The organism is Flavobacterium sp. PLA-DH12 (assembly GCF_059511845.1).
The window spans coordinates 1-115,343 of the sequence record NZ_JCAMPD010000003.1; the positions used below are offsets into that span (position 1 = coordinate 1).

109 protein-coding genes, 1 tRNA gene and 1 rRNA gene (1 of these 111 running past the window's edge) are annotated in these 115,343 nt (G+C 33.3%); 58 read left to right on the forward strand and 53 right to left on the reverse strand.

Annotated elements, in window-relative coordinates; genetic code table 11:
* Together rrf and pafA are read left to right on the forward strand one after the other, a co-directional pair.
* Positions 1–109, forward strand: a 5S ribosomal RNA gene (rrf, locus tag AC5ZCW_RS06310).
* A 338-nt stretch (positions 110–447) separates the two neighbouring features.
* On the forward strand, positions 448–2,067 hold the full coding sequence (gene pafA / locus AC5ZCW_RS06315) for an alkaline phosphatase PafA (RefSeq protein ID WP_343541158.1): 1,620 nt from the start codon (positions 448–450) through the stop codon (positions 2,065–2,067).
* Positions 2,068–2,191: 124 nt separating this feature from the next.
* On the opposite strand, the gene ald is transcribed toward pafA, so the two are convergent.
* Entirely contained in the window at positions 2,192–3,310 is a 1,119-nt protein-coding gene (ald, locus tag AC5ZCW_RS06320; protein WP_496118568.1) for an alanine dehydrogenase, read from the reverse strand.
* Positions 3,311–3,511: 201 nt separating this feature from the next.
* Here ald and AC5ZCW_RS06325 point away from each other — a divergent pair, with 201 nt between their 5' ends.
* The gene (locus tag AC5ZCW_RS06325; protein ID WP_073416996.1) at positions 3,512–3,970 is read left to right on the forward strand and encodes an Lrp/AsnC family transcriptional regulator; all 459 of its coding nucleotides are present in this window, start codon (positions 3,512–3,514) and stop codon (positions 3,968–3,970) included.
* 63 nt (positions 3,971–4,033) lie between these two features.
* Here AC5ZCW_RS06325 and AC5ZCW_RS06330 read toward each other — a convergent pair whose 3' ends face one another.
* Both AC5ZCW_RS06330 and AC5ZCW_RS06335 read right to left on the reverse strand, forming a co-directional pair.
* Positions 4,034–5,482, reverse strand: coding sequence for a glyceraldehyde-3-phosphate dehydrogenase (locus tag AC5ZCW_RS06330; RefSeq protein ID WP_496118570.1), 1,449 nt, complete (start codon positions 5,480–5,482; stop codon positions 4,034–4,036).
* A 200-nt stretch (positions 5,483–5,682) separates the two neighbouring features.
* Positions 5,683–7,083: a trypsin-like peptidase domain-containing protein gene (locus tag AC5ZCW_RS06335; RefSeq protein WP_496118572.1), complete on the reverse strand. Its 1,401-nt coding sequence runs from the start codon at positions 7,081–7,083 to the stop codon at positions 5,683–5,685.
* 161 nt (positions 7,084–7,244) lie between these two features.
* Between AC5ZCW_RS06335 and dapF the strand changes: the two genes are divergently transcribed.
* From dapF to AC5ZCW_RS06355, 4 genes are all read left to right on the forward strand, one after another.
* The gene (gene dapF / locus AC5ZCW_RS06340) at positions 7,245–8,027 is read left to right on the forward strand and encodes a diaminopimelate epimerase (RefSeq protein WP_496118574.1); all 783 of its coding nucleotides are present in this window, start codon (positions 7,245–7,247) and stop codon (positions 8,025–8,027) included.
* A gap of 84 nt (positions 8,028–8,111) precedes the next feature.
* Entirely contained in the window at positions 8,112–8,645 is a 534-nt protein-coding gene (locus AC5ZCW_RS06345; protein ID WP_496118576.1) for a GNAT family N-acetyltransferase, read from the forward strand.
* A 10-nt stretch (positions 8,646–8,655) separates the two neighbouring features.
* On the forward strand, positions 8,656–9,696 hold the full coding sequence (gene mltG / locus AC5ZCW_RS06350; protein WP_496118578.1) for an endolytic transglycosylase MltG: 1,041 nt from the start codon (positions 8,656–8,658) through the stop codon (positions 9,694–9,696).
* A 483-nt stretch (positions 9,697–10,179) separates the two neighbouring features.
* Entirely contained in the window at positions 10,180–10,818 is a 639-nt protein-coding gene (locus AC5ZCW_RS06355; protein WP_496118580.1) for a peptidoglycan-binding protein LysM, read from the forward strand.
* Positions 10,819–10,946: 128 nt separating this feature from the next.
* On the opposite strand, the gene scpA is transcribed toward AC5ZCW_RS06355, so the two are convergent.
* The 10 genes from scpA to dnaA form a co-directional block, all read right to left on the reverse strand.
* On the reverse strand, positions 10,947–13,073 hold the full coding sequence (scpA, locus tag AC5ZCW_RS06360; protein ID WP_496118582.1) for a methylmalonyl-CoA mutase: 2,127 nt from the start codon (positions 13,071–13,073) through the stop codon (positions 10,947–10,949).
* 44 nt (positions 13,074–13,117) lie between these two features.
* Complete coding sequence (locus AC5ZCW_RS06365; protein ID WP_343541173.1) at positions 13,118–14,482, reverse strand: methylmalonyl-CoA mutase subunit beta; 1,365 nt, start codon at positions 14,480–14,482, stop codon at positions 13,118–13,120.
* 14 nt (positions 14,483–14,496) lie between these two features.
* Positions 14,497–14,829: an FtsB family cell division protein gene (locus AC5ZCW_RS06370; protein ID WP_343541175.1), complete on the reverse strand. Its 333-nt coding sequence runs from the start codon at positions 14,827–14,829 to the stop codon at positions 14,497–14,499.
* A 194-nt stretch (positions 14,830–15,023) separates the two neighbouring features.
* Complete coding sequence (udk, locus tag AC5ZCW_RS06375; RefSeq protein ID WP_008467967.1) at positions 15,024–15,632, reverse strand: uridine kinase; 609 nt, start codon at positions 15,630–15,632, stop codon at positions 15,024–15,026.
* 380 nt (positions 15,633–16,012) lie between these two features.
* The gene (locus AC5ZCW_RS06380; RefSeq protein WP_496118586.1) at positions 16,013–16,894 is read right to left on the reverse strand and encodes an SDR family oxidoreductase; all 882 of its coding nucleotides are present in this window, start codon (positions 16,892–16,894) and stop codon (positions 16,013–16,015) included.
* Positions 16,895–16,970: 76 nt separating this feature from the next.
* Complete coding sequence (locus AC5ZCW_RS06385) at positions 16,971–18,098, reverse strand: methionine aminotransferase (RefSeq protein WP_496118588.1); 1,128 nt, start codon at positions 18,096–18,098, stop codon at positions 16,971–16,973.
* Between the two features lie 44 nt (positions 18,099–18,142).
* Positions 18,143–18,595, reverse strand: coding sequence for an energy transducer TonB (locus AC5ZCW_RS06390; RefSeq protein WP_343541178.1), 453 nt, complete (start codon positions 18,593–18,595; stop codon positions 18,143–18,145).
* 23 nt (positions 18,596–18,618) lie between these two features.
* Entirely contained in the window at positions 18,619–19,332 is a 714-nt protein-coding gene (locus tag AC5ZCW_RS06395; RefSeq protein WP_496118590.1) for an SAM-dependent methyltransferase, read from the reverse strand.
* A 56-nt stretch (positions 19,333–19,388) separates the two neighbouring features.
* Positions 19,389–19,856, reverse strand: a complete 468-nt coding sequence (locus AC5ZCW_RS06400) for a low molecular weight protein-tyrosine-phosphatase (RefSeq protein WP_496118592.1) — start codon at positions 19,854–19,856, stop codon at positions 19,389–19,391.
* 8 nt (positions 19,857–19,864) lie between these two features.
* Complete coding sequence (gene dnaA / locus AC5ZCW_RS06405; RefSeq protein ID WP_095931847.1) at positions 19,865–21,292, reverse strand: chromosomal replication initiator protein DnaA; 1,428 nt, start codon at positions 21,290–21,292, stop codon at positions 19,865–19,867.
* Between the two features lie 187 nt (positions 21,293–21,479).
* On the opposite strand from dnaA, the gene AC5ZCW_RS06410 reads away from it, so the two are divergent.
* Positions 21,480–21,884: an acyl-CoA thioesterase gene (locus AC5ZCW_RS06410; RefSeq protein WP_177212343.1), complete on the forward strand. Its 405-nt coding sequence runs from the start codon at positions 21,480–21,482 to the stop codon at positions 21,882–21,884.
* Positions 21,885–21,915: 31 nt separating this feature from the next.
* Here AC5ZCW_RS06410 and AC5ZCW_RS06415 read toward each other — a convergent pair whose 3' ends face one another.
* The 3 genes from AC5ZCW_RS06415 to ribD all read right to left on the reverse strand — a co-directional run bounded on the left by AC5ZCW_RS06415 (position 21,916) and on the right by ribD (position 24,318).
* Complete coding sequence (locus AC5ZCW_RS06415; protein ID WP_496118595.1) at positions 21,916–22,548, reverse strand: IMPACT family protein; 633 nt, start codon at positions 22,546–22,548, stop codon at positions 21,916–21,918.
* Positions 22,549–22,676: 128 nt separating this feature from the next.
* The gene (locus AC5ZCW_RS06420) at positions 22,677–23,279 is read right to left on the reverse strand and encodes an HAD family hydrolase (protein WP_496118597.1); all 603 of its coding nucleotides are present in this window, start codon (positions 23,277–23,279) and stop codon (positions 22,677–22,679) included.
* Entirely contained in the window at positions 23,272–24,318 is a 1,047-nt protein-coding gene (ribD, locus tag AC5ZCW_RS06425) for a bifunctional diaminohydroxyphosphoribosylaminopyrimidine deaminase/5-amino-6-(5-phosphoribosylamino)uracil reductase RibD (protein ID WP_496118599.1), read from the reverse strand. The genes AC5ZCW_RS06420 and ribD overlap by 8 nt, the downstream gene beginning before the upstream one ends.
* Before the next feature lie 97 nt (positions 24,319–24,415).
* Between ribD and AC5ZCW_RS06430 the strand changes: the two genes are divergently transcribed.
* Positions 24,416–24,901, forward strand: coding sequence for a GNAT family N-acetyltransferase (locus AC5ZCW_RS06430; protein WP_496118601.1), 486 nt, complete (start codon positions 24,416–24,418; stop codon positions 24,899–24,901).
* Between the two features lie 78 nt (positions 24,902–24,979).
* A complete protein-coding gene (gene prmC / locus AC5ZCW_RS06435; RefSeq protein WP_496118603.1) occupies positions 24,980–25,834 on the forward strand; it encodes a peptide chain release factor N(5)-glutamine methyltransferase in 855 nt (284 codons plus the stop codon).
* A 65-nt stretch (positions 25,835–25,899) separates the two neighbouring features.
* On the opposite strand, the gene AC5ZCW_RS06440 is transcribed toward prmC, so the two are convergent.
* Positions 25,900–27,144, reverse strand: a complete 1,245-nt coding sequence (locus AC5ZCW_RS06440) for an ABC transporter permease (protein WP_496118605.1) — start codon at positions 27,142–27,144, stop codon at positions 25,900–25,902.
* Between the two features lie 239 nt (positions 27,145–27,383).
* On the opposite strand from AC5ZCW_RS06440, the gene hisS reads away from it, so the two are divergent.
* The 11 genes from hisS (at position 27,384) to AC5ZCW_RS06495 (ending at position 37,477) form a co-directional block, all read left to right on the forward strand.
* Positions 27,384–28,811, forward strand: a complete 1,428-nt coding sequence (gene hisS / locus AC5ZCW_RS06445) for a histidine--tRNA ligase (protein WP_281633663.1) — start codon at positions 27,384–27,386, stop codon at positions 28,809–28,811.
* A gap of 120 nt (positions 28,812–28,931) precedes the next feature.
* Positions 28,932–29,002: transfer RNA gene (locus AC5ZCW_RS06450), tRNA-Trp, on the forward strand.
* A gap of 464 nt (positions 29,003–29,466) precedes the next feature.
* A complete protein-coding gene (locus AC5ZCW_RS06455) occupies positions 29,467–30,045 on the forward strand; it encodes a nucleotide exchange factor GrpE (RefSeq protein WP_177212351.1) in 579 nt (192 codons plus the stop codon).
* Positions 30,046–30,120: 75 nt separating this feature from the next.
* Complete coding sequence (dnaJ, locus tag AC5ZCW_RS06460) at positions 30,121–31,227, forward strand: molecular chaperone DnaJ (RefSeq protein ID WP_496118607.1); 1,107 nt, start codon at positions 30,121–30,123, stop codon at positions 31,225–31,227.
* A gap of 160 nt (positions 31,228–31,387) precedes the next feature.
* The gene (locus AC5ZCW_RS06465) at positions 31,388–32,317 is read left to right on the forward strand and encodes an ABC transporter ATP-binding protein (protein WP_091133682.1); all 930 of its coding nucleotides are present in this window, start codon (positions 31,388–31,390) and stop codon (positions 32,315–32,317) included.
* A gap of 70 nt (positions 32,318–32,387) precedes the next feature.
* Entirely contained in the window at positions 32,388–33,704 is a 1,317-nt protein-coding gene (locus AC5ZCW_RS06470) for an ABC transporter permease (protein WP_343541197.1), read from the forward strand.
* Between the two features lie 110 nt (positions 33,705–33,814).
* On the forward strand, positions 33,815–34,978 hold the full coding sequence (locus AC5ZCW_RS06475) for a sigma-54-dependent transcriptional regulator (protein WP_496118610.1): 1,164 nt from the start codon (positions 33,815–33,817) through the stop codon (positions 34,976–34,978).
* A gap of 103 nt (positions 34,979–35,081) precedes the next feature.
* Positions 35,082–35,741 carry a DEAD/DEAH box helicase gene (locus AC5ZCW_RS06480; RefSeq protein WP_496118612.1) on the forward strand — a complete coding sequence of 220 codons (660 nt, stop codon included), beginning with the start codon at positions 35,082–35,084 and terminating at the stop codon, positions 35,739–35,741.
* A 96-nt stretch (positions 35,742–35,837) separates the two neighbouring features.
* On the forward strand, positions 35,838–36,056 hold the full coding sequence (locus AC5ZCW_RS06485) for a putative signal transducing protein (protein WP_091133675.1): 219 nt from the start codon (positions 35,838–35,840) through the stop codon (positions 36,054–36,056).
* An 80-nt stretch (positions 36,057–36,136) separates the two neighbouring features.
* Positions 36,137–36,940 carry a Cof-type HAD-IIB family hydrolase gene (locus AC5ZCW_RS06490; RefSeq protein ID WP_496118614.1) on the forward strand — a complete coding sequence of 268 codons (804 nt, stop codon included), beginning with the start codon at positions 36,137–36,139 and terminating at the stop codon, positions 36,938–36,940.
* Between the two features lie 6 nt (positions 36,941–36,946).
* Positions 36,947–37,477, forward strand: coding sequence for a GNAT family N-acetyltransferase (locus tag AC5ZCW_RS06495; RefSeq protein ID WP_496118616.1), 531 nt, complete (start codon positions 36,947–36,949; stop codon positions 37,475–37,477).
* A gap of 67 nt (positions 37,478–37,544) precedes the next feature.
* Here AC5ZCW_RS06495 and AC5ZCW_RS06500 read toward each other — a convergent pair whose 3' ends face one another.
* A complete protein-coding gene (locus AC5ZCW_RS06500; RefSeq protein ID WP_281633656.1) occupies positions 37,545–38,069 on the reverse strand; it encodes a hypothetical protein in 525 nt (174 codons plus the stop codon).
* Positions 38,070–38,556: 487 nt separating this feature from the next.
* Between AC5ZCW_RS06500 and mtaB the strand changes: the two genes are divergently transcribed.
* Complete coding sequence (gene mtaB / locus AC5ZCW_RS06505; RefSeq protein ID WP_496118618.1) at positions 38,557–39,891, forward strand: tRNA (N(6)-L-threonylcarbamoyladenosine(37)-C(2))-methylthiotransferase MtaB; 1,335 nt, start codon at positions 38,557–38,559, stop codon at positions 39,889–39,891.
* Positions 39,892–40,088: 197 nt separating this feature from the next.
* Here mtaB and AC5ZCW_RS06510 read toward each other — a convergent pair whose 3' ends face one another.
* The 7 genes from AC5ZCW_RS06510 to AC5ZCW_RS06540 all read right to left on the reverse strand — a co-directional run bounded on the left by AC5ZCW_RS06510 (position 40,089) and on the right by AC5ZCW_RS06540 (position 47,094).
* Entirely contained in the window at positions 40,089–40,592 is a 504-nt protein-coding gene (locus tag AC5ZCW_RS06510; RefSeq protein WP_496118620.1) for a hypothetical protein, read from the reverse strand.
* Between the two features lie 225 nt (positions 40,593–40,817).
* Entirely contained in the window at positions 40,818–41,534 is a 717-nt protein-coding gene (locus tag AC5ZCW_RS06515; RefSeq protein ID WP_496118622.1) for a 3-ketoacyl-ACP reductase, read from the reverse strand.
* A gap of 114 nt (positions 41,535–41,648) precedes the next feature.
* Positions 41,649–42,236 (reverse strand): LURP-one-related family protein, encoded by a 588-nt coding sequence (locus AC5ZCW_RS06520; protein WP_343541205.1) that lies wholly within the window; start codon positions 42,234–42,236, stop codon positions 41,649–41,651.
* 52 nt (positions 42,237–42,288) lie between these two features.
* Entirely contained in the window at positions 42,289–44,448 is a 2,160-nt protein-coding gene (locus AC5ZCW_RS06525; RefSeq protein WP_343541206.1) for a vWA domain-containing protein, read from the reverse strand.
* Between the two features lie 80 nt (positions 44,449–44,528).
* Positions 44,529–45,494 carry a hypothetical protein gene (locus AC5ZCW_RS06530; RefSeq protein WP_343541207.1) on the reverse strand — a complete coding sequence of 322 codons (966 nt, stop codon included), beginning with the start codon at positions 45,492–45,494 and terminating at the stop codon, positions 44,529–44,531.
* Between the two features lie 2 nt (positions 45,495–45,496).
* On the reverse strand, positions 45,497–45,997 hold the full coding sequence (locus AC5ZCW_RS06535) for an RNA polymerase sigma factor (RefSeq protein WP_111289274.1): 501 nt from the start codon (positions 45,995–45,997) through the stop codon (positions 45,497–45,499).
* Positions 45,998–46,257: 260 nt separating this feature from the next.
* Complete coding sequence (locus tag AC5ZCW_RS06540; protein ID WP_343541210.1) at positions 46,258–47,094, reverse strand: DUF6929 family protein; 837 nt, start codon at positions 47,092–47,094, stop codon at positions 46,258–46,260.
* A 93-nt stretch (positions 47,095–47,187) separates the two neighbouring features.
* Here AC5ZCW_RS06540 and AC5ZCW_RS06545 point away from each other — a divergent pair, with 93 nt between their 5' ends.
* Positions 47,188–48,066: a PPK2 family polyphosphate kinase gene (locus AC5ZCW_RS06545; protein WP_496118626.1), complete on the forward strand. Its 879-nt coding sequence runs from the start codon at positions 47,188–47,190 to the stop codon at positions 48,064–48,066.
* Positions 48,067–48,232: 166 nt separating this feature from the next.
* Here the strand turns inward: AC5ZCW_RS06545 and AC5ZCW_RS06550 are convergent, their stop codons facing one another.
* Positions 48,233–48,751, reverse strand: a complete 519-nt coding sequence (locus AC5ZCW_RS06550; RefSeq protein WP_343541214.1) for a hypothetical protein — start codon at positions 48,749–48,751, stop codon at positions 48,233–48,235.
* Between the two features lie 190 nt (positions 48,752–48,941).
* Between AC5ZCW_RS06550 and AC5ZCW_RS06555 the strand changes: the two genes are divergently transcribed.
* The 3 genes from AC5ZCW_RS06555 to AC5ZCW_RS06565 all read left to right on the forward strand — a co-directional run bounded on the left by AC5ZCW_RS06555 (position 48,942) and on the right by AC5ZCW_RS06565 (position 52,637).
* A complete protein-coding gene (locus AC5ZCW_RS06555; protein ID WP_343541215.1) occupies positions 48,942–50,327 on the forward strand; it encodes an MATE family efflux transporter in 1,386 nt (461 codons plus the stop codon).
* Between the two features lie 108 nt (positions 50,328–50,435).
* Positions 50,436–50,663, forward strand: a complete 228-nt coding sequence (locus tag AC5ZCW_RS06560) for a DUF8828 family protein (protein ID WP_008468034.1) — start codon at positions 50,436–50,438, stop codon at positions 50,661–50,663.
* A gap of 36 nt (positions 50,664–50,699) precedes the next feature.
* Positions 50,700–52,637: an LTA synthase family protein gene (locus AC5ZCW_RS06565; protein ID WP_496118629.1), complete on the forward strand. Its 1,938-nt coding sequence runs from the start codon at positions 50,700–50,702 to the stop codon at positions 52,635–52,637.
* Positions 52,638–52,762: 125 nt separating this feature from the next.
* Here the strand turns inward: AC5ZCW_RS06565 and meaB are convergent, their stop codons facing one another.
* From meaB to AC5ZCW_RS06580, 3 genes are all read right to left on the reverse strand, one after another.
* Positions 52,763–53,857, reverse strand: coding sequence for a methylmalonyl Co-A mutase-associated GTPase MeaB (gene meaB, locus AC5ZCW_RS06570; RefSeq protein WP_496118631.1), 1,095 nt, complete (start codon positions 53,855–53,857; stop codon positions 52,763–52,765).
* A 244-nt stretch (positions 53,858–54,101) separates the two neighbouring features.
* A complete protein-coding gene (locus tag AC5ZCW_RS06575) occupies positions 54,102–54,743 on the reverse strand; it encodes an NAD(P)-dependent oxidoreductase (RefSeq protein WP_496118633.1) in 642 nt (213 codons plus the stop codon).
* A 58-nt stretch (positions 54,744–54,801) separates the two neighbouring features.
* Positions 54,802–55,209 (reverse strand): RrF2 family transcriptional regulator, encoded by a 408-nt coding sequence (locus AC5ZCW_RS06580; protein WP_496118635.1) that lies wholly within the window; start codon positions 55,207–55,209, stop codon positions 54,802–54,804.
* A 255-nt stretch (positions 55,210–55,464) separates the two neighbouring features.
* On the opposite strand from AC5ZCW_RS06580, the gene AC5ZCW_RS06585 reads away from it, so the two are divergent.
* Positions 55,465–56,376, forward strand: coding sequence for an AEC family transporter (locus tag AC5ZCW_RS06585; RefSeq protein WP_496118637.1), 912 nt, complete (start codon positions 55,465–55,467; stop codon positions 56,374–56,376).
* Between the two features lie 111 nt (positions 56,377–56,487).
* Positions 56,488–57,126: a peroxiredoxin gene (locus AC5ZCW_RS06590; RefSeq protein WP_111363956.1), complete on the forward strand. Its 639-nt coding sequence runs from the start codon at positions 56,488–56,490 to the stop codon at positions 57,124–57,126.
* A 179-nt stretch (positions 57,127–57,305) separates the two neighbouring features.
* Here the strand turns inward: AC5ZCW_RS06590 and AC5ZCW_RS06595 are convergent, their stop codons facing one another.
* From AC5ZCW_RS06595 to AC5ZCW_RS06615, 5 genes are all read right to left on the reverse strand, one after another.
* Positions 57,306–59,543: a cation:proton antiporter gene (locus tag AC5ZCW_RS06595; protein WP_496118639.1), complete on the reverse strand. Its 2,238-nt coding sequence runs from the start codon at positions 59,541–59,543 to the stop codon at positions 57,306–57,308.
* A 358-nt stretch (positions 59,544–59,901) separates the two neighbouring features.
* Entirely contained in the window at positions 59,902–60,321 is a 420-nt protein-coding gene (locus AC5ZCW_RS06600; RefSeq protein WP_343541223.1) for a hypothetical protein, read from the reverse strand.
* 56 nt (positions 60,322–60,377) lie between these two features.
* Positions 60,378–61,724, reverse strand: a complete 1,347-nt coding sequence (gene purB, locus AC5ZCW_RS06605; RefSeq protein ID WP_496118641.1) for an adenylosuccinate lyase — start codon at positions 61,722–61,724, stop codon at positions 60,378–60,380.
* Between the two features lie 69 nt (positions 61,725–61,793).
* On the reverse strand, positions 61,794–62,486 hold the full coding sequence (locus AC5ZCW_RS06610) for a sterol desaturase family protein (RefSeq protein WP_343541227.1): 693 nt from the start codon (positions 62,484–62,486) through the stop codon (positions 61,794–61,796).
* Positions 62,483–63,184, reverse strand: coding sequence for an SIR2 family NAD-dependent protein deacylase (locus AC5ZCW_RS06615; protein ID WP_343541228.1), 702 nt, complete (start codon positions 63,182–63,184; stop codon positions 62,483–62,485). The genes AC5ZCW_RS06610 and AC5ZCW_RS06615 overlap by 4 nt, the downstream gene beginning before the upstream one ends.
* 85 nt (positions 63,185–63,269) lie before the next feature.
* Here AC5ZCW_RS06615 and AC5ZCW_RS06620 point away from each other — a divergent pair, with 85 nt between their 5' ends.
* Both AC5ZCW_RS06620 and AC5ZCW_RS06625 read left to right on the forward strand, forming a co-directional pair.
* Positions 63,270–63,641: a hypothetical protein gene (locus AC5ZCW_RS06620; protein ID WP_343541230.1), complete on the forward strand. Its 372-nt coding sequence runs from the start codon at positions 63,270–63,272 to the stop codon at positions 63,639–63,641.
* Positions 63,642–63,705: 64 nt separating this feature from the next.
* Positions 63,706–64,371, forward strand: coding sequence for a TrmH family RNA methyltransferase (locus tag AC5ZCW_RS06625; protein WP_496118644.1), 666 nt, complete (start codon positions 63,706–63,708; stop codon positions 64,369–64,371).
* A gap of 177 nt (positions 64,372–64,548) precedes the next feature.
* Here AC5ZCW_RS06625 and secA read toward each other — a convergent pair whose 3' ends face one another.
* From secA to AC5ZCW_RS06645, 4 genes are all read right to left on the reverse strand, one after another.
* Positions 64,549–67,893 (reverse strand): preprotein translocase subunit SecA, encoded by a 3,345-nt coding sequence (secA, locus tag AC5ZCW_RS06630; protein ID WP_496118646.1) that lies wholly within the window; start codon positions 67,891–67,893, stop codon positions 64,549–64,551.
* Positions 67,894–67,979: 86 nt separating this feature from the next.
* A complete protein-coding gene (locus AC5ZCW_RS06635; protein WP_007138072.1) occupies positions 67,980–68,201 on the reverse strand; it encodes a DUF2795 domain-containing protein in 222 nt (73 codons plus the stop codon).
* A 241-nt stretch (positions 68,202–68,442) separates the two neighbouring features.
* Positions 68,443–69,012: a cob(I)yrinic acid a,c-diamide adenosyltransferase gene (locus tag AC5ZCW_RS06640; protein ID WP_281633631.1), complete on the reverse strand. Its 570-nt coding sequence runs from the start codon at positions 69,010–69,012 to the stop codon at positions 68,443–68,445.
* A gap of 114 nt (positions 69,013–69,126) precedes the next feature.
* A complete protein-coding gene (locus AC5ZCW_RS06645; RefSeq protein ID WP_343541233.1) occupies positions 69,127–69,819 on the reverse strand; it encodes an ABC transporter ATP-binding protein in 693 nt (230 codons plus the stop codon).
* 292 nt (positions 69,820–70,111) lie between these two features.
* Between AC5ZCW_RS06645 and AC5ZCW_RS06650 the strand changes: the two genes are divergently transcribed.
* Positions 70,112–70,771 (forward strand): DUF6565 domain-containing protein, encoded by a 660-nt coding sequence (locus tag AC5ZCW_RS06650; RefSeq protein ID WP_343541234.1) that lies wholly within the window; start codon positions 70,112–70,114, stop codon positions 70,769–70,771.
* Between the two features lie 56 nt (positions 70,772–70,827).
* Here the strand turns inward: AC5ZCW_RS06650 and AC5ZCW_RS06655 are convergent, their stop codons facing one another.
* The 4 genes from AC5ZCW_RS06655 to AC5ZCW_RS06670 form a co-directional block, all read right to left on the reverse strand.
* Positions 70,828–71,607, reverse strand: a complete 780-nt coding sequence (locus AC5ZCW_RS06655) for an O-methyltransferase (protein WP_496118654.1) — start codon at positions 71,605–71,607, stop codon at positions 70,828–70,830.
* A 28-nt stretch (positions 71,608–71,635) separates the two neighbouring features.
* Positions 71,636–72,112, reverse strand: coding sequence for an FKBP-type peptidyl-prolyl cis-trans isomerase (locus tag AC5ZCW_RS06660; protein ID WP_343541237.1), 477 nt, complete (start codon positions 72,110–72,112; stop codon positions 71,636–71,638).
* 91 nt (positions 72,113–72,203) lie between these two features.
* On the reverse strand, positions 72,204–72,569 hold the full coding sequence (locus tag AC5ZCW_RS06665) for a four helix bundle protein (protein ID WP_343541238.1): 366 nt from the start codon (positions 72,567–72,569) through the stop codon (positions 72,204–72,206).
* Between the two features lie 82 nt (positions 72,570–72,651).
* Complete coding sequence (locus AC5ZCW_RS06670) at positions 72,652–74,514, reverse strand: ABC-F family ATP-binding cassette domain-containing protein (RefSeq protein ID WP_343541239.1); 1,863 nt, start codon at positions 74,512–74,514, stop codon at positions 72,652–72,654.
* Positions 74,515–74,717: 203 nt separating this feature from the next.
* On the opposite strand from AC5ZCW_RS06670, the gene AC5ZCW_RS06675 reads away from it, so the two are divergent.
* Positions 74,718–75,149, forward strand: a complete 432-nt coding sequence (locus AC5ZCW_RS06675; protein ID WP_496118657.1) for a DUF6326 family protein — start codon at positions 74,718–74,720, stop codon at positions 75,147–75,149.
* Positions 75,150–75,169: 20 nt separating this feature from the next.
* Positions 75,170–75,859 (forward strand): DUF4386 domain-containing protein, encoded by a 690-nt coding sequence (locus AC5ZCW_RS06680; RefSeq protein WP_496118659.1) that lies wholly within the window; start codon positions 75,170–75,172, stop codon positions 75,857–75,859.
* On the opposite strand, the gene AC5ZCW_RS06685 is transcribed toward AC5ZCW_RS06680, so the two are convergent.
* Positions 75,843–76,814: a T9SS C-terminal target domain-containing protein gene (locus AC5ZCW_RS06685; protein ID WP_343541243.1), complete on the reverse strand. Its 972-nt coding sequence runs from the start codon at positions 76,812–76,814 to the stop codon at positions 75,843–75,845. The two genes, AC5ZCW_RS06680 and AC5ZCW_RS06685, sit on opposite strands and share 17 nt — an antisense overlap.
* 151 nt (positions 76,815–76,965) lie before the next feature.
* On the opposite strand from AC5ZCW_RS06685, the gene AC5ZCW_RS06690 reads away from it, so the two are divergent.
* On the forward strand, positions 76,966–78,384 hold the full coding sequence (locus AC5ZCW_RS06690) for an undecaprenyl-phosphate glucose phosphotransferase (RefSeq protein WP_496118661.1): 1,419 nt from the start codon (positions 76,966–76,968) through the stop codon (positions 78,382–78,384).
* A gap of 8 nt (positions 78,385–78,392) precedes the next feature.
* Here AC5ZCW_RS06690 and AC5ZCW_RS06695 read toward each other — a convergent pair whose 3' ends face one another.
* Positions 78,393–79,130 (reverse strand): tyrosine-protein phosphatase, encoded by a 738-nt coding sequence (locus AC5ZCW_RS06695; protein WP_496118663.1) that lies wholly within the window; start codon positions 79,128–79,130, stop codon positions 78,393–78,395.
* A gap of 111 nt (positions 79,131–79,241) precedes the next feature.
* On the opposite strand from AC5ZCW_RS06695, the gene AC5ZCW_RS06700 reads away from it, so the two are divergent.
* The 12 genes from AC5ZCW_RS06700 to ftsY all read left to right on the forward strand — a co-directional run bounded on the left by AC5ZCW_RS06700 (position 79,242) and on the right by ftsY (position 89,743).
* Positions 79,242–80,432: a DUF5009 domain-containing protein gene (locus AC5ZCW_RS06700; RefSeq protein ID WP_496118665.1), complete on the forward strand. Its 1,191-nt coding sequence runs from the start codon at positions 79,242–79,244 to the stop codon at positions 80,430–80,432.
* Between the two features lie 142 nt (positions 80,433–80,574).
* Complete coding sequence (locus AC5ZCW_RS06705; protein WP_496118667.1) at positions 80,575–81,756, forward strand: BamA/TamA family outer membrane protein; 1,182 nt, start codon at positions 80,575–80,577, stop codon at positions 81,754–81,756.
* A 31-nt stretch (positions 81,757–81,787) separates the two neighbouring features.
* Positions 81,788–82,951, forward strand: coding sequence for a glycosyltransferase family 2 protein (locus AC5ZCW_RS06710; RefSeq protein WP_496118669.1), 1,164 nt, complete (start codon positions 81,788–81,790; stop codon positions 82,949–82,951).
* An 84-nt stretch (positions 82,952–83,035) separates the two neighbouring features.
* Positions 83,036–84,394 carry a dihydrolipoamide acetyltransferase family protein gene (locus AC5ZCW_RS06715; RefSeq protein ID WP_496118671.1) on the forward strand — a complete coding sequence of 453 codons (1,359 nt, stop codon included), beginning with the start codon at positions 83,036–83,038 and terminating at the stop codon, positions 84,392–84,394.
* Between the two features lie 219 nt (positions 84,395–84,613).
* Positions 84,614–85,384, forward strand: a complete 771-nt coding sequence (locus AC5ZCW_RS06720) for a 3'-5' exonuclease (protein WP_281633620.1) — start codon at positions 84,614–84,616, stop codon at positions 85,382–85,384.
* An 83-nt stretch (positions 85,385–85,467) separates the two neighbouring features.
* Positions 85,468–86,079: a fumarylacetoacetate hydrolase family protein gene (locus AC5ZCW_RS06725; protein WP_289057565.1), complete on the forward strand. Its 612-nt coding sequence runs from the start codon at positions 85,468–85,470 to the stop codon at positions 86,077–86,079.
* Positions 86,079–86,423, forward strand: a complete 345-nt coding sequence (locus AC5ZCW_RS06730) for an Hpt domain-containing protein (RefSeq protein ID WP_008468078.1) — start codon at positions 86,079–86,081, stop codon at positions 86,421–86,423. Before AC5ZCW_RS06725 ends, AC5ZCW_RS06730 begins: the two co-directional genes overlap by 1 nt.
* Positions 86,424–86,602: 179 nt before the next feature.
* A complete protein-coding gene (locus AC5ZCW_RS06735; protein ID WP_496118674.1) occupies positions 86,603–87,856 on the forward strand; it encodes a CinA family nicotinamide mononucleotide deamidase-related protein in 1,254 nt (417 codons plus the stop codon).
* A gap of 71 nt (positions 87,857–87,927) precedes the next feature.
* A complete protein-coding gene (gene rpmB / locus AC5ZCW_RS06740; protein WP_008468080.1) occupies positions 87,928–88,164 on the forward strand; it encodes a 50S ribosomal protein L28 in 237 nt (78 codons plus the stop codon).
* A 27-nt stretch (positions 88,165–88,191) separates the two neighbouring features.
* On the forward strand, positions 88,192–88,374 hold the full coding sequence (gene rpmG, locus AC5ZCW_RS06745) for a 50S ribosomal protein L33 (protein ID WP_008253902.1): 183 nt from the start codon (positions 88,192–88,194) through the stop codon (positions 88,372–88,374).
* A 75-nt stretch (positions 88,375–88,449) separates the two neighbouring features.
* Positions 88,450–88,602, forward strand: coding sequence for a DUF4295 domain-containing protein (locus tag AC5ZCW_RS06750; RefSeq protein ID WP_008468081.1), 153 nt, complete (start codon positions 88,450–88,452; stop codon positions 88,600–88,602).
* A 187-nt stretch (positions 88,603–88,789) separates the two neighbouring features.
* Entirely contained in the window at positions 88,790–89,743 is a 954-nt protein-coding gene (gene ftsY, locus AC5ZCW_RS06755) for a signal recognition particle-docking protein FtsY (RefSeq protein WP_177212408.1), read from the forward strand.
* A gap of 302 nt (positions 89,744–90,045) precedes the next feature.
* On the opposite strand, the gene AC5ZCW_RS06760 is transcribed toward ftsY, so the two are convergent.
* On the reverse strand, positions 90,046–90,585 hold the full coding sequence (locus tag AC5ZCW_RS06760) for a hypothetical protein (RefSeq protein ID WP_496118680.1): 540 nt from the start codon (positions 90,583–90,585) through the stop codon (positions 90,046–90,048).
* A gap of 382 nt (positions 90,586–90,967) precedes the next feature.
* Here AC5ZCW_RS06760 and AC5ZCW_RS06765 point away from each other — a divergent pair, with 382 nt between their 5' ends.
* Both AC5ZCW_RS06765 and AC5ZCW_RS06770 read left to right on the forward strand, forming a co-directional pair.
* Entirely contained in the window at positions 90,968–91,408 is a 441-nt protein-coding gene (locus tag AC5ZCW_RS06765) for a lipocalin family protein (RefSeq protein ID WP_496118682.1), read from the forward strand.
* Complete coding sequence (locus AC5ZCW_RS06770; RefSeq protein ID WP_281633617.1) at positions 91,389–91,685, forward strand: DciA family protein; 297 nt, start codon at positions 91,389–91,391, stop codon at positions 91,683–91,685. The genes AC5ZCW_RS06765 and AC5ZCW_RS06770 overlap by 20 nt, the downstream gene beginning before the upstream one ends.
* Positions 91,686–91,834: 149 nt before the next feature.
* On the opposite strand, the gene AC5ZCW_RS06775 is transcribed toward AC5ZCW_RS06770, so the two are convergent.
* The 3 genes from AC5ZCW_RS06775 to bshC form a co-directional block, all read right to left on the reverse strand.
* Positions 91,835–92,254, reverse strand: a complete 420-nt coding sequence (locus tag AC5ZCW_RS06775) for a nucleoside-diphosphate kinase (protein ID WP_012026941.1) — start codon at positions 92,252–92,254, stop codon at positions 91,835–91,837.
* Between the two features lie 219 nt (positions 92,255–92,473).
* A complete protein-coding gene (locus AC5ZCW_RS06780; protein ID WP_496118685.1) occupies positions 92,474–93,745 on the reverse strand; it encodes an acyltransferase family protein in 1,272 nt (423 codons plus the stop codon).
* Positions 93,746–93,870: 125 nt separating this feature from the next.
* A complete protein-coding gene (gene bshC, locus AC5ZCW_RS06785) occupies positions 93,871–95,460 on the reverse strand; it encodes a bacillithiol biosynthesis cysteine-adding enzyme BshC (protein WP_496118687.1) in 1,590 nt (529 codons plus the stop codon).
* Positions 95,461–95,728: 268 nt separating this feature from the next.
* Here bshC and AC5ZCW_RS06790 point away from each other — a divergent pair, with 268 nt between their 5' ends.
* The 4 genes from AC5ZCW_RS06790 (at position 95,729) to AC5ZCW_RS06805 (ending at position 99,399) form a co-directional block, all read left to right on the forward strand.
* A complete protein-coding gene (locus AC5ZCW_RS06790) occupies positions 95,729–97,006 on the forward strand; it encodes an MFS transporter (RefSeq protein WP_343541260.1) in 1,278 nt (425 codons plus the stop codon).
* 101 nt (positions 97,007–97,107) lie between these two features.
* On the forward strand, positions 97,108–97,362 hold the full coding sequence (locus AC5ZCW_RS06795; RefSeq protein WP_111378348.1) for an autorepressor SdpR family transcription factor: 255 nt from the start codon (positions 97,108–97,110) through the stop codon (positions 97,360–97,362).
* A 3-nt stretch (positions 97,363–97,365) separates the two neighbouring features.
* Positions 97,366–98,028, forward strand: a complete 663-nt coding sequence (locus tag AC5ZCW_RS06800; RefSeq protein WP_496118690.1) for an SdpI family protein — start codon at positions 97,366–97,368, stop codon at positions 98,026–98,028.
* Positions 98,029–98,040: 12 nt separating this feature from the next.
* Entirely contained in the window at positions 98,041–99,399 is a 1,359-nt protein-coding gene (locus tag AC5ZCW_RS06805; protein WP_496118692.1) for an alpha/beta hydrolase family protein, read from the forward strand.
* A gap of 73 nt (positions 99,400–99,472) precedes the next feature.
* On the opposite strand, the gene AC5ZCW_RS06810 is transcribed toward AC5ZCW_RS06805, so the two are convergent.
* Positions 99,473–102,103 (reverse strand): Ig-like domain-containing protein, encoded by a 2,631-nt coding sequence (locus AC5ZCW_RS06810; protein WP_496118694.1) that lies wholly within the window; start codon positions 102,101–102,103, stop codon positions 99,473–99,475.
* A gap of 116 nt (positions 102,104–102,219) precedes the next feature.
* Here AC5ZCW_RS06810 and AC5ZCW_RS06815 point away from each other — a divergent pair, with 116 nt between their 5' ends.
* Positions 102,220–104,424, forward strand: a complete 2,205-nt coding sequence (locus tag AC5ZCW_RS06815; protein WP_496118696.1) for a B12-binding domain-containing radical SAM protein — start codon at positions 102,220–102,222, stop codon at positions 104,422–104,424.
* Here AC5ZCW_RS06815 and AC5ZCW_RS06820 read toward each other — a convergent pair.
* From AC5ZCW_RS06820 to AC5ZCW_RS06830, 3 genes are all read right to left on the reverse strand, one after another.
* Entirely contained in the window at positions 104,421–105,185 is a 765-nt protein-coding gene (locus tag AC5ZCW_RS06820) for an MBL fold metallo-hydrolase (RefSeq protein WP_496118698.1), read from the reverse strand. The genes AC5ZCW_RS06815 and AC5ZCW_RS06820 overlap by 4 nt on opposite strands.
* Before the next feature lie 84 nt (positions 105,186–105,269).
* Positions 105,270–105,956, reverse strand: coding sequence for a response regulator transcription factor (locus tag AC5ZCW_RS06825; RefSeq protein ID WP_496118700.1), 687 nt, complete (start codon positions 105,954–105,956; stop codon positions 105,270–105,272).
* On the reverse strand, positions 105,953–107,218 hold the full coding sequence (locus tag AC5ZCW_RS06830; RefSeq protein ID WP_496118702.1) for a sensor histidine kinase: 1,266 nt from the start codon (positions 107,216–107,218) through the stop codon (positions 105,953–105,955). The genes AC5ZCW_RS06825 and AC5ZCW_RS06830 overlap by 4 nt, the downstream gene beginning before the upstream one ends.
* 164 nt (positions 107,219–107,382) lie before the next feature.
* Here AC5ZCW_RS06830 and AC5ZCW_RS06835 point away from each other — a divergent pair, with 164 nt between their 5' ends.
* The gene (locus AC5ZCW_RS06835) at positions 107,383–107,799 is read left to right on the forward strand and encodes a DUF1573 domain-containing protein (RefSeq protein WP_496118704.1); all 417 of its coding nucleotides are present in this window, start codon (positions 107,383–107,385) and stop codon (positions 107,797–107,799) included.
* 171 nt (positions 107,800–107,970) lie between these two features.
* Positions 107,971–109,548 carry a L,D-transpeptidase family protein gene (locus AC5ZCW_RS06840; RefSeq protein ID WP_496118706.1) on the forward strand — a complete coding sequence of 526 codons (1,578 nt, stop codon included), beginning with the start codon at positions 107,971–107,973 and terminating at the stop codon, positions 109,546–109,548.
* A gap of 189 nt (positions 109,549–109,737) precedes the next feature.
* On the opposite strand, the gene AC5ZCW_RS06845 is transcribed toward AC5ZCW_RS06840, so the two are convergent.
* The gene (locus AC5ZCW_RS06845; RefSeq protein ID WP_496118707.1) at positions 109,738–110,241 is read right to left on the reverse strand and encodes a C40 family peptidase; all 504 of its coding nucleotides are present in this window, start codon (positions 110,239–110,241) and stop codon (positions 109,738–109,740) included.
* A gap of 205 nt (positions 110,242–110,446) precedes the next feature.
* Here AC5ZCW_RS06845 and AC5ZCW_RS06850 point away from each other — a divergent pair, with 205 nt between their 5' ends.
* The 3 genes from AC5ZCW_RS06850 to bglX all read left to right on the forward strand — a co-directional run.
* Positions 110,447–111,547, forward strand: coding sequence for an SGNH/GDSL hydrolase family protein (locus AC5ZCW_RS06850; protein WP_496118709.1), 1,101 nt, complete (start codon positions 110,447–110,449; stop codon positions 111,545–111,547).
* Positions 111,537–112,919: a sialate O-acetylesterase gene (locus AC5ZCW_RS06855; RefSeq protein ID WP_496118711.1), complete on the forward strand. Its 1,383-nt coding sequence runs from the start codon at positions 111,537–111,539 to the stop codon at positions 112,917–112,919. Before AC5ZCW_RS06850 ends, AC5ZCW_RS06855 begins: the two co-directional genes overlap by 11 nt.
* A 365-nt stretch (positions 112,920–113,284) precedes the next feature.
* A protein-coding gene (gene bglX / locus AC5ZCW_RS06860) for a beta-glucosidase BglX (RefSeq protein WP_496118713.1) crosses the window boundary here: on the forward strand, positions 113,285–115,343 show its 5' portion. 239 nt of this gene lie beyond the right edge of the window; only the first 2,059 of its 2,298 coding nucleotides appear in the window; the start codon lies at positions 113,285–113,287; its stop codon lies beyond the right edge, outside the window.

Here is a 115,343-nt window from a genome sequence, read left to right on the forward strand (position 1 = left end):
AAGGTGGTTATTGCGGCGGGGCTCACCTCTTCCCATCCCGAACAGAGAAGTTAAGCCCGCCTGCGCAGATGGTACTGCATTATTGTGGGAGAGTATGTCGTCGCCTTTCTTTTGAAAAACCCTATCCGGATCGGATAGGGTTTTTTTTGTTTATATTGGTTTTGGAAAAGATGCCTGCCGGCCGAGGGCAATAGCCGGTCATAGGCTGTATGCCGCGTTAGCGATGGAAGCGGCATCCTTTTGCGGGACACCTAAAAGCTCTTTCACCATTATCCTTCCCCCGCAAAAGATATAGCGGACAGCGCGGCCCGCAGGGAAACGCCATAAGCATTTGAATTGTAAAGTCCATAAGTGTTAAATTATAGTCAATTGTTGGCGGTTAAATATTGATACTTTAGACTTTTTGGATTTGAATGAGTATTTTTGTGTTTAAATTACTTTTTAAATATGAAGAAAAATATTTTATTGTTAGCGCTTCTTGCTGTAACAGGTTTAAGTGCGCAACAACGTCCAAAGTTAGTTGTGGGTATAGTTGTGGATCAAATGAAAATGGAATATTTATATCGTTTTTCAGATGATTTTTCTCCAAATGGCTTTAAAAGATTAATGAATGACGGATTTACTTTCCAGAATATGCATTACAATTATATGCCAACTTATACCGCTCCTGGTCATGCTTCAATCTACACAGGCACAACTCCAGCTACTCACGGAATTGTAGGTAACGAATGGTTTAGCAGAACACTTGGTAAAGAGATGTACTGTACTGATGATGCAGGTGTTAAAACAGTAGGAGACGGTACAGCAGAAGAAGGTGCAATGTCTCCAAAAAACCTTCAGAGTACTACAATTACTGATGAAGTTAGAATGGCTACTAATTTTACTGGTAAAGTAATTGGATTAAGTTTGAAAGACCGTGGGGCTATATTGCCAGCAGGACATTTTGCGAACTGGGCATTTTGGTATAGTAAAACAGGTTCTTTTATTTCTAGTACTTTTTATGGGGAGAAATTACCTGATTGGGTTACCGAATTTAATAATGAGAAAAACTACTTAAAGTATATCAATAAAGGTTGGGATTTATACAAACCAGCTTCTGTTTATAATGAAAGTCTTCCTGATAATAATCCTTATGAAGGGAAATTATACGGAAGTGCTGCACCAGTTTTTCCATACGATTTAAAATCAATGTATGAGAAAAATGATGCTGGGATTATTAGAGCAACTCCTTTCGGAAATGATTTATTAGCTGAGTTTGCAAAAAGAGCTATTGAGAAAGAAGAGTTAGGAAAAGATAATGTTACAGATTTTTTAACTGTTAGTTTTTCTTCTACAGACTACGTTGGGCATTTACTTGGGCCTAGATCTATGGAGCTTCAAGATACTTACTTGAGATTGGATCAAACAATTGCTGATTTTTTAGCATATCTTGACAAAACTGTTGGGAAAGGAAATTATTTACTTTTCTTAACAGCTGATCATGCTGGTGCTGAAAATGTTATTTATTTAAAAGACCGTAAATATAATGTGGATAATTATCCGTCGAAAGAGGTTAAGAAAAGTTTACAAGATTTTTCAGTTAAGACTTTCGGTGTAGATTTGGTTCAAAATTATTCAAACTTTAATGTTTTCTTTAATAAGCAGATTATTAAGGATAAGAAGTTAGATCTTGATAAAGTAAAAGAAGCTTTTAAAAAGTTTTTAATTACTCAGCCACAGGTTAAGAAGGTTTATACGGAAGAAGAAATTTTAGCTAATGCTGGAAATGATTATGCTCTTAATTTTGTAGCAAAAGGATATGATGTTACACAAAATGGTGATTTAGTTATTGTAGATAAACCGGGAATGATTGAATACACTCCAACAGGAACATCGCATGGTACAATTTATAGCTATGATACACATGTACCTGCTATTTTTTACGGTTGGCATATTAAAAAAGGAGAATCTTACGATAAGAAAGCTATAACAGAGATTGCTCCAACAATAGCGCAGAAAATCAAAGTAACGTTTCCAAATGGCACAGAAGCTAAAGTTATGACTGAAGTTCTGGATAGTAAAAAATAATAAAATATAAAGCTTTGAAAACCTGTCTTCGTGACAGGTTTTTTTATGCCATAAAAAAAGGCTTTTCAATTAAGAAAAGCCTTTTGTAATAGTGACTTAGTAAGCACTTATATAAGTATTAACACTATGCGTTTGCTAATACTATTTCTTCGTTAAAAGGAAGATTCCAAGCTTCTGCAACTCCTTTGTAAAGGATTTTTCCATTAGCTACGTTTAATCCTTTTTTCAATTCTTCATTTTCTGCACATGCTTTTTCCCATCCTTTGTTTGCTAATTGCACAGCATATGGTAAAGTTGCGTTTGTTAAAGCTAAAGTAGAAGTGTAAGGAACAGCTCCTGGCATATTAGCTACACAATAATGAACGATATCGTCAATAATAAAGGTTGGGTTTTCGTGAGTTGTTGGAGTGCAAGTTTCGATACATCCTCCTTGGTCTACAGCTACGTCAACAACAACAGTTCCTGGACGCATTAATTTTAGCATGTCACGAGTAATTAAGTGGGGCGCTTTTGCTCCGGGAATTAAAACAGCTCCAACAATTAAGTCAGCATCTTTAATTGCTCTTGTGATATTGTAGTGGTTAGACATTTCTGTATTTACATTTGCAGGCATTATATCATCCAATTGACGTAAACGCGGTAAGCTTAAGTCCATAATTGTAACTTGAGCACCTAATCCAGCAGCCATTTTAGCAGCTTGAGTTCCTACGATTCCTCCACCTAAAACTAATACTTTTGCTGGTGGAACCCCTGGAACACCTCCTAAAAGAATTCCTCTTCCTTTTAATGGTTTTTCAAGGTATTTTGCTCCTTGTTGGATCGCCATACGACCAGCAACTTCAGACATTGGCACTAATAATGGTAAGCTTCTGTCTGTTTTTTCTACAGTTTCGTAAGCTAAACAAACAGCTCCTTTTTCTAACATTGCATGCGTTAATTCTTCAGAAGAAGCGAAGTGGAAATAGGTGAATAACAATTGATCTTTCTTGATTAATGGATATTCAGATGCAATTGGTTCTTTTACTTTAATGATCATTTCAGCAATAGCGTAAACTTCTTCAATCGTTGGTAAAACAATCGCACCAGCTTCTGCATATTCTGCATCAGCAAAACCACTTCCTAAACCAGCTGTAGCTTGAACATAAACTGTATGTCCGTGTTTTTTCATTTCAGAAACACCTGCAGGAGTTAAGGCAACTCTGTTTTCATTATTTTTTATTTCTTTAGGAACACCTATTATCATTTTGTTATATTTTTTTGTTTTTATTGAAATTGTTTTACAAATCTACAGATAGAGAATAAATTATGGTTTAATGCTTCATAAATAAGAAAATATTATTTTATTTTTTATTTTTACAGAAAAATATTCTGTTTTGAAGTGAAATTGATTATTCAAAAAGAAAAAATGACTAAATCGAACTAATTTTAATAAAACGTTTTCGTTATGGCTTTAGATGAAATTGACAAAAAAATACTACGTCTTTTGCAAGAAGACGCTCATTACACATTAAAAGACATCGCAAACAAAATAAACTTATCTTTGACACCTGTTCATGATCGAGTGAAACGTCTTGAAAAAGATGGCATTATAGAAAAATATGTGACGCTTCTTGACAAGAAAAAACTTGGGAATAATTTGACGGTTTACTGTCAAGTTACCCTGACAAAACAGACTTATGATACTTCGGAAGGATTTAACCAATCGATTTTGAATTTACCGGAGGTTGTCGAATGTAATTATGTTTCAGGAAACTTTGATTATATGCTGAAAATCATAATTCCAGACATGGAAAGTTATCATCATTTTCACCAAAAAAAATTATCTATTCTTCCTGAGGTTTCTCTAATAAATACCGTTTTTGTGATTTCGGAGGTTAAAAGCACAACAGTTCTTCCTATTTAAAATAAAACAAAAAACCATCAAGAAGATCCTGATGGTTTAAGAAAAAAAGTTAGTTTGGTTGAATTAATAATAAGTATAACGTCTTACTTTGGCAATATATTTTGCTAAGCGAATTACTTGATGGCTGTAACCATATTCGTTATCGTACCAAATATAAAGTACTATATTTTTTCCATCCTTTGAAACAATCGTTGCATTGCTGTCATAAATAGATGGAGCAGATGTTCCAACGATATCAGATGAAACTAGTTCGTTATTTAAAGAATATTTTATCTGCTCTACAAGTTCTCCTTCTAGAGCATATTTTTTCATAATTTTATTGATTGCCGTAATAGATGTAGGTTTCTTAACTTCTAAATTTAAAACGACCAGAGATCCATTAGGAACTGGGACGCGAATAGCATTTGAAGTTAGTTTGCCTTCTAATGATGGTAAAGCTTTAGCTACAGCACTTCCTGCGCCAGTTTCAGTAATTACCATATTTAAAGCAGCGGCTCTACCACGACGATATTTTCTATGCATATTATCAACCAGATTTTGGTCGTTTGTATAGGCATGAATCGTTTCTAAGTGTCCTTTTACAACTCCAAGAGTTTCTTCAACAACTTTTAGAATTGGAGTAATAGCATTTGTTGTGCAAGATGCAGCCGAAAAAATATTTACTTCGTCTGGATTAAAATCGTTATGATTAACACCATGTACAATATTTGGCACTCCTTTTCCAGGAGCAGTCAGTAAAACTTTACTAGCTCCGTTTGAAGTTAAATGTCTTTTTAATGCTTCTTCGGTTGTAAATGCTCCAGTATTATCAATCACTAAAGCATCATTTATTCTGTATGCGGTATAATCGATTTCTTCTGGTGAATTGGCTGTAATGATATGAACAGTTGTTCCGTTTATAATTAAGGCATTGTTTTTAGTATCGGCTATTACAGATCCTTGAAAATCTCCGTGAATGGAGTCATATCGCAATAGAGAAGCTCGTTTCTCTAAGCTCGTTGCATCGTTCTTATCGCGTGTTACAATTGCTCTAAGGCGCAATTGATTTCCTTTTCCAGTTTTAGACATTAGCTCTCTTGCTAATAAACGTCCGATTCTTCCAAAACCATATAAAACAACATCTTTTGGTTGAATTTCTTTTGAAGATTTTGCTTTTTTCAGCTTATCAATAACAAAATATCTTGCATCTGGATATTTTTCGTCCTCTAGGCGATATTCATAAGTAAGTTTTCCTAAATCTATTTTTGCTGGCGGAAGATCTAATGATAAGACAACTCTTGCGATTTCAACCGAATCAAAAATGGTGATTGGTTTGCCTACAAATTCTCCAGCATATTGGTGAAGATTGATAATATCGCTAACGTTTTTATCCAATAATTGATTTTTGAATAAAACCATTTCGATTGATTTGTCATACCATAAATCGCTTATGATTTTAATTAATTCGACGCCGGCTTTTCTTCGGTCGACTTGTAAGGATACCTCTTTTTGGTACAATGATTTGTTACTCATAATTGAAAAAATAAAATGCTCACTATTTTAAAATTTTGCGCAAAAGTATCTATTTCAATCGATTTCGTAAACTATTTTAGCATTTATTTTTGAAAATAAAAAAGCCACTTAATTTTCTTAAGATGGCTTTTTTGAAGTTTTCAGTCGCAGTCACAGTTTACAGTTTTTAGTAACTGAAAACTGTGACTGAAAACTGCGACTTAAATAATTATTCTGAAAATCTCTCCATTTCTATTGATCATTTCAATTCGTACACTTTGTCCTTCGTCTTTTTTGCTCAAAAGTTTTGAAACAGTTTCAACGTTTGTTGCTTTTACATTATCAATACTTAAGATAATATTTCCAAGTAATTCATTTTGATATTGCATTAGATTCTCGTTGGTGATATTTTTAATTTTAACACCATAATCAATTCTGAATTTTTTCTTGTCAGTAGCATCAATGTTTTCTAATTCGATTCCCTTAAATTCGGCGCTATAAAACTCATTTTTGCTTAAAGTTACAGGAACCGTTTTGGTTTTTCCTTCTTTAATATAAGTTACTTTTACAACATCGTTTGGGCGCTTTGTATTGATATAACCTGATAAATCAGCATAAGTTGCAATATTTTGATCATCCAGTTTTACAATAATATCTCCTTTTGCTAAACCAGCTTTTTCTGCTCCAGAATTTTTAGAAACTCTATTAATATAGAATCCTTGCGTTTCTGTTACTCCTAATTCTTTAGAAGCTGTGGCATTCAATTCGCCTCCTTCAACACCAAGAATACCTCTTTGAACATTTCCATATTCCATAATATCCTCGATAATTTTTCGGGCAATATTTGAAGGAACGGCAAAAGAATATCCAACATAAGAACCTGTCATTGAAGAAATCATGGTATTAATTCCAATTAATTCACCTCTCGCATTTACTAACGCTCCACCACTATTACCTGGGTTTACCGCGGCATCAGTTTGAATGAAAGATTGGATTCCGCTTTGGTCTAAATTTCTGGCTTTCGCCGAAACAATTCCTGCAGTTACTGTTGAAGTTAAATTATACGGGTTTCCAACTGCCAACACCCATTCTCCAACTTTTACATTATCAGAATTGGCAAAAGCAGTGTAAGGAAGTTTCTCATCGGCATTGATTTTTAAAAGAGCGATGTCCATTTTAGAATCTGTACCAATTAACTTCGCTTTGTATGATTTTTTATTGTTTAAAGTAATTTCAATTTCTGTCGCGTCTTTGATTACGTGATTGTTGGTCACAATGTATCCGTCTTCAGAGATAATTACACCAGAACCAGTTCCTACTTGTTCTTGCTGTTGTTGCCCGCCGTATCCATAGAAAAATTCGAGCATTGGGTTGCTTACAGTTCTTCTCGAAACATTTTTTACGTGAACAACAGTATGAACAGTCTTGTCTGCGGCTTCGGTAAAATCGAGTGTTTCAGCTCCTAGACCAACATTTTTTCCATAAGAGTTAGGGGCAAGGGTTACAACAGAATTTCCTTTGCCAAAAAAAGAATTGTTGCTTTCAAATAATAACTTGTAAGCACCAAGAGTAATAGCACCACTTAACAATGATACTAAAAATAAGGCTGAAAATCTTTTCATATTAGAATTTGTAATTAAGTTATTAGAATTTAAGTTTCATGTTTTATTTAACGTAAAATTACTTCAAAAAATTATTTGGAAAAACGGTTTAACGCTCTTTAACAATGATTAACATTTCATTAATTAATAGTTCGTACTTTTGTATTTCTAACAACTAAAAAATGCAAGTAGAATTTTATAAATATCAAGGTACAGGAAATGATTTTGTAATGATTGATAACCGTTCAAATTTTTTCCCAAAAGACGATGTAAAACTTATTGAACGTCTGTGCGACAGACGTTTCGGAATTGGAGCTGATGGATTAATTCTTTTAGAAAATGATACCGAAACCGATTTTAGAATGGTGTATTACAACTCTGACGGAAACCAAAGTTCGATGTGCGGCAATGGCGGTCGCTGTCTTGTTGCTTTTGCCAATCAATTAGGAGTAATTGATGATAAAACAACTTTTATTGCTACTGACGGATTGCATCATGCTTCAGTAAATGCCGATTCAATTGTTTCGTTGCAAATGATTGATGTAAACGAAATTCAGAAAAAAGATTCTTATACTTTCCTAAATACAGGTTCGCCTCATCATGTTGAAATTGTAGATGATTTGGAACATTATAATGTAAAAGAAAAAGGAGCTGCAATTCGTTATGGTGAATTGTATGGCGAAAAAGGCAGCAATGTCAATTTTGTAAAAAAAGTAGATAACGATACTTTTTCCTTAAGAACGTATGAAAGAGGTGTTGAAGACGAAACTCTTGCGTGCGGAACAGGTGCTACAGCAGTGGCAATTGCAATGAATGCCATTGGAGAAACAGATAAAACATCAATAAACTTAAATGTTGAAGGCGGAAAACTTGTTGTTTCTTTTGATAAAGATAATAATGGCTATACGAATGTTTTCTTAACTGGACCTGCAAAATTCGTATTTAAAGGAATAATTGAAATTTAATTTAAAAACACCAATTTTTAAATACCAAAATCCAGAAGAGATTTTAAAATTTAAAATCTACAATCTAAAATCTGAAATATCTAAATGATAACATTAAAAGGCGATTCGATTTATTTGCGTGCACTCGAACCTCAAGATTTAGAGTTCATTTATTCTATAGAAAATGATGAGAATATCTGGGAAGTTAGCAATACGCAAACTCCCTACAGCCGTTTTTTGATTAAACAATATTTAGAAAATGCCCATCAAGATATTTATGAGGCAAAACAGCTTCGTTTGGCAATCTGCCAAGACGAAGATTTTCCTGCTATCGGATTGATTGATTTATTTGATTTTGATCCTAGAAATAATAGGGCAGGAATTGGTATTGTGATTCAGAAAGAAGAAAATCAGGGAAAAAACATTGGTTCTGAGGCTTTAGAGCTTTTAATTAAGTATTCTTTTTACAATTTAAATCTCCATCAATTGTATGCAAATATTGGTGTGCAAAATGTAGCGAGTATTGCACTTTTTACTAAATTTGGTTTTAAGAAAATCGGAATTAAAAAAGACTGGATTTTGTATCATAACCACTATCACGATGAAGCAATTTTTCAGTTAATTAACAAACAAATTTAAATTTTAAGCTTTGAGTCTAAAGAAAATAATCACAATAAGTGCCGTAGCCATTATTTCAGTTTTATTGATATATGGTTTTATTCTAGTAAGTAAAATTTTTAGTTCTAATACTAAATTTGAAGAGAAAGAAGTTTATGTTTACGTGCCTACAGATGCGAGTTATGCCGATGTAAAGAAAATATTAGCACCTTATGTTAAGAATTTTGACAACTTTGAAATGGTTGCTGAAAAAAGAGATTATCCGCAAAATGTAAAATCGGGTCGTTTTCTTTTAAAGAAAGACATGAACAACATCGATCTAGTTCGTGCTATGCGTTCTAATATTCCGGTTAAGTTAGTTTTTAATAATCAGGAACGTTTAGAAAATTTTGCTGGAAGAATCGGAAAAGAAATCGAAGCAGACAGCTTATCATTAATGAAAGCTATAAAAGATTCTACTTTCTTAGCTGCAAACGGATTTAATGAAGAAAACGTCTTTGCAATGTTCATTCCAAACACGTATGAAATTTATTGGAATACATCGGCAGAAAAGTTCCGTGACAAGATGATTAAAGAATATCATAATTTCTGGACAGCGGATAGAATTGCTAAAGCTAAAGCGCAAGGATTAACTCCAGTTCAAGCAACAATTTTAGCATCAATTGTACATAAAGAGTCGGTTAAAAAAGACGAAAGACCTCGTATTGCTGGTGTTTATTTAAACCGTTTGCGTTTAGAAATGCCATTACAAGCAGACCCAACTGTAATTTATGCTTTAAAATTAAGAGATAATGATTTTGACCAAGTAATAAAAAGAGTTTTTTATAATGATTTAGTTATGAGATCTCCATATAATACTTACGTAAACAAAGGACTTCCTCCTGGACCAATCGCAATGCCAGATATTACGGCTTTAGAAGCAGTTTTAAATCCAGAAAAGAACGATTATATCTATTTCTGTGCAAGTGTAGATCGTTTCGGATATCACGAATTTGCTGCAACACTAGCAGAACATAACGTAAATGCAAAAAAATATTCAGATTGGATCGCAAGTCAGGGAGTAACAAGATAATCTGATTTGTGTAAATAATATTAGAAAACCGAAGCCAATTTTGCTTCGGTTTTTTTGTTTTTTTCTGATGCAAAAAAGTCTTTGAAATTTAAAAATTATGAAATTGCTATTTTGTGTATTTTTCGATTTGTCATAATAAAAAAATAACCATTTTTTAATGATAAATTTTATAAAATTCGAAAACCACTTTTTCAAAATTTGCAGAAAAATCATATATTTTACGTAAGTTAATTCTTTCTTTTTTGTAAAAATTGCTTAAAATTTCTATAAAATGCGATTTTTTTTGACCCAAAATTTCAATTTTTAGAAGAGAAAAAAGAGACTTCAAATCTTTCGGAATCCATTAGTATATCTGGGATGAAAGCGAATCGAGTTTTTAAATGATAAATGTTAAATCGTTGATTTATAGTATATTTTGAAAAGACTTATCTTTGCAGCGTAGAAATTTCAAGAGGGTGACAGCGTCTTGAAGAAAAACAATTTATGATAAAGAAATGGTATTTTTATGCGAGTTTAGTCGTTATTATTACATTTTTAAGTTTGGGATTTATTCCCTCTAACCATGAAACCAAACCTTGCTTTTTTATTGAAAAAACAGATGGATCAGAATACATTTTTCCATCAAAAGAAAAGGATGATTATCCAAACACCAATGTCCCATACACGGGAAATCATCTGATAGGATTTAAAGAAGCAGTAGCTTTTAAAGAATCACAAGGGCAGTACAGACTTGTAAACACTCTTGGTTATATGGGTAAATATCAATTTGGTTCTAAAGCTTTAAGAGCAATCGGAATTAATGATAATAAAGCCTTTTTAAAAGATCCAGCTCTGCAAGAAAAAGCTTTTATGGCTTTGTTAGCCAAAAACAAATGGATTTTACGTTACGAAATCGAAAAGTATCAAGGCAAAATCATCAGCGGTATTGAAATTACCGAATCTGGAATTTTAGCTGCAGCGCATTTAGGTGGTGCAGGTTCTGTAAAGAATTTTTTCAAAAACAAAGGAAGCAGACATTTTAGAGATGCTTTCGGGACTTCTTTGAAAAGCTATATGAGAGATTTTGCAGGTTACGATCTTTCTTTTATAGAAGCGGACAGTAACGCAACAGTAAACGACTAAATGAAAAGAGGTTGTTTCGCATTTGTGAAACAACCTCTTTTTCTATTTTTTATTCTCTTTCATGAGTCGTAAATCTTAATCTTTCCCCACATTATTAATAACTGAAAAACTAGGCTGAGACTAAAAACTTAATCTATTAAAGCTTCTAGGATTTTTATAGCGGCTTCACTTATTTTAGTTCCTGGACCAAAAACAGCCGATGCTCCAGCATCAAATAAGAATTGATAGTCCTGAGACGGAATAACACCGCCCACAATTACCATAATATCTTCGCGTCCATGTTTTTTTAGTTCCTCTATTACTTGCGGAACTAATGTTTTGTGTCCAGCAGCAAGTGATGAAACCCCCAAGATATGAACGTCATTCTCTACAGCTTGTTTTGCTGCTTCCGAAGGAGTTTGAAATAACGGACCTATATCAACATCAAAACCAACATCGGCATAACCTGTTGCAACCACTTTTGCACCTCTATCGTGACCGTCTTGTCCCATTTTTGCAATCATAATTCTAGGACGTCTACCTTCTTGTTTAGCAAAAACATCTGCAAGTTGTTTTGCTCGCTCAAAATTCTCGTCATTTTTTATTGCTGCACTATACACTCCGCTAAAAGATTTAATTTGTGCTTTAAAACGGCCAAAAACTGTTTCTAAGGCATTACTGATTTCGCCTAATGTTGCTCTGTTTCTTGCAGCTTCAATTGCAATTTCTAGTAAGTTGCCTTGCCCGGTTTGTGCACAAAGGATTAATTTTTCTAGTGACTTATTTACTTTTTCAGAATCTCTCGTTTGTTTTATTTCTTCGAGACGTTCAATTTGCTGTTTGCGAACCAATTGATTATCTACATCCAAAATATCCAACGGATCTTCTTTTTCTAAACGGTATTTATTTACACCAACAATAATATCTTGTCCGCTGTCAATTCTTGCTTGCTTTCTTGCGGCAGCCTCTTCAATTCGGAGTTTTGGAATTCCAGCCTCAATTGCTTTGGTCATTCCGCCTAATTCCTCAACTTCTTCAATTAACTTCCACGTTTTTTCAACAATGTCGTTCGTCAGACTTTCAACATAATAACTACCAGCCCAAGGGTCTACTGTTTTGGTTATTTTGGTTTCTTCTTGAAGAAATATTTGAGTATTTCGAGCAATTCGTGCGGAGAAATCTGTTGGAAGCGCAATAGCTTCATCTAAAGCATTGGTATGTAAAGATTGTGTTCCTCCAAAAACTGCCGCTGCAGCTTCAATACAAGTTCTGGCAACATTATTAAACGGATCTTGTTCTGTTAAACTCCATCCGCTAGTTTGGCAATGTGTTCTTAAAGCTAAAGATTTTTCGCTTTTCGGATTAAACTGTTGTAATAGTTTTGCCCAAATCATACGTCCAGCTCTCATTTTGGCAATTTCCATAAAATGATTCATGCCAATTGCCCAAAAGAAAGATAATCTTGGAGCAAAATCGTCAATGGTCATTCCTGTAGATAATCCAGTTCTGATGTATTCTAAACCATCTGCCAAAGTATAAGCCAATTCAATATCTGCAGTTGCTCCAGCTTCTTGCATGTGATAACCAGAAATAGAAATAGAATTGAATTTTGGCATTTTCTTGCTCGTAAACTCAAAAATATCAGCAATAATTTTCATCGAAGGAGTTGGAGGGTAGATATAAGTATTTCTAACCATAAACTCCTTTAAAATATCGTTTTGAATTGTTCCTGCTAATTTTTCTGGACTAACGCCTTGTTCTTCGGCAGCAACAATATAAAAAGCCATAATTGGTAAAACGGCTCCATTCATGGTCATCGAAACCGACATTTCATCTAACGGAATCTGATCGAAAAGCACTTTCATGTCTTCAACAGAATCAATCGCAACTCCAGCTTTTCCAACATCACCAACAACTCTGTCATGATCAGAATCGTAACCGCGATGCGTTGGTAAATCAAACGCAATAGAAAGTCCTTTTTGACCTGCGGCTAAATTTTTTCTATAAAAAGCATTACTTTCTTCTGCGGTAGAAAATCCCGCATATTGGCGAATCGTCCACGGACGTCTTACATACATTGTAGCGTATGGTCCGCGCAAATTGGGTGCAAAACCAGCTCCGAACTCAAGAAATTCTAAATCTTCTATATCTTTCTCCGAATAGTTTTTTTTGATTTCGATTCCTTCGGCTGTAATGAAGTTGTCAGAATTAGAATTAACTTCTGGTTCCTGACTTTTAACTTCTAGCTTTATATGTTTAAGGTCTTTTCTTGTCATTGAGACGCTTTGTTTGAATTTGTAATTAATTACTTTTTCTGAGATTATTCCAATTCCAGTCTTTCTTGCTCCATTTTCTCTGCCAATCTTTTTTCGATAATTGGTGTAATTAATGTTTTTCTTGGTTTGATTTTTACAAAAGGAAATAATTCTAAATCCTGTTTCATTCTGTCTTCTTTATTTGGATATTTATTTGTTCCTAAAAGAATTTCTTTCTTAGAATCGAATAATTCCTGTTCTTTATTGGCGCTTTCTTGAATCTTCTTTTTGATTGTACCATCGTTTAAAAGTTTCAAGAAACCTCCGTTGGCTTCAATTTCTTTAAATAAGGCTAAACTTTTCTCAGCCAGTTGCATCGTTAAACTTTCAATATAATAACTTCCGTCAGCTGGATTGTTTACTTTGTCAAAATAACTTTCGTGCTTTAAGATCAAAAGCTGGTTTCTAGAGATTCGATTTCCAAATTCGTTGTCTTTGTGGTATAAAGCATCATAAGGCAAATTGGCAATTGCATCTGCACCACCCAGAATTGCCGACATGCACTCGGTTGTGGTGCGAAGCATATTTACGTTGTAATCGTAAATTGTTTTGTTTCGTTTAGTGGGAGTTACCAAGAAATGACATTTTATTTCTGGATTATATTCTTTAGCAATTAAATCAAAAAGCATTCGAAGTGCTCTAAGTTTGGCAATTTCGAAGAAATAATTCGTTCCAACTGAAATCTGAAAAACAACTGATTTTGTTTCGGCAGAAAAGCGGTTTAAATATTCATTTGCGTGCGCTAAGCTGTAAGCAATTTGCTGTGTAATATTGGCTCCTGAATTTTGATATAATCCTAGATCAACACTTAACAAATTTAGATTGGTCGTGTTTTTGAATAATAAAGACAATGTCTCAAAATTATTTTTCTCTGGAGTTATAAACCAATTTCCTTCGCGTGCTAATTCTCCAATCGGATCAAAATTACAATAGAAAATGGCTTTTTTCTGTATCGAAATCGTGTCTAATTTTTTAACGAAATCGATTGAGATGAAATTGAAATTAAAGTAAACGATTTTGTTTTCTAAAGGAAGATTCTCTAGTAATTTCTGAACATCAGTTTTTTCATTCTGGATCGTAAATCGTAAACTTTCTGCACCTCTTTCTAAAGTGTTTAGAGCACGTTCGATAGATTTCTCTACATCGAAAACAAAGATATTTTGGCAGATTTTAAAATTTGAGGCTTGAGTATTTACATTGGCTGCTTTTGTAAATTCATCTATATGATAAAAAGGTTTTACCTGAATATCTTCTGGTGAATTCCAAATAACAGTTTGATTGTAATCGGCTCCATCTAATTCAAACTGAATTTTTTGTTTCCATTGTTTGGATGAAATCGGATTAAAATCGTCGAATAGGGTAGTGGCCATTTTGTTTTGTTTGATTATTCTTTGTCTTGAATCGTGTCTCCTTCAAATTGAATGATGTAAATATCCTCGCTGTCTTTTTTCATAAAATACTTTTCGCGTGCATATTTCTCAATTTGTTCTGGATTTTTGAGCAGTTTAATCTGCTCCTGATCTTTTCTGATTTCTTCCTGATAATATTTTTTATTATCCTCAAGTTCATGAATTTGCTCATCTAAAAAACGATGGTCAAAATAAGAGTAATTGTCTAAAAATAACATCCAAACAATAAAAAACAGCAAAACCCAAACATATTTGTTGCCTAGGTACTTGAACCATCTTTTGTCTTTGTATGGATTTTTAAATTTCATTTTAAACGAATATTTCTTTTGAATTTGTTATTTCTAGCCCCGATTACTTCGCCGAGACATTGTTTTTTATTTGTGTTCAGTGAACTCCGTTTGAGCCGGTATTCTTTTTATGGTCTCGTTTCTTTAATGAGGCCATAAAAAGATAAAGGCGGTAATAAGCTCCTAATTATTATGGTTTAAATTTACGATAAAAATTATGAAATTCTCTGATTAATTACAGCGCGAACTACATCTATTGCTACCGTGTTGTATTTATCATTCGGAATAATAATGTCTGCAAAAGCCTTAGATGGTTCTATAAATTGCTCGTGCATAGGTTTTAAAGTCGTTTGGTAACGGTTTAAAACTTCGTCAATATCACGTCCGCGTTCTGAAATATCTCTTTTTAGACGACGAATTAATCTTTCGTCAGAATCTGCATGAACGAAGATTTTAATATCAAACATATCACGTAATTCTGGATTAGTCAAAATTAAGATTCCTTCCACAATCATCACTTTTCTTGGATGAGTAGAAACGGTATCGTCTGTTCTGTTGTGCTGAATAAAAGAATACACTGGCTGATCGATTGTTTCTCCAGCTTTAAGAGCTTTTAAATGTTTTACCAATAATTCGAAATCAATTGCACGCGGGTGATCAAAATTGATCAATGCTCTTTCGTCAAACGATAAATTATCGGTTTGTTTGTAGTATGAATCCTGAGAAATTACCCCAACTTCTGTGTCTGGTAATTCATTCATAATTTGGTGCACTACTGTAGTTTTTCCACTTCCTGTTCCTCCTGCAAGTCCGATAATGAGCATAAAATTTTTGTTTGATATTTGTTTGGCAAAAATAATAATTTAACTGAATTGTATTAAAATATTATGATTTTAAACACATAAGTAACGTAAGTAAAATTTACTTAGAAAATGTTTAAGCAAAATGTTACTTAACTGAAATTATTGCCGTTATATTGATAAAAGACCGAATTATTTGTTTTAAATCATTTAAGCAATATAAGTAAATATAAATAGTTCTTTTTTGACTTAAAGAACTTTAAAAAATCCCCACTAGACTTATAATCTCTTATATGAACTTATATGGTGAAAAATAAAAAAAAATCCCGAAAGTAAACCTTCGGGATTTCGTGCAATCAGTATAGTTTAAAAAAAAATATTCTGAATTTAGTAAGCACTTGTAATTATTTATTCTTTTTTGCTTTTATCATCATTTCAAGCTGCTCCCAAAGTTCTTCTGGAATTGCTTCTAATAAATTGAACTGTCCAGCGCCTTTTAACCATTCGCCTCCATCAATTGTGATTACATCTCCGTTAATGTATGAAGAGAAATCGGAAACTAAATAAGCAGCTAAATTTGCTAATTCTTGGTGGTCTCCAACTCTTTTTAATGGCACTTTTTTAGCCATGTCAAACTTTTCTGAAAGATCTCCTGGTAATAATCTGTCCCAAGCTCCTTTTGTTGGAAATGGTCCCGGTGCAATCGCGTTAGAACGAATTCCATATTTTGCCCATTCTACAGCAAGACTTCTTGTCATTGCCAAAACTCCCGCTTTTGCCGTAGCACTAGGAACAACATAAGCAGATCCTGTCCAAGCGTAAGTAGTTACTATATTTAAAATCGTAGCCGAAGTTTGTTTCGTGTCGATCCAGTGTTTTCCAAAAGCCAATGTACAGTTTTTAGAACCTTTAAGTACGATATCTATCACAGTGTCAAATGCATTTGCCGATAATCTTTCTGTTGGAGAAATGAAATTTCCTGCTGCATTGTTTAAAAGAACATCTACTTTTCCGAAAACCTTTAAAGTCTCTTGAAGCATGTTCTCTACTTCTTCGTAATGACGAACATCACATTGAAGAGGAAGACATTTGCCTCCAGTCTGACTTTCTAATTCGGCAGCTGTAGTTTTTAACTTTTCTAAATCTCTAGAAGTTATGGCTACTTGAGCTCCTAATTCGAGAAAATATTTAGTCATAGCTTTACCTAAACCGCTTCCGCCGCCTGTAACGACGATGACTTTGCCTTGTAAAGCATCATCACGTAACATTTTATCTGTGTAGCTCATACTTTTCTTTTTTTTACAATATTAGTTAAATAAAATAGGATGCATGCATAATAATGTTATAAAATTTCAATAAATTTTATATATCACATAATTTTTTTGTTGCAGATTCAAGCGTAAAGTCATCTTTGGCAAAACAAAAACGAATTAATTTTTGATCTTTATGATCTGAATAGAAGGTTGAAATTGGTATTGCAGCAACACCATGATCGATGATTAGATTTTTACAGAAAGTGACATCATCTTCATTTGAAATATTAGCATAAGAAGCAACTTGAAAATAAGTTCCCTCGCAAGGTTTTAATTCAAAACGGCTATTTTGAAGCAGTTTCTGAAAATAATCTCTTTTTTCCTGATAGAATTTTCCAAGAAGATTCACATCGACAACATCTAAATATTCGCTAATTGCAAACTGAGAAATACTGTTTACGCTGAAAACCAAAAACTGGTGAACCTTTTTAATTTCTTTCATTAAATGTTTAGGAGCAATAGTATACCCAATTTTCCAGCCTGTTATATGAAAAGATTTTCCAAAAGAAGAAACCATAACACAGCGATCTAAAAGAAAATCTTTTGTATGCGCCGAAATATGTTTTTCTTCGAAAGTGATGTATTCGTAAACTTCGTCAGACAAAATGATAATGTCTGGATATTTTTCAAGAAGATTTTTTAACTCTACAAAATCATCTTCTGTTAAAATTTTTCCCGTCGGATTATGCGGATTATTGATAATCATCATTCTGGTTTTAGCAGAACACGCTTTTTCAATTCTTTCCCAATTTGGTGTGTAATCGTCATTCAGCGCTACTCGAATAGGTTTTGCTTTGCAGAGTAAAACAGGAGATTCATAAGAATCGTAACTTGGATCGAGAATAATTACTTCGTCATTTTCTTTTACTAAAGCTAAAATTGTAGTGAAAATTCCCTGAGTTGCTCCAGCCGTAACCAAAAGTTCTGTATCTGGATTTATTGTTCTATTATAAGAATCCTGAGTTAATTTTGCAATTTTGTTCATCAACGTCGGATAACCTGCCATTGGAGTATATTGGTGAACATTTTCCTTTGCTAATCGGGAAACAATATCTGTCAATCTTTCATCTACAGGAAAATTTGGAAATCCTTGCGAAAGATTTATAGCATTGTATTCGGTTGCCATTTTTGACATTACCGTGAAAATGCTTGTGGTTACGTTTGGGAGTTTGCTCATAGTGTGAAGTTTGATTAAGGGAGAACTTTGAATAATAGTACGCTTTAAATTTGTACTGGTACCACAATTGAATATAAAGTTCTGACTTCTTTTCCATTTTGTTTTCCGGCTTTCCATTTAGGAGATAATTTTAGAACACGTATAAGTTCATCTCCTGACCAAGATCCAATATCTCTCATTATTTTTATATCGCTTAGTGAGCCATCTTTTTCAATTACAAAAGTTGCAAAGACTTTTCCTTGAAGAGTTGGTCTTTTGTTTGACTTTTTATAATTGTCATCTATAAAATGATTAAATTTTACTCTGCCTCCAGGAAAGCTTGGAAGAATTTCTAATCCAGCAGTATTATAAATATGATTTTCATCAAGAATTATTTCTTCCTCTTTGTAATTTTTTAGATTGTCTCGTAAATCATCTGCGGATTTCTTAAGTTCTTTGTGTTGAGAAAATATATTTTGTGCAAAACAGAATAAAATCAGAAATAAAAACTTTTTCATGATAACGAGATTTAAATGTGGGCCTACATTTTATGAATAATAAAAATCGCTGGACGTTTGTCTAAGTCAACTTTTAACTTTTTCCAATCGGCAATTTTCAATGTTTTGATGAATTCTGTTGGCAAAGTAATATCTGCCGCAATACAAAGATGAGTTGCAGGACTTAAAATCTGCAAAAGATCTTCAATCAGTTTGTTGTTTCTATAAGGAGTTTCAATAAATAGTTGCGATTGATTTTTATCGTAAGATAATTTCTCAAAATGACGAATTGCCGATTTTTTCTCGTCTTTATCAATTGGTAGATATCCGTTGAAAGTAAAACTTTGTCCGTTCATTCCTGAAGCCATCATCGCCAATAGGATAGAAGAAGGACCAACTAAAGGTACAACTTGAATTCCTTTTTCGTGAGCCAACTTTACAATTGCAGCACCGGGATCAGCAACTCCTGGACAGCCAGCTTCACTCATTAATCCCATGTTTTTTCCTTCTAATAAAGGTTTAATGAAATCATTATGTTCGCTGGTTTCTGTTCTTTTGTTTAAAGTAAAAAGAACCAGTTCAGATTGTTTTTTTTCTGGATACACTGCTTTTATAGATTTTCTGGCAGTTTTGTCGTTTTCAACAATATAATGGTCGATAACTTCTATCGTTCTTCTAACAGTTTGAGGTAAAACATCCATTGGATCGCTTTCGCCCATTGTTGTTGGAATTAGATATAATTTTCCGAAAGATTTCATGTGCTTTTGTTTAAAATTAAAAAATTCAATTATCTCTTTTTTTAGAAACAATTGAATTAGGAGTGTTTTTTTAGAAGCTGATCAGCAATTAAATCAGTTACTTCGTCCAGCATTTGGTAAACGTTGTCAAAACCGTTTGCGGAGCCGTAATATGGATCTGGTACATCGACGTTTTCGTCTGGGAATAAATCGTTTAAAATTAAACGAACTTTATTTTTATGCTCAGGAGTTTTAGCTAAATGAATGACATCGCGAAAATTCGAATTATCCATTACATAGATATAATCAAATTTATCAAAATCAGAAACTTGAATTTGTCTCCCTTTTTGCGCGCTAATGTTGATTCCGTTTTTTTTAGCCACTTCTATAGAACGTTTGTCAGGACAGTGTCCAACATGCCAAGAACCTGTTCCTGCAGAATCAACTAAAAATTTATCTTGAGGTAATTTAGAGGCTAAAATCCCTTCTGCTAAAGGAGATCTGCAGATGTTCCCTAAACAAACCATTAAGATTTTTACAGGCATGGTAAGTCTTAAAGCGTTAGTTTTTTATTGATGTCTTCGACAAACTTTTTAAATTGTTTGTCTGTAGAAACTAAATTGTCAACTGTTTTACAAGCGTGAAGAACAGTTGCGTGGTCGCGGTCTCCAATTTGTGAACCAATATTAGCAAGAGAAGCTTTAGTGAATTTTTTAGCAAAGAACATCGCTAGTTGTCTTGCTTGTACAACGTGCCTCTTTCTGGTTTTAGATTGAAGTGTTTCAATATCTAATTGGAAATAGTCTGAAACGATTTTTTGAATATAATCGATTGAGATTTCTCTCTTTACGTTTTTAACAAATTTCTCTACAACGCTTTTAGCCAATTCAATCGTAACTTCTTTTTTATTGAAAGAAGATTGAGCGATTAACGAAATAATAGCACCTTCAAGTTCTCTAACATTTGATTTAATGTTTCGAGCAACATATTCTAGAATATCTTCTGGCATTTCTACACCATCACGGTATAAAATGTTTTTTAAGATGGAGATACGAGTTTCGTAATCAGGCTGATGCAATTCTGCAGATAATCCCCATTTAAAACGAGACAATAATCTTTGTTCGATGTCCTGCATGTCAACAGGAGCTTTATCTGAAGTTAAGATTACTTGTTTTCCGTTTTGGTGTAAATAGTTGAAAATATGGAAGAATACATCTTGTGTTCCTGATTTTCCTGATAAGAACTGAACATCATCTATAATCAAAACATCGATTAACTGATAAAAGTGAATGAAATCATTACGATTATTCTTTTTTACAGAGTCAATATATTGTTGTGTGAAAATCTCGGCAGAAATATATAAAACGGTCTTTTCCGGGTACTTATCTTTTACTTCTACGCCTATAGCATGTGCTAAGTGTGTTTTTCCTAAACCAACTCCTCCAAAAATCAACAAAGGATTAAATGAAGTTCCTCCAGGTTTGTTAGCAACAGCCATACCTGCAGAACGAGCTAAACGGTTTGAATCTCCTTCTAAGAAATTATCGAAACTATAGTTCGGATTTAACTGAGACTCAATTTTTAAATTTCTAATTCCAGGAATTACAAACGGATTTTTAAGTTCAGGATTTAAGTTTTTAAACGGAGCATCAACCTCTTGCGGTTTCATTGGCACTCTATTGGCGCTTGGGAGCTGCTCGGTAAACGGCTGTTTATTGCCATAAGTGTTCTCCATTTTAATTTTATAGAGTAACTTTGCGTTTTTTCCCAGTTCTTTGGTAAGCGCAACTTTCAATAATTTTACGTAATGCTCTTCGAGCCATTCGTAGAAAAATTTACTTGGAACCTGAATGTATAATGCGTTATCGGTTAGCTCAACTGATTTGATTGGTTCGAACCAAGTTTTATATGCTTGGTCTTGAATATTATCCTTTATAAAGGACAAACAGTTTTCCCATACCGATTGAGCAGTTTTAGTCATAGATTCAGATAAATTTTTATTATTGTTATAAAGATTCTCCTAATAAAAAAGGAGCAATTTTATTCCGTATTTCGGGATAACAAATATGTGAACAAATTTCTGTAAAAAAAAATATTTTGGTATCTAATTTTATAAAAAAAAGTTGTAATGTGGCTTTTTAAATTCGAAATTTTTTAATATTTTATAAATGAAAAATCATCAGACTCAAGTACGAGTTCGTTACTCAGAAACTGACCAAATGGGAGTTGTTTATCACGGAAATTATGTGCCTTATTTTGAGATTGGACGCGTGGAATGGCTTAGAAATAAAGGGGTTTCGTATAAAAGCATGGAAGAAAGCGGAATTGGTCTTCCAATTGTCAACATGAATATCAATTACAAAAAATCGGCGAGATACGACGAACTTTTGACAATTCACACGACTTTTAAAAGTCACTCTTCTGTAAAGATCGAATTTGACTGCGCAATCTACAATGAGGCAAATGAGTTATTAACAACAGCTACGTTTATTTTAGTATTTGTTGCGTTAAAAACGGGTCGTCCAACAGCTCCTCCAGAGTACATTTTAGAAATATTTAAATCACTTGAATAATTGTTAAAACGAATAGGATTTTGATGTTAAATTATACTAATTTAATATCGATTTCGAACATTAAATCAAAAATGCTGAACACTGTTTCGGCATTTTTTTTTCGCGTTTTTGTTACAATTTTGCCAATTGGCAATCCAGAAATTTCATCCATTTCCATTTCTTGAGATACGATTTCTAATTTCTTTTCTTTGATAACGCGCATCACTTTATTCATGTTTTTGTAATCAAAAGAAATTAAGAATTCGACATCGATTGTCTTTTCCACTATTTCGCAAACTTCTATAGTCTGTTGTGCCGTTGTTCGATATGCAGCAATTAAACCGCCAACGCCTAATTTTACTCCTCCAAAAATTCGAACCACAACAACAAGAACGTTTGTAACTCCAAAAGATTGTATTTGGCCATAAATTGGTGCTCCCGCAGTATTGCTAGGTTCGCCATCATCATTGGCTCGATACGAAATTTTATTTCCAATGCCCAATTGGTAGGCATAGCAATAATGCACCGCATGCGGATGTTGTTTTTTAAGGTCTTCTATTATGGGTTTTACTTCGTCTTCATGATCTATAGGAAAAGCGTAGCCAAAGAATTTACTGCCTTTTTCTTTAAACAGTATTTCTTCAGATGCAGTTGCAATAGTTTGATAAGTGTCGTTAATTTCCAATTGTAAGGGTTTAAGTTTTTTTAGCCACAGATTAAAAAGATTCTCACAGATTTTCTTTTAAAAAAGCAAAAAAGAAATCTTTTTAATCCTTTTAATCTGTGGCTAAATATTTTTTACTAGAATGTGTGTTACAATAATCCTTTGGTAAATAGATCAACAACATCTTCTTTGCCAACTTGAAGGTTCCAAACTTTAATTCCTAGAGATGCAGCGCTGTCAGTATTTTCTGTTTTATCGTCTACAAACAAAGTGTTTTCTGCAATGAGATTATTTTGTTCAAGGACAAACTGATAAATTTTCGGATCTGGTTTTCTCATTCCGATATCAAAAGAAAAATAAACCTTCTCAAAACAATTGTAAAAATCTTGGTAGAAAGAAACACCGCTCTTTTCTTCAAATGTGTTAATATGTATAGAATCGGTATTGCTTAACAAAAACAAGCGATATTTTTTTGATAACTCCTGAAGAAATTCCAAACGATAAAAAGGAAAATCTGTCAAAACAGCATTCCATGCTTTTAAAATTTCTTCTTTTGAAGCATTCGGTAATTGTTTTTGGAAACCACCAATAAAATCTTCTGGCGAAATAGATCCTGTTTCAAAAGAGAGATTTAACTGATCCAGTTCGTTGTTCCATTCTTTCATTCCTAATTTTTGTAAACCAGAAATTGTGGCAGGTTTATCTAAATTGATAAAAATGTCTCCAAAGTCAAAAATTATAGCATCAATCATAATTTCTAATTTGTATTAGTTCGTCGCTTAATATGTTAGTCTTTGTGGTGTTTTTTCTTGTAATAATTGGCGCTTTTGTTCCATTTAGAAAATTCGTTTTTCCAACAAAAATTCTAGCCTCATCCCAAAGGTTTTCATCGATAAAGGATTGGAGGGTTTGCCTTCCGCCTTCAATTATTATGGATTGAATTTGATTTTGATATAAAACATCCAATAGCTGAGAAATGATATTTTTGCTAAAATCAATTACTTCAAATTGAGTGTTTTCTTTTGATGGTTTTGATTTTTTAGAAAAAATAAAAGTTTTCACAGAATCATCAAAAATAAAACTGTTTTCATCAATTCTATTGTTTTGATCTATGACTACTCGAACCGGATTGTTTCCAGCCCAATCTCTAGCATTTAATTTTGGATTGTCATCAACAACGGTTTGTGTTCCAACTAAAATAGCTTGTTCTTCTGTTCGCCATTTGTGTACTAACTGTCTAGAATATTGATTGGTAATCCAGATAGGTTTTCGATCTTGGTTGCTGACTTTTTCAGGAGCTAGAAATCCATCTTGACTTTCTGCCCATTTTAGAATAATGTAAGGCCTCTTTTTTTGATGAAAAGTAAAAAAGCGCTTATTTAGTTCGTTACATTCATCTTCTAAAACTCCAACCGTGACATTGACACCTGCTTCAATTAATTTCAAAATACCTTTTCCGGCCACTTTTTCATTTGGGTCAACTGTGCCGACAACCACATTCGGAATTTGATTTGCGATAATCAAATCGCAACAAGGAGGTGTTTTTCCAAAATGACTGCAAGGCTCCAAGCTTACATAAATTGTAGCTTTTTTCAGCAGCGATTTATCTTTTACAGATCGCACTGCATTTACCTCTGCATGTGGTTCTCCAGCCTTTTTATGCCAGCCTTCGCCGATAATTTTGTTGTCGTAAACGATCACGCTTCCGACCATTGGATTCGGATAAGTTGATCCAAGCCCATTTTGTGCCAGTTCAATACAGCGTTTTATATATTTTTCATGTATATTCACAGTGCAAAAGTAATTATTTTTGAGTTTATGACTAAGTTAAGAAACTATAGAAAAAGTATATTTACTTTTGTGTTTATAATGATTTAGAATAAAAAAAATGGTAAATTGGCTTATACGAGCAATTGAAAAAGAAGATAATCAGTCAGTTGCAAGTTTAATTAGATCAGTTTTCGACGAAATGGAAATACCAAAAGTCGGAACGGCTTACGAAGATCCATATTTGGATTTAATGTTTGAAGAGTATAGCAAAGTAAAATCAATGTATTTTGTGGTGGAAAGTGAGGGTGAAGTTGTAGGATGTGCAGGAATCGCGCCTTTAGAAAATGGAGATCCGAGAATCTGTGAATTGCAGAAAATGTATTTTTTGCCAAAAACTCGCGGTTTAGGAATTGGAGCCAAATTGATGGAAAAATGCTTAGAGCAAGCAAAAACTTTTGGGTTTGAAAAATGTTACATCGAAACAATGCCATTTATGCATGCCGCACAAAAGCTGTACAGAAAATCTGGTTTTGAATATTTAGATGAACCATTAGGTTGTACTGGACATAATTCTTGTCCGGTTTGGATGCTAAAAGTATTGTAATTGTTGTAACAAATTTGGTTCAAGGAGACTTATTTAAAAGATCAGTTTTGGCTGGTGACATAATGTTCAAAAAATAAAATGAAAATTAAACAGTACCGCACTCAATTTATCAAAGAATTATCACCTTTTTACGATGCGTACGAAGCGGAGAGTTTTTTTTATTTAATTCTCGAAGAGAAACACAAACTTCGCCAGATTGATCTGGCACTAAATCACGAATTGACTTTTGAAGGAAACGATTTTATAATTTGGGATGAATTGTTAAAGCAATTGAAGCAAGAAGTTCCGATCCAGTATTTGCTTGGAAAGACCAATTTTTATGGTTTGGATTTTGAAGTAAATGAAAATGTTTTAATTCCTAGACCAGAAACAGAAGAATTGGTCGAATGGATTATTAACGAAAATGCGAGTCCAGAAAAGTCAAAAAAAATAAGAATACTTGATATCGGAACGGGTAGTGGCTGTATTGCTATTTCTTTGGCAAAAAACCTTCCAAATGCGGAAGTTGTTGCTATTGATGTTTCTAAAAAAGCAATCGAAACGGCCAAAAGAAATGCGGTAAAGAATAATGTTGATGTGACTTTTGTGATGCTGGATATTTTAAAAGAAGAAGAATTAAGATGCCAGTTTGATATCATTGTTTCTAATCCGCCTTATGTTCGAAATTTGGAAAAAAAAGAAATCAAGAAAAATGTTTTGGACTACGAACCTCATTTGGCTCTTTTTGTTGAAGATAACGACGCTTTGATTTTCTACAGAAAAATTGCTTCATTGGCAAAAAAGGCACTTCTTGAAAAAGGAAAATTATATTTCGAAATCAATCAGTATCTCGGAAAAGAAATGATTGATTTATTAGAAAATATGAATTATAATAATATTGAATTGCGAAAAGATATCTACGATAATGATCGCATGCTGAAAGGCAATGTTTAGGTTTTCAGTCTCAGTCTCAGTTTTCAGTCTCAGTAATAATTGAAAACTGAGACTGAAAACTAAAATTATTCATATCGTAAAGCCTCAATAGGATCTAATTTTGATGCTTTAATGGCGGGGTATAGTCCAGAAACCAGTGCAACACAAAAACTGGTTCCAAAAGCGGCAAAAATCGCCATCCACGGAATCACAAACACAAAACTCATGGCTGTTGCAATAGCAAAACCAAGTAAGATTCCCAAAACGATTCCGACCAAACCTCCAATTTGTCCGATTAATAAAGTTTCGATAAAAAACTGAAAAGCAACAGTTGATCTTTTTGCTCCTAAAGCTTTACGGACACCAATTTCGCGGGTGCGTTCTGTAACCGAAACAATCATAATATTCATTAGAGCAATAGACGATCCTAAAATGGTGATTACAGAAATAGTCCACGCTGCTATTCCTAGATATTGAGTTATGTTTAGAATACGGTTTATTAAATCATCGCTTCGAACCACGCCAAAATTATTATCACGTACCGGACTTAGTTTACGGACTCTTCGCATAGTGCTTGTCGCATTATCTATAGCTTGATCTAAAACTTCTTTTTTAGAAACCATTACGCTAATTGTATAATTGATGTTTGGAGCTGTGAATAAAGATCTCGCAACCTGAATTGGGATTAAAACACGTAAATCTTGACTGTTTCCAAATGTTGATCCCTTTTCTTTCAGAACGCCAATTACTTTAAATCGTGCGCCACGAATAGAAATTACTTTGTCAATAGGATTTATATCTTTCAAAAGTCCTTTTTCAAAATCAGAACCTACAATGCAAGAATAGGTATTGTTTTCGATATCAAACTGATTAAAACTTCTTCCTAAGCTTGTCTCTAGTCCCGAATTGGTAATAAAATGCTCATCAACGCCAACAATTGTAATTTCAGGATCTGTTTTTTCTCCCAGATATTTTACTTCGGCAGTTGTAGTGGCAGTAAAAGATAAAGAAGTTTCGGTAAATGGATATTTGTATTTGTTTTTGAAAGCAACCGCTTCAGGATACGAAATAATAGGATTGATTACTTCACGCTCTTTTCCTCCTCGGTTACGGACTTTATTCTCGTATTGATTAATATTAAAAGTATTGGCTCCCATAGAAGCAAAATCGGTAGAAATTGTATTTTCTAAAGCAGAAACTACTGTAAGGATGCCAACCAAAGCGGTAATACCGATAGCAATAATTAAAACGGTAAGAATAGTACGCAGAATTTGTGTTTTGATAGAACCAAAAGCAATTCGGATATTTTCTTTAAATAATTTTAGCATCATAACCAATTTGTCACGAAAATACGGTTTTTGTTACAAGTTTGTTTTCGAAGTGTTATTATTTATTTTAAAAAGTAAGATATTTGCAGACTTAAATTAAGTCGAAAGTTGGAAAGTTATAATGGCGAAAGTCTAAAGCGCCAACAATCAAAAAAAACATAAATAAATTAATTTTAAAGGTTTTTGAATTTAAGTTTCAAAAGAAATCTAAAATCTAAAATCAATAATCTAAAATAAAAAAGATGGCTTCAAAACCAAGTATACCAAAAGGAACAAGAGATTTTTCACCAGCTGAGGTGTCAAAACGTCAATATATTATTCAGACTATAAAAGCGAATTTTGAAAAATTTGGTTTTCAGCCAATTGAAACGCCTTCGTTTGAAAATTCAGATACCTTAATGGGGAAATATGGAGAAGAAGGAGATCGTTTGATTTTTAAAATTTTAAATTCAGGTAATTTTTTCTACAATAAAAGTAAAATTGAGTTGCCAGAATCAATCGAAGAATTACAGTTGAATTCTGCTGAAAAAATAACTTTAGAGCAAAGAATTGAGTTGAATAAATTCACAGGAAAAATTTCTGAGAAAGCGTTGCGTTACGATTTGACCGTTCCGTTTGCAAGATATGTTGTGCAGCATCAAAGTGAAATTGAGTTTCCTTTTAAGAGATACCAAATTCAGCCAGTTTGGAGAGCTGATAATCCGCAAAAAGGACGTTTTAGAGAATTCTTTCAATGTGATGCCGATGTTGTTGGTTCAAAATCGCTGTGGCAGGAAGTTGAATTGGTTCAATTATATGATACTGTTTTTACTTCTTTAGGTTTAGAAGGCGTTACAATTAAAATCAATAACAGGAAAATCTTATCTGGAATTGCTGAGGTAATTGGTGCTTCAGATAAATTGATTGATTTTACCGTTGCGCTTGATAAACTAGATAAAATTGGAGAAGATGGCGTTAAAAAAGAAATGATCGAAAAAGGAATTTCTGAAGAAGCGTTGGTAAAAGTACAGCCGCTTTTCAGTTTTTCAGGAACTTTTGCGGACAAAATTGCGCAACTTTCGGACTTATTGTCTTCTTCTGAAGAAGGAATGAAAGGAGTTGAAGAATTAAAATTTATTTGCGACAATGTGGCTGATTTAGGTTTGTCAACCGCAACCTTAGATTTAGACGTGACATTAGCTCGTGGTTTAAATTATTATACTGGAGCTATTTTTGAAGTTGCAGCACCAAAAACTGTAGCTATGGGTTCTATTGGCGGTGGCGGAAGATACGACGATTTGACGGGTATTTTCGGTTTGAAAAATATGAGTGGTGTTGGAATCTCTTTTGGATTGGATAGAATTTATTTAGTTCTTGAGGAATTACAATTATTCCCAGAAACTGTTGCCGCTACTTCGAAAGCAATATTCTTGAATTTTGGAGACAAAGAAGCTTTGTATGCTTCAAAAGCAATTCAGAAATTAAGAAAAGAAAACATAAAAGTAGAGCTGTATCCAGATAATGTAAAAGTTGGTAAGCAATTTCAATATGCAGATAAACGTTTAATTCCTTTTGCAGTATTGGTTGGAGATCAGGAAATTAATTCGAATTCATATACGCTTAAAAATTTAGTGACAGGAGAACAGGTTTCTGTAGACTTCGAAGGATTGAAAAAAGCTTTGCAGGCTTAACTGTTTGGGGTTAAGGTTTTTGTTTAAGATTCCGCAGATTTAAAGGGATTTCTTTTAAAATCTCTTCGCAAAATAGTTGCCAGAGAAGAAAAAAAACTCTTAATTTGCCAACCTTAAGTTACGGGCGTAGTTCAAGGGTAGAATAGCGGTCTCCAAAACCGTTGATGGGGGTTCGAATCCCTCCGCCCGTGCAAAAAAAAGTTTTTTATAACAAAGAGCGCAAAGATTTTAAAAGTTCACGAAGCTATATAATAAAAGCTTTGTGAACTTTTTTTGTGAGTTTCAAGAACAAAAAAACTTAGCGTTCTTTGCGGTAAATTCTTCGCTCAACAGGCTACGATTTATTTTTTAATGGAAAAAAAGTATAAAAAAAGCTTCGTCTCTGTAAGACGAAGCTTTTTTTTAATATAAGGTAAACTTGAATTAATAATTATTTAGAGGCCTAAGCCAACCCTTAAATTCAATTTTTGGTGGTAATAATTTGTGTTTTATTGGACTCAAAGATAAGATAAACTAAAACGTAATAGTCTTAAAATTATAATAAATTTTTCTAGCTTGCGAACGTTTTTTAAACGCCTCAAAATTAATAAAGTGACAATTTGACATTTTATAAGATTTGGCAGTACTTTTGCAATCCAACAGAAAGAAATAAAAAATGAAGTTTAAGAATATTTTTAAAAATAAAAGTAATATGACTACGGAAAATACAGAATTCGATCAGGAATTAGACGATGTAACGTTAGAGAACAATGCCAACGGAGAGCAGTTAATTGTTGAAGAATTAAGTGTTGAGGAGCAATTAGCTAAAGACTTGGCTCACGAAAAAGATAAGTTTTTGAGATTATTTGCTGAATTTGAAAATTACAAAAAAAGAACTTCAAAAGAGCGTCTTGAATTATTTAAAACGGCAAACCAAGAAGTTTTATTGGCTATGCTCCCAGTTTTAGATGATTTTGATAGAGCCGCTATAGAGATCAACAAATCTGAAGATGAAAACTTGAAAAAAGGCGTTGAGCTAATTCATGAAAAACTGAAAAGTACTTTAGTTTCTAAAGGCTTAGAGCAAGTTGAAATTCAGGCAGGAGATGCTTTCAACGCTGATATTGCTGAAGCAATTACCCAAATTCCAGCACCATCTGATAAATTAAAAGGGAAAGTTGTAGATGTAATTGAAAAAGGATACAAGTTAGGAGAGAAAATTATTCGTTACCCTAAAGTTGTAGTTGGAAACTAAAAGCAATTAAGATTCTGAAATTCAATTTTTAAAGATTGGAGATTGGAGTTTTAGATTTAGAATTTAACCTAAATTATGAAAAAAGATTTTTACGAAATACTAGGCATTTCAAAAAATGCTGATGCTGCTGAAATTAAAAAAGCTTACAGAAAAAGTGCGCTTAAATACCACCCTGATAAAAACCCAGGCGACAAAGAGGCAGAAGAAAACTTCAAATTAGCGGCAGAAGCTTATGAAGTTTTAAGTGATCCGCAGAAAAAAGCGAAATACGATCAATACGGTCATCAAGCATTTGATGGTTCTGGCGGATTTGGCGGTCACGGAGGTATGAACATGGATGACATTTTCAGCCAATTTGGTGATATTTTTGGTGGCGGATTTGGAGGTTTCGGTGGCGGAGGCGGAGGCCCTCGCCGTGCGAAAGGAAGCAATCTTCGAATTAAAGTTAAACTTACTTTAGAAGAAATTGCAAATGGAGTTGAGAAAAAAGTAAAAGTAAAACGTAAAGTTCAGGCAAAAGGCGTTACTTATAAAACTTGTACCACTTGTAACGGGCAAGGTCAGGTAATGCGAGTAACAAATACCATTTTGGGAAGAATGCAATCTGCATCTACTTGTCCTACTTGTGGAGGTTCTGGCCAGATTTTAGATAAAAAACCTTCTGAGGCAGATGCTCAAGGAATGGTTCAGGAAGACGAAACAGTATCAATCAAAATTCCTGCTGGAGTTGTTGACGGAATGCAGTTAAAAGTTGCCAACAAAGGTAACGATGCGCCAGGAAACAGTATTCCAGGAGATTTAATTGTTGCGATTGAAGAAGTCGAGCACGAATTCTTGAAGCGTGAAGGAGAGAATGTTCACTACGATTTGTACATCAGTTTCCCTGAAGCAGTTTTAGGAGCTTCTAAAGATATTGAAGCAATCAACGGAAAAGTTCGCATTAAACTAGAAGAAGGAATTCAGTCTGGAAAAATTTTAAGATTAAAAGGAAAAGGTATTCCAAGTTTAAATGGTTACGGAAGCGGAGATTTATTGGTTCACGTAAATGTTTGGACCCCAAAAACATTAAACAAAGAACAAAAACAATTCTTTGAAAATGCTTTAAATAACGAGCATTTTACTCCAAGTCCAGAAAAGTCTGAAAAATCATTTTTTGAAAAAGTAAAAGACATGTTCTCTTAATCTGAACTTTTTTTAAATGTTATAAATAATAAAAACCCATTCTAGCATAAAATAGAATGGGTTTTTTGCGTAATATGACACAGATTCGCTACTAATTATTTACTTTTACAGTCGCTGAACCGTAATGAGTAAAGTGACGCAGTAAATCCTTAAAAATAACATGAGTAACTTACTTGAAGTACATAAAGTCATAAAAAAATATGGCGACTATGTAGCACTTAACGAAGTTTCATTAAATGTGCCTAAAGGCAGTATATATGGACTTTTAGGTCCGAATGGAGCAGGAAAAACTTCCCTTATCAGAATCATAAACCAAATTACAATGCCTGACAGTGGTGAAGTAATTTTGGATGGAGAAAAATTACAGCCAAAACATGTGCAGACAATTGGCTATCTGCCAGAAGAACGTGGTTTGTACAGCTCAATGAAAGTAGGTGAGCAATGTCTTTATCTGGCTCAGATGAAAGGTCTTTCTAAAGCCGAAGCCAAAAAACAGTTAGACTATTGGTTTGATCGTTTGGGGATTCAGGGATGGTGGAATAAAAAAATCCAAGAGCTTTCTAAAGGAATGGCGCAGAAAATTCAGTTTGTGGTTTGTGTTTTGCATAAACCAAAACTTTTGATTCTAGATGAACCGTTTTCTGGATTTGATCCTGTAAATGCTAACATAATTAAAGACGAAATTCTGGCATTAAAAGAACAAGGTTCTACCATTATTTTTTCGACACACCGAATGGAAAGTGTAGAAGAATTATGCGAGAATATTGCTTTAATTCATAAATCAAATAAACTGATAGAAGGAAAAGTTGTCGATGTAAAACGCCAATTTAGAACAAACAGTTTTGAAGTCGGAATTTTGACTAATAATGTTGAAGGTTTGATGTATGATATCACTCAGAAATTTACGGTTTCGCCTGCTAGTTTTAAATCTTTAAATGATGATTTAAAATTAAATATTCAGATTGGAAACGCAAGTCCAAACGAATTATTGAATGTTTTAACACAGCGTGGACAAGTAACACATTTCGTTGAAAAAATTCCGAGCATAAACGATATTTTTATCCAAACGGTTACTGAAAACAAAATTTAAAAATTCCAATATAGAAATTCCAAATTCCAAGCTTGTAAATTGGAATTTAAAATTTGAAAATTAATTATTTATGAGCATCATCTCGTTGATTATAAAAAGAGAATTTATTGCTAAAGTCCGCAATAAATCTTTTGTTGTCATGACATTTTTGAGTCCGCTTTTATTTGTAGCTATAGCTGTTTTTATTGGCTATTTAAGTTCTATGAAAGCAGAGACAAAAAGAATTGCCATTCATGACGAAACTGGAATTTTTGTTTCAGATTTTTTAAAAGAAAATAAAAAAGGAGCCGAATTTAAATATGTAAATCTGTCCGAAATTGAAGTGAACGCTTTAAAAGACAGTATTACAAAGGAGAATTTCAATGGATTAATTGTTATTCCGAAAACAAAAAACAGAAAAGATTTAGAAAGTAAAATCGAATTTATTTCTAATAATAGTCCGAGTATTTCTTTTATTGAAAACACGCAGGATATTATTGCTAGTAAAATCACGAAACTAAATCTGGAAGAAGAAAAATTGGATACTGTGGCGATTCAGAAAGCACAGTCAAATGTCAATATTCATTTGGTTAAGGCTTCTGGAGAGGAAAGCTTAAAAGGTTTAAACGAAATTAAAATCGGAATTGGCGGTGCCTTTGGCTATTTAATTATGATGTTCATTATCATCTATGGAAACATGGTAATGCGAAGCGTAATCGAAGAGAAAACAAATCGAATTATAGAGATTATTATTTCATCTGTAAAGCCGTTTCAGCTTATGATTGGAAAAATTGTTGGAACTTCACTAGCTGGAATCCTGCAATTTATAATTTGGGCTATAATTGGTTTAGGATTAATGTTTGCAGCTTCGGCATTTTTTGGAGTAAATGTTGGACCGACAGCAAGAATTTCACCAGAGATGATGCAAACGGCTCAACATCAATTTTCAGGTTCTGCGCAAATGTATATTGCAGAATTATGGAATCTGCCAATTGCAAGCATTATAATTGGTTTTGTAATTTATTTTATTGGAGGATATTTTTTATATAGCTCATTTTATGCGGCAATTGGAGCAGCGGTTGACAATCAGACCGATTCTCAGCAGTTTTTATTGCCAATTTTAATGCCTCTGATTTTGAGTGTTTATATCGGATTTTTTACTGTAGTAAATGATCCTCACGGAACTGTTGCCGTTGTATTTTCGATGATTCCGCTTACATCGCCAATAGTTATGTTAATGCGTATTCCGTTTGGTGTGCCGTGGTGGCAAATTGCAATTTCGGTATCATTATTGTTTGCTTCATTCTTCCTTGTTGTCTGGTTCGCAGCCAAAATTTACCGAATAGGTATTTTAATGTACGGCAAAAAACCAACGTGGAAGGAATTGTATAAGTGGCTAAAATATTAATTTTTTAAAGGTGCTAAGATACTAAGGTGCTGAGATGCTAAGATTTTTTTAGCTTCGTAATAAGTAACCTCAGAACCTTAGTATCTTAGAACCTCAGAACCTTAAAAAAAATGAGTAAAATACTAATTGTCGAAGACGAAGCAGCGATCAGAAGAGTTTTGGTAAAGATATTATCAGAAGAAAATGATACCTATCAGGTTGATGAAGCCGAAGATGGAGTTGCTGGACTTGAAAAAATAAAAAACAACGATTACGATTTGGTTTTGTGTGATATCAAAATGCCAAAAATGGACGGTGTTGAGGTTTTAGAAGAAGTAAAAAAAATAAAACCAGAAATCCCGATGGTAATGATTTCGGGGCATGGCGACATGGAAACTGCAATTCAGACTATGCGTTTGGGGGCTTTTGATTACATTTCGAAACCGCCAGATTTGAATCGTTTGCTAAATACAGTTCGTAATGCTTTAGATAAAAAACAATTAGTAGTTGAAAATAAAATCCTAAAGAAAAAAGTCAGTAAAAATTACGAAATGATTGGTGATAGCGAATCAATCAATCATATCAAAGTAATGATCGATAAAGTGGCTCCAACGGAAGCCAGAGTTTTGATTACTGGACCAAACGGAACGGGAAAAGAATTAGTAGCGCATCAACTACATGAAAAAAGTGAGCGTGCTGGTTTTCCTTTAATCGAAGTAAATTGCGCGGCGATTCCAAGTGAGTTGATCGAAAGCGAATTATTCGGACACGTAAAAGGTGCCTTTACATCGGCAGTGAAAGATCGTGCCGGGAAATTTGAAGCTGCTGACAAAGGAACTATTTTCTTGGATGAAATTGGAGACATGAGTCTTTCGGCGCAAGCCAAAGTTTTGCGCGCGCTTCAAGAGAATATGATTACCAGAGTTGGTGCCGATAAAGATATAAAAGTCGATGTTCGTGTCGTTGCTGCAACCAATAAAGATTTAAAAACAGAAATTGCCGAAGGTCGTTTCCGTGAAGATTTATATCATCGTCTAGCTGTAATTTTGATAAAAGTTCCGCCATTGAATGAAAGACGTGACGATATTCCTGCTTTGATTTCGCATTTTGCCGAAAAAATTGCTTCAGAGCAAGGAAATGCGGTAAAATCATTTTCTGCGCAAGCTATAAATTTATTACAGGAATACGATTGGACAGGAAATATCCGTGAACTGCGAAATGTGGTCGAGAGATTAATCATTTTAGGTGGAAACGAAATATCTGAAACAGATGTGAAAATGTTCGCAAGCAAATAAATGCTTCGCGCTTTAGGCTATAAGCTTTAGGCTTTAAGCTTTTATAGAAACTAAATAATTTTTGCTTACAGCGTATAGCTTAAAGCTTAAAGCTCAAAAAAAAATGAAACTAAAAAAAATAAACGAGAAATTACAAGACGCCTTAATTGAAAATGGTTTAACAGAAGCTAATGCTTTGCAGCTGGAAACTTTTTCAACGATAAAAAGCGGTGCAGATTGTGTGATTATTTCTCCAAAAGGAAGTGGAAAAACAACAGCAATTGTTTTAAATGTTATTCAGCAATTGGCTGGTAAAACGGAAGAATCTCCTCGCGCTTTAATCATTGTTGAAGACAAAGCAAAGGTTTTAGAAATGGTTGAACTTTTTGAGAAATATGGAAAATATACCAATTTGGAAATTTATGGCGTAAACGAAAAAGGCGACATGGATTACGATAAAAATTATGTTTCTACTGGGATTGATGTTTTGATTGGAACACCGACCAAATTAAACGATATGTTTAGTACGGCAGGATATAACGTAAATCGTCTAAAAATGTTTATTCTAGATGATGCAGATCCGATTTTGAAGTTACGTCATGAACCTAAAATTATGCGTATCTCAAATAGCATTGCCAAAACACAACGTTTGATTTTTGCCGAAACTTTAACAGAACGTGTCGAAATTTTGGCAGATAAAATCATGGTTGAACCTTATTTGTTTGATATGGACGAAGACGGAGAAGAGCTTGATGAAGACGAAGACGATATTGAAGAAGAATAATTTACAATAAAGTTTTCAGTCCCGGTTTTCAGTCTCAGTAACTGAAAAGCGGGATTTTTTGATTTAGAAATTAATAGAATAAAAAAATAAAACGCTATGGGATTAATGAAAGTATTTTCTGGAAGTGAAGTATTAGCAATTGCTTTACAGGAAAGATTAGAAGAAGCTGGAGTAGAAACAGTAAAAAAAGATAATATTCAATCGGCTCGTTTAGGAGGTTTTGGCCAGACAGATTTGGCTGTTGAGGTTTTTATACAAGAAACCGATTTTGCCAAAGCAAATCCGGTTATTGAAGAATTTAGAATGAGCCTTTAAAAAGTATTCAGTCGCAGTTTTCAGTTTTCAGTGTGGAACTGTGACTGGAAACTGCGACAGCAAACTGCAAACTAAAAAAAATGCAATACAAAATGTTAGTGCTCGACATGGATGACACCTTGTTGACAGACGATCATAGAATTTCAGATTTAAATAAAAAAGTAATATTAGAAGCACAAGCAAAAGGCGTTTATGTTGTTTTGGCTTCTGGAAGACCAACTACAGCAATGACAGCTTATGCAAAGGAGTTGGAATTGGATAAAAACGATTCGTATATGATTTCGTTTAATGGAGCAATAATTAGCCGTGTCAAAGACGATTTGGTTTTGTTTGAACAAAAGCTGACTGTAGAGCAAATTCATGCCCTTTATGATTATAGTGTAAAGAATAATGCACATATTATCACATACTTGGATGATGAGATAATTAGCGAAACAGATTCTGAGTTTATAGAAGTCGAAAAAGAAATTACCGGAATGGCGCATCATAAAGTTTCAAGCTTTAAAGATTATGTAGACAGACCGGCAGTTAAATGTATTTTGTTGCAAGATCCAACTCATTTAAAAACCTTAGAAAAAGATTTAATGGAGGCAATGCCACATTTAAGTGTTTCGATGTCTAAACCATTTTTCTTAGAAGGGGCTCAGCAAGGCATTGATAAAGCGGCGAGTTTGAAACTTTTAGCTGAAAAGCTAGGAATTCATCAAAGTGAAATTATCGCAGTTGGAAACGCAGGAAATGACTTGACCATGATAGAATATGCTGGTTTAGGAGTTTGGGTTGATAATGTGACACCAGAATTGCGTGATAAAGCCGATTTAATCGTAGCTTCAAATAATGATGATGGTGTTGCTGAGGTAATAACACGTTATATTTTAAACTAAACTAAAATGAAAAAACCAATTGAAACGGAACGTTTGCTTTTACGGGAATTAGAACTTTCTGATGCTGATGGAATGTTCGAATTGGATTCTAATCCTAATGTGCATTTGTTTGTTGGCAACAGACCCGTAAAACATATTGATGAAAGTATTGAATATATCAAATTTGTTCAGAAACAATACAAAGATCTAGGAACAGGACGTTGGGCTGTTGTTTTGAAAGAAACAAACGAATTTATTGGCTGGTCTGGAATTAAATTTATTATAGATGAAATCAATAATCACAAAAACTTTTATGAGCTAGGATATCGTTTTATCGAAAAGCATTGGGGAAAAGGTTATGCAACTGAAGCAGGAAAAGCTTTTATTGATCATGCTTTTAATGAAATGAAAGTAGAAGTGCTTTATGCTTTTGCAGATGCTGGAAACGAAAATTCTAGAAAGATTTTAGAAAAACTAGGTTTCCATTTTGTGAACTCTTTCGAATATCAAGAAGAATTAGAAGTTTGGTACGAACTTAAAAATCCAAACTCAAACTAAGAAATGCATTCCAAATCTTTACATACTTAAAAGTCAGTAAAGATTTGGAAACAAATCAGAGTTATAATTATTTTTTAGCTACAGAAACAAAATATTTATTTCCGTCACCCATAGTTAATTTTACACGCTCGTCGCAAAGATCGATTGCAAAATTTGCACTTTCGTAACAGCTGCAAGTTGTATTTTTGTCTTTAGACATTTCTGTTTTACAGTTGTTGTTTTTAAAACTTGCCAATTGTGGTGTGTATAAGCTAACCAAATCAGTAGAAGCAGTTACTAACGAAATAATACTTGCAGAATTGTTATTTGTAATTCTGTACACAATTCTATCGGTATAATTTACTTCGTTAACAGTTACTTTACGAATGTAGGTATAAGCTGTAGATCCTTCACCTGGTTCTTTTACTTCAAATTTAAAACCAACAGCACGAATAGCAACGTCAAATTGCTGCTGAGAGTTTAAGCTTGCCCAAGATGTTAATGTGCTAATAGAAGGAAATGGATTTGCATTTGCAGCTGGAGCATTAGTTTGCGCTTGCGAACTAAAAATGGTTAAGAACATCAAGCAGATTGTGGGTAAAAATGCTTTCATAAAGTGGTATTTGTTATTATAATTGTTGCCTACTCTCTTTGGTTTTCGGCTTTCCCATTTCATTTTGTAACACAAAACAACAACATAACGAGTAAAATTCAAAATTGTTATGACTGAATTATTATTAAATTAATTAAAGGGTACTAAAATTCTTTAATATGAATTTATTGGCAACTCGATTCATAACAATGGTAAATGTAAGAAATTTTGAATTTAAAACAGAAAAAAACGTATTTAATCGATAAAATTTGCGTTTGGTCGATTATTTTGTCATTTTATTCTTATTTGAAAGCCAAAATCTGAAAAAATGCAGGCTTTTACTTTTTTAAAAATAAAATAAAAAAATTAAGTTTTTTAATGTTTCTAAATTAACGTTAGCGCAAATTATTGATTGGAAGTCCATTAATTGCTTTCTTTTGATGAATATTGTTTGTAAATTTGCAGCCTTAAATTTTTTGACAACGATTTCATTAATTTAAGACAGATTATGGAAAATAGAAAGAAAGTTGCCTTTTATACGCTGGGTTGTAAACTGAATTTTTCAGAGACTTCTACAATTGCCAGAAATTTTAATGACGAAGGTTTTGACCGCGTTGATTTTGAAGAAATAGCAGATATTTATGTCATTAATACTTGCTCTGTAACAGAAAATGCAGATAAGCAATTTAAGCAGGTAGTTAAGAAAGCAATGAAGCTAAATGATAAAGCTTTTGTTGCTGCTGTTGGCTGTTATGCTCAATTAAAACCAGAAGAATTAGCCGCGGTTGATGGGGTTGATTTGGTTTTGGGAGCTACAGAAAAATTCAAAATCACCGACTATATTCATGATTTGAGTAAAAACGATATGGGTGAAGTTCACTCATGTGAAATTGCCGAAGCCGATTTCTACGTAGGAAGTTATTCTATTGGAGATCGTACTAGAGCATTTTTAAAAGTTCAAGACGGTTGCGATTATAAATGTACATATTGTACTATTCCGTTGGCTCGTGGAATTTCTAGAAGTGATGCTTTAGAAAATGTATTGAAAAATGCCAAAGAAATTTCGGCTCAAAATATCCGCGAAATTGTTTTAACAGGTGTAAATATTGGAGATTACGGAAAAGGGGAGTTCGGAAACAAAAAACACGAACATACTTTTCTGGATCTAGTACAAGCTTTAGATAAAGTAGAAGGAATCGAACGTTTGAGAATTTCATCAATCGAACCGAATTTATTGAAAAATGAAACAATTGAATTCGTATCGAAAAGCCGCACTTTTGTTCCGCATTTTCATATTCCATTGCAATCAGGAAGCAATGATATTTTGAAATTAATGAAACGTCGTTATTTACGCGAAGTCTATATTGACCGTGTCAATAAAATTCGCGAAGTAATGCCTCATGCTTGTATTGGTGTTGATGTTATTGTTGGTTTCCCTGGAGAAACAGATGAACACTTTTTGGAAACTTATCATTTCTTAAACGAATTGGATATTTCATATTTACACGTATTTACATACTCAGAAAGAGATAATACTGAAGCGGTAGATATGCCAGGAGTTGTTCCTTCAAATGTGAGAGCAAAACGCAGTAAAATGCTTCGTGGCTTATCGGTTAAAAAGCGTCGAGCTTTTTATGAAAGCCAGTTAGGAACAAATAGAACGGTACTTTTTGAAAGTGAAAATAAAGAAGGATACATTCATGGATTTACAGAGAACTACGTAAAAGTAAAAACACCTTGGAATCCAGAATTGGTAAACACTTTGCAAGAAATCAACTTAACTAAAATTGATGAAGATGGAAGTGTGCGTTTGGAGTTTTTGAATAAACTGGCGGAAGCTTAATTATTTCACAGAGATACACCAAGATTTCGCAAAGATACACAAAGTTGATTTAAAATTGCGATGTCGAAGAGACGCGTTGTAGTGTGTGCACAAACATAAAAAAACAAGAAAGCTCTTTTAATTCATAAAAGAGCTTTTTTTATTATACTTCTTCGCGAATCTCTGCGAAATCTTGGTGTATCTCTGCGGTAATAAAATCAATTATCACCAATAACCAATTTCAAAGAATTAATGTAATCGGTATCAAATTCTATAACTCGAATTTTTTCGGGATTAAAATCTAATTCTCCTCCAAACTGACCTTTTGTGTCTAGAAAATCAATTGTCAACTCTTCGTCATTCAATTTTATTAGTTTTCCTAAATAAGCAGATTTAGATGATTTTTTGGCGATTTGAAAAATGCCATATTTTTTTGAAACATAATCAATAATTGAAGCTAAATCTTTGATTGGGATAATATCATCAGAATTGATTTTTAAGCCTTTCAAACGAATTACTTTTTCTGTAAAGGCCAGATCATGATCTCTATTTACAGCTTCAATGTTTTTATTTCTCAAAATAACAAAACCATCCAAAACAAAATCTACTGGATTATTTCGAAGCAAAATCCAATCATCAGAATAATCAATTAAAAATCCGCTGAAAATTTCTTTTTTATCCTGAAATTCTATTTCGACCAATTGTCTTAAATATTGTTCCATTGTATTTTTTTAAAAATCCAATACTTAAATTCCAAATTCCAATTGCAGTTGAAATTTAAATTTTAAGTTTAGGATTGGTTAGAACTTTGTCAAAGTTTTAAACTTTGACAAAGTTGGTCAGATTTCTTTTGAAGGCTTTAATATTTTAAATTCCAATATTTAAATTCCAAATTCCAATTGCTTTGAGATTGGAATTTGGAATTTCAAAAATTTGGAATTTAATTTTTAAGGATTAGTAGACCAAATACTGCTATTCTTAATAAAGACTCTTCGGTTTAGTTTTAATTGAGCAATAATTAAATCTGCCATATCTTCAGATTGCATTACTTTTTCCGGGTTTCCGTCAGTTAAATTTAGATCTTTTGCCATGTCAGTGGCAACTGTGCTTGGAGTTAAAGCGGTAACGCGAATGTTGTGTTTTCTCATTTCTTGCATCAAAGAATCTGTTAAACCTAAAACGGCAAATTTTGAAGCGCTGTAAGCACTTGTTAGAGCGTTTCCGTTTAATCCAGCAGTAGATGAAATATTAATGATATCGCCAGTTTGTCTTTCGATCATGTTTGGAATTATCGCACGGGTTGTGTAATATGTTCCCATTAAATTTACTTGAATAATTCTTTCCCAAGCTTCTGGTTCCAATTCTAAGAATTTTCCAAAAGAAGCAATTCCGGCGCTATTAATTAAGATGTCGATACTTTTAAATTCTGCGATTGCTTTTTCAGCAGCAGCATTTATAGAATTGATATCAGAAACATCTGCAGACAAAGCCAAAGTTTTTACGCCAAGTTTAGCAGTTTCTGCAGCCAGCTCATCAACATCGTTTTGAGTTCTTGAAACCAAAATCAGGTTTACACCTTCCTTTGCCAAAGCAATTGCCACAGCTTTTCCTATTCCTTTTCCTGCGCCTGTAATAAAGGCGTTTTTATTTTTTAAGTCGGTCATGATTGTGTTTTTAGAAATGCAGAAAGCATCATTTTAAGTCTTACAAAAATAAGGTTTTGAAAACTAAAATGATGCTTTAAAAGGTATTCTTAATCTAAGTTTAACAACTTTTTGCTATTCTTTCAGAACCATGTCAATACACATTACGGCTCCTAAAATTAACTGTCTCAACGGACTATCAGCAGCAATTGTATCTTCAATCTGAAGAACATAATTATCGGCACTTGTAAAAAACTCTTTTCCTAATCCTGCCCATTTTTTACTTACTTGAGCCAATTGTTTGTTTTCATGAGAGAATTTAAAATCCCAACCGGTCCATTTTCCTTGAAGCGTTGCGACTGGTTTTTCGTTTTTGTCCAAAATGTCAAACTTTCCTCCAATTGAGAAGAATTTTTGTTTGAAAGTTCCAATCAAACGATCTTTTTCGTCCAAAACTTCAACAGTCGATCTAAAGATGGCAACACCTCTTCTTACGGTAATTAATTTGTCGCCAGAAGCAGTTGTAATTTCAACATTAAATGGAGTTGCTCTTTTGTAATCTGTAAAACGAAATACTTTTGTAAAGAAACCAAGATTGTTTTCTCGGCAGTTCATGATGATTTGATTATTTTCTGGATGATAGATATCGTAATTGTTTGCAGCTTTGAACATTCCAATATGTTCTTTTACTAAAAATAGATTTTGGCTTAAAATAGGATTCATACGTGTGTAAAAAAGTTTTAAAAATAAAGCCGCAAATGTAATACAATATTTATTAATTATACTGTTTGGAAGTTTCAACTAAACGAATAAACTCAGCTTTGTAGCCTTCGCCGTCGTTTGAATTTCCTTGTTTAGCCAGTTTTACAATTTCTTCAGTAGATTTATTGGCAATTAATTTTGAATCTCTCAATTTCAAGCCAAACCAAGCTACGGCAGAACTAAATTTCATATCGTCACTCGCTTTATCCAAAGCCACCGATTTATTTTCTATTACCTGAACCATTTCGATGCTTTTTTCTCCATCAGGTTTTTTATAGCGAAATTTGATTGTCGCCAATTCATTGCTGTAATTTGTAGAATTTGTTTCGGTTTTAGTGTATTTTAAAGGATCTGGCTGTTCTGCTAAATAATCGCTTTTTACACCCGCAGGAATAATTTCATACAACGCTGTTACGGTATGATTGCTTCCTAATTCGCCAGCATCAATTGCATCATTTTTAAAATCTTCTGGACGCAGTTTTCTGTTTTCATAACCAATTAAACGATACGCTTGAACTTGTTTTGGATTGAATTCAATCTGAATCTTCACATCTTTCGCGATAGCAAACATCGAACCCTTAAACTCTTTTCCTAAAAAACGATTTGCTTCCTGAATGTTGTCGATATAAGCATAGTTCCCGTTTCCTTTATCGGCCAAGATTTCCATTTTACTATCTTTATAATTTCCCATTCCGTAACCCAAACAAGTTAAGAAAACGCCTGTTTTTCTTTTTTCTTCGATTAGTTTCTCCATATCAGAATTAGAAGAACTTCCAACGTTAAAATCTCCGTCTGTAGCTAGAATTACACGATTGTTTCCACCTTTAATGAAATTTTCAGTTGCCGTTTTATACGCCAGTTCAATTCCTGCTCCTCCAGCTGTACTTCCTCCAGATTGTAATTTATCCAAAGCGTCGATAATCGTTTTTTTCTCATCTCCAGAAGTTGGCGGTAAAACCATTCCTGCAGCGCCCGCATAAACTACAATGGCAACTTTGTCTTTCGCGCGTAATTCGTTCACCAATATTTTTAAAGATTGTTTCAATAAAGGCAATTTGTTCATGTCGCTCATTGAACCCGAAACATCGATCAAGAAAACAAGGTTTGAAGCAGGTAAATCATTGGTTGGAATATTTTTTCCTTGTAAACCAATTTTTAAGATTTTATTGTTTTTATTCCAAGGCGAATCGCTCACTTCTGTGTTGATAGAAAACGGATGTTCATTTTTTGGCTGTGGATAAGTATATTTAAAGAAATTCACCATTTCTTCTACACGAACTGCATCTTTTGGAACTTGTTGTCCGTTGTTTAAAAAACGTCTGATATTCGTATACGAAGCATTGTCAACATCTATAGAAAAGGTAGAAAGTGGCGCTGTTTTTGGACTTTCGAAAGCATTTTCTACAAAAGTGTCATAATCTTCCTGAGTTGGTTCAGTTGGAATTGGAATGATATTTAATCTTTTGTCCAATTCTTTTTCTGTTAGGTTTTTGTAGATTTCATTTTTGGTTGAAATTACTACAACGCCATTTGACGCTTTATTTCCATAAATTGAAGTTGCTGCTTGATCTTTTAAAACCGAAACATTATCAATATCATTCGGATTAATTTTTGCCATTTGATTTGCTTTTGCAGGAACTCCGTCAATAATATACATAGGTTCATTTTTTGGAGAAACAGATTCATTTGCACGTATAGAAACAGTTGGGCTTGGCATATAAAGAGCATTGCTCGCAACTTGAACTGCTACAAGTTTTCCTTTAAGTGCTTTGTCGGCATCTTTTTTTTCTCTTCTTTTTTCGACACGAGCATAATTTCGGTCTTCATATTCAGAGTCAGAAGTTCCATAACCAACAACTACAACTTCATTTAAGGTCTGATTATCTGGTAGAAGTTTGATATTGATAATATTTGAATTTTGAACTTTTTGGCTTTGGTTTTTGTATCCAATAAAGCTGAAAACCAGCATATCGCCTATTTTTGCTTGAATGCTGTATTGTCCATTAAAATTTGTATAAACACTAGCTTTTGTGCTCTGATTGAAAATAGTTACACCTGGAAGCGGTTGTTTATTTTCGTCTGAAACGATTCCAGAAATCGTCCTTTCTTGTGCCATACTTACGAAACATATAAGCATAGCAATGGCTGATGAAATAAGTTTTAGACTTTTCATGATAATAAGTTTTAAGAATTAATGTTGAAATTTAACTTTGTCAAAGTTTCAAACTTTGACAAAGTTCTGTTGTGACCTGATTATTTTTTCGGAGCTGGTTTTCCGTTTTTAGTAGTAATTATAACAACTCCTTTTTTACCTTTTTCGCCATATTTTTCGGTCGCTTCAAGGTCTTGTAAAATTGTTATGGTTTTAATGTCTTGTTTGTCTAAAGGCGCATACGGACTTGTTGGATTTTTACCAAATAAATCATTTTCTGAATAGTAAATTCCGTCAATGATATACAAAGGTTCGTCAAGAACTACAAGCGAATCTAAATTTTCTGGCTGTAGATTCGGAAGCTCATTCTGAATCATTTTGTCTTTTTTGGTATCATTACTGTGTGCCAATGCATTTCCGTTTAAAACTACAAGAGGACTGCTTTTTTTTGCTTTTTGTGCTGGCGCCGCAGAGTAAGCAACTCTTGCAGACTCTCTTTGGGAATAACCTGAATAGCCCATATCTGGAGTTGCTTCTTTTTTTGAAGAAACATTATCTTCTTCATCAAAAGTTTCATTTAATAATATTGGAGCAGGCATCGTTGTTTCTTCCGCAATTTTTGATGTCGAAGCAGAATGAAAAGCTTCTGCATGTGGAACTGCTATTTCTTGAACAGCAACTCGTTGCTTGTTTTTAGTTTGATTTTCTAAAATTTTAACCGCTTCTTCGTTTGAAACTATCCCAGAATCTGAAGATGGAGTTGCATATTTTTGAATTAAAACAGGTTTTTGAGTTTGTTCTATTTCTTTTTCTTCCAAAACTACTTTTGGTGCTTCTTTCACTGCTTCTTTATCAGAATGTAAAAATTGAAAACCTAAAGAAAGTAATAATAGAAGAGAAGCCGCAACCGCTATTTTTTTCCATAATGCAATTGTTTTTTTATCTTCTTTTTTGTCCAGTTTTTCTTCTACGCGCGACCAGACTTTTTCCATTCCTGGAAAGTCTTGAAACTCGGCTTTTTGCGAAGCTTCTTTTATTTTATCGAATAATTTATCTTGATTGTCCATGACTATTTTGCTTTTTGATAATACAGTTTATTAACCAGTTCTTTCAGTTTGGTCTTAGCGGCGTTCAATTGTGATTTTGAGGTGCCTTCAGAAATCTTCAGCATTTCGGCTATTTCTTTATGGGAGAAACCTTCAATAACAAAAAGGTTAAACACTGTTTTGCAGCCGTCTGGAATGTGGTTTAATAAATTAAGTAAATCTTCTTCTTCTAAAGTATTTAGTTCGTCAACAGAAGGCTGAGAAATCAGCTTTACGTCGTCGAGATACATATTAAAGTTGGTTGCTTTTCTGATGGTGGCCAGACAATGATTTACAGTTATTCTTCTAGCCCAAGCTTCAAAAGCATACGCTTCTTTTAACTGATCAAGTTTGGTAAAAATAGTAAAGAAAGAATCTGCCAAAGCTTCTTCTATCTCTTCCTCCTTTTTTAAATATCTTTTGCAAAGGCGGTACAACTTTGGCGCCATGTATTCGTACACCTGACGCTGGGCATCGCGATGCATTTTTTTACAATTTGCTATTTGAGTTTCGTTTATCACAATTGTTGTCTTTCTTACATAGAGAGTTAAAAAGATAAAAAGGTTGGGAAGGGGTGAAAAAAAAAATTTTTAAGGTTCAGAGTTGCAAAGATTCAGAGTTGCAAAGGTTTTATTGTTGAAACGTAATTAAAATACTTTGTGTTTCTCTGCGAAAAACCTTTGAGAATCTCTGTGTAATAATTCTTTCGCAAAGATTCACAAAGCTACACGGAGAGTCACAAAGTTTATTTAATCGGCAAGGTCAGTTTATAAATCTTCGTTTCTAAAAGATCCGTATCATTATCCTCGCAAAGCAAAAATTCGATTTTATTGTTTTCTTTTTTATAAAAAGTTAAACCTTCAAATTTATTGGTTGCCGTAATTTTTTGAGTGAAATCTATTTTCATCGTTTTAACATCGATTCTTCCAATGAAACTTCCTAAAATTACGCCATCGTCATAAGTCGATTTGGTATCTTCGGCAGTTGAAAGGAAATAGATTTTATCATCAACTAAAATAGCATCGGTAAAACTGGAACGAACGCCTTTTATTTTTGGCAATTTGTAATTGACAGAAATCAAGGCAAATTCTTCTCCAAGATTTTTAGCGTGAATGGTAAAAATCGTGTTTTTGTTAGAAATGCCATTTCCTCGATTGAATAAATACCAGTTTTCTCCGTCGAAAATAGCGCCTTCCAGATTAAAATCTTCTGGTTTTATTTCCCCGAAATTCTGCATTACGGCATACAAATCGACTAAATTGTTCTTTTGTAAAACGGTTTTTGATTTCATATCAAACTCAATCATTTTGTTTCGGTTTTCGGTAGAACCAGAACCAAAAACATAAAGCGTATCATTATGATGTGTAAGCGATTCAAAATCGGGTTTTAAGTTTTTCGGAATATTTTGTGTAGGATTATCAACTAAAGCATGCTGATTCAATTGCTGATTCTGCATATTGTATTCGTATAAGAATCCGCTGTTGTCGCCAATTACATAAAGTGCGTCATTATTGTAAAATAATCCCGATGCCGAACCGATTCCGATAATTTGAAATAATATTTCTAATGTGAATTTTTCCATTAAATGTTGTTTTTTATTGCAATGAATAGCTGTTCCGATAGCTATCGGAATTCGTAAAATTACTATATTTATAAGACAAAAAATGAAAAAGATATGAAATCAATAGACCCGAAAGATTTTAAAGTTGTAGATAAAATAAAGCTCAAAGAAATTCCGACTGTTTTGAATATCAAAGCCGATGACGATGAAAAAGAAGAAAAACTAGATAAGGTTCAAGCCAAATTGAGCGATTTGCAAGACGTAATGTATGCGCACAATAAATACAGCGTTTTGATTTGTCTTCAAGGAATGGATACTTCGGGAAAAGACAGTTTGATTCGAGAAGTTTTTAAAGAATTTAATCCGCGTGGGGTAGTAGTGCATAGTTTCAAAACACCAACTTCTACAGAGCTGGAGCATGATTATTTATGGCGCCATTATATCGCTTTGCCAGAGAAAGGAAAGTTTGCCATTTTTAATAGAACACATTACGAAAATGTTTTGGTTACACGCGTGCATCCTGAATATGTTCTGGCTGAAAATCTTCCAGACATTAATTCTGTCGATGATATTACACCTGAATTTTGGAAAAACAGAATCGAACAGATTAACAATTTTGAAAAACATATTTGCCAAAACGGAACAATAGTAATGAAATTCTATCTTCACTTGAGCAAAGAAGAACAGCGTCAGCGTTTGTTGCGCCGTTTGGAAGAAGAAAAACACAATTGGAAATTTTCGCCAGGTGATTTGAAAGAACGTGGCTATTGGGACGAATATATGAAGTATTATGAAGAAGCTATCAATAAAACTTCTACACCTCATGCGCCATGGTATATTATTCCTGCCGATGACAAAGAAATGTCACGTTATATTGTAGCCAAAATTATCTGGGAAGAAATGAAAAAACATACGGATATTAAAGAACCAGAGCTGGACGAGAAAACAGCAATAAATATTGAATTGTATAAGAAAGAATTAGGAGAGAAGTAATTGGATAATTGAGATAATTGGTCAATTAGATAATTTTTTGACCCCGATAAGTTTTAAAAAACTGTCGGGGTTATTTTATATTCCATTGGTCAAAAATAAAAAACCCGACAGACTTGGAGACTATCGGGTTTTTACCAAAAACAAAATAATAAATTAAACCTATTTTTTATAGTTTAAAACCATAAGCAACACGCAATGCTACCTGATTGGTTCTAAAATCATGATAATCTTCATAACGAACACTTAAGTCGATAAATTTGTTAGCATACCCAATTCCTGGAGCCCATAAAAAAGTTGTTTTGTCATAACCGTTTGTTACAGCAAAACCGGCACCAACTTCACCTAATACATAAAATTGATCTTTTAAAACAAAAGCTTTAAAACCTGCTTTGGCTGGAATAAATCCAAGATCTTTTACGTTATTTCCAAGATCGTCTTTTCCCATAAATAGATTCGTAAATCCTGTTGTTAGGGTCAAAGATGTTTTTTTGGAAAGATCATACTGTAAACGAACATCTCCCCCAAGAGACCAGTCGTAATCATTGTCGGTTGGCAATCCTCCATTTAAACCAAAACCTAATCTAAAACCTTGGTCGTAATTTGTTGCTTCTGTCTCTTGAGCAAATGTGGTGTTGGCAAATAAAAATGTGAAAGCAGCTAGGCATAACATCTGTAATTTTTTCATGGCTTATATTTTTGAAATTTCTATAATGTAAAATTATATTGGAGGCGTTTGGAGTTTGTTATACAATTTTCAGGTTTCGTTACATAATATTGAGGTGAGCTTATTTTTGTCTTAAAATTGGCATATATTTTTATTAATTGGATAGAATTCCAAGCTTCTGACTATCTTTGCCGACTAAAAAAGAATACAAGTGAATTTAAAGCAGTACACCAAAGAGTTTTCGTATAATTTAAGACTGGCTTATCCTGTTATTTTAGGAATGGTCGGACATACTTTAATTGGTATTGTCGATAACATAATGGTGGGAAAAATAGGAAGTACAGAACTAGCGGCAGTTTCGCTAGGTAACAGTATGATTTTTATTGCAATGTCTTTAGGAATTGGATTTTCTACAGCAATAACTCCAATCGTTGCAGAAGGTGATGCAGAGAAAAATGATACTAAAATTCGCTCTGCTTTTCATCATGGTTTATTTCTGTGCACTATTTTAGGATTAATTCTTTTTACGGTAATTATGTTTGCCAAACCAATAATGGAATTGCTAAAACAGCCAGCAGATGTTATCGTACTTGCAAAGCCTTATTTAGGATGGGTGGCTTTCTCGCTGATTCCTTTGGTAATGTACCAGGGTTATAAGCAGTTTGCTGACGGAATGTCATTAACCAAATATTCGATGTATGCTATGGTTATGGCAAATGTGCTTCACGTCGGAATTAATTATGTTTTGATTTATGGAATCTGGATTTTTCCAAAAATGGGAATTATTGGAGCCGCTTTGGGAACTGTAATTTCGAGAATATTTTTGGTCATGTTTATGCATATCATGCTTTCAAGAAGAGACGATTTAAAACGCTTTTTTAAAGGTTTCAGTTTTAATGAAATAAAAAAAGCAACAATAGAAAAGATTATTAGCATCGGATTTCCTTCTGCAATGCAGATGCTTTTCGAAGTTGTGCTATTTACCGCTTCAATCTGGCTTTGCGGAAATATTGGAAAAACAAGTCAGGCAGCTAATCAAATTGCATTAAGTTTAGCATCAATGACTTTTATGTTTGCCATGGGATTGAGCGTAACTTCGATGGTTCGTGTCAGCAATCAAAGAGGTTTGATGGATTATAAAAAGCTAATTGTTGTAGCGCGTTCTATTTTCCTGCTTGCTATAATCTTAGAAACAATTTTTGCAATTTTCTTTATTATTTTCCACGATTATCTGCCTTATATTTTCTTGAATATGGAAAACACAGGACAGATTTTAGATAACGAAGAAGTAATAGGAATTGCTTCAAAATTACTTTTAATTGCTGCAATTTTCCAGATTTCTGACGGAATTCAGGTTGTGGTTCTCGGAGCATTACGTGGATTGCAGGATGTAAAAGTACCAATGTATATTACTTTTGTAGCTTATTGGGTCATTGGTTTTCCTATTTCGTACTATTTAGGAGAACACACCGAATTGAAAGCACAGGGAGTTTGGATCGGACTTTTGGCAGGTTTAACCGCAGCGGCAATTTGTTTGTATATTCGTTTTCATTACCTAACAAAGAGATTAATTATTGATTCAGATCTAAATAACTAAATTTGAATAAAAAATAAGTCGAAGATTGTAAAGCTTAAAGTCAAGAGAAATTCTTTTAATCTGTATAATCTGAGACAAAAAAAATAACCATTAAAAAAAATAATAGATATGGAATTACCTAAATTTTTACTTGGAGATAATACCGATTTTCCAGACGATATTTTTATCATTCACCTAGATTACCCAAGATTTATTATCAATTTGAAAGATGATGAGGTTGAGTTTTTAGAAGAACCAGAAGATCTTGACGAAGCTGAATTAAACGCCGAAATGGAAAGTTTAATTGAAAAAGCAAATGAGTTTTACGACAGAGAAATTAATCGTTACGAAGAGTAATCTATTTTCTAATCTTACGTTCTTATACTATTTTTAATGAAAAATTTACGTTTTTTAAAACCTATTTTCAGTTTTATATTAATCGGATTATTGATTACCACTTTAAGCCGAATCTTTTTGTTTTTTCTTTTTAAAGAAAGAGTAGTGCAGACGCCAGATTTCTGGTATATTTTTCCAATCGGATTACGAATGGATTTAATATTACTGTGTTATTTGTCATTTTTGCCAGCAGTTCTAATTACTTTTTTGCCAAATAAATGGATAAAATTCACCAACAAATTTCTGGTAATTTATAGTTTTCTATTCCTGTTTTTAATTCTTTTTGTAGAATTAGCTTCTCCAGATTTTGTAAAGCAATATGATACACGCCCAAATAAGATTTTCTTAGATTATCTTATTTATCCAAAAGAAGTGGTTGGAATGCTTTTAAAAAGTTATCTGACTTCAATCATTGTGACTTTTCTAATTCTTGGCGTTGTAATTTATTTTGCTTTCAAAAAAGGAAAACAATTATTTTATACAACCAGTGCAGAATATAAATTCAAATTAATGGTATTTCCATTAGTGGCTTTTTTATTGTTTTTCGGAGCACGTTCAAGTCTTACTTCAAAACGTCCTATTAATGCTAGTAATGCTGTTTTCTCAACAGATCAGCTTACAAATACTTTGGGATTAAATTCATTTTATACAGTTGCTTTTGCCGCATATTCAATCAAAAATGAAGGAAATACTAAAATGTATGGTAAAATGGATGAAGCCGAAGCTATTGCTCGTGTAAAGAAATACATGATAGCAGGACCAAACGATTTTAGCGATAAAGACATTCCGTTTTTGCATGTACAGCAGCCAGATTCTGTTATGAAAAAGCCCTATAACTTGGTGATATTTTTACAGGAAAGTTTAGGTGCAGAATATGTTGGAATTTTGGGAGGAAAGCCTTTAACACCTGAATTTGATAAATTATCTAAAGAAGGATTATTGTTCACCAATTTGTATTGCACAGGAACCAGAAGTGTTCGCGGAATTGAAGCAGTTGTAACTGGATTTTTACCTTCGCCATCAGAAAGTGTAGTGAAGCTTGGAAACTCACAGCAAGGATTTTTTACATTGGCAGACGCATTAAAGCAAAAAGGTTACGACACAAGCTTCATTTATGGTGGAATGGCCAATTTTGACAATATGGCTTCTTTTTTTAACGGAAATGGTTTCACAGACATCGTAGACCAAACTGATTTTGAGTCAGATGGAAATAAATATGCTTTCAAAGGAACTTGGGGTTATTCTGATGAAGATTTGGTAACCAAAGCCAATCAGTATTTCAAATCAAAAGGAGATAAACCATTTTTCTCTTTAATGTTCTCGACTTCAAATCACGAGCCATTTGAATATCCAGCCGGAAGAATTAAGCCTTACGATAAAAAGCCTAATACGGTAAACAATGCGATGAAGTATGCCGATTTCTCTATTGGGAAATTCTTTGAAATGGCAAAGAAAGAACCGTACTTTAAAAACACGATTTTCATTGTAATTGCTGACCATAACACAAGAACTTACGGAAAAAATTTAGTGCCAATAAACAAATTCCATATCCCAGCATTTATTATGGGACCAGGAGTTCCAAAAGGAGCTGTTTATGATAGATTGGCAAGTCAGATTGATATTCCACCAACATTGTTAAGTTTTTTAGGACTTCCATTTGAAACTCCAATGGTAGGTAGAAACCTAAGTAAATTGGATCCGAAAGTGCAAGGAAGATCTATTATGCAGTTTAATGATATCAATGCATTTAGAGTTGAAAATCAGGTTGTGATCATGCAGCCAAATTTGAAACCATTACAGTTTGAAATCAAAAATGATACAACTTTAGTTCCAGTTAAATTAAATGAAGAATTAGCAAAAGATGCTTTGGCGCATGTAATTACAGCAGGAAATTTATATAAAGAAAGTAAATATAAGCTTAGACCTAAAAAATAAAGATGCTAAGGTACTAAGTTGCTAAGCTTCTAAGTTTTGTCACATTGAGCGAAGTTGAAATGCTATATAGTTCTTGACTCCACTCGAACAGACAGGAAACCTTAGTAACTTAGAAGCTTAGTATCTTAGAACCTTTTTTTAAAATATAATTTTAACAACTCAGAAGCAGCTGCAAAAGATGAAATCTCATTGTTTTGCACTGCATTTTTGCTTTCTTCTAAAAGCGAAATGATATCAGGCTGGTTATAGAAATTCTGTTTCAATTGTTCGTTGATGGTTTCCATCATCCAGAAGTGGTTTTGTTCGTTTCTTTTTTCTTGAAAAAATCCTGATTCTTTTGTCAATTCTAAATAATTAGAAATTGTACTCCAAACTTCGGAAATTCCGTCTTTTGTCAGTGAACTGCAAGTGGTTACTTTCGGCTGCCAATTTGATTTTTTGGGAGGAAATAAATGCAAAGCACGATTAAATTCCAATTTCGCCTGATTAGCTTTTTTTATATTATCTCCGTCCGCTTTATTAATGACAATTGCATCTGCCATTTCCATAATACCGCGTTTAATGCCTTGAAGTTCATCGCCTGCGCCAGAAATTTTCAAAAGCAAAAAGAAATCGACCATACTGTGAACTGCAGTTTCGCTTTGGCCAACACCAACTGTTTCGATAATAATAGTATCAAAACCTGCGGCTTCACAAAGAATAATGGTTTCGCGGGTTTTTCGCGCCACACCTCCCAGAGTTTCCCCAGAAGCACTAGGGCGAATAAAAGCATTTTCGTCTTTTACCAATTCTTCCATTCGGGTTTTATCTCCCAAAATACTTCCGTGCGAAAGCGAACTGCTTGGATCGACTGCCAAAACAGCTACTTTTTTTCCTAATTGTGTGAGATGTTTTCCAAAAGCTTCAATAAAAGTGCTTTTTCCAACTCCAGGAACACCTGTAATTCCAATTCGAACTGATTTATTGGCATAAGCTAAACAGCCTTGAATGACTTCGTCAGCTTTATCAAAATGGTCAGGATTGGTGCTTTCAATTAAAGTAATGGCACGACTTAAAGAAGTTCTATTTCCTTCTAAAATTCCATTAATTAATTCTTGAGAAGTAGGTTGTTGTTTGCGTTTGCTTTTAATTTGATTGATAGCCGAAATATTGGTGATTTCGGGAGGTGAAATTCCAGCTTTTTCAGAGATGCTACCAGTTTGTTTATTAGAATTTGACAAAACGCACTTTTTAGAACTGTAAAAGTACAGAAAACAAAGACAGTTTCAAAAAGTTAGTTTGCCACGAATTACACGAATTTCCACTAATTTGTTATTCTCAAAGGAGTAAAAAAGGTTTGCCACGAATTACGCAAATTTTCACTAATTTTTCCTTCAATATTAATAGAAAAATGATTTGTGAAAATTTGCGTAATTCGTGGCAAAAAACTTAGATTCTAACTGTCTTAGCGACTTACTATATTTTTTAATATCCAGCTGTAAAGCGTACTTGGTGATGTTTTGGAGTTTCTACTTCATCAGCAATAACAACTGCTAAATCTTCTACAGATAAAATGCTTCTTTGCTCGTCATTGAAAACAGGATTTTCTAAGCCTAAACGGTATTTTCCAGTTCTTCCTGTTTTAGTTCCAGCATGCATTTCGAAAGCAGGACTAAAGAATGCCCAATCTAAATCTTTTTCTTCTTTAATAATGTTTAAATAATGTCTCGCAGCATTTGCGCCAGGGAAGATCTCTTTTGGAAAATCTGGAGTATCTACCGCTTGTAAATCTGGAGCTACATATAAACTTCCAGCTCCACCAATTGTAATAAAACGTTTAACTCCCGTTTTTTTAACCGCTTCCTGAATTGCTTTAGAACCTGCTAAAAAGTCATCGTAAATATTTGGGTTTGTCCATCCTGGGTTATAAGCGTTAACCACAGCATCGTGACCTTTTAAAATTTCTGCCAAGGCATCTACATTAAAAATATCTGCGGCAACCCATTTAGCGTTTGCTGTGTCTTTTGGAGTTCTTGCAATAGCAGTGATTTCATGTTTTCTATCTGCTAATTCGTTTAAAATTGCTGAGCCAACAAATCCTGTAGCTCCAATAAGTGCGATTTTCATAGTATATAAATTTATTTAGTAATAAAAAATGTTACAGTTTTGGGTAAAAAAATAGTTTTTAAAATTGATTCGAAAAATCCTCCAGAGAGATGTTCTCAAGCTGAGCACTTACTTTATCATTCATTTCTTTATACAAAGCTTCCAGATTCTGATTGATGTTTTTTCCAACAGGACAATCAGGATTTGGCTGATTCTTTGCGAAACCTAAACCAATGGTTTCAAAAGTCATTTCGAATATTTGTTTTAAAGTCAGTTCAACAGGATTAACCGCCAATTTTGTCCCGCCATTTTTTCCTTCTTTACTTTCTACAACATGATGTGCTTTTAGATTGGCAATTTCTTTTCGAACCAAAACAGGATTTAGATTAATACTTCCCGCAATAAACTCCGATGACAAATAATCATTTGGGAATTTATGGAGCAAAGTAAGAATGTGAATCGTTATGGCAAATTTACCTGAAATCATACTGTAATAAAATATGTTACAAATTTACGTCTTTTTGTAACACAAAGTACTAATTTAACTATTTTTTTTGAAATGTGTGATGAGTGATTGATTAAAAGTGATTGGTATTCAGTAAGAAGCGATTGTTTTTTATTGAAATGTTATATGTTTAACAAAAGAAAATCAGTAGTTATGATTTATTCAAAAAGCGAATTACTATTTACTTTTCGCTAATCACTAAATTTGAAATACTTATTTTTGTCTTGATCTTACTATATGAACAACTTTATACTAATATTTTTCTTTCTTTCGCTGGGTTTGGTTTTACAGCATGTAAAACAATTTCCGACTCATATTTACAAAACGCTCAATAAAATTGTTATTTATTTCTGTCTTCCAGCGATTACTTTATATCATATTCCGAAAATAAAATGGAGCAGCGAATTGCTATTTCCAATAGGAGCAGGGTGGATTACTTATATTCTGGCTTTTATCTTTTTTCATTTTTTGGGAAGAAGAAATGGCTGGTCGAATAAATTGATTGGCTGTCTGATTTTGACAGCTGGTTTGAGCAACAGCTCTTTTCTAGGTTATCCGATTATTGAAGCTTTGTTTGGAAAGAAAGGTTTAGAAACTGCAGTTTTAGTAGATCAACCAGGAACTTTTGTTGTGGTTTCTACTCTTGGCGTTTTTACTGCGGCCTTTTATTCTAAAGGAAGTCCAAATGCATTTGGGATTTTTAAAAAGATTATTCTATTTCCGCCCTTTCTAATGTTTGTATTGGCTTGTTTCATGAATGTTTTTGATTATAATTTAAATGAAAATTTTCAATCTATATTACTGAAAATTGGAAGTTTGGTAACACCTTTAGCATTACTTTCTGTTGGCTTGCAATTGACTTTCGATCGAAAAAGCCAGCATTGGAAATTTTTACGTCTTGGACTTTTCTTTAAACTCCTTTTGATTCCTTTTATAATTTTTGTACTATACGTATTTATTTTTAACCAGCATTCTGAAGTTATAAAAATTACTATAATGGAAACTGCTATGGCGCCAATGATAACAGGTGCAATCCTTGCTTCAACTTACGGATTAAAACCTAAATTAAGCAGTATGATGATCGGTTTCGGAATTCCGATTTCCTTTGTAACGCTTGCTTTCTGGTATTTTGTTCTAAGTTTTATTTAGTTCAAAATAGTAATTATATCGACAAAGTAGAATTTTAACTTTTTTTAAGAAAATCAATGTTTTCTATATCCTTTTTTTGGTTAATTTTAGATGAACTAAAAAAATGAAATTATGTCAACATTAAGATTAGGCGATATAGCTCCTGACTTTCACGCAGAAACCACACAGGGACCAATTAATTTTCACGAATGGCTAGGAGATTCGTGGGGTGTTTTATTTTCGCATCCAGCAGATTTTACGCCGGTTTGTACTACTGAATTAGGAACTGTGGCGAACTATGTGCCAGAATTCAAAAAAAGAAATACTAAGGTTATTGCTTTGAGTGTAGACGGTTTAGATTCGCACAAAGAGTGGATTAAAGATATCAACGAAACTCAAAATACAGAAGTAAATTTTCCTATCATTGCTGATGAGGATAAAAAAGTAGCTAATTTATACGATATGCTTCATCCAAATGCTAGTGATAAATTTACTGTGCGTTCTGTTTTTGTTATCGGACCAGATAAAAAAATCAAATTAACGCTGACTTATCCAGCTTCTACAGGAAGAAATTTTGATGAGTTGCTTCGTGTAATTGACAGTTTGCAATTAACTGCAAATTACAGTGTTGCTACTCCGGCAAACTGGAAAGATGGAGAAGACGTAGTAATTGCACCAGCAATTCCAGACAGTGATATTCCAGCAAAATTCCCAAAAGGACATACACCAATTAAACCTTATTTGCGTTTGACACCGCAGCCGAATAAATAGTTTTTTTGAGGTTCTAAGATATTAAGGTGCTAAGGTTCTAAGTTTTTCTTAGAATTTTAGCATTTTTGTTTTTATGAAAAGCAAAGAAAATTAAAAAGCGTTGAGGCTTTCAATTTATGAAAATTTCAACGCTTTATATATAAAAGCTTAGAACCTTAGCACCTTAGAATCTCAGAATCTTACTTAGCCGCCAACAAAGCATTCATTTTTTTCTTGTCTCCCACAACCCATAGTATGTCGTTTTTCTCTAAGATTAAACTAGATTCTGGATTTAGAATACGGTTTCCATTTCGTTCAATTCCTACTACCATTCCGTCTGTTTTAGCTCTAAATTGTCCAATACTTTTTTGAATGAATTCGTCTTGAGAAACCTCTAGCTGGCGTAAAACAATATCGGTTTCTTCTACTTTAGTAGGTGGTTCAGTTTCGTTTTGAGTTAAGAATTTTGTGAATTCTGCAATTTGCGCGTCAGTTCCAATTACGCAAATTTCATCGCCGGGAAATAAACGTTCTGTTTTGGTAGGAATCGGAATGGTTACTTCTCCTCGTTTAATGTAAGCGATATTGATTCCTAATTGTTCCCGAATCTTCAATTCCTGTAAAGTTTGTCCAACCAAATTGGATTCTTTTTTAATTTCGAAGAATGACATGTGCCCATCCCATGGCATTAAATTGGCATATCGTCTATCAATCTTTTTGTTTTCACGATCGTTGAGGTTTTTCAAAAAGTGATTTTCGATTTTATGATACTGCTCGTTTAGTTTTTTAGGGAAAATTTGATAAGCACCAATTGCTATAATTAAGGCTACAAATGCAACCAAAGGAGAGAAGAAAATATTCAGTAAGAATCCGACAAAGAATAATCCAAGGCTCATTCTAATCAGAATCAGCATTAAAAGCGCTCCACGATATTTACGTTCTTCCCATAACGCTTCAACTTCGTCTACTTTAACTCTACGAAGTGAAAGAGCCCATAAAAAAGGCGCAATTACAACCAAAGTTAATAAAGCAGCCAAAGTATTTCCAAATCGTGTATCGGCAACCAAAGGCGCTACAAATTTAGACGATAGTAATATAATAGCGGTAATAATGATTGTGTGAAGTATAATTTGTGTAATAGAAGAGCGAAGTACAATCTGCCAAGTGCTGACAGATTTAATTGCTTGCGCATTTACACTATATCGGTTAATGTTTTTTACCCATCTTTTTGGCATTTTAGATTCCAATACCAACGCAAATCTTTCCGAATATTTAATTAAGAATGGTGTCGTAAATGTGGTAATTGCAGATACAGCTACGATAATTGGATATAGGAAATCACTTGTAACTTTTAGAGACATTCCGAGAGTTGCAATAATGAATGAGAACTCACCAATTTGAGCTAAACTCATTCCGGTTTGAACAGATTGTTTTAATGGCTGACCAGAAATTAAAGCTCCAATAGAAGAACTAAATGCTTTTCCAAATATGGTCAATAAAGTAATTATAGCTACTGGAAGTGCGTAATTTACCAAAGTAACCGGATTGATTAACATTCCCACCGATACAAAGAAAACAGCGCCAAAAAAATCTTTTACAGGCTGAATTAAGTGTTCGATTTTTTCTGCCATCGTAGTTTCAGCAATAATAGATCCCATGATAAAAGCACCTAAAGCTGGAGAGAAACCTACATTTGAGGCAAAAATAACCATCATTAAACATAATGCCAATGATATAATCAGGAGCATTTCGTCGGTTAAGAGATGTTTTGCTTTTTTAAAAATAGTTGGAATAATAAAAATTCCTCCTAAGAACCAGATAATTAAAAAGAAAATTAGTTTTAAAACAGATTGAAGTAGTGCTGCGCCCGAAACCTGATCGCTTACGGCAATTGTTGACAATAAAACCAGCATTAAGATGGCAACAATATCTTCTACAATTAGAGCGCCGAAAACAATCCCGACGAACTTTTTTCCTTTTACACCCAGCTCATCAAAAGCTCTAATGATAATAGTTGTCGAAGAAATAGAAAGTGTAGCTCCCAGGAAAATACTGTCCATTTTTCCCCAGCCCATCCATTGCCCGACACAATAACCAATTACGGTCATAAATAGAATCTGGGTTATGGCGGTGACAGACGAAGTCCCTCCAACCTTCATTAGTTTCTTAAAGCTGAATTCGAGTCCTAAACTGAAAAGCAAAAATATAACCCCAATTTCTGCCCAAACTTCAACACTTTTCATGTCGGTTATAGAAGGGAAGAAATCAAAATGGTTTCCAGCTAGAAATCCTGCAATCAGGTAGCCTAAAACCAAAGGCTGTTTCATTTTTCTAAATAATAGAACGGCAATTCCGGCAGTCATCAGGATTAATCCTAAATCACTAATTAAAGGTTGTAAATGGTGTGTAGTTTCTGCAGCGGCATTTAGTGCAATCATATAAAAAGGTGGTATTTTTTTTAAAGAGTTGATCCAGCTTTTTGTTTCAAATGAAATTCATTAGCTCCAATTAATATAAAAGGAGTGTAATCTGGATTTGCCTCTGGATTTAATAAAAAAAAGCTATCTCGATAAAGATAGCTTTTTCTGGTAAAATATTTGGTATTTTTCTTAAATTCCTTGCGTGATTGCTCGGTTTTTTTTGGATTATGTCCCTTATTCTATTTTGACTGTGCCTACATTAACATCTCTGTAATATAGATTAAATGTAGAAACTTTTAATGTTAGCGGAATAATAAAAAATAACTCAGCTTTAAAGTTTTTATAAGCAGTTTGTCCAAAATATACAATACTGGAATCAGGATTTTTTTTTAGTTCCAAACTCAACTGCAATTTCAGAGTTAGTATAACCTGCTATATTAAATTTGTCAAATTGATCTATTTCAGTGCTTTTGTATTGAGGCAAATTGCTGCTGTAATCTTTATTTTCAGATTTCGTTTTTCTAAAATAATTTCTTTCAGGATTTCCTACAATAGCTGCATAACCTAAATAATCTCCGAGACGATATCTTATTTTGTTAACAGTATCTAGTAATGCAAAAGCACTTATTCGGGCATGATTTTCTTCTATTGACTTGACTTTACACTTGACCATAATGTACTTATACTGCGATTGGTCAAATTTTATGCCTCTCAACATTAGAGTAGAAAATTCGGAAGGTTCTTTTGCCTTTAGAATTTCTATTTCAATTCCGTTAACTACTTTTTTTTTGTGCATAAATAGATATGCTGAAAACAAATAATACAAGGAGTAAAAAACGATATTGCATCAAATTAAATTCCTGTGTAATTACTAGGAGTTATAGCTAACAATTCGGCTCTAACTGAATCTGAAACTTCTAAAGTTGCAATGAAATTATGAATCGCATTTTTGTCGATAGCTTCGTTTGTTCTCGTTAAACCTTTTAGAGCTTCGTACGGATTTGGATAAGCTTCACGACGTAAAATAGTCTGAATAGCTTCTGCCACAACTGCCCAGTTTTTCTCTAAATCTTCAGCAAATTTACCTTCGTTTAAAAGTAATTTGTTTAAACCTTTCAAAGTTGCTTCAAAGGCAATAATAGTATGTCCAAAAGGAACACCAACATTACGTAAAACAGTACTGTCAGTTAAATCACGCTGTAATCTTGAGATTGGCAATTTCGCAGCTAAATGCTCAAAAATAGCATTTGCAATTCCTAAGTTTCCTTCAGAGTTTTCAAAATCAATTGGATTTACTTTATGCGGCATTGCAGATGAGCCAATTTCTCCAGCTTTGATTTTCTGTTTGAAATAATCCATTGAAACATAAGTCCAGATATCACGATCTAAATCGATGATAATAGTATTAATTCTTTTTAAAGCATCAAAGAAAGCAGCAAAATGATCGTAATGCTCAATTTGAGTGGTTGGGAAAGAATGTTTTAAGCCAAGATCTGTTTCAACAAATTTATTTCCGAATTGTTTCCAGTCAATTTGTGGGTATGCAACATGGTGTGCATTGAAATTTCCTGTTGCTCCTCCAAATTTAGCAGCAAACGGAATATTGAATAACAAACGCATTTGCTCTTCTAAACGCTCTACGAAAACCAAAATTTCTTTTCCTAAACGAGTAGGAGAAGCTGGTTGTCCGTGTGTACGTGCCAGCATCGGAATGTCTTTCCATTCAACGCTTAATTCTTTTAATTTTGCAATTACAGCAATTAAAGTTGGCATATAAACTTGCTCAAACGCTTCTTTTGTAGAAAGCGGAATAGCAGTGTTATTAATATCTTGAGATGTTAATCCGAAATGAATGAACTCTTTGTACTGAGATAAACCTAATTTTTCAAAAGCATCTTTAATAAAGTATTCAACCGCTTTTACGTCGTGGTTAGTTACTTTTTCTGTTTCTTTAATCCAAAGAGCGTCTTCAGTAGAAAAGTTTTTGTAGATATTTCTCAAGCTTTCAAATAAACTAGCGTCAATACCTTGCAACTGAGGCAACGGAATTTGGCATAAAGCAATGAAGTATTCCACTTCAACCAAAACGCGGTATTTTATTAAAGCTTCTTCAGAGAAAAAAGGTGCTAAATTTTGAGTTTTATTTCTATATCTTCCATCAATTGGCGATATAGCATTCAATTCGTTTAGAGTAGTCATTGTGATGTTGTTTTTTCGAAAGGTGCAAATATAAGGTATTGTTAAAACTTCTGAAAGTTATATTGATGCTTAAATTATGGTTTTGAAAATTTTATCCCAGATTGTAAAGTAAAAACCATAATTTTTAGACTCATTTTTATGATGATCATTATGAAATTTAGTGGTTGAAATCCATTTTGTGAAGTAATTGCTATACCAAAAAAAAGGAAATATGTCCTTTTTTAAATGCCCAAATATTCCATAAGAAAGATTTAGAATCAAATAAATAATGATACTCAAATAATTAAACTTCAAAGTCGTAATTAAAAACAGCCAGATAAATCCAAAACCTAAAGTTTCAATTGGATGAAGAACATATAAGCTATAAACATTGGTCTCTACATGTGTATGATGCAGTTTATGAATCGGATACATCCATTTTAAATGATGAACCAAAAAATGAAAAATAAACATAAAAAGATCCATTAAGAGAATCAACAAAAGTGTATCGAAAATGATAAGTTTAATAGACGCTGAAAAATCTACTCTCAGAATTCCGTATTGATACAATTTGAAACCAATTAAAGTTATAACTGTGTTACAAAAAAGCGTAGAAAGTACCCATTTCTGATCTTTAGTCTGTAAAAAGGTATTTTCAGATTCGATTATTTTTCCAATTAAAACAGATAAACCAACTAACACTAAATTTTCTATCAAAAAGAAAACAAAGAGGTAGATTGTGTTAAATTGACTTAACTGTTGTAACCAGCTTTCAAAAATCATGTTGTTTTTTCTAAGTTCAGTAATTTTTCTCTTAAATCGGCAACTCCTTCAGAAGCAAATTTGGCAATAGTTTCTACTTTATTTCTAAGATTCGGAATTGAAATTGGTTTTGGATCAATATAAAAAACAGGAGTTGTACTTGGCGTATAAGCAATTAATCCTGCCGCTGGATAAACTTGCAGAGAAGTCCCGATTACAGCAAAATAATCTGCGGTTTCGGTAATGTCAATAGCTTCTTCGAGTGCAGGAACTTCTTCGCCAAACCAAACAATATGCGGGCGTAATTGATGCCCGTTTGTATCTAAATCTCCACTTTGCAAATCTTCAGTCCAATCTAGAATTAGATTTTTATTTTGTGTACTTCGTACTTTTAATAATTCGCCATGCAAATGCAAAACATTTGTACTTCCGGCACGTTCATGCAAATCATCAACATTTTGGGTAATAATGTAAACGTCGAAATCTTTTTCCAATTCAGCCAAAATAATATGACCCAAATTCGGATTTACTTCTTTCAGCTGTTGGCGTCTTTTGTTGTAAAAATCGAGAACCAATTCCTGATTTTTATGCCAGCCTTCAGGAGTGGCAACTTCCATTACATCATGTCCTTCCCATAATCCATCACTGTCCCGAAATGTTTTTATGCCGCTTTCGGCGCTAATTCCTGCTCCTGTTAAAACAACAAGTTTCTTTTTCATTTTTTAAAATTTATTCTTTAGTGGCTTATTGCAAAATTCATCAATATATTAAATTGGAAAGGTAGTTTTTTCTTACTTTTATAAAATGAAAAAGCTGTTTTTATTATTTCTATTCTTAACAACCGCAATTGTTTGTGCTCAAACCAAAAATAGAAAATTATTTTATGTGGATAGTGCAATAACTTCTTTTTCGTTTGTGAAAGTGCAACCATTATCTTTTATGGAATATAAAAACTTTTTGTATTCCTTAAAAGCATATTCGATTTATAATCCAAAACCTGGATTTTTGCCAACTAATACAAAATCACAACATTATTATTCTCTTGCCAATACCAATAAATTGCTCAAGATGGAAATGAGCTCCATTAAACCCCAGCCAATTTTCCCAGATGAGGATAATAATAAATCACTTAGAGATGCTATTTTTGAAACCGTTTTAAGTTCTATTTTTGAATAAAAATGAAGGTAAAGCAACAAAAAGATTTCTTTAAAATGTATTTTTGCGATAAAATAGTATTAAAATGATTGATTTAGATTACTTAGCTTTTCTCGAAAATATATTAACAGATAACCGCAAAGAAAGATTTTTAGAAGTATTAGGAAACCGCACCAAACACTTTACTGTTGCAGTAGAAGATGTTTATCAGATGCACAATACAAGCGCGGTAATGCGAAGTTGTGAAGTTTTTGGAATTCAGGAATTAAATGTAATTGAGCAGCGTTTTGGAAAAAGAATCGACAAAGAAATTGCACTTGGTGCACAAAAATGGGTAGACATCAACCGATTTGATTCGGTTTCTGGATGCCTTTCTGATCTTAAAAGCAAAGGATATCAAATTATTGCCACAACTCCACACGAAAAAGATTGTATGTTGGAAGATTTTGATATTACAAAACCAAGCGCATTATTCTTCGGAACAGAAAAAGAAGGTTTGTCAAAAGAAATTATGGACAACGCAGATGGTTTCTTAAAAATACCGATGGTTGGTTTTACAGAAAGTTTAAATATTTCGGTTTCGGCAGCGATTATTATTCAAAGCTTAACAAACAGACTTAGAAGATCTAATATTGATTGGAAATTGACCGATGAAGAAATTTTAGTAAAACGTTTGCTTTGGGCGAAAAACTCTATAAAAGATATAAAACGAATTGAAGAACGTTATTATCAAGATAACCCGAAGAATTAGTGTTCAGTATTTAGTGTTCAGTCTCAGTCTCAGTTTTAGCACTAAGGGAATGTATTGTAAATAAAGATAATTTTCTAAAAAAAAATAAAAGACCGATAGTTTAAACTATCGGTCTTTTTTATGGAATTTAAAGTATCAGTCTGTAAACTGTGATTACGACTGAATACTTAAAAAATATTAGTTAATTAAAACCCAAGTTCCAGCTGCGATTAAAGCTTCAGCTTTTTTGTACTTCATTGTTTCTGTTTTACCAGTAGCAATTTCTTGAACGACAACAGTATCATTTCTGTTGATTTTTGGCATATCTCTAACGATAGTTTCAGTAACCTGACGCTGTTGAGTTTCTCCAGCTTCACGGTTCATGCTTTCGCTGTTTGGAATTTCGTCTTTACTTAATTGTAAATTTTCTTTTGGACGCGCTACTTCTCTTGCTTCGTGAATTTCAGGAACGTTTTGAGCTGGTAAATCACCTTTGAATAAGAATGAAATTACTTCTTTGTTAACGTTATCCAACATTCCTCTAAACAAGTTGAAAGCTTCTAATTTGTAGATTAGCAATGGATCTTTTTGCTCGTGAACGGCCAATTGAACAGATTGTTTCAATTCGTCCATTTTACGCAAGTGTTTTTTCCAAGCTTCATCAACAATAGAAAGAGTGATGTTTTTCTCGAAATCAGCGATTAATTGAGCACCTTCGCTTTCGTAAGCTTTTTTCAAGTCAGTTACAACATTCAAAGTTTTGATTCCATCAGTAAATGGAACTACAATTCTTTCAAAATGATTGTTTGGCTCTTCGTAAACTCCTTTAATAATTGGGAAAGCTTCTCTTGCACTTCTTTCTGTTTTTTCGGTATAGAATGCTAAAGCCTCTTTGTATACTTTTCCAGTAACTTCAATATCAGATAATTTTAAGAAATCTGCTTCAGAAATTGGAGATGTGATTCCGAAATAACGAATTAAATCAAACTCAAATCCTTTAAAATCATTTGTTACTTTACTGTTGCTTACAATTAATTCGCAAGTGTCATAAAGCATATTCGCAATATCCAGTTTCAAACGCTCTCCGAACAATGCGTGACGACGACGTTTGTAAACTACTTCACGTTGAGAGTTCATTACGTCATCATATTCTAATAAACGTTTACGAACACCAAAGTTGTTTTCTTCTACTTTTTTCTGAGCACGTTCGATAGATTTAGTCATCATAGAATGCTGAATAACTTCACCTTCTTTCAATCCCATTCTGTCCATCACTTTCGCAACTCTTTCAGAACCGAATAAACGCATTAAGTTATCTTCAAGAGAAACATAGAATTGAGAACTTCCTGGATCTCCCTGACGGCCAGAACGACCACGTAACTGTCTGTCTACACGACGAGAATCATGACGCTCTGTACCCACGATTGCTAAACCTCCTGCAGCTTTTACTTCTGGAGATAATTTAATATCGGTACCACGTCCAGCCATGTTTGTTGCAATTGTTACAACTCCAGCTTTACCAGCTTCTTCAACGATTTGTGCCTCCTGCTTGTGCATTTTAGCATTCAATACGTTGTGTGTGATTCCTCTCATTTTAAGCATACGGCTTAATAATTCTGAAATCTCTACAGAAGTTGTTCCAATTAATACTGGTCTTCCAGCTTGAGATAATTCAGTAACATCTTCGATTACAGCGTTGAATTTCTCACGTGTTGTTTTGTAGATATAATCTTCTTTGTCAATTCTTGCAATTCCACGGTTTGTTGGAATTTCAACAACATCCAATTTATAGATTTGCCATAACTCGCCAGCTTCTGTAACTGCTGTACCCGTCATACCTGCCAACTTGTTGTACATTCTGAAGTAATTCTGTAATGTAACAGTTGCGAAAGTTTGAGTAGCAGCTTCGATTTTTACATTTTCTTTAGCTTCAATCGCTTGGTGAAGACCGTCAGAATAACGACGACCATCCATGATACGACCAGTTTGTTCATCGACAATCATAATTTTGTTGTCCATGATAACGTACTCTACGTCTTTTTCGAATAAAGCGTAAGCTTTTAAAAGTTGAGTAAGAGTGTGGATACGCTCGCTTTTTACTCCGAAATCTTGGAATAATCTTTCTTTAGCTTCAGCTTCGGCGTCTTTATCTAATTTTTGTTTTTCAATCGCAGCGATTTCTGTTCCAATGTCTGGTAAAACGAAGAAATCTGCATCTGTATCTCCAGAAAGGTATTTAATACCATTATCTGTTAATTCTACTTGATTGTTTTTCTCTTCAATCACAAAATACAAAGCTTCGTCAACTTTGTGCATTTCACGATTGTTATCTTGCATGTATTGATTTTCAGTTTTTTGAAGCAATTGTTTAATTCCTTCTTCACTTAAAAATTTAATTAATGCTTTATTTTTAGGTAAAGATCTGTAAGCTCTTAATAATAAGAAACCTCCGTCTTTAGTATTTCCTTCTTTGATTAATTTTTTAGCTTCAGCTAAGAAACCATTTGCTAACTGACGTTGTTGAGCAACTAAGTTTTCAATTTTTGGTTTCAATTCGTTGAATTCGTGACGATCTCCCTGAGGAACTGGTCCAGAAATGATAAGCGGAGTTCTAGCATCATCAATTAATACAGAGTCAACCTCGTCGACAATTGCAAAATTGTGTTTTCTCTGCACTAAATCGCTTGGAGAATGTGCCATGTTGTCTCTTAAATAATCGAAACCAAACTCGTTGTTAGTTCCGTAAGTGATATCAGCGTCGTATGCTTTCTTTCTTTGTTCTGTACTTGGCTGGTGATTATCGATACAGTCAACAGATAAACCGTGGAATTCGAATAAAGGAGCTTTCCATGTGCTATCACGTTTTGCCAAGTAGTCATTCACTGTTACTAAGTGAACTCCGTTTCCTGTCAAAGCGTTTAAGTAAAGAGGAAGAGTAGCAACCAAAGTTTTACCTTCTCCCGTTTGCATTTCGGCAACTTTACCTTCGTGCAATACCATACCACCAATTAACTGAACATCGTAGTGAATCATGTCCCAAGTGATATCTTTTCCAGCAGCATTCCATTTGTTTGCCCAGATCGCTTTTTCGCCATCAATAGTAATATATGATTTTGTTGCTGAGAATTCGCGGTCTTTTGCAGTTGCAGTTACCTCGATATGTGAGTTTTCTTTAAAACGACGAGCCGTTTCTTTTACTACAGAAAAAGCTTCTGGAAGAATTTCCAATAAAGTTTTTTCAGAGATTTCATAAGCCTCTTTTTCAAGAGCATCTATAGCATCGTAAATGTCTTCTCTTTTATCGATGTCTTCGATGTTTTCTACTTCTGCTTTAAGCGAAGCAATTTTAGCATCTTTGTCAGCTCTAGCTTCTTTTATTCTATCTTTAAAATAAACGGTTCTAGCTCTTAATTCGTCATTTGAAAGACTCATTAAAGGAGCTTCGAACGTTTTGATTTTGTTTAAGTAAGGTTGTAAAGCTTTGACATCTTTTTGCGACTTATCGCCGACAAAGACTTTAATAATACTGTTTATGAAACTCATGATTTATTGTATTTCTTTATTATATAATATGTATTTGAACCAAAAAAAAAGTCTCTATGATGAGACTTTTTTCTTTGGTTTATTTTTTAATATTCATCCTCATTCCAAAGATAATCTTCGTCTGTTGGATAATCAGGCCAAATTTCTTCCATTGATTCATATATCTCGCCTTCATCTTCGATTGATTGAAGGTTTTCTACTACCTCTAATGGAGCACCTGCTCTAATGGCGTAGTCAATAAGTTCATCTTTGTTAGCAGGCCATGGCGCATCACTTAAATAAGATGCTAATTCTAATGTCCAATACATCTGTTATCTGTTTAGTTTGTGCAAAAATAAATTTTTTACTGAAAAAGACAAGTAAATTTTGATTTATTTTAATAAAATTTAAGAACGTCTCTTTTTAAATCCCAATTTTTAAATTTCAAATTCCAAAAAAGGAGCTTAAATCCTCCTGTTTTAAAGCTTTTATGTAAAATTTAAATTCAAAGAATTTTTAATTTTTCTTGGAATTTGGGATTTTAAAATATTGAAATTTTAAGAAAGTTTTTTACTTTCTTGGGATCCATTTCACTTCATCTGCTTTTAAGTCTGAGGACAACTTTCGTGCCAAGACAAAAAGGTAGTCAGAAAGTCGGTTTAAGTATGTGATTGCTATTTCTGGAACGTGTTCATTATGACTTAAATGGACTGATAAACGCTCTGCTCGACGGCAAATACAGCGCGCTATATGACAATGTGACACGGTTGGGTGGCCACCAGGTAAAACAAAATGTGTCATTGGCGGTAGACTTTCGTCCATTTTATCAATTTCGTTTTCGAGTAATTCAATATCCGAATCGATTATGCCTAGATTTTCTAAGCGAAGTTTTCCATTTTTTAAAACCTCTTTTTCCTGTGGAGTTGCCAAAATGGCACCAACTGTAAAAAGACGATCCTGAATTTCGATTAAAATCGTTTTATAATGCGAATCCATTTCCTGATCACGGATTAATCCGATATAAGAATTCAGTTCGTCAACAGTTCCATAACTGTCAATTCTAATATGGTCTTTTGGTACTCGGGTTCCTCCAAAAAGTGCCGTTGTGCCTTTATCGCCTGTTTTGGTATATACTTTCATTTTTTTTAAGATGCTAAGGTTCTGAGGTGCTAAGATTCTAAGGTTTCTCTCCTTTTGAATTAATCTAAAATCTAGTTTTTCCTTTTCCGATTAAACAATTAATCAAATAAACGGCTAAACAGTTTTTCTCGTGTCGCTTTCAATTAAACCGTCTCGTAAACGGATAATTCTATGCGCGTAAGCTGCGATATCTTCTTCGTGAGTTACAAGAATTACCGTATTTCCTTGTGCATGAATATCTCCAAAAAGTTTCATTATTTCTACAGAAGTCTTACTGTCTAAGTTTCCTGTTGGCTCATCGGCTAGAATGATTGAAGGTTTATTGACCAAAGCTCTTGCTACGGCAACACGCTGGCGCTGTCCTCCAGAAAGCTGATTCGGCTGATGATCCATTCTGTCTGCTAGATTAACCTGTTTTAAAACTTCGGTTGCGCGGGTTATTCTTTCAGATTTTCCGTAACCAGCATAAATCATAGGAAGTGCAACATTGTCTAACGCAGTTGTTCTTGGCAAAAGATTGAAGGTCTGAAAAACGAAACCAATTTCTTTGTTTCTGATTTCGGCCAATTCATCATCTTTCATTTTGCTGACATCTTTTCCATTTAAAATATAACGGCCAGAAGTTGGTGTATCTAAACAGCCCAATAAATTCATTAAGGTGGATTTTCCTGATCCTGAAGGTCCCATTAAAGCAACGTATTCTCCTTTTTGAATTTCTAAATCTATTCCTTTTAAAACATAAACAATTTCATTTCCTAAAGTAAAATTTCGTTTAATGTCGGTTATTTTAATTAATGGTTCAGCCATTTCGTTTTACAATTTTGGATTTAAAAGTACAAAACACTTTTCAATAAAAAGGATAAGTAGTATAGAATTGGTTTTTGTTACAAAAGCTCATTCATATAGCAGACCTTTTTAAAATATATTTTTTTTAAAAGAAAATGTTATATCTTTTTTAAGATATTTTGCAAAATTGTCATTATTTTGAATATTTTATAGTTTTAAGATGTTTTTAATTTTGAAAACATGATAATAATGTAATTTATTAAGAAAAGCGTTTGGTAAATTTGATTAATCAATTAATTAAATAATCAAGATTATGAAAAATATCAAAATAGCTACAGGAATTGCATTATTAGTATTAGGGTTAACATCGTGTAAAGATGAAAAACAAGAAAAAGCTCAAAAAACAGTAGAGAACTATGTAATCTATGTTGACTCTGTTAAAAATGTGGCAGCTGCTGACTTAAAAGAGAATTGGAAAAGTGTAGAAGCAGAATATGATAGAAGATCTCAGGAAGCACAAGCTGCTTTGGCCGATATTAAAGACAATGCCGCCGCGACCGAAAAAGTAAATGCAAGTAAAATTAAGTACGAGGAATTTAAAGATGAAATGACCGCCCAATTTGCCCCTCCAGCTCCTAGTCCGAAACAACAATTAAGAGATGCTTTGTTTGGTGCAGGAAAAATTGGTGATGATATGAGTTTTAGCTGGGTTAATGCCCAAAATATTCATAGCGTTTATCAGCAGTTTGTTCATACTGTAGAAAACAATAAAGACAAATATTCTAGAGAAGACTGGGATGAAATCAAATTAATGTATGAAGCTCTTGACAGCCGTAAAAATACAGTTGAAAAAGAGGGTCTTACTGCTGAGGATAACAGAAAAATTGCTGGTTTGAAAATCAAATTTGCACCAATGTATACTGTAAACAGAATGGGAGCTAAATCTGAAGAAAACAAAGATGCAAAAAAATAAGATTTTAATATTTTGAATTAGAAATAAAAAAGACGATCAGAAATGATCGTCTTTTTTTATGCTCTAATTATAAAATGCTCTTTTGGCTGTTCTCTTCTAAAGAATACAAATCCCCATTGAAAAGTATCAATTGTGACTTTTACTTTTGGGTGGTTTTTTATAATCTCCCACGCTTCTTCCATTTCAGGAGACCAATGAATATCGTCGAAAATCCAAACAGAATCATTGTCGATAGTTGGCAGTAAAAGATCAAAATAAGCTAAAGTTGCTTTTTTAGAATGATTTCCGTCAAAATATATCAGATTGTAATTTGTTGTTTGAATGTTCTCTGAAACTAAAAAAGATTCAAACTCAGAAATTACATTTTCTACATTATTGCAATCAAATTCTGCCAATTGATTTTGGGCAACATTTGCCGTGTTTGGACAGCCCTCAATTGTAACTACTTTTGCTTTCGGATTTCCTAAAGCCAACGCAGAAGTTGCTAAACCTAAAGATGTTCCTATTTCGAGAATAGTTGAAGGCTGAAAATAATTGGTAACTCTAAATAATAATTCTGCCCGTTTTGGAGAAATTCCTGCTGTTTGCGCGATTTTAGAAATCTGTCTTCGGTTGGATTTAAAGACTTTTGATCCAACGCCGAAATCAGTTACTTCGATGAAATTTTTATTTCCTAAAAGCGATTTCCTATAGTTCTTTAGAATAGTATATTCAGGCTTTGCTTTCTTATCGTAGAAACATTTTGTCAGTAAACTAAAAACGAACGGCGAATGAACCGCGTGTTCGTTTTTAGAATTCCATAAAAATTTTAGGTAAGATTGTATTTGAAACAGCACTCTTAGAATGTTTTGTTCTTCAGATTGATTAATTTACAGAAATAAGTTTTATTTCAAAAATTAAAACAGAGCCAGCAGGAATGTTTTGAACCTTATTACTGCCGTAACCTAAGTGTGCCGGAATAAACAAAGAGGCGCTTCCTCCTTCTTTTAAAAGTGGTAAGCCTTCCTGCCATCCTAATATTAGTTTGTTTAACGGAAATGTTACTCCTGCATCGGTAGTAGTCTGATCAAAAACAGTTCCATTCGTTAGAGTACCTTTGTAGGTCACCGTTACGTTTGATTGTAGAGTTGGCTGTTTACCTGTTCCTGCTTCTTTGATAATATAGTGCAGACCTGTGTTTGTCTTTTGAGCTGTTAAATTATTTTTCGCTAAATACTCAGTAATTTCTTTTTCGTTTTCAGCACTATAATCGATCTTTTCAGGAATTCTCTCAAGTCCTGAATCACTAGTACAAGAAATAAAAAACGTAAGGATTGAAAATGCCGTTAATAATTTTTTCATATGGTATTTGTTTTTTTAATGTCGTAAATATAAAGAATTAATTTTTAGTCTCAGTCTCGGTCTCAGTTTTCAGTTGTACCTCTCTTAATTTTTATCCACAACCAAACTTATTTGGATTATTGATCATATAATTTATCAATCTTCCTATTTCAAGACTTTTAATATTTAGTTTTTCATACGTATCTTTTGTAATATATTGGCATTCTAATGAAAATTCAAGCCATGTATTTGTTTCTGAGTTTTCAGCATCACTATCGGTTAATTTACTTATGAAATGATTTATGTATCTTCTTTTTCTATAAGATTCAGCAATATTAGCGCTAACACTTCTCGATGATCGACGTATTTGATCTGTTAAAGAAAATTGCTCTTCTTTGGGAAACGTTTTTGACAATTCAAAAATTTCCATTGCAAGCTCAAATGACTTCTTATAAGCTAATAACTCTTTAAAATCCATAATTTAGTTTTTTTTGCTAAACTAAGATTTTTCTCTCATTTTTTAAAACTGAAAACTGAAAACTGCCACTTAAAACTAAAAATTACCCTTCAAGTTTAGCAGAAAGTTCAAACCAGCGTTCTTCTTTTGCGTCTATTTTGTTTATGATATTTTGAAGTTCATTGGCTTTTTTCTCAATATCAGCATCGGCGACTTTTCCATCAGAGAATAATTTTTCGATTTTAGCCTTTTCGATTTCTAAATCTTTAATTTCTCGTTCGATTTTCTGATATTCTTTTTGCTCATTGAAGCTTAAATTTCCAGTTGGATTATTTTGCTTCCAATCTTTCTTTTCAGCTTTGTTTTCTTCTTTTTGGGCGACGTCGGCACTATCTTCATAAGCGCGGAAATCAGAGTAGTTTCCTGGGAAATTCTCGATTTCTCCTTGTCCTCTAAAGACAAATAAGTGATCAACGATTTTATCCATAAAGTAACGGTCGTGCGAAACAACCAATAAACATCCCGGATAATCTAAAAGGAAACTTTCTAGAACGTTAAGCGTTACGATATCCAAATCGTTTGTTGGCTCATCTAGAATCAGGAAGTTCGGATTCTGAATTAAAACCGTACATAAATACAAACGTTTTAATTCTCCACCGCTCAATTTCTCAACATAATCGTATTGTTTTTTTGCATCAAAAAGAAAACGTTCCAATAGTTGCGAAGCCGAAATAATTTTTCCTTTAGTAAGTGGAATATATTCTCCGTATTCTTTTATAATATCAATAACACGTTGCCCAGGTTTTGGATTAATTCCAGACTGTGTATAATATCCAATTTTAATGGTATCTCCTTTCACAACACGCCCGCTGTCTGGTGGAATTGTTCCTGTAAGCAGATTTAAGAAAGTCGATTTTCCAGTTCCGTTTTTCCCAATAATTCCAATTCTTTCGCCACGCTGAAAATCAAAACTAAAGTTATCTAGAATAACACGGTCTTTGAATTTTTTAGATAGTTTGTGAAGCTCTATAATTTTGCTTCCCATTCTTTCCATGTTAATTTCAAGCTCAACTTTGTTTTCTTTTCGTCGACTTTGTGCTTTTTCTTTAATAATGTAAAAGTCATCCTGACGCGATTTCGATTTAGTCGTTCTCGCTTTTGGCTGGCGACGCATCCATTCTAACTCTTTTACAAATAAGTTTTTAGCTTTGTCAATACTAGCATTTTCAGATGTAATTCTTTCTTCTTTTTTCTGTAGATAGTAAGAATAATTTCCTTTGTATTGGTATAGTTTTCCGTTGTCTAATTCGATAATTTCGTTACAGACACGTTCCAAAAAGAAACGGTCGTGCGTTACCATAAATAGCGTAATGTTTTCTTTGGCAAAATAACTTTCCAGCCATTCGATCATTTCAAGATCTAAGTGGTTGGTAGGCTCATCTAGAATCAATAAATCTGGACGGTTGATTAGGATTATAGCCAAAGAAAGACGTTTTTTCTGTCCACCAGAAAGATTTTTTACTTTTAGTTTAAAATCTTCCAGTTTTAATTTGAATAGAATCTGCTTGTATTGCGTTTCAAAATCCCATGCATTATGTTGATCCATTGCGTCGAAGGCTTTTTGATATGCTTCTTCGTCAGAAGGATTTTCTAAAGCTTTTTCATAAGCCTCAATCACTTTAAGAGTTTCATTGTCTGATGCGAAAATACTTTCTTCAATTGTAAGTTCGTCTTGAAGATTATTGTCTTGAGAAAGAAATGCCATTCTGATTCCTTTTCGTAAAACAACTTGTCCAGTATCTGGTTCTTCCAATCCGTTAATAATGCTCATTATGGTGGTTTTTCCAGAACCATTTTTTGCGATAAAAGCGATTTTTTGATCTTTGTTAATTCCAAAAGAAATGTTGTCAAAAAGGACTCTTTCGCCAAATGACTTCGATATATTTTCTACAGATAAGTAATTCATGAAGATTTTTTAACTGAAATATCAGTCTTTATTAATTAAAATTCTAATAATGCGCAAAGATAGGTTTTTGAACTAGAGAAAAAAAACGGGTTTTAAAACGGGTTTCTATGCTTTTATAAAATTGTAAAGGAACTTGATTCTAAAAATGGATTGTAACATTTTAAAACTACAATCGTCATATTTAAAAATTTAATTCCTTAAACATGAGCGAGAAACAAATTAATACCAGTGTTTTCGAAGATTTTAAAATCAATACCAAAATCAAGCTTGCGGCATTGTGGACTTCTGTAATGTTTTGTTATGTATATGGGGATTATTTTTCTCTTTATGTTCCTAAAAAAGTTGAGGATTTCATAAGCGGAGATACACTTCTTGATTCTCCAGTGAAATTATTTCTTGCGGCAATTTTAATGGCAATTCCAGCATTAATGGTTGTTGTGTCGGTTGTTTTAAAACCAAATTTTAACCGTCTTCTTAATATGATTTTTGGAATTATTTATACGTTAATAATGCTTTTAATCGCTTTTACGACAATTGCGCCTTGGTGGAGTTTTTACGTTTTTTTCGCATTAGTAGAAAGTGTTCTAACATCAATAATATTTTGGACTGCATTGAAATGGCCAAAACAGTTTTAAATTTTTAAAAAGATAAAAGCATGAATCAAGAATCAAATCTGTCGTTTAGAAATACTGGGCGAATTGCCGGTTTATTATATTTAGTAGTGGTGCTAACTGGGATTTTTAGTCTGGCGTATGTTCCATCACGATTAATAGTTTGGAATCACGCTGACATAACTTTTAGTAATATAGTAAATTTTGAATTTCTTTTTAGGGTAGGTATTGTAAGCAGTTTAATTTGCTACACTTTTTTTCTATTTCTGCCTTTGGTTTTGTATAAACTATTAAAACCAGTTAATGAAACATATGCAATATATATGGTTGTTTTGGCAATTGTAAGCGTACCGATTTCATTTATAAACATGCAGAATAAATTTGCAGTGCTTTCTATTATCAGTTCTCATCAGAAAGATGCAGAACAGGTTATGTTTTATCTAAATCAATATGATTACGGAAATCTAATTGTTCAGATATTTTGGGGACTTTGGCTGTTTCCGCTCGGATATTTAATTCTTAAATCTGGAATAATTCCCAAATTTTTCGGAATATTATTAATGCTTGGCTGTCTGGGCTATTTGATAAATTTCTTTGCCAATACATTGTTTCCTAATTATTCTGAACTCGGAATATCATCTTATGTCCGACTTCCTGCAAGTCTTGGAGAAATCGGGACGTGTTTATGGCTTTTAATAATGGGGGCAAAAAATAAAACTATTTCTGCATCTTGATATATTGACTTAAAATTGAACCCAAATCAAAATAATGAATTTGCTGCGGATTGTTTAAAATTGGTTTTCGAACTAGAGATTCATTTGTTATAAAATAATGAAGTCCGTCTTTTGTTGCAATTCCTTCTATTTGATGAAAAGGAAGTTTTATATCGATTCGTCTTTTATTTCCAGACATAAAATCGTGATTTTTAAAATCGTAAAGCAGATACAAAAACGGTTTTCCTACTTTGGTATAGCCACACAAAGTAATTAATTTTTTATCTTCTAAATAAGTAGCGCCAGTGACCAAACCTTTGGTGTCGAGTGTGGCTTTGAGTTTTGCAATTTGCGTTCCTTCTTGCTTAGATAAAACGTAGATATTGGTTTTAGATGATTTCCATTGTTTGGTAAACAAATAAATACTGTCTTTAGAAACAATAAAAGCTTCGCAGTCAAAATTAGTTTTATTAGGTTTTGAAGCAGTAAAATTGGTTTGGTCGGAATAAGAAAAGGTAATGGTTTCAATTTTTGGATTAGTCTCTAGAAAAGATTTTTTTTCGATTTTAAGGATTTTTAAATCCGATCGATTTCCGGCATAATTATTTCCAAAATCTCCAACATAAATATGAGTATCATCTTGCGATATTTCTTCCCAATCATGATTGATAACTGCTGGGAGAATAATTTTCTTTTTAATTTTTCCGAGAGAATCTAATCCGTAAAGCGTTGTGTCATGATCGTCATTGTGAGTCCAAAGAAGGTTTTCAAACGCAATCAGTCCAGAAGTTTCTTTAATTGAATCGCTTAAACGAATAGAGTATTCAGGTTTTATTTTTAAGTTCTTATAGAGGCAGTTTCCATCATTCTGTCTAAATTTCGAATTGTAATTTTCTGCTTGCGGATCTGTACAGCCAGGGTTTTGGGCATAAATCGAAGCGGTGATGGTTAGAAAGAAAAATACAATTTTTAGCATAAGTGCAATGTTAAGTCTGCATAAGATAAAAGTAAAGTTTTAAATAATAGAACGAAATAAGTATTTAAAAAATATAATTTAAATGTTATTTTGCATCACATTAAATGTAAAAGTCTTTTTTATTCTTTTTTGGATAAAACTACGCCCCGCAATGAAAATTTTACAAAAATTATCACACTACCGAATTTCACGTTATTATAAACTTTTGTTTGTAGTAGTTGATATTGTATTATTGAATCTTGCGACTATTCTTTCGGCCTTGGCAAGGTTTGGCAATTTAGATAAATTATTATCTAAAGATGAAAGAACAGTTTCGCTTTTAGCCATTTTAATATGGGTTGCTTTATTACTCCAAAAAGATTCTAATAGAAGCGTGAGAGTCGAGCCGATAGAATCGATATTGTGGAGAACAATCAAAAAGATTTCTATTCATGCCGCCTTGGTCTCGATATTCGTTGTTTACTTAAAATACGTTGATATTTCAAGACTTCGCTTGGTTTATTTTTACCTGATATTTTTTGGATTGCTGATGATTTCTCGTTATTTGTCAATGAAGCTTTTAAAATATGTTCGAGCGAAAGGCTATAATTTTAAGACTTTTATAATCGTAGGTGCCAATAAATCTGGTGAAAAAATTCGTAAAGTTCTTGCAAAAGATCTTACGTTTGGCTACCGTTTTTTAGGTTTTTTTGACGAAATAAATGATAATCAAATTGTTGATCCGGCTTTAATTATTGGGAAATTTGACGATGTTGAAAAATTCGTTATCGATAAAAAGATTGATGAGATATATGTTGCATTGCATATTGACAATATCGAAATTATTAATGAGCTGACTAGAATTTGCGAGCAAAATATGATTCGTATCAAATTCATTCCCGATTTTCAGCTTTATACCAAAGCAAGTAAAGTAGAAGTTGCTTTTTATGAAAATACGCCAGTCTTAATGTTTCGTCCAGAACCGTTAGAATTTGCATCCAACAGACTTTTGAAAAAGACTTTTGATATTTGTTTTTCGGGTCTTGTAATTCTACTGATCTTTCCTTGGCTGTTTCCGATTATCATGATTATTATCAAACTCGAATCACCAGGTCCCATCTTTTTTAAGCAAGAAAGATCGGGAAGAGACAATAGATCGTTTATGTGTATAAAGTTTAGAAGCATGTATGTAAATGGTCTGGCGCATAATAAACAAGCAGAAAAAGGAGATAGCCGAATAACCAAATTTGGTGCTTTTATCCGTAAAACAAGTATAGACGAACTGCCACAGTTTTTTAATGTATTTCTTGGAGACATGTCCGTTGTAGGACCAAGACCACACATGGTAAATCTTGCAAAAGAGTACAGCGATCTTATTAATAATTATTTGGTGCGCCAATACGCTAAACCTGGAATTACAGGCTGGGCGCAGGTAAATGGTTTTAGAGGAGAAACTAAAGTCTTAAGTGATATGGAAAACAGAGTAGAATACGATATTTGGTATATCGAGAACTGGAGTTTTCTGCTAGATATTAAGATTATTGTAAAGACTGTTATCAATATTTTTAAAGGAGAAGAAAACGCTTACTAAGCGCTTTATTAGAGCTTAAAAAACTGGTTATTAGCAATAACTTCTTTTAAAGGAACAATGTTTTTGGTTTTAATTTTATCGTCAAAAGCTGTAATATGTTTTTTATGATGAACATCGGTTCCGCAAAAATTATACATTCCTTTCGCTAAAAGAGCATCGGCCATTTTAGCAATCTGCGAACCATAATATTCTACAGTTGAAAGCAGATTTAGCTGAAAAAGACAGCCTGCATTTTTTAATTTTTCATATTCCGAAAACTTGTTGTGATAAAAAACATATCGTTCCGGATGTGCCAAAACAGGAATATAACCCGCAACTTGTATCTCAAAAATGGTTTTGTAAATGTTTAGCGGCGCATTTAAGTAAGACATTTCTACTAAAACATAATTGTCTTTTAAAGTCAGCAGTTTTTCTTCTTTAAAATGATTTTCGAACCAGCTGTCTATAAAATATTCGGCAGCAGCCTGAAGAGGTATTTTGATTTTACTTTCCTCTAATGCCTTTTGGGTTTCTTGAAGTTTAGATTGAATAATCTCTGCTGAATTATTCCAAACATGATGATTGATATGCGGAGAAGTTATAATTTGGGAAACTCCAAGCGCTTTCAAAGAGGAAACCAACTCAATTGATTTTGTTATGTTTTTTGCCCCGTCATCAATTCCCGGTAAAATATGAGAATGAATATCGACAAAATTGCCATCAAGCAGTTCTTTCAATACGGGTTTTGATTTGAGGAATGATAACATGCGGCAAAAATGTATAAATCAGTTTTATAATGCGCAAAATTAGTAGAGAATTTGTAACAAGACATTTTAGAATTATACTATATTTGATTTTTAGTAAAAAAGTAAAAAATTATGAAAATAAAAGAGAATCTGTTTAATCAGCGTATTATTTCTATTGATGCTTTGCGTGGAATTACCATTTTTGTAATGATTTTTGTAAACGAACTTGCAAGTATTCAAAATGTGCCACAATGGATGAAACACATGCCCGCAGATGCCGATGCGATGACTTTTGTAGATTTAGTTTTTCCTGCTTTTTTATTTATTGTCGGAATGTCTGTTCCGTTTGCTTTTAATGCCAGACTTATAAAAGGCGATAGTCCGAAAACAATCTGGACACATACTTTAAAAAGAGCGATTGCGCTTATTGTAATTGGTGTTTTTATGGTCAATGCCGAATATGGGTATGATGCAGCAAAAATGATTATCACGCCTGCATTTTGGGGACTTTTGGCGTATAGCATGCCAATTCCAATTTGGAACAAATACCCAAAAGATTTTCCTGCTTGGTTAAAAAATGTGCTTCAATATGGAGGAATTTTAGTTCTCATCGCACTTTATTTCATTTATGTGCAAGATACGGGAGATCGCGGAATGACGCCAAAGTGGTGGGGAATTCTAGGATTAATAGGTTGGGCGTATCTTTTTACAGTAATTTATTATTGGTTGGTTTCAGGAAATTTATGGGCAATGATTGGACTTTTAGTTTTTTCGGTAATAATGAATTCCCTTAATTTAACCGAAAACTCTTTTGTTCACAGCACTTCTTGGTTAAGCTTTATAGCAGGGCATCTTACACATGTTTCTTTGACTTCTGCTGGAATTATAATTTCATTATTATTTTTTGATCGAAAAATTAGTTCAAAAATAAATTGGCCAGTAATTGGCTTTATTGCTTTATTTACAGTAACAGCAATCTTGCTTCGCCCGTATTTTGGAATATCGAAAATCAAAGGGACTCCTTCTTGGACAATGTTCTCGGCAGCAATTTGCACCGTCCTTTTCTATTTTCTGTATTGGCTGATGGAAGTTAAGAAACAGACGAGATGGAGCGAATTCTTCATGCCTGCAGCTGCAAACCCGTTATTAATTTATATTTTGCCAGGCGTAATTTATTATTTCTGTAAAGCTTTTAACTTTCATATAATACCAGGATATTTCAGAGAAGGCGTTCCAGGAATTTTATGGTCTCTAGTGTTTTCGATAATTATGCTTTTCGTAATGAAGATTTTGAATAGATATAAAATTCAGCTGCATCTTTAGAGTTTTAGTCTCGGTCTCAGTTTAGAGTTTTCAGTTTGTAAACTGAGACTGAAAGCCGCGACTGAAAACTTTCCTCAAAATCGACCTTAATATTCTCAATAAAATTTTAAATTTGTAAGAGACGGTTTTTAAAATATTGTGAGTGAATGATTTAAAAATTAAATACATTTTGATTTTATTTTTAATAGGATCGTTTTGTCAGGCTCAAAACGATAGTACTGCCGTGGAAACTCGGGATATCTTAGACGTCATTCATAAAATTTTTGATAAACAGGATACTATTCGTCCAGATAGAAAACGAAAACTGGCTTTTTCTTTATTGCCTGTTCCGGTCGGTGTTAATTCTAGTAATGGTTTGGTTGTCTCTTTTCTGACTACTTTTTACTTGGGAGATGCAGAAAAAACCAAAATGTCTCAGATTACCTTTTCTCCTTATTTTAGTTTCAGCAATCAATTTGTATTTCCAATTCAGTCTTATATCTATACAAGTGACAATAAATGGAATCTTATGGGAGATTATCGGTATATGATTTATCCTCAGGATACCTATGGCTTGGGAGAAGATAATACAAAAAAGGAAATCTCTACGCTCGATTATCAGCAGTGGCGTTTTTATCAGTTTATAACAAGGCAGATTGTCGGTAATTATCGTTTAGGAGTTGGCTTTCTTTTTGACAATTATAAAAATATTTCTGAAGAATCTTATATAGAAGGAGAAACAGATTATTATAAATATATGAATGGCGATTATTCTGATGAGACTTCTTTCGGATTTGCAATTCAGGGTTTATACGATTCTAGAGAAAATATTATCAATCCCGAGCAAGGTCTGTACGTCGAAGCAGATCTGCGAATCAATACCAGCGGAGTAGAAGGAGACAAATGGCAATCTTTGTATTTTGATGCTAGAAAATACCATTCTTTTAGTAAAACCAAACATCGGGTTTGGGCATCAAGAGCTTTCTTTTGGTCTACTTTTGGAGGGAAACCGCATTATTTGGATCTCCCAAGTATTGGCTGGGATCGTGAAGGAAAAACGGGACGAGGATTTACCAAAAACAGATACCGAAGTAATGCCTTAATTTATTTTGAAACTGAGTATAGAACTGATATAACCCGTAACGGTTTTTTGGGTGCTGTTTTTTTTACCAATGTTTCTTCGGTTTCTAAACTTGATACGTACGAATTTAAAAAATGGAATCCGGCAGTTGGAACCGGAATTCGCATTAAATGGAATAAACGCAACGGCAGTAATTTGGCTCTAGATTACGGAATCAGTAAAAACGACTGGTCGCTTCGCTTAGGGTTATCAGAAAATTTCTAACTTCGGCCAAAATCTACAGACTTAATTATTCATGCAATTATCGGTTGTTATTTTAAATTACAATGTGCGTTACTTTCTCGAACAATGCCTTTTAAGTGTTCAGGAAGCAATTGTATCAATCGATGCAGAAATTATTGTAGTCGATAATGATTCATCAGACGAAAGTGTTTTGATGATGAAAGAAAAATTTCCCGACGTAAAACTTATTGAAAACAAAGAAAATTTTGGTTTCCCAAAAGGGAATAATATTGGTGTTCATCAAGCGAAAGGAAAGTACGTTTGTATTTTAAATCCTGATACTGTCGTTGCAGAAGATACTTTCATAAAGATTTTGGCTTTCGCCGAAAGGCAAAATAATCTTGGAATTATTGGCTGTAAATTAATTGATGGAATAGGAGAATTTCTTCCAGAAAGCAAACGCGGTATTCCAACGCCATGGGTGGCTTTCACAAAAATCTTCGGATTGTATAAAATCTTTCCCAAAACCAGACTTTTTAATCAATATTACGCACAGCATTTAAACGAAAACGAAACAGGAAAAGTAGATATTCTCGTTGGTGCTTTTATGTTTTTAGAAAGAAAGCTCTATGAAGATTTAAATGGTTTTGACGAAAATTGTTTTATGTATGCAGATGATATTGATTTGTCGTATCGGGCTTTACAAATGGGAAAAACAAATCTCTACTTTCATGAAACTACTGTTTTGCATTATAAAGGAGAAAGTACAATAAAAGACGAAAAATATATGATGCGTTTTCAAGAAGCCATGAATTTCTTTTATCAGAAACATTTTAAGAAATCGCAGTTCTTTAGTATCTTTATTAAAATAGGTGCATTTTTGTTTTCAACAGCTAAAATGTTTCAGGGAAAACCAAAAGAAAACCCATTGCCGGAAAGTTATTTTTTATGCTCCGAAAATGAGAATTTCGCTAAAAAACTGGCTTCGATTTTGGAAAATAAAGTTGCTTTTTTAGATTTCAAAGGAGAAAAAATGGTAAATTCGTGCCTAATTTTAAAGGGTAAAAAGGCAGAGATCATTTTGGATAATCACTATATTTCATTCAAAAAATGTATCGAAATCATAGAAACTCTTAAAGATAAGCAGGTTACTTTTAAAATTTTTCCCAAAAACACAGGTTTTATTATTGGAAGTAATTCAAGGAATGACAGAGGGCAAATCGTGAAAATTGAGTAAAAAATTATATTAAGTGTAATTTATGTTTAAAATTTTCATTAATTTCGCAATCTGAAAATCAAAAACATCTTTTAGATTAACAATATGGCAAGATTTGAATTAAAGCTTCCTAAAATGGGAGAAAGTGTCGCTGAAGCAACCATAACAAACTGGTTGAAAGAGGTTGGAGACAAAATTGAGGCTGATGAAGCCGTACTCGAAATTGCAACAGATAAAGTTGACAGCGAAGTGCCTAGTGAAGTATCAGGAATTTTAGTTGAGCAATTGTTTGGTAAAGATGATTTAGTGCAAGTAGGGCAGACTATTGCCATTATTGAAACTGAAGGCGGAGAAACAGCAGCTCCAGAAGCTGTAAATGCAGTGCAAGAAACTGCTGCTCCTGCAGAAGTCGCTGAAATTGAAAAAACAATCGAATCGGTTAAAGAAACGGTAACTTCTCAAGATTTTTCAGGATCAGATAAATTCTTTTCTCCATTAGTAAAAAATATTGCAAAAGAAGAAGGTCTTTCTTTAAACGAACTTGAAAATATTGCAGGTTCTGGAAAAGACGGACGTGTGACTAAAGAAGATATTCTAAAATATGTAGAAGCTCGTAAATCGGGTGCTGTTCAAGTTCCTCAAGCAGTTGAAACGGTTCAAAAAGTGGCTATTGAAACTCCAAAAGCTGAAGCGCCAAAAACGGTTGAGCCAGTAGCTCAAAAAAGTCAGCAAGCGGTTCCGGTTTCTGTAAACGGAGCTGATGAGATTGTTGAAATGGACAGAATGCGTAAGCTGATTTCTGGTTATATGACGGCTTCGGTTCAAACTTCTGCTCACGTACAATCATTTATTGAGGTTGATGTAACGAACATTGTAAAATGGAGAGATAAAGTAAAAACAGCTTTCGAAAAAAGAGAAGGCGAGAAATTGACTTTTACTCCGATTATGATGGAAGCGGTTGCAAAAGCTTTAAAAGATTTTCCAGGAATGAATATTTCTGTTGATGGAGATTATATCATTAAAAAGAAAAATATCAATTTAGGAATGGCGGCAGCATTGCCAAATGGAAATTTAATTGTTCCTGTAATTAAAAATGCAGATCAGTTGAATTTGGTTGGAATGGCAAAAGCAGTTAACGATTTAGGAAACCGTGCAAAAGCTGGAAAACTAAAGCCAGACGATACGCAAGGTGGAACTTACACCGTTACAAACGTTGGTACTTTTGGCAGTGTTTTCGGAACGCCGATTATCAATCAGCCACAAGTTGGTATTCTAGCTCTTGGAGCAATTCGTAAAGTGCCTGCGGTTATTGAAACTCCAGAAGGTGATTTTATCGGAATTCGTCAAAAAATGTTCTTGTCGCACTCTTATGATCATAGAGTTGTTGACGGAGCTTTAGGAGGAAGTTTTGTGAAAAGAGTAGCAGAATATTTAGAGGCTTTTGATGTAGATAGAGATTTCTAAAATTCATTTTAAAAATAAATTCAAATCCGACTGGTTTTAAACTTGTCGGATTTTTTTTTTTGTAAGAAAAGAATTAAGCAGTAATACGCAGACTTATTAAGGGCTTGTTTTTTAAAAGTTAAAATTGCATAATTGAAAGCATTTTTCGACAAAAAAAATCAGAATAAGGGAAGATATTCCGCTTTAAAAATTACATTTGTAAACTTATAAAAATTAGAAATGGAATTAAAACTTAACAAGCCAATTTGCTTTTTTGATCTCGAAACAACGGGAATTGACATCGGTAAAGATAGAATCGTAGAAATTTCAATATTCAAAGTTTTTCCTAACGGAAACAAAGAAAGTAAAACCTGGCTGGTTAATCCAACAATTCCAATTCCTCCACAAACTACTGCAGTTCATGGCATAACAGACGAAAAAGTAGCCAACGAACCAACTTTTGCAGAACTTGCTCCGCATATTCACAATATGATAAAAGACAGTGATCTTGGCGGATTTAATTCGGACCGTTTTGATATTCCGCTTCTGGCAGAAGAACTGCTTCGTGCAGGAGTTGATTTTGATATGAAAAATAAGGTTTCTGTAGATGTGCAGACAATTTTTCATAAAATGGAAGAGCGTACCTTAAGTGCTGCTTTGAAATTTTATTGTGGAAAAAATTTGGATAATGCACATTCGGCAGAAGCTGATACAATGGCGACTTACGAAATCTTGAAAGCGCAATTAGATCGTTATCCAGAATTAGAAAACGACATGAAATCTTTATCTGAATTTACAACACGTAAAAAAATAGCAGATTTTGCCGGAATGATTGCTTTTGATAAAGATGACGAAGAAATTTTTACTTTTGGAAAACATAAAGGTGCAAAAGTAGAGAAGGTTCTAGAAACAGAGCCAGGATATTTCAGCTGGATCCAAAATGCTGATTTTCCTCTATATACCAAAAAAGTTTTGACAGCAATTAAATTAAGAAAATTAAATACGAAGTAAGCTTCTAAGGCGCTAAGTTTCTAAGGTTCTGAGTTTTTGCCTTAGAAACTTAGTGTCTTGGCATCTTAGAAACTTAAAATAGAATGAAGATTATCTGTGTCGGCAGGAATTATGCCAATCATATAGAAGAGTTGAAAAACGAGCGTCCGAGTGAGCCTGTTGTTTTTATGAAGCCTGATTCTGCGGTTTTGCTGAAACAGCATCCGTTTGTAATTCCAGAGTTTTCTGAAGATGTTCATCATGAAGTTGAAATAATCGTAAAGATTAATAAAGTAGGGAAATATATTGAACCGAAATTTGCTCATAAATATTACGATGAAATAAGTGTGGGAATCGATTTTACAGCACGAGACTTGCAAAGTAAATTGAAAGAAAAAGGGCTTCCGTGGGAAAAAGCCAAGGCTTTTGACGGTTCTGCGGTTATTGGTGATTTTTTGCCAAAAACTGATTTTGTTTCTATGGAAAATCTTAATTTTGAATTAAGAAGCAATTCAGAAACAGTTCAAAAAGGAAATTCGAGCATGATGCTTTGGAAGATTGATGAATTAATCGCACATGTATCTCAGTTTTTTACTTTAAAAATTGGAGATATTATTTTTACAGGAACGCCAGCAGGTGTTGCGGCTGTAAAACCAAATGATGTTTTAGAAGGCTTTTTAGAAGATAAAAAATTATTCAGAATACAAGTAAAATAATGGCTTTAAAGTACAACCTTTCGAAAGTATATGCGCTTTCAGATAACGATCCTGAATTTGTAAATCAGATTTTAACTTTATTTGTTACAGAAGTTCCAGAAGATTTGAAACAAATCAAAGAAGGAATTAAAAAGAAGGATCATAAATACGCCTATTCCTATGCTCATAAAATAAAACCTACATTGGATCTGATGGGATTAAATGTGGCTTTTGAAGAAATCTTGCAAGTTGAGGCTTGGACAAAAGCTGAAGGCAAGAAAAAAGATATTATCGAAACTTTTAAAAGTATTAAGGTACAAGTAAAAGAGGCGATTAAAGAAATTAAAAAAGATTTCGATCTTTAATATAAAATTTGACTTATTCCTGTTTTTGTAAAAGGAATAAGTCAAAACATTTTTTAAATTTTGTAAACAGGCTTATAGTTTGTAAAAGCCGTTAATACCTCCTTCCAAGACAAAATTTAAATTTTCTACTTATAAATTATTGGCTTATTTATTTAAGCAACAAAAATATTTCACTGATTATGAAAGCAGCAATTATTACTATTGGAGATGAAATCTTAATTGGTCAAATCGTAGATACAAATTCGGCTTTTATTGCTAAATCACTCGATAGAATTGGAGTTGAGGTTGCAGAAATGCTGTCAATAAGCGATGACAAAAAACATATTTTAGATACTTTTGCTCAATTGCAAAACAAAGTAGATGTTGTTATTGTGACTGGCGGATTAGGACCGACAAAAGATGATGTTACAAAGAAAACGTTTTGTGAATACTTTAATGATGAGTTAGTTGTAGATCAAAAAGTTTTGGTGCATGTGACCGAATTGATAGAAGGTTTTTATAAAAGACCGATTTCTCAATTGAACAAAGATCAGGCTCTAGTTCCGTCAACTTGTACTGTTTTGCATAACAAAGTGGGAACAGCGCCAGGAATGTGGATGAAGAAAGAAAATACCGTTTTTATTTCGCTTCCAGGGGTTCCGTATGAAATGAAATATTTGGTAGAGGAAGAGATAATTCCGAAAATTGTCCGCGAATACAAACGTCCATATATTATTCACAAAACCATATTAACTTACGGTCAAGGTGAAAGTTTAGTGGCAGAACGTATTGAGCAATGGGAGAATAATCTTCCGGAATTTATAAAATTGGCTTATTTGCCAAATCCGGGACGAGTTCGTTTGCGTTTGACCGCCAGAGGGACTAATAAAGAAGAATTAGAAGAAGCAATAGAATCTAATGTTCAGTCTTTAGATGCTATAATTCATGATATAATTGTAGGCTACGAAGAAAACGAGACAATCGAAACAGTAATTGGTAAATTGCTTTCTAAACAAAGTAAAACAATCTCAACGGCAGAAAGTTGTACAGGAGGAAGAATCGCTTCGTTGCTCTCGTCTGTTCCGGGTTCGTCAAGCTATTTTAAAGGAAGTGTGGTTTCTTACGCAACAGAAGCAAAAGTGAATGTTTTGGGAATTCCGCAAAATTTAATTGATCAGTTCTCGGTTGTAAGTGCTGAGGTTGCTTCGGCTATGGCGCTGAGTGTGAAAGATTTGCTGAAAACTGACTATGCTTTAGCAACGACAGGTAATGCGGGACCTTCAAAAGGGGATTCTGATGCCGAAATTGGAGCTGTTTTTATTGCTTTGGCAACACCAGAGGGAGTAATTGTGGAGGAATTTAACTTCGGACAACCGCGTGAAAAAGTGATAGATAGGGCATCAGTTAAGAGTTTAGAAATTTTACAGAAAGAAATTTTAAAATTTGTGCAATAATTTTTTGCTACAATGGTTTATTTTTCTTTTCTTTGCACCCTGATTTTGAATAACGATAAAAGATAAGTATAATGTCAAGAGTTTGTGACCTTACAGGTAAAAGAGCGATGGTAGGAAATAACGTTTCTCACGCTATGAACAAAACTAAGAGAAAGTTTTCTGTAAACTTAGTTAAAAAGCGTTTTTATCTTCCAGAAGAAGATAGATGGATTACTCTTAGAGTAGCAGCATCTACGATAAAAACAATTAATAAAAATGGAATCACTGCAGTTTTGAAAAAAGCGCAGTCAGAAGGATTTATCAAATAATCTTTTCCTAAATAAATATATAGCAAGATGGCAAAGAAAGGTAATAGAATCCAAGTAATTTTAGAATGTACTGAGCACAAAACTTCTGGTGTTCCAGGAACTTCTAGATATATTACAACTAAGAACAAAAAAAATACTCCAGATAGATTAGAGATTAAAAAATTTAATCCAATCTTAAAAAGAGTAACTGTTCATAAAGAAATTAAGTAATAATTAGAGATTTTTGTAAATCTCGAATGGTTTAGCCATGAGAGTTTTATAAAAGCTTCAAATAACATTTGAATCATGGCAAAGAAAACCGTAGCATCGTTACAAACATCTTCTAAGAGATTATCAAAAGCCATCAAAATGGTAAAATCTCCTAAAACTGGTGCATATACATTCGTAGAATCTATTATGGCTCCTGAAGAAGTTGATGAATTCTTGAAAAAGAAATAATTACAATTACATTATATAGAAAAGCTACTTTCATTCGGAAGTAGCTTTTTTATTACCTATATTTGTCTAAAAATTTAAAGAATCGTAACAATTGGACGTTTTTTAAAAAACAATTGCACTTTCTTTAAAGATTTGGATTTCTTACTTGAAAATCGAGAAATCTAGTAAATCTAATAATCTACAAAAAATGAGTTTTTTTAAAAAATTATTCTCTAGCGAAAAAAAAGAGACTTTAGACAAAGGTCTTGAAAAAACAAAAACTACTTTTTTCTCGAAGTTAAGCAAAGCCGTTGCAGGTAAATCTAAAGTTGATGATGATGTTTTAGATAATCTGGAAGAAGTTCTTGTAGGTTCTGATGTTGGAGTAAATACTACATTAAAAATCATTGAAAGAATTGAAAAACGTGTTGCTGAAGATAAATATTTAGGAACAGATGAATTAAATCAGATTCTAAGAGATGAAATAGGAGCTTTACTGTCTGAAACAAATACAGGTGAAGCAACAGAATTTGAAGTTCCAAAAGATAAAAAGCCTTATGTTTTAATGGTTGTTGGAGTAAATGGTGTTGGAAAAACAACGACTATTGGTAAATTGGCTTATCAGTTTAAAAAAGCGGGACACAAAGTTGTTTTGGGTGCAGCAGATACTTTTCGTGCAGCAGCGATAGATCAGCTACAAGTTTGGGCTGACCGTGTTGGTGTATCAATTGTAAGACAAAATATGGGAAGTGATCCAGCTTCTGTCGCTTTTGATACTTTGCAATCAGCTGTGGCTCAAAATGCAGATGTTGTTATTATTGATACAGCTGGGCGTCTTCATAATAAAGTGAATTTAATGAACGAACTTTCGAAAGTAAAACGTGTCATGCAGAAAGTAGTTGCTGATGCTCCTCACGACGTACTTTTGGTTTTAGATGGTTCGACTGGTCAAAACGCTTTTGAACAAGCTAAACAATTTACAGCAGCAACAGAAGTAACTTCATTGGCAGTTACAAAATTGGACGGAACTGCAAAAGGCGGAGTTGTAATTGGTATTTCAGACCAGTTTCAAATTCCAGTTAAATACATTGGTGTTGGCGAAGGAATTGAAGATTTGCAAGTTTTTAATAAATATGAGTTCGTCGATAGCTTTTTTAAATAATTTATAATGAAAAATATATCAGCTTTAACCTTCTATTTCGCTAGTGTACTATCTTTTGTTCTGGCAAATGTTTTAAAGGATAAAAATCTTTCGATATACTATATTTTATTGGTTCTAGGTATTGTTTTGTTTTTTTTGGGTGTTCTTAAGAGGATAAAGACTAATCGATAATTTGTAGTATTGAAACAGAAGAGAGTTTTGAAAAACTAAAGCTTAGACTGCTTTTAAGTTTTTCAAGACTCTTTTCTGTTTGATTAAAGTTTCTAATTTGAGTATCTGAAAAAGTTTAATTTTTATGGGATTTATTTTTTTTTAAGTCCTTTTAATAACGGGTGGCTGAAATCTTCATTAAGTTCCCATTTAGTGTCATCGGTAAAAACGATATAATAAGCTCTTATTTTTATAATTTTATTTGCATCTGTAGAAAAGTCCTCCCAAAATTCAGTTCTCGATTGATTTGCCTTTAATAAAGACGTGGAGTTTTCTGTAAATCTTCCTTCCCCATAAAAATATCTTCCGTTTGCTGGTTCGTCAAATGAATTGATGCAGAACCATTCAAATTTAATTGCTTTTATATTTTTTTTGCCTAGGTTTTTAAAAGTTATACTAATGTCTTTATGTTGGGAGTAATCATTGTTAAGTAATGTTGCTTTTGTGATTTTTATTGGAGATATCTGATTGTTTTTAATAGCAAATGTATCCTTCAGTTTTGCACTTGTTGCGCTATTTGGTAAGTTTTTTACTGATATAAAATGTTTTTGGTCATTTTTTGGTGGTATTGGTTTGTTGCATTTTAAAAATAAAAGAGAAGCAGTAAAAAGTAATATCGGTATGTTTTTCATTTTTAAATCTGGGATTTAGGTTTTGAGACTAAGAATTTTTTTTGAGTTAATTTGATGCTTAAGTTTTTTAAATTTTATTGGGATTTTGATCCCTTATAAGTTTTTAAAATATTGGAGTAAGACTTTTTTCGTATAAAAAGTTCTTGTTTTAGTGGAATAATTCAGTAGAAAAATATTTCTTTTGATGATTATAAAATTATCTTTGTAATTCGATAAGATTTCTTTTGAAAATGGGAAGCCTAGTCTTGAGTGTAGAGGCATCCTTTTGTTGTTCTCGATAGCTGTCAAGTGATAAAAAAGACACAGTAGACAACTAGAATCAGCTCCTTAATTTTCGACTACATTTAAATAAAAAAAAGAATAAATTTTAATATTTTTAAGTATGAAAAACATTTTTGTGATTATGGTTTTTTCGCTTTTGTTTGCAGGCTGTAAACAAGAAATAAAACCTGCAGATATTGCTAAACTAAATGGCTATTGGGAGATTGAAAAAGTGGTTTTTGATAAAGGAGAAGAGAAGGAATATAAGATGAACGAGACTTTTGATTTTTTTCAAATTAAAAATAATAAAGGAGTTCGAACGAAAGTAATGCCTCAGTTTGACGGAACGTTTTTGACAACAGACACTTTTGAGAACGTTTCAGTTCGTTTTACAGGAGAACATGTTTTTCTAGATTATAAAACGAAGTATACAAAATGGAGCGAAGAAATTATTTCACTTTCAGATGACAAATTAGTGGTTAAAAACCCGCAAAAAATAGAATATCATTATAAAAAAACTGGACCTGTAAATCTTATGAACGATGGCGAAAAGACTAAATAGCGAAACGACAATTGGTGCTGTTTTACAGCAAATTATTCAGGTGAATAAATTGCAACCTGGAATGGATGAAATTGATGTTCGTGAGGCTTGGAGGCAGCTTATGGGGAATGGTGTAAATACATATACCCGAAATGTTGTTTTGAAAGGCAGTACGCTTTATGTTGAATTAGGTTCTTCTGTTCTGCGTGAAGAATTGACTCATGGAAAATATAAAATCGTAAAAATGATCAATGAAGAATTGGGGCGTGAAGTGGTGAAAGATGTCGTTTTACGATAGACTTCTTAGAATTTTAGATTTTAGATTTTAGATTTTTCGGTATAAAAAAAAATCCATTCGCTTAGCAAATGGATTTTTTTATTTGTGATCATTAGATTAAGCAATCTGCAATCTAAAATCTAAAATTTGAAATCTACAATCTAAAATTATTAGAATTGCTCTCTTCCTGCAAAGTGGAATGCGCTTTCGATAGCAGCATTTTCGTCACTGTCAGATCCGTGAACTGCATTTTCTCCAATTGAAGTAGCGTATGCTTTACGAATAGTTCCTTCAGCAGCTTCAGCTGGGTTTGTAGCTCCAATTAAAGTTCTGAAATCTTCTACTGCGTTGTCTTTTTCTAAAATAGCAGCAACAATTGGTCCGCGAGACATAAATTCAACTAATTCTCCGTAGAAAGGTCTTTCTGCGTGAACTGCGTAAAATGCTTTAGCATCTGCTACAGTTAATTGAGTTAATTTTAATGAAACGATTTTGAAACCACCATTAGTAATCATTGCTAAGATATTCCCGATGTGTCCGTTTGCAACAGCATCTGGTTTAATCATTGTAAAAGTTCTATTTGTTGCCATTTTGTATTTTATTAAATTTTGTGCAAAAGTATACTTTTTTTATGAATTGATTTTAATAAAATCATAAATAAAACGCTTTAGAATGATGTTTTGGACAAAAATGTGTTTTATATTGATTGGTATATATGTAGAGATGCACTGCAGAGCATCTAATATGAACAAATGTTGACAATAAAAAAGACGCACTGTTGTGCGCCTCTACATATATGGTTTAAAAAATTATACTTTAAAGATTAATTTGTTTCTATAAAAAATCCATAAAATAAATGTCCAGATTGCTACATAAGTTAATGCGCCAGCTAAAGATGCTGTCATTGGATTGCTGAAAAATGGCGCGATGCCAAATCGGTACAAGTAATCTAACAGATTGATCTGTTCGCTTGGAAGTGACGGATTTTGAAAATGAATCATGACCAAAGCTTGCGGGATAATTTGTGAGGCAAAGAAAACAATCATTGGGTTTACTCCCCAAATTACAAATAGCTTAAAGCCTTTTTTGAATTCTTTTATATCAATTAGGTAATATAATGCAGTAAGACAAATTGTTGCTAGTCCTGTTGTGTATACGACATAACTGCTTGTCCAGATCGATTTGTTTATCGGGAAAACTAAATCCCAGATTAAACCGAAAAAAATTAATGCAGTCCCGATCATTCCCATTCTTTGGGCTTTCTGGATTTTAGTTACACTTAAAAGTAAGATTTGACCAATAAATAAGCCAATAATCCCGTTTACAATTGATGGAATTGTACTTAAAATTCCTTCTGGATCCCAAGTTTTGGTTTCGTGATACATATGCCCTTTTAGAAAGGCGCTGTCAACCCAAGCAGCTAAATTGGTTCCTTTTTCTAAATTAGCTTCTCCAAGTCCAGGAACAGGAATTAAAGTCATAACCGCCCAATAGCCCAAAAGCAAAACAATTCCGCTAATAAGCTGAGTTTTTCGTGTTGTTTTTAAGTATAAAAGTGAAACTACAAAATAGACAACAGCAATACGTTGTAGCACCCCAGGAAGTCTTACATCGGCATAATTTTCAAATCCTCCGTAAGCTAAAATGAGATATATGGCTAAAATGCTAAAGGCAAAAATGTTTTTTAGTCTGTTGCTAAAATTTCCCATCAGCGCATAACCAACAGCAAAAGTAATAATCAATCTGCCAATTAAAAGTGGAATTCCGTCTAAACCAAACAACTGAATTTTTCCAAAGAAGTTAAAGAAGATTCCTAAACAGAACATTCTTAAAGAACGAATCAAGATTTTATTGAATGTTGTTTCGTCATACGTTTTCTCTGGCATTGCTAGCGGTACGGCAACTCCCATTATAAAGATGAAAAATGGAAATACAAGATCTGTTGGTGTACAGCCATTCCATTGTGCGTGCAAAAGCGGAGGATAGACATTTCCCCAATCACCAGGGTTGTTTACAATAGTCATCAATAGAATAGTCAGTCCGCGAAAGACATCAAGCGAAATTAGGCGTTCTCTTACCATCAGGTTAGTTCGTTAATAGGTTATAAAAATATAATTCTATTTGGTTTGAGAGAGCAATAATTTAGGAGATGTGCTGGTTATTTGTTCCTACAATTATCGCTTTTGAATTTCTAAAGATAATTATTTTAGATTATTATGATGTCAAAATTATGTTCTAAAGGTTTTAATTTTTGAATCAAAAGCGGAATCAGCTGTTCTCCTTTTTCTAAATAAAATTCAGAAAAATTAGCTTGGCGCTCCTGAAGGCTATTGTTTGGAAATAGCTCGCATTGTAAATCGGTTACACGTTGCAATTGATCGTGAAGTTTTCTTTTTTGCGCTTTTAGCAAACGTTTTTCTAGATTTTCAAGGCCTTTCTTTTGCTTCACTTCCTGTGCTTTTACGGCTCCGGTAAAAGATTTGTCTGTTTTTTCAGCTAATTCAAAAAGATAATTAAACTGTTTTTCAAGCGCTTCTTTTTGGGGAGTTAAATCTATTGGAAATGGTGAAAGTTTATGAGTAATCTCATTTATTAAATTCTCCGACTTATTGAATAAATCTTTCCAAGTTAAATTCAAATTATCAGCTTTTTTAACTTGTTTTTCGGTTGCTAAAAGAACTGAATTTCGAACTAATACTATTGGGAAAGTAATATTTACGGCATCAAAAAAAGCTTTTAATTCTAACCAATAAGCAATTTCTCCACCTCCGCCAATGTAGCAAAGATTAGGAAGAATTATTTCCTGATACAACGGACGCATAATTACATTTGGGCTGAATTTTTCAGGATTGTTTTCTAGTAATTTGAAAATTTCATCCTTTGAAAATGAAATTTTGGTATTATTTACCCAATATTTATCATTTTCAAAAATGATTCTTTCGCGCAGTTTATCTTCAATATAAAACAAATTAATTTCACGCGGATTTACCTGAACGGTATAATCTGCAAGTTCTTCAATTGATTTTTGAACTGCTTTAAATGAAGTCTGATTTGCTAATTCTTCTTTCGCAAACGGAATAAAAGCACGTTTTAAATCGGCAGTATTTGCATCTATAATTACTAAACCGTAATTGGCAAAAAGCGCGTTTGCTAAGTAACGAGTTGCATCTGCTAGATTTTCATGTTTTAAATAAGCGTTTTCAAACAGCTTTTTTAGGGTATTTGCATTAGAACTCGAACCTAGTTCTTTAGAATAAACTTCAAATAAATCTTCTAAACCATCGGTTGAAAGTCTTCCGACAGGACCTGTGCTTTCTGCATTCCAACGGATTTTTTTTCCTTTAAAATTAAAATAATTAATTTCTTCAAAATCGTGATCTTCTGTAGCCATCCAGTAAACTGGAACAAAATTGTACGAAGGGTATTTCGATTTTAATTCTTTGGTCAAATTAATTGTCGAAATAATTTTATATAAAAAATATAATGGCCCGCTAAACAAATTTAGCTGATGGCCAGTGGTGATGGTAAAAGTATTTTCGAGTGCTAAAAGCGAAATGTTTTGTCTCGTTAAATCTGAAATTTCAATATTTTGATATTGTTTATGCAGAGCGTCAACCAATACTGTTCGGTTGTTCGGATCAAAATTAGCTGCTTTTTCGGCTATTTGTTTCTCGAAATTTTGTAAGGTTGGAAAATTATTGTACAGCGGTTTTAATTCTGGTTTTTGATCTAAATAATCCTGCATTAATTTAGAGAAATATCCAGAAGATTGAAAGCTGATACAGTCGGTAGGCATAATTTTAAATTTATTTTTGATAGCTGTAAATTTAATGAAAATATACAGTTAAAAACGCTATTAACAATTGCTTAAGATTTGATTTTTTTTCTGATGTTTTTAAAAGCGTTGAAATCAAGTTTTTAATTTTTTATTTTGCAAGGTTATTGAAAATTGAAAATTTAGATAATTTGTTAAAAATGTAAATTAGTTATGAAAGTAATTGATGTAACTGTGAATTTTTAATAATGAAACTCTATTTTTGCAAATAAAAAAGATATCAGTTTTCATGAAAAATAACCCAAGTAAAAAGAACTCTTTAAAACATGTTCTTTTTGGAAGCCTTATAGGTACCACAATCGAATTTTTTGATTTTTATATTTATGCCAATGCGGCCGTATTGGTTTTTCCACAATTATTTTTTCCAAGCTCAGATTCGACAATGGCGACTCTAGAATCTTTAGCAACATTTTCTATCGCCTTTTTATCGCGCCCTTTAGGTTCTGCATTTTTTGGACATTACGGAGATAAAATTGGACGTAAATTTACCCTTGTAGCAGCTTTATTGACAATGGGAATTTCTACCGTAACAATTGGTTTCCTGCCAAGTTATGAAAGTATTGGTGTTGCAGCTCCATTATTGTTGATGCTTTGTAGATTCGGACAAGGAGTTGGTTTAGGCGGAGAATGGGGAGGAGCAGTCTTGCTTGCGATCGAGAATGCGCCACCAAATAAACGCGCATGGTACGGAATGTTTCCGCAATTAGGAGCTCCAATCGGTTTATTGCTTTCAGGAGGAACTTTTCTATTGCTTACTGATTCAATGAGCAATGAGGATTTTATGAATTATGGATGGAGAATTCCGTTTATTGCCAGTGCACTTTTGGTAATCGTTGGGTTTTATATTCGAACAAAAATTACTGAAACGCCTTCTTTTGAAAATTCGAAAAAGGAAAAAGAAGAAGTAAAGGTTCCTTTTTTAGAATTGGTGAAATCTTATAAAAATCAGTTGATTTTTGGAACTCTTGCCGCTATTACAACATTCTTAGTTTTTTATTTAATGACGGTATTTACATTGAGCTGGGCAACTTCAGATTTAGGAATTGTTAAACGTGATGGATTGCTAATACAATTGTTCTCTGTATTGTTTTTTGCGTTGTTTATTCCAGTTTCTGCAGTAGTTGCAGATAAAATAGGCCGACGTAAAATGCTTATTGTGGCTACAGCTGCGATCGCTGTTTTTGGTTTTTTCTTTTCTTATTTCTTAAGTGCAGGAAATATAACTTTGGTAACTGTTTTTGCTTGTATAGGAATGTCTTTAATGGGTTTTACTTACGGGCCTTTAGGAACATTTCTGTCAGAATTGTTTCCAACAAACGTTCGTTATTCCGGAGCATCTTTGACTTTTAATATGGCTGGAATTCTTGGAGCTGCATTTGCGCCTATGATTGCAATTTGGCTGGCTAAGACTTATGATGTTAGTTATGTAGGATATTATTTAGTTACCGCAGCCTTAATCTCTTTAATTGCCTTTTTAGTAATTAGTAAAGACGAACATAAGTTTTAGGTTTTTCATAAAAATATTTAAAAGCAGTAATGTAAAAAATTACTGCTTTTTTTTTGGTAGTTTAAAAAGTATTTAGATATTTGTCTAAATATATAAATGAGATGAATGATATTTTTAAAGCACTAAATGACGCAACTAGAAGAGAGATTCTGGATCTTTTAAAGCAAAAAGATATGTCGGCGGGAGAGATTGCCGATGCCTTTAATATTTCTAAACCTAGTATTTCGCATCATTTAGATATTTTAAAAAGAGCTGATTTAATTACATCTGAAAAAAACGGGCAATTCATCATTTACTCCATCAATACCACCATAATGGAAGATGTTTTGCAATGGATACTAACCTTTAAACAATAAAAAATGAATTTAGAATTAAAAAAAGAGCTTCCTCTAATTGGAATTGTTTTGATTCCTTTTATTTATTTAGCAACAGTTTGGAGCCATCTTCCAGAAATTGTTCCTATTCATTGGAATTCTAAAGGAGAAATTGATGGATGGGGAAGTAAATTTACTTTGATTGGAATGCTTTTTATACTTCCTGTTTTGACTTATGTCATTATGTCGACGATTACAAAGATTGACCCCAAGAAAAAAATGTCTTTAATGGGAGGAAAATTGTACCAGCTCAAATTTATTTTGGTTCTTTTTATGTCAATTTTAGCTTTGTTTATTATCTATAGCACAAAAAACCAAAGCACTTCTAGTCCTAGTTTTATTTTTGCTTTAATTGGAGCCTTATTTGTGGTTTTTGGCAATTATTTTAAAGTCATACAGCCTAATTATTTTATCGGAATTAGAACACCATGGACTTTGCAAGATGAGAGAGTATGGAAAAAAACTCATGCATTTGCTGGTAAACTTTGGTTTATTGGAGGTCTGATTATAATTTTAGGAAGTTTGATTTTTGAAAGTGCTACTTTTTCTACATTCTTTTTAATTATTGTTTTTGTCATCGCATTTGTACCAATAATCTATTCTTTTTTAAAATTCAGAAGTCTCGATAAAAAAGAAGAGAATCTCTAACTAATCACTAAAATGAAAAAGAAAATACTTTTTGCACTTCTAATTTTTAGCTTTTTTAATTCTTTCGCACAAGATATTTCAGGGCACTGGAATGGTGTTTTAAAACTTCCAAACAATGAATTAAGAGTTGTTTTTAATCTTACAAAAACACAAAATGGTTACACTTCTACCACAGATAGTCCCGACCAAAATGCAAAAGGAATTCCTGTTAAATCTACTACTTTCGAAAATTCGGTATTGAAATTAGATATTCCCGCAGTAGGTGGTTCGTACGAAGGGAAATTGAATGCTGATAATGTTTTTGTTGGAAAAATAACTCAAAACGGACACACATTAGATCTTAATTTATCAAAAGGAAATATTGAAATTGTAAGGCCTCAGGAACCAAAACAGCCATTTCCTTACTATACAGAAGATGTAAAATTCGAAAATAAAAAAGATCAAGTGACTCTGGCAGGAACTTTATCGTTACCTAAAAAAGAAGGTAATTTTCCAGTAGTTATTTTAATTTCCGGAAGCGGTGCGCAAAATCGAGATGAAGAAGCATTACAACATAAACCATTTTTAGTTCTAGCAGATTATCTTACCAGAAAAGGAATTGCTGTTTTGCGTTTCGACGACCGCGGTTTTGGTGAGTCTACTGGTGATTTTAAAAGTGCAACTACTACAGATTTTGCAAAAGATGTACAGGCTGGGGTTGACTATTTGAAAACTCGCAAAGAAATCAATAAAAATAAAATTGGTTTAATTGGGCATAGTGAAGGAGGAGTAATTGCACCAATTGTTGCTGGAAATTCTAAAGATATCTCATTTATTGTTTTAATGGCAGGAACAGGAATTCGAGGTGATAAATTGCTTCTCTTGCAAAAGGAATTAATAGAAAAACAAAAGGGAATTTCAGAAGTAATGATACAGCAGAACAAAGAAATTCTTAAAGGCGCTTATGATATTATTGTGCAAAGTGCTGTAAATGATGATAATTTGAAAGCAAGTGTTACCGCTTATTTTAAATCAAAATTACTAAGTGATGATCAAGCTAAAACTGTTACAGATCAAATTACAGGTCCTTGGATTTATAATTTTTTAAAACTTGATCCAGCTGCCTATTTAGAAAAAGTAAAATGCCCAGTTTTGGCAATTAATGGAAGCAAAGATTTACAAGTTCCTGCCGAAGCAAATCTTCAAAATATTAATAAGGCTTTAGCAAAAGCAGGTAATAAAAAAGTGACGATTAAAGAATTACCAAATTTAAATCACTTATTTCAAGAATGTAAAACGGGACTGCCTGAAGAGTATGCATCAATTGAGCAAACAATATCTCCGACAGCATTAGAAGAGATTTCGAGCTGGGTTGTGTTGCAGACGAAATAAAATTATGGAATCGCAAAGATTTATGCAATTGCAAAGAGTTTGCTTTTGGACATAAATTTTTGCGATTTTTACTTTATCTCTTTAAAGAAAAATGACCTCTGAATTCTTTTCCATTTATACTAGTTGCGGTGAACCAATAGTCTGAAGCAGGTTCTGGATTTCCTAGGTAAGTTCCATTCCAAGAAGTATTTAATCTTAGTTCTTTAATAAGTTTTCCGTAACGATCAAATATTCTAATAGTTGAATTAGGAGCTAAATAATCAGGATCAATTGTCCAAGTATCATTAAAACTATCTCCATTTGGAGTAAAGAATTTTGGATACGGAAGTTCATTAACCAAATGAATACAATCTCCAGCTGATGCTTCTAGGATGCTTATTGTTACGGGAATTCTATCACTTTCGCAAGTGCTTATTGTTTGAGAAGCATAATAGGTAATTCCATTTTCTAATGGAGTTGATTCTGATAAATGACTTGTAGAGGAAGAACTTTCATACCATTTAATGCTTTGGCCATTTATTGCAATATCACTAATTTTTGCATTTTTTTGAATGCAAAACTGTTGTGGAGAACTGGCAGATGGAATTGGTGTGTCTTGTATTTTTACGGTAATTGCTAATCTTTCGCTTTCGCAGTTGTTTAGAGTTTGTGTCACATAGTACTTTCCATTTTGTAATAAATCTGTTTCTTGTAAAATATTTCCATTTATAGGAGCATCATACCATTTGAGTGCAGTTCCTGCTATATTTAGATTTTCAATTGTCGCTATTTCATCAATGCAAAACTGCTGATTATTATTTCCTGTTGGTAAGGGCGAGTTATAAATTTTAACTAAAACAGGAATTCTGTCACTTTCGCAATTAATGGTTTGTGAAGCGTAGTAGGTTCTATTATTTTCTAATAAGGTAGTATTTGACAACGGTGCAGCCGAAAAAACAGTATCATACCATCTTATATTTTGTCCTGACATCTCTATGTTTTCTAGAGATGCATTATCATTTTTACAAAAAACAGAATTTATTATAGAAGGTGTGTTCGGAATAACATTTAGATGTGCCGTTACAGCTAATCTTTCGGTGCTTTCCGGGCAATTATCATTTTGTTGAGAAGCAAAATAAGTTTTTCCATCAATAAGGAGAGTAGTTTTTAAAAGTGGATTTGTCGAAGTTGTTGAGTCGTACCATTTTATATCATTAGATTTAGGATTTAGATCAGAAATTTTATTATCCAATGAGCAAAAAGATTGATCGGATTCTCCATTTGGTTTACCAGTTTCGCATTCTGCCAGTTTTAAAACAAAACCATCTCGATTTATAGTTGAACTATTTATGGTTCGTAATGTATACTGTTTTGTTAGTGATGGATCTAAATCACATGTCCACATAAAATCTCCAGATAAATACGTTTCATTATTTCGAACTTTTATATTTTTTATTTGAAACAGTGCACAATTATTGTAGGGGCTTAATTGAGGTACTTCGTGTCCAATTTTAAAAGTACTTACAAAATTTCGGTTAGAATCAAGTTTTAAATAGAATCCTTCTCCATAATCACTAACCGACGTCAAATTGAAAACAGATTCAGAAGGATCAAAATCTACCGTATCTTTAAAGCTTCCAACAAACATTAAATTACCATTATAATCTTCTGCGACTGAATAAAAGTCAATATTGCCATTATAAGGTTTTTCAAATTTTTTTACATCAATAAAATTCCCATTTAAATTTAGAAAAATTATATAATTATTTGAAAACACATTTACAATTGAGGAAGGAGAAGGATCTACATCAACGGTAGCATTGTAATCATTTTTGTGGTTTATTAAAATAATATTGTTTTCAGTAATGTGAAAAACGTCTGTACTTTGGTTTGAAAATTTTCTCTCCCAGATTATTGATTTATCTATTGAATTTATTTTATATAAACTTTGCCCATTAAGCAAATGGATATTTTCATCCTTACCAATTATAACTTTTGAATTTGCAATAGTTCCATTATCATTATCAAATGTTTTAATCCACTCAATATTTCCTGAATTATTTATTTTAAGGATGTAATTGTCAATTCCTGTTGCTGTTAAGTTTAATGATGGATTAAGAGGGTCTAAAGAAATAGTACCAATAAAGTACCCTGTTATAAAAATATTGTTTTGATTATCTATATCAAAAGAGTTTGGATTTATAGAGCCTCCATTCGGAAAATTTCTAATTATTTTTTTTGTCGAGATTAAATCACCATTTGGTTTTAGTTTTATTATGCTAATGTAACTATCCACCATATTTTGGGCATTGTTTAATTCAGATGTAGTGGCTAGAAGGTTTATATTTCCATCCTTATCTAATTTTATTCCATAAGTATATTCACCACCCCTTTTGTAATTGCCAAAAGTTTTACCCCAGACATAATTTCCGTCTTTATCCATCTTGATTAAATATAGCCCACGAAAATTTTGAATATTGGAGTTGTTTATAATTTCAACTCCATTTATAGTTGGGTCTATATCGAATAAATAAGATTCTGTTTCTCCGAAAATATAAGAGTTCCCATCTGCATCAAGTTCCATTTTATTTGCATAATCGGCATAATCATCACGTATACCTTTTATTTGTCCCGCCCATTTAAAGTTTTGGGCTTTTGTAGAATATGGAACTAGAAAAATTAAAAATAGCAATAAAAAGAGAGATGTGTTTTTTAAATGTCTCAAAATTGGTTGTTTTTGGTTGAAACAAATGTAATCAAATGTTTACAAACTCAAATCAAAAATTGAAACGCTGAAAAGTCTCAAAATAACCCGTATTTTTGCAAAAAAAACAATCTCTTTTGAAAACGAAACTTTTTGTAATTACGCCTCCTTTTACCCAACTGAATACACCGTATCCGGCAACGGCTTATATAAAAGGTTTTCTGAATACCAAAAATATAGAATCGGTTCAAGCAGATTTGGGTATTGATGTGATTTTGGAATTGTTTTCTAAGAAAGGATTGATTGATTTGTTTCAAGTTTCAGGTTCAAAGTTTGAAGTTGTTGGAAATGAAATCTCAGATAATTCAAAACGTATTTTCGCCCTTCAAGACGAATACATCAAAACAATCGATCCTGTCATTCAGTTTCTGCAAGGAAAAAATCCCACGTTGGCATTACAGATTTGTCAGGAAGATTTCCTACCTGAAGCTTCTCGTTTTGCGCAATTGGAAGAACTCGACTGGGCTTTTGGTTCAATGGGAACTCAAGATAAAGCTAAACATTTGGCGACTTTATATCTCGAAGATATTTCAGATTTTATTGTCGAATGTGTTGATGAGAACTTCGGTTTCAGCCGATATGCCGAACGTTTAGGAAGAAGTGCCAATTCGTTTGACGAATTATATGAAGCTTTGCAGCAAAAGCCAACTTATATTGATTCGATTTTAATTTCGCTTTTGAAAGCTAAAATTGAAGCCGTAAAACCAACTTTATTTTTAATTTCTGTTCCTTTTCCGGGAAATTTATACAGCGCGTTTCGTTGTGCGCAATGGGTAAAACAAAATCATCCTGAAATTAAAATTTCAATGGGAGGTGGTTTCCCGAATACTGAATTGCGTTCGCTTTCAGATAAACGCGTTTTTGAGTTTTTCGATTTTATCACTTTAGATGATGGTGAAGTTCCAATTGAAGAACTGATTTTTCATTTAGAAAATCCTGATTCTGATTCTTTCAAAAGGACATTTTTGTTAGAAAAAGGTGAAGTTGTCTATAAAAATAATTCTCTAAAACACGATTATAAGCAATCTCAAGTTGGAACTCCAGATTACTCCGATTTGCCTTTGGATAAATATATTTCGGTTATCGAAATTGTAAATCCAATGCACAGAATGTGGAGCGATGGACGTTGGAATAAACTCACTATGGCGCATGGCTGTTATTGGGGAAAATGTACGTTTTGTGATATTTCTTTAGATTATATAAAAGTTTATGAGCCTGTTGCGGCAAGTTTGCTTTGCGATCGAATGGAAGAATTAATTGCGCAGACAGGTCAAAATGGATTCCATTTTGTAGATGAAGCTGCACCGCCCGCTTTAATGCGTGCTTTGGCTCTTGAAATTTTAAAAAGAAAACTTGCTGTAACCTGGTGGACAAATATTCGTTTTGAAAAAAGCTTCTCAAAAGATTTATGTCTATTGCTAAAAGCTTCTGGCTGTATTGCGGTTTCAGGAGGCTTGGAAGTCGCTTCAGATCGATTATTGAAATTAATTGATAAAGGTGTTACCGTCGAACAAGTTGCAAAAGTAACTCGTAATTTTACCGAAGCTGGAATTATGGTTCATGCTTATTTGATGTATGGATATCCAACACAAACCATTCAAGAAACGGTAGATAGTCTTGAGATGGTTCGTCAATTATTTGAAGCTGGAGTTTTGCAGTCTGGATTTTGGCATCAATTTGCTTTAACGGCACATAGTCCAGTTGGGTTGTATCCGGAACAATTTGGGGTGACTAAGAAAACCGAAGCGATTGGAACTTTCGCAAACAATGATATTGAATACACCGATGCAACAGGAATCAATCACGACAAGTTCAGTTTCGGATTAAAGAAATCTCTTTTTAATTTCATGCACGGAATTTGTTTTGATTACGAACTTCAGGATTGGTTTGATTTTAAGATTCCGAAAACCAAAATCCATCCCGATTTTATTTTTAATGCATTAGAAGAACAAAGCGATTTCAATACAAAACCAAATGCAAAAGTGATCTGGCTTGGAGGAAAACCCACTGCAGAAATCTTTACAAAATCAAAAAAAGGAAGAAGTTGGGAAATGATGTCGCTAACTTTTCATGATAAAAAAGAAAGTTTCGATATCCAAACTAGCAAAGAAGAAGGTGAGTGGCTGACTTCAATTTTATTAAAAATAGCCGTTTCTGGTTCTAAAAGTTATACTTTTCAGGAGGTTAAAAATGATTTTGAAACCGAATTAGAAGATTTCGAATTGTTTTGGTATTCTAAACCTATAAACACTTTACGCGAATTTGGGTTATTGGTACTTTAATACTCAATACATTCTCCGTCATTCGGAATAGAAGTTTTGCTTAGAAGTCCATGATCTGAAAGAGCTGTTCTTAACTGTAATCGTGTTGTTGGACAATGGTTTAAAGCTTCTAAATGATTGGCAAGAACTTTTCCAGGAGCTAGTGTGACAAATTTCAAAATATCATTCATTCTCATTAACAAAGGCTGACCGAAATCTAATCTTGCAGTTCCACAGGCCACAATTGAAATATCGGGTTTAAATTGCGTTAGAACTTTTTCTACATGTTCTGTAAAAACGGTATCAGAACTAACATAAATAGATTTTTGATCCGCCAATTCGATAAGAAACCCCATTACATTTCCCATTAATTTAGCAACAAATCCGTAGCCATGAATAGCTGGAATTCCGGTGATTTTTCCATCCAAAAATTTTTGAGGTTCCCAATATTCCAAAATCTGAATGACACTAAGTCCACGCTGTACAAGTGCTTTTTCATCTTTAGAACTGCAGATAACAGGAATGCTTTTTCTTCTCAAAAAAACTTCACCTGCTTTGTCAATATGATCTGGATGCAAATGCGTAATCAAACAATGTGTCACACGACTTAAGATGTCACGGCTGTTTTTTGGCAAAGCCACCAGCGGATTTCGTTTTGGTTTATATCTGAAAATAGTAAAAGGTGGAATTGTTTTTCTTTTACCTAACATTGGGTCAACTAAAATGACATGCTTCTCTGTTTCAATTACCAAAGTTGCATTTCGCAAATGATGTAATTTCATATCCAAGAAAATTAGATATTAAAAATACAAAGTTTTTCTAAAAACTGCTTACAGATTTTTCTTTATTTTTAACAGAATTGTGATTTACCCAATCGAAAACCTAAAACCAATTCCATGTAGGTTTTCTATCGAAATTCCTTGTTCGTTTGCTAAGATTTTACGCAAACGTGAAATAAAAACATCTAGGCTTCTTCCCATAAAGTAGTCATCTGTTCCCCATAAAGAAGTTAAAATCTGTTCTCTTTTCAAAACGGAATTTTTATGGTCTAGAAAAAGTTTCAATAATTCGGCTTCACGCTGTGTTAAACCAACTTTTTCTTCATCATTGAAAAGAATGAAATTTTTGGTGTCAAACTGATATTTACCAACTTCGTAAATCGTTTTTGCAGTCGGAATATTTTTCTGTGAACGTTTTAAGAAAATTTCAATTTTTAAAAGTAATTCTTCAATACTGAAAGGCTTTACCAGATAATCATCAGCTCCTAAACGCAAGCCTTTAATGCGATCTTCTTTTAAAGTTTTGGCAGAAAGAAAAATAACTGGAACATCAAGATCAATTTTCCGAACCGCTTCGGCAAGTTCAAAACCGTCCATTTTTGGCATCATAATATCAAAAATGCAAATATCGAATTCTTCTTCCTCAAAAATTTTCAAAGCTGATTTTCCGTCTGAACAATGTATTACCTCATAATTGTTTTGCTCCAAATTATCTTTGGTTAAAAACGCTAGGGTTTCATCATCTTCGGCATATAGTATTTTGAAATTTCTCATTTTTTGTAAGGAATTGATAAAGTTATAGTGATACCTTTTTCTGGATTATTTTCGGCTTTTATTTTCCAGTTTTGAAGATTACAGATTTCTTTTACATAATATAAACCAAGTCCAAATCCGTTCACTTCGTTACTTTTTTCGTTTTGAACGCGGTAAAACTTATCAAAGATAAAAGATATTTTTTTAGGATTAATTCCAATTCCATTATCAGTAAACTCCAATTTTAAACAGGTATTGTTTTCGATGATTTTTATTGTAACCTCTGGCTTTTCATTACAGTATTTAATTGCATTATCCAGCAAATTGTAAATTAAATTAGCAAAATGAAAAGTATCTGTTTCAATTAAATATTCTTTTGAAACTGTTTCAATTACAATAGAAGCTTCAGGATATTTTAATTTAATGTTTTCTATTGCTTCTTCAATAATCGGAACCATTAAAATATTTTCTTTTTTAAGTTCTAAAGGAGCATAATCAGACTTTGCAATATTTAGAATCTTTTCGATATGACTATTTAACTTATTTCCTTGATTGATAATAATGTCGGTATAAGTATACAGTTTTTTATCTTCTTTAATTGGTTTTTGTTCAATCAGATATTTTGACGCAATCAGAATAGAAGCCAAAGGTGTTTTAAATTCATGCGTCATATTATTAATGAAATCACGCTGCAATTCTGAATATTTTTTATGCTGTAAAAGTTTAAAAATTGAATAAACGTAAATCAATAAAATCAGAATCAATGCAGTTGAAAGAATAAACCAAAAGCGCATTGAACTAAATAGATAGGTCGTTTCATTGGGAAAACGCACAGCAAAATAATAAACCAGATTTTTATGTTTTGGGAAGTAAACAGTTTTTTTACATTCTGCTTTTTTCTTATAAAGCGAAATATAATCTCCATAGATCATTTCGTCGCTTTGGCAGTTGTACATCGCATATTCGAAATCGGTGGTTATATTCATTTTTTTGAATTCCGTTTTTAGATAAAACTCTAAAATATCGGGCTCAAATTCATTATCCACATTTACGATATAATAGTCATTTGCAATTTTCTGCACCGGATTCTGAACAGGGAGTTCATGGTTGGTTCCTTCGTATAATTTTTTAGCTACTTCCAATAAAGCAATATGCGCTTTTTGGCTGAGCTTTTTTTGTTCGATTGTAAAAGCTTCTTTCGTCCATAGCAATTGCGCTACCAAAATACTGATGATAGCGACTAATCCTAAGATAATGATGCTGTTAAGTTTATTAATTTTCAAGAATAAAGAATTTTGAGACTGTAATATTAATCAATTTTGGCCTAAAAACGGGCGGTTAACAAGTCATTAACAAACGTTTGAAACCAGTTAACAGCGATATGAATTTGTCTGAATTACCTTTGTAATATCAAAATGAACTATAAACCATTTTAAATATATCCGTTATGAAAATGATCAAAATTTCGATGTTAGCTTTGGCTTTAGGCCTAATGTCTTTTTCAGCAATTGCTCCAGTACAATCTTTAGTTTCAGAAACTGAAGTTTCGGGAACTGCAGCTTCTACAATTGCTTGGAAAGCAGAAACAATTGATGTTGGGCAAATTCCGCAAGGAACTCCAAAAGCAATTGTTTACGAATTTAAAAATACTGGAAAAACGGCTGTAGTGATTACAAACGTGCAAGGATCTTGTGGCTGTACAGCAACAGATTATACAAAAGAGCCAATTCAGGCTGGTAAATCTGGAAAAATTACTGCTACTTACAATGCTGCAAATAAAGGCGCTTTTACAAAAACAGTTACTGTAACAACTAGTGCAGAGACAACACCAAAAGTACTTACTTTAAAAGGTACTGTTATTTAATTAGAATTTTAATAGGTTGGTTATATGGCGAAAGCTCCAGACATGTAAATTGTTTGGAGCTTTTTATTTTTTAGTAAAGGCTTAAACTTCAAAAAAATAACGCTCAAGATTTATTTCTTAGTTCTTTGTTTTAATAGAATTTTTTCTACTTTTAATCAAAAATTTTAAGTTATGAGAATCTGGTATACGCCTATTATTGCTATTGTTTTTTTGATTGTTTTTTCGTGTAATTCGAAAGCTGATAAAAAAGAGGAAAACTCGATAAAAACGGTTGAAAAAGTGCCTGAATTAAAACTTACAATTGACAGTGTTCGTATTGCGAAGTTTTATGAAAATTATCCGAAACTGGATAAATTCAAAAATGATGTAACTTCTTTATATCAAAAAAACAAATCAACTCAATTATGGCAGGACAATAAAGGAATTGTCGAATTTGCCAATACATTGTTCAATCAGTACAAAAATCTGGATCAAGAAGGATTAAAAACCAATTATCCTTACAACGAACAGTTAAATTCTGTTTTTGATAATAATGTAAATACGAAACTTTCAAAAGAAGATACCGATCTGCTTCTTTCTAATTTATATTACTATTATGGTGAAAAAGTAGGTGGTTTTGACGAAAAAACAGTAGTCTCTTTGGAATGGCTTTTACCTCGTAAAAAACTGAATTACCAAGTGCTTTCAGATTCGATCTTTAAGAAATCAACGATTTTGGATGATAAGAAAAGAAAGATGTTTAGCCAATATTATAAGCTTCGCGATGCCCTTAAAGAATATAGAGAAATAGAAAAGAACGGAGGTTGGAAAACTATTGAGGTTGGAGAAGATTATAAAAGTTTAAAATTAGGAGATTCGTCTGCTGTTGTTGCGCAAATTAGAGAAAGACTTTTTGCAACTAAAGATCTTAAGGAAGATAATAAAAGTGCAATTTGTGATACAGTTTTGATAAAAGCCATGAAGAACTACGAATTACATCATGGTTATAGTCCAAAAAACACTATTTTATTAGAACATATAAACGATTTGAACATTCCTGTTTCAGACCGCATCAAAACGATTATTGCTAATATGGAACGTTGTCGATGGATTGATCCTGAGTTAGAAAAAGGGCAGAAGTATATAGAAGTGAATATTCCTGAATTTAAATTGTACATAATTGAAGACGGAAAAATCGCATTTACATCTGCAGTTGTAGTGGGAAGGGCATTGACAAAAACTGTAATTTTTAGCGGAATGATGAGCAATATTGTCTTCAGTCCGTATTGGAATGTTCCGCCAAGTATTATCAAATCTGAAATTAAACCCGGAATGGCTAGGGATAAAAATTATTTGCAAAAGAAAAACTTAGAGTGGAATAATGGCGCCGTTCGTCAGCTTCCGGGAAAAAATAATTCACTTGGTCTGGTGAAATTTTTATTTCCAAATTCAAGCAATATTTATCTGCACGATACGCCTTCAAAAAGTTTGTTTGAAAGAGAAAGCAGAGCTTTTAGCCACGGTTGTGTTCGTGTTGCAAAGCCTAGAGAATTGGCAATTGAATTATTAAAACCAGATCCAGCATGGAATCCGGAAAGAATTGATAAAGCAATGCATGCAGGAAAGGAAAGCTGGTATACGTTGAAGAAAAAAGTTCCAGTTTATATTGGTTATTTTACGGCTTGGGTAGATCGAGAAGGCAATTTGAATTTCTATAAAGATATTTACGGAAGAGATGAAAGTTTGATTAAACTCTTAACCGAAGAGTAAAAATTTTAAATTCCAATTTCAAAATTCCAAATTACAAAATTGGCATTAATATTTAATTCGGTTTAATTAGTATAAGAAAAGTTTAAGTCACAGATTAAAAAGATTAGCACAGATTTTATAATCTTTTTAATCTTTTAATCTGTGGCAAAAAATAATTCGTAGAAATTAGTGTAATTCTTGACAAAAAAACTACTTCGATAAAACATCAACACATTTATAAAAGCGTTTGGTATAATGTTCTGTATCTAGTGCTGTTATAGTTACCTGTTGTGCTTTTCCTGAAGAAGCGTGAATAAATTTTGACTGCATTCCGTTGGCCTCACAAATTATCCCGACGTGACCAACTACATTCCTGTTTTTATATCCATAGAAAACTAAAATATCTCCCACTTTAAATTCTTCTGGTTTTAAAGTCTTACCTATGTTTTTATAACCGCTTGAACTTCTTGGCAACATCACGCCAAAATTTTTAAAAACATAACTCACAAAACCCGAACAGTCAAAACCTTTTTTCGGATTACTGCTGGCATAAACATAAGGCGTGCCTAAATATTTTTTTGCGTAAACAATTATTGAATCGCGATTGATTTCGGTTTGAGATATATTGTTTTGAATTTGATCTTTTTCCTTTTTTAAATTGAAGGAAGAAAGAGTGACAAAAAACAATAAAAAAATTACGACTAAGACTTTCATTTTTTGCAGATTGTAAAAGTATTAAACGCTAAAGATAGTTCTAAATTGTTGGTTTTTATGATAGATGTAAGAATTGACATCTATAACGGTTGGAATGATGTGTTTATGTGGTGTTTTTTTATTACTTTTTGACATTTTAGTATCTTTTTGGATAATCTCTTTCCAATATATTTGTGAATCGTATTTATATTTTAACAAATAAACTATGTTTCCCAAAAAAATAGCTGTTTTAATTTCGTTTTTGTTGATTTCTCTGATTTCGAATTCACAAACTCAAAATTCTAATAAAACTTTTTTATACCAAGGTCGAATTGATAAACTTCAAAACGATCAGGTTATTTTAATTGGAACGGCTTCTTCGGTTGCTTTTAATTTTACAGGAAAAGAATGTGCAATCTCACTTCAAAGCGTAGATTCTTATGAACATCATAATTATGTTCAGTTGGTTTTGGATGATAAATATATTGGGAAAATTAGAATTGAAAAAGGAGCAATCCAGTCATTTTCAATAAAAGTTACGGAAAACATAAAAAAGCACACATTAGAAATTTATAAAAACACAGAAGCTCAGAGTGGCAATATTCTCTTTGCTGGCACAACGGCAAAACTGGTTCCGATTTCATTTCAAAAGAAAAAGAAAATCGAGTTCATTGGTGATTCTATTACTTGTGGTGCTGCGAGCGATCCATCGGATGTTCCTTGCGATAAAGGAGAATATATGGATCATCATAATGGGTATTATGCTTATGGACCAACACTTTCGCGCGCAATTGGTGTCGATTATTTAATGAGCTGTGTTTCGGGAATAGGAATGTACAGAAATTGGAACGATGAGCATAAAGACGAAGCCATAATGCCAGATGTTTATCCCAATTTATATTTGACAAAAGAGGCTTCAAAACCGAAATACGACTTTGGGTTTCAGCCCGACATTATCAGTATTGCTTTAGGAACAAATGATTTTTCTGGTGGAGATGGTAAAAAAGAACGCTTGCCATTTAATCCAGAAAAGTATGTTTCGAATTATATCGACTTCATCAAAATGCTTTACAAACACAATCCGAATACACAGATTGTAATTACAAATAGTCCAATGGTTGGCGGAGAAAGAGCAGTTGTTTTTGAAGATTGTCTGAATAAAGTTAAGAACGCTTTTGCGAATGATAAATCACACAAATCAATTAAGATTTTCAAGTTCAAACCAATGACACCAAATGGATGTTCAGGTCATCCAGATATGGCAGATCATAAGGTTTTGGCAGAGGAATATGGCCCATTTTTAAAGAAGTTGCTAAATGAAAAATAATATTTTTAAGTTTGTTTTCTTTCTATTGATTTCCAGTACTATGATGGCAAATGTGTCGCTTCCGAATATTTTTGGTGATAATATGGTTTTACAGCGCAACTCTCAAGTGAAAATTTGGGGTTGGGCGAATCCAAAAGAAGAAATCAAACTAATTTCTAGCTGGAATAATCAGGAATATAAAACTGTTGCGAATAATCAGGCAAAATGGGAAATTACCATTAAAACTCCAGAAGCGGGCGGACCGTTTACAATTTCGATAAAAGGCTACAATGAAGTGGTTTTAAAAAATATTTTAATTGGCGAAGTCTGGCTTTGTTCTGGACAATCGAATATGGAAATGTCGGTGAGCTGGGGAATTGACGATGGCGAAGAAGAAATGAAAAATGCTACAAATCCTAATATTCGTTTTTTCACAGTTCCAAAATTGACAGCTGAAAATCCGCAGAATAATTTGCTGGGAAATTGGACAGAATCGACTCCTGAAACCATGAAATATTTTAGCGCTGTTGGTTACTTTTTTGCAAAACGCTTGCGCGAAGATTTGAAAAATGTCCCAATCGGATTAATTTCTTCAAATTGGGGCGGAACTCCCGCAGAAATTTGGATGCCTGCAGAAGTCGTAAATAACGATCCGATTTTATTGGAAAATGCCAAAAAATTGAACGAGCAAGAATATGGACCAAGACAGCCTGGAAGAGCTTACAACGCCATGATTTATCCAATCATAGGATTTAAAATTGCAGGAACGCTTTGGTATCAAGGAGAGTCGAATGTAGGTTCTTTGGTTTATGATAAAACTTTGGGGGCTTTAATTACTTCATGGAGAAAAGAATGGAAAGACGATTTCCCTTTTTATTATGTTCAGATTGCACCATTTAAGACAGGAAAGAACAATTTTTCAAATGTAACAGTTAGAGACTCGCAGAGAAAATTATTGAAAGAAGTTTCGAAAACAGGAATGGTGGTAATCAGTGATATTTCGGATACGATTGATATTCATCCAAAAAATAAAAAATCGGTTGGAATTCGTTTAGCGAATCTGGCTTTGGCAGAAACTTATAAAACCAATTCTAATTTGGTTAATGGACCACTTTTTAAAGGGATTAAAGTGGATAAAAATACAGTAACCGTTTCTTTTGACTACGGAGACGGATTATACTTTAAAGACAAAAAATCGAATCAATTTGAGGTTGCGGGAATAGATGGAATCTTCTATCCAACCGAAGCTTCGATTAAAAATAACGAAGTGATTGTGACAAGTAAAAAAGTAGCTTCTCCAGCAAAAGTGAGATTTGCATGGGGAAATACCACGCAATCGGATTTGTTTAATAAAGCGAATCTGCCTGCTTCTTGTTTTGTTTCTGAGTTATAGAGGGAAGAGCAAAGAAGCAAGATTTTAGATTATTGATCTGCTTTGTCAGGCTGAACGAAGTAGGAGCCCCGTAAAGTTTGTCATCCTGAGGAACGAAGGATCACAGATGTAACTCGACAAAGTTTGGCGGAATTCTATACGGAGCTTCTAGTGTGATCCTTCGTTCCTCAGGATGACAAGATAACCAAAAACGCTCTTTTGAAACCGATTTGCGTGAGGGATAGAAGTGGAAAGCCCACAGCCTGACGAAGGAAGTGCGAGGACTTGTAACGAATAGCCCGACCCGGAGGGACACGCCCAAAGAAAAACTTAGAATCTTAGCGTCTTAGAACCTTAGAATCTTGAAAGAAACTAACTAAACCACAATGAAAAATAAACAAATACTAATTATTGGGGTATTTTCCCTGTTTACTGTTGGAAATATGAATGCACAAAAAAAGCCGTATCTGGATAAGAATAAAACTGTTGAGCAGCGTATTGATTTGCTTTTACCGTTAATGACATTGGAGGAAAAAGTAGGGCAGATGAACCAATATAATGGTTTTTGGGATGTTACAGGGCCTGCTCCGAAAGGAGGAACGGCAGAATTAAAATATGAGCACTTAAGAAAAGGATTGGTCGGATCAATGCTGACAGTACGCGGCGTGAAAGAAGTTCGTGCGGTGCAGAAAATTGCGGTGGAAGAAACCCGTTTGGGAATTCCGTTAATTATTGGTTTTGACGTAATACATGGCTATAAAACGTTAAGTCCGATTCCGTTGGCAGAAGCGGCAAGCTGGGATTTGGAGGCAATTAAAAAATCGGCGGCGATTGCGGCAGATGAAGCTTCGGCATCTGGAATCAATTGGACTTTTGGGCCAAATGTTGACGTTGCGAACGACGCGCGTTGGGGACGTGTGATGGAAGGCGCGGGAGAAGATCCATACTTAGGAAGTAAAATTGGCTATGCACGAGTTAAAGGTTTTCAAGGTGAAACCATTGCTGATTTGGCTAAAGTAAATACGATCGCAGCTTGTGCGAAACATTTTGCGGCTTACGGTTATGTTGAAGCGGGATTGGAATATAATATTGTTGATATTAGCAATTCGAAATTGTATAACTCGGTTTTGCCTCCTTTTGAAGCAACGGTTGACGCTGGAGTTCGTACGTTTATGAATTCGTTTAATACTTTGAACGGTGTTCCTGCGACTGGAAGCGCCTTTTTGCAGAGAGATATTTTAAAAGGAAAATGGAAGTTTGACGGATTTGTGATTTCTGATTATGCTTCGATTCGTGAAATGATCGCTCACGGTTATGCAAAAGACGAAGCCGATGCAACAGCAAAAGCAGTGATTGCAGGTTCTGATATGGATATGGAATCGTATTTATATGTGGCAAAATTGGTTGATTTGGTAAAATCTGGAAAAGTAAAAGAAGCTTTGGTTGATGACGCCGTTCGCAGAATTTTAAGGGTGAAATTCGAGTTAGGATTATTTGATGATCCATTCAGATATTGTGATGAAAAACGCGAAAAAGAAGTTGTTGGAAGCAAAGCGAACAACGAAGGCGTTTTGGATATGGCGAAGAAATCGATCGTTTTATTGAAAAATGAAAAAAATCTGCTTCCGCTAAAGAAATCTGGACAGAAAATTGCCTTGATTGGAGCGTTGGCAAATGATAAAAACAGTCCGTTGGGAAGCTGGAGAATTGCGGCTTCTGATGATACTGCAGTTTCGGTTTTAGAAGGAATGCAGCAATACAAAGGCAATCAGCTAACTTTTGAAAAAGGAGCTGATTTATTAAAACAAAAAGCGACTTTCTTAACGGAAACCGTTTTCAACACAACAGATAAAAGCGGATTTGAAGCTGCAAAAACAGCAGCAAAAAATGCCGATGTTGTGATAATGGTTTTAGGTGAATACGGTTTTCAAAGTGGTGAGGGAAGAAGCAGAACTGATTTGAATCTGCCAGGTTTACAGCAGGAATTATTAGAAGAAATCTATAAAGCAAATCCAAATGTGGTTTTGGTTTTAAATAATGGCCGTCCGTTGAGTATTCCTTGGGCTGCAGAAAATGTTCCGGCAATTGTTGAGGCTTGGCATTTAGGTACGCAGGCTGGAAATGCAATTGCGCAGGTTTTATACGGAGATTATAATCCGAGTGGTAAATTGCCAATGTCGTTTCCTAGAAATGTTGGGCAAGTTCCAATTTATTACAACAAATACAGCACAGGAAGACCAACTGACAGCGATAAAAATGTTTTCTGGTCGCATTATATGGATGTGGAGAAAACGCCTCAGTTTCCGTTTGGTTTTGGTTTAAGCTACACGACTTTCGATTATAAAAACTTGAAGTTGAATAAAACGGCTTTCGCAAAAGGTGAAAAAGTTCAGGTAAGCGTTGAGGTTACAAATTCAGGAAATTATGATGGAAAAGAAGTGGTGC

Excerpts from the sequence above, each read along its gene's own strand:
- pafA (WP_343541158.1), top strand. The coding sequence starts at position 448 with ATGAAGAAAAATATTTTATTGTTAGCGCTTCTTGCTGTAACAGGTTTA.
- ald (WP_496118568.1), bottom strand. The coding sequence starts at position 3,310 with ATGATAATAGGTGTTCCTAAAGAAATAAAAAATAATGAAAACAGAGTT.
- AC5ZCW_RS06325 (WP_073416996.1), top strand. The coding sequence starts at position 3,512 with ATGGCTTTAGATGAAATTGACAAAAAAATACTACGTCTTTTGCAAGAA.
- AC5ZCW_RS06330 (WP_496118570.1), bottom strand. The coding sequence starts at position 5,482 with ATGAGTAACAAATCATTGTACCAAAAAGAGGTATCCTTACAAGTCGAC.
- AC5ZCW_RS06335 (WP_496118572.1), bottom strand. The coding sequence starts at position 7,083 with ATGAAAAGATTTTCAGCCTTATTTTTAGTATCATTGTTAAGTGGTGCT.
- dapF (WP_496118574.1), top strand. The coding sequence starts at position 7,245 with ATGCAAGTAGAATTTTATAAATATCAAGGTACAGGAAATGATTTTGTA.
- AC5ZCW_RS06345 (WP_496118576.1), top strand. The coding sequence starts at position 8,112 with ATGATAACATTAAAAGGCGATTCGATTTATTTGCGTGCACTCGAACCT.
- AC5ZCW_RS06355 (WP_496118580.1), top strand. The coding sequence starts at position 10,180 with ATGATAAAGAAATGGTATTTTTATGCGAGTTTAGTCGTTATTATTACA.
- scpA (WP_496118582.1), bottom strand. The coding sequence starts at position 13,073 with ATGACAAGAAAAGACCTTAAACATATAAAGCTAGAAGTTAAAAGTCAG.
- AC5ZCW_RS06365 (WP_343541173.1), bottom strand. The coding sequence starts at position 14,482 with ATGGCCACTACCCTATTCGACGATTTTAATCCGATTTCATCCAAACAA.
- AC5ZCW_RS06370 (WP_343541175.1), bottom strand. The coding sequence starts at position 14,829 with ATGAAATTTAAAAATCCATACAAAGACAAAAGATGGTTCAAGTACCTA.
- udk (WP_008467967.1), bottom strand. The coding sequence starts at position 15,632 with ATGCTCATTATCGGACTTGCAGGAGGAACAGGAAGTGGAAAAACTACA.
- AC5ZCW_RS06380 (WP_496118586.1), bottom strand. The coding sequence starts at position 16,894 with ATGAGCTACACAGATAAAATGTTACGTGATGATGCTTTACAAGGCAAA.
- AC5ZCW_RS06385 (WP_496118588.1), bottom strand. The coding sequence starts at position 18,098 with ATGAGCAAACTCCCAAACGTAACCACAAGCATTTTCACGGTAATGTCA.
- AC5ZCW_RS06390 (WP_343541178.1), bottom strand. The coding sequence starts at position 18,595 with ATGAAAAAGTTTTTATTTCTGATTTTATTCTGTTTTGCACAAAATATA.
- AC5ZCW_RS06395 (WP_496118590.1), bottom strand. The coding sequence starts at position 19,332 with ATGAAATCTTTCGGAAAATTATATCTAATTCCAACAACAATGGGCGAA.
- AC5ZCW_RS06400 (WP_496118592.1), bottom strand. The coding sequence starts at position 19,856 with ATGCCTGTAAAAATCTTAATGGTTTGTTTAGGGAACATCTGCAGATCT.
- dnaA (WP_095931847.1), bottom strand. The coding sequence starts at position 21,292 with ATGACTAAAACTGCTCAATCGGTATGGGAAAACTGTTTGTCCTTTATA.
- AC5ZCW_RS06410 (WP_177212343.1), top strand. The coding sequence starts at position 21,480 with ATGAAAAATCATCAGACTCAAGTACGAGTTCGTTACTCAGAAACTGAC.
- AC5ZCW_RS06420 (WP_496118597.1), bottom strand. The coding sequence starts at position 23,279 with ATGATTGATGCTATAATTTTTGACTTTGGAGACATTTTTATCAATTTA.
- AC5ZCW_RS06430 (WP_496118601.1), top strand. The coding sequence starts at position 24,416 with ATGGTAAATTGGCTTATACGAGCAATTGAAAAAGAAGATAATCAGTCA.
- prmC (WP_496118603.1), top strand. The coding sequence starts at position 24,980 with ATGAAAATTAAACAGTACCGCACTCAATTTATCAAAGAATTATCACCT.
- AC5ZCW_RS06440 (WP_496118605.1), bottom strand. The coding sequence starts at position 27,144 with ATGATGCTAAAATTATTTAAAGAAAATATCCGAATTGCTTTTGGTTCT.
- hisS (WP_281633663.1), top strand. The coding sequence starts at position 27,384 with ATGGCTTCAAAACCAAGTATACCAAAAGGAACAAGAGATTTTTCACCA.
- AC5ZCW_RS06455 (WP_177212351.1), top strand. The coding sequence starts at position 29,467 with ATGAAGTTTAAGAATATTTTTAAAAATAAAAGTAATATGACTACGGAA.
- dnaJ (WP_496118607.1), top strand. The coding sequence starts at position 30,121 with ATGAAAAAAGATTTTTACGAAATACTAGGCATTTCAAAAAATGCTGAT.
- AC5ZCW_RS06465 (WP_091133682.1), top strand. The coding sequence starts at position 31,388 with ATGAGTAACTTACTTGAAGTACATAAAGTCATAAAAAAATATGGCGAC.
- AC5ZCW_RS06470 (WP_343541197.1), top strand. The coding sequence starts at position 32,388 with ATGAGCATCATCTCGTTGATTATAAAAAGAGAATTTATTGCTAAAGTC.
- AC5ZCW_RS06475 (WP_496118610.1), top strand. The coding sequence starts at position 33,815 with ATGAGTAAAATACTAATTGTCGAAGACGAAGCAGCGATCAGAAGAGTT.
- AC5ZCW_RS06480 (WP_496118612.1), top strand. The coding sequence starts at position 35,082 with ATGAAACTAAAAAAAATAAACGAGAAATTACAAGACGCCTTAATTGAA.
- AC5ZCW_RS06485 (WP_091133675.1), top strand. The coding sequence starts at position 35,838 with ATGGGATTAATGAAAGTATTTTCTGGAAGTGAAGTATTAGCAATTGCT.
- AC5ZCW_RS06490 (WP_496118614.1), top strand. The coding sequence starts at position 36,137 with ATGCAATACAAAATGTTAGTGCTCGACATGGATGACACCTTGTTGACA.
- AC5ZCW_RS06495 (WP_496118616.1), top strand. The coding sequence starts at position 36,947 with ATGAAAAAACCAATTGAAACGGAACGTTTGCTTTTACGGGAATTAGAA.
- AC5ZCW_RS06500 (WP_281633656.1), bottom strand. The coding sequence starts at position 38,069 with ATGAAAGCATTTTTACCCACAATCTGCTTGATGTTCTTAACCATTTTT.
- mtaB (WP_496118618.1), top strand. The coding sequence starts at position 38,557 with ATGGAAAATAGAAAGAAAGTTGCCTTTTATACGCTGGGTTGTAAACTG.
- AC5ZCW_RS06510 (WP_496118620.1), bottom strand. The coding sequence starts at position 40,592 with ATGGAACAATATTTAAGACAATTGGTCGAAATAGAATTTCAGGATAAA.
- AC5ZCW_RS06515 (WP_496118622.1), bottom strand. The coding sequence starts at position 41,534 with ATGACCGACTTAAAAAATAAAAACGCCTTTATTACAGGCGCAGGAAAA.
- AC5ZCW_RS06520 (WP_343541205.1), bottom strand. The coding sequence starts at position 42,236 with ATGAATCCTATTTTAAGCCAAAATCTATTTTTAGTAAAAGAACATATT.
- AC5ZCW_RS06525 (WP_343541206.1), bottom strand. The coding sequence starts at position 44,448 with ATGAAAAGTCTAAAACTTATTTCATCAGCCATTGCTATGCTTATATGT.
- AC5ZCW_RS06530 (WP_343541207.1), bottom strand. The coding sequence starts at position 45,494 with ATGGACAATCAAGATAAATTATTCGATAAAATAAAAGAAGCTTCGCAA.
- AC5ZCW_RS06535 (WP_111289274.1), bottom strand. The coding sequence starts at position 45,997 with ATGCATCGCGATGCCCAGCGTCAGGTGTACGAATACATGGCGCCAAAG.
- AC5ZCW_RS06540 (WP_343541210.1), bottom strand. The coding sequence starts at position 47,094 with ATGGAAAAATTCACATTAGAAATATTATTTCAAATTATCGGAATCGGT.
- AC5ZCW_RS06545 (WP_496118626.1), top strand. The coding sequence starts at position 47,188 with ATGAAATCAATAGACCCGAAAGATTTTAAAGTTGTAGATAAAATAAAG.
- AC5ZCW_RS06550 (WP_343541214.1), bottom strand. The coding sequence starts at position 48,751 with ATGAAAAAATTACAGATGTTATGCCTAGCTGCTTTCACATTTTTATTT.
- AC5ZCW_RS06560 (WP_008468034.1), top strand. The coding sequence starts at position 50,436 with ATGGAATTACCTAAATTTTTACTTGGAGATAATACCGATTTTCCAGAC.
- AC5ZCW_RS06565 (WP_496118629.1), top strand. The coding sequence starts at position 50,700 with ATGAAAAATTTACGTTTTTTAAAACCTATTTTCAGTTTTATATTAATC.
- AC5ZCW_RS06575 (WP_496118633.1), bottom strand. The coding sequence starts at position 54,743 with ATGAAAATCGCACTTATTGGAGCTACAGGATTTGTTGGCTCAGCAATT.
- AC5ZCW_RS06580 (WP_496118635.1), bottom strand. The coding sequence starts at position 55,209 with ATGATTTCAGGTAAATTTGCCATAACGATTCACATTCTTACTTTGCTC.
- AC5ZCW_RS06585 (WP_496118637.1), top strand. The coding sequence starts at position 55,465 with ATGAACAACTTTATACTAATATTTTTCTTTCTTTCGCTGGGTTTGGTT.
- AC5ZCW_RS06590 (WP_111363956.1), top strand. The coding sequence starts at position 56,488 with ATGTCAACATTAAGATTAGGCGATATAGCTCCTGACTTTCACGCAGAA.
- AC5ZCW_RS06595 (WP_496118639.1), bottom strand. The coding sequence starts at position 59,543 with ATGATTGCACTAAATGCCGCTGCAGAAACTACACACCATTTACAACCT.
- AC5ZCW_RS06600 (WP_343541223.1), bottom strand. The coding sequence starts at position 60,321 with ATGCACAAAAAAAAAGTAGTTAACGGAATTGAAATAGAAATTCTAAAG.
- purB (WP_496118641.1), bottom strand. The coding sequence starts at position 61,724 with ATGACTACTCTAAACGAATTGAATGCTATATCGCCAATTGATGGAAGA.
- AC5ZCW_RS06610 (WP_343541227.1), bottom strand. The coding sequence starts at position 62,486 with ATGATTTTTGAAAGCTGGTTACAACAGTTAAGTCAATTTAACACAATC.
- AC5ZCW_RS06615 (WP_343541228.1), bottom strand. The coding sequence starts at position 63,184 with ATGAAAAAGAAACTTGTTGTTTTAACAGGAGCAGGAATTAGCGCCGAA.
- AC5ZCW_RS06620 (WP_343541230.1), top strand. The coding sequence starts at position 63,270 with ATGAAAAAGCTGTTTTTATTATTTCTATTCTTAACAACCGCAATTGTT.
- AC5ZCW_RS06625 (WP_496118644.1), top strand. The coding sequence starts at position 63,706 with ATGATTGATTTAGATTACTTAGCTTTTCTCGAAAATATATTAACAGAT.
- secA (WP_496118646.1), bottom strand. The coding sequence starts at position 67,893 with ATGAGTTTCATAAACAGTATTATTAAAGTCTTTGTCGGCGATAAGTCG.
- AC5ZCW_RS06635 (WP_007138072.1), bottom strand. The coding sequence starts at position 68,201 with ATGTATTGGACATTAGAATTAGCATCTTATTTAAGTGATGCGCCATGG.
- AC5ZCW_RS06640 (WP_281633631.1), bottom strand. The coding sequence starts at position 69,012 with ATGAAAGTATATACCAAAACAGGCGATAAAGGCACAACGGCACTTTTT.
- AC5ZCW_RS06645 (WP_343541233.1), bottom strand. The coding sequence starts at position 69,819 with ATGGCTGAACCATTAATTAAAATAACCGACATTAAACGAAATTTTACT.
- AC5ZCW_RS06650 (WP_343541234.1), top strand. The coding sequence starts at position 70,112 with ATGAAAAATATCAAAATAGCTACAGGAATTGCATTATTAGTATTAGGG.
- AC5ZCW_RS06660 (WP_343541237.1), bottom strand. The coding sequence starts at position 72,112 with ATGAAAAAATTATTAACGGCATTTTCAATCCTTACGTTTTTTATTTCT.
- AC5ZCW_RS06665 (WP_343541238.1), bottom strand. The coding sequence starts at position 72,569 with ATGGATTTTAAAGAGTTATTAGCTTATAAGAAGTCATTTGAGCTTGCA.
- AC5ZCW_RS06670 (WP_343541239.1), bottom strand. The coding sequence starts at position 74,514 with ATGAATTACTTATCTGTAGAAAATATATCGAAGTCATTTGGCGAAAGA.
- AC5ZCW_RS06675 (WP_496118657.1), top strand. The coding sequence starts at position 74,718 with ATGAGCGAGAAACAAATTAATACCAGTGTTTTCGAAGATTTTAAAATC.
- AC5ZCW_RS06680 (WP_496118659.1), top strand. The coding sequence starts at position 75,170 with ATGAATCAAGAATCAAATCTGTCGTTTAGAAATACTGGGCGAATTGCC.
- AC5ZCW_RS06685 (WP_343541243.1), bottom strand. The coding sequence starts at position 76,814 with ATGCTAAAAATTGTATTTTTCTTTCTAACCATCACCGCTTCGATTTAT.
- AC5ZCW_RS06690 (WP_496118661.1), top strand. The coding sequence starts at position 76,966 with ATGAAAATTTTACAAAAATTATCACACTACCGAATTTCACGTTATTAT.
- AC5ZCW_RS06695 (WP_496118663.1), bottom strand. The coding sequence starts at position 79,130 with ATGTTATCATTCCTCAAATCAAAACCCGTATTGAAAGAACTGCTTGAT.
- AC5ZCW_RS06700 (WP_496118665.1), top strand. The coding sequence starts at position 79,242 with ATGAAAATAAAAGAGAATCTGTTTAATCAGCGTATTATTTCTATTGAT.
- AC5ZCW_RS06710 (WP_496118669.1), top strand. The coding sequence starts at position 81,788 with ATGCAATTATCGGTTGTTATTTTAAATTACAATGTGCGTTACTTTCTC.
- AC5ZCW_RS06715 (WP_496118671.1), top strand. The coding sequence starts at position 83,036 with ATGGCAAGATTTGAATTAAAGCTTCCTAAAATGGGAGAAAGTGTCGCT.
- AC5ZCW_RS06720 (WP_281633620.1), top strand. The coding sequence starts at position 84,614 with ATGGAATTAAAACTTAACAAGCCAATTTGCTTTTTTGATCTCGAAACA.
- AC5ZCW_RS06725 (WP_289057565.1), top strand. The coding sequence starts at position 85,468 with ATGAAGATTATCTGTGTCGGCAGGAATTATGCCAATCATATAGAAGAG.
- AC5ZCW_RS06730 (WP_008468078.1), top strand. The coding sequence starts at position 86,079 with ATGGCTTTAAAGTACAACCTTTCGAAAGTATATGCGCTTTCAGATAAC.
- AC5ZCW_RS06735 (WP_496118674.1), top strand. The coding sequence starts at position 86,603 with ATGAAAGCAGCAATTATTACTATTGGAGATGAAATCTTAATTGGTCAA.
- rpmB (WP_008468080.1), top strand. The coding sequence starts at position 87,928 with ATGTCAAGAGTTTGTGACCTTACAGGTAAAAGAGCGATGGTAGGAAAT.
- rpmG (WP_008253902.1), top strand. The coding sequence starts at position 88,192 with ATGGCAAAGAAAGGTAATAGAATCCAAGTAATTTTAGAATGTACTGAG.
- AC5ZCW_RS06750 (WP_008468081.1), top strand. The coding sequence starts at position 88,450 with ATGGCAAAGAAAACCGTAGCATCGTTACAAACATCTTCTAAGAGATTA.
- ftsY (WP_177212408.1), top strand. The coding sequence starts at position 88,790 with ATGAGTTTTTTTAAAAAATTATTCTCTAGCGAAAAAAAAGAGACTTTA.
- AC5ZCW_RS06760 (WP_496118680.1), bottom strand. The coding sequence starts at position 90,585 with ATGAAAAACATACCGATATTACTTTTTACTGCTTCTCTTTTATTTTTA.
- AC5ZCW_RS06765 (WP_496118682.1), top strand. The coding sequence starts at position 90,968 with ATGAAAAACATTTTTGTGATTATGGTTTTTTCGCTTTTGTTTGCAGGC.
- AC5ZCW_RS06770 (WP_281633617.1), top strand. The coding sequence starts at position 91,389 with ATGGCGAAAAGACTAAATAGCGAAACGACAATTGGTGCTGTTTTACAG.
- AC5ZCW_RS06775 (WP_012026941.1), bottom strand. The coding sequence starts at position 92,254 with ATGGCAACAAATAGAACTTTTACAATGATTAAACCAGATGCTGTTGCA.
- AC5ZCW_RS06780 (WP_496118685.1), bottom strand. The coding sequence starts at position 93,745 with ATGGTAAGAGAACGCCTAATTTCGCTTGATGTCTTTCGCGGACTGACT.
- bshC (WP_496118687.1), bottom strand. The coding sequence starts at position 95,460 with ATGCCTACCGACTGTATCAGCTTTCAATCTTCTGGATATTTCTCTAAA.
- AC5ZCW_RS06790 (WP_343541260.1), top strand. The coding sequence starts at position 95,729 with ATGAAAAATAACCCAAGTAAAAAGAACTCTTTAAAACATGTTCTTTTT.
- AC5ZCW_RS06795 (WP_111378348.1), top strand. The coding sequence starts at position 97,108 with ATGAATGATATTTTTAAAGCACTAAATGACGCAACTAGAAGAGAGATT.
- AC5ZCW_RS06800 (WP_496118690.1), top strand. The coding sequence starts at position 97,366 with ATGAATTTAGAATTAAAAAAAGAGCTTCCTCTAATTGGAATTGTTTTG.
- AC5ZCW_RS06805 (WP_496118692.1), top strand. The coding sequence starts at position 98,041 with ATGAAAAAGAAAATACTTTTTGCACTTCTAATTTTTAGCTTTTTTAAT.
- AC5ZCW_RS06820 (WP_496118698.1), bottom strand. The coding sequence starts at position 105,185 with ATGAAATTACATCATTTGCGAAATGCAACTTTGGTAATTGAAACAGAG.
- AC5ZCW_RS06825 (WP_496118700.1), bottom strand. The coding sequence starts at position 105,956 with ATGAGAAATTTCAAAATACTATATGCCGAAGATGATGAAACCCTAGCG.
- AC5ZCW_RS06835 (WP_496118704.1), top strand. The coding sequence starts at position 107,383 with ATGAAAATGATCAAAATTTCGATGTTAGCTTTGGCTTTAGGCCTAATG.
- AC5ZCW_RS06840 (WP_496118706.1), top strand. The coding sequence starts at position 107,971 with ATGAGAATCTGGTATACGCCTATTATTGCTATTGTTTTTTTGATTGTT.
- AC5ZCW_RS06845 (WP_496118707.1), bottom strand. The coding sequence starts at position 110,241 with ATGAAAGTCTTAGTCGTAATTTTTTTATTGTTTTTTGTCACTCTTTCT.
- AC5ZCW_RS06850 (WP_496118709.1), top strand. The coding sequence starts at position 110,447 with ATGTTTCCCAAAAAAATAGCTGTTTTAATTTCGTTTTTGTTGATTTCT.
- AC5ZCW_RS06855 (WP_496118711.1), top strand. The coding sequence starts at position 111,537 with ATGAAAAATAATATTTTTAAGTTTGTTTTCTTTCTATTGATTTCCAGT.